The following is an 89422-nucleotide window of genomic DNA, read 5'->3' as shown; positions in this document are numbered from 1 at the left end:
AGCCGCCCACTGTCGCTGCCATGCAGCGACCGGAAATCGCCTCAACACGAATCACCAACACGGATGCTCGTGCCACCAATTTACTTTGCGTCATCGGCAAACGTCGGCCAGACGAGTGTCAGTGATAACACAGAAACCGAACTGATCGGCATCAGCACCGCCGCGACCAGCGGGCTGATGTATCCGAAAATGGCCAACACGACGGCGACCACATTGTATGCCAATGAAACCGCGAACGTCGTCCGAATCAAACGGTTGGCCCGACGCGACGCATCGATCAAGTCCGCCACACTTTCCAACGTTCCCGACGCGACGAACACCGGTGCGGCCTGCAGACTCACTTCGGCCCCCCCACGCACCGCGATTCCGACGTCCGCCGCCGCCAACGCCGCCGCGTCGTTGGCGCCATCACCGATCATCACGACCGGCCCCGCGGTGCCCGTGGTCACACGCTTCAACTTGTCTTCGGGCGAAAGCCCCCCGAAAGCGTTTTGCGGATCGATCCCGACGCGGCGCGACACCTTGTCGACCAGCTCACGATGGTCACCCGAAAGGATCCCGACCTCCCAGCCGGCCCGCCGAATTCGGTCGATCGTGGACCTGGCGTCTTGCTTCACCGGATCGGCAATCGCCAGCACCGCAACCACACAGCCATCGACCGCGACGATCACCGGCGTGGTTTGGTTCTGCAAACAACGCTCGGCGTGCTCGCTGACCTCGCTCGAGAGCACCACACCCTGTCGTCGCACGAACGACTCATTGCCGACGTCGACCCGTTGTCCCTGACAGCGACCGGACAAACCGCCGGCGCCCAATTGAACCTCCCCCACACCGGTCGCCGGAATCAGATCCAACCGTTCCGCCTCGCGCAAGATCGCATCGGCGATCGGGTGACAGCACTCGCGTTCAATCGCCGCGGCCATTCGCAAACCGTCGGTCGCCCCATAGACCAGTTCGGCTCGTGGACGTCCCTCGGTCAACGTCCCCGTCTTGTCGAACCAGACCCTCCCGCGACCGCTGAGCTGTTGCAACACATCGCCGTCGCGAATCAAGATCTTTCGTTTTGCCGCGCGACCGAGCGAAACCGCGATCGCCAGCGGTGTCGCTAGCGCCAGCGCACACGGGCAGGCCACAATCAACAGTGACGTGGCGTTGGCAGTCGCCACGTCGATCCCGTGAGAAAACCACGCGAAAAAAGCAACCGCCGCCAGGAGCGTCACGACGACCACAAACACGCCACCGATTCGATCGGCCAATTGGACGATCGGCGTCCGCTGGGCCATTGCCGCTTCCACCGACTCCATCACCCGCCCGATTCGGCTGTCCGCCCCGATCGCTTCAACGCGTACCGTGATCGGTCGCGAAAGATTGACGGTACCCGCGGTCACACCCTCACCGACCCTGGCTTCGACCGGAATGCTTTCGCCGGTTAATAACGATCGGTCCAGCATCGATTCGCCCGCGATGATGCGACCATCCACCGGAAGACTTTCCGAAACATTGACCCGAATCACCTGCCCCGCCTTGAGCGAATTGACCATCACCCAGCGGTCCGGACCGTCGGGTGACTCTTCATCGACCAGGCGGGCATGTTGCGGCGTGATGCGAAGCAACAGATCGACGGCGCTGGCCGCACGATGCTGCTGTCGAAACTGAATCCAGCGGCCGATCAACAACAAGAACACCAGCATCGCCAGCGAATCAAAATACACTTCACCGCTGCCGCTGATCGCATTGACCAGCCCGACGATCGTGCCGACGGCCAGCCCGAGCGCGACCGGCAGATCCATGTGTGGTGTCCAATTGCGGAGCGCCGCGAGCGCGCTGACGAAAAACGTCCGCCCGGGAAACACCACCGTGGCGATCCCCAACGCCGCCGCCGCCAACCGCAAGAACAAACGATGCTCACCCGCCACGCCCGACGCGTCCCCGGCATACAACGCGATCGCGATCCACATCGCGTTGGCGGCGCAGAATCCGGCCACGGCGATCTGCATCAACAGCCGACGGTTTTCTTGACGAAATCGGTCCACCGGCTCGGTCGTCAACGGCGAGAGGGTGTACCCCAATTTGCCGATCAGATGCGCGATCGCGCTGAGCTTGATTTGCTGTGGCTCAAACACAATTTGAACCGTATGACGATTCAGCTTAACCCGCGCCATCCTCCATCCACGCGTCCGACCGGCGACATTCTCGATCAGCCACGCGCACGCCGCACAATGCAACCCGCTGACCGACAACTCGGTCGAGAAACTGCCATCGGCCGCTCGTCGTGGCGCCGACGCGCCCAAGTACTGATCATCGTCAAACGCGTCGTAGCGCGACGAGTCGGCTCTGGAAAATACCCCGGTCGATCCGCCTGTTCGATCGCGAATCGCATAGTAGTCATCCAGTCCCCAGCCATGGATCAACTCGTATGCCTGTCGACAACCGCCGCAACAGAACACGCGAGTCGGATCGTCGACGGTGCTGCAAACGGTGGGCAATCCACAATGCACGCAGGGAATCTCACAGCGCTGCGGCTGATCGTGCGAAACGGCGTCCGGCGTGGGGGCGGTCGATGACATGGTCAGATGGTACGCATGCCCCTCAATCCTGCCCAGTCTGTGAGTCCTTCACCTGGCAGCACGGGAGCACTTTCTCACCCGCTTGATCGATCTGCTCGATCGTCGTTCCGGATGATTTGAGTTCCTGCAACGACTCCAACCCACTGAATCCGCGTCCCGATGCCGTGAAACAGCCCGCAAAGATCAGCAGCAGCGCGGCCAATGCGGGGATCAGGCGGGCAAAGCGAAGCGACAACACCCGCAACCCGGCGACCAACGCGACCAGCGCCGGGACACTGCCGAGCCAAAAGGCGGCCATCACGATCGCCCCTCGCATCGGGCTGCCCGTCCCCGCTGCGATCAACGCAAACAGATACAACCAGCCGCACGGCAGCAACGTCGTCAACAATCCCGTCGCAAATCCCCGCCCGGCAACCGGCAAGCGAAAGATATACGGGCGCAGCTTGACGAGCACCTTGCCCACCGCTGACGGAGCCACCGCGGTGTTTTTGGATCGGCCCGCCCACAGACTCCACAGCTTCCACAGCCCCATCGAAATCATGATCGCACCGACCACCCTGGCCGCCGCGACTTGAATGCCCAACGTGGCTCCGCCGAAGTCGATCACGCTGCCGATCAATCCGGCAACGCACCCGGCCAACGTGTAGGTCGCCAAACGTCCCAGATGGTACAGCGTTGTCGACGCCACCAACGTGCCGCGACTGACCTGTTCACCACCGCCGCTGGCCCAGATCGCCAACGGGCCGCACATGCCGACGCAGTGCATGCTGCCCAACACGCTGGCGGTCACCACCGCCGTCACAAGTACAAAAATCGTGTCCATCACTCGCCTTCGATGTGGAACGTCAAGGATTGTGCGGCCGGTTCCGAGCCGCCATCAATCTTGATTTCCAATTGCCAAATGCCCGCTTCCGCCGCCGGTGCCAACGCCAAGTACTTGCCCTCGCCGACGGACTTGAGCGTGACCGGACGGACGTCTCCGGCTCGCGCATGGTGGTACAACTGGCCGTTGACCGCCAAGCCGTCCAGCGGCTGCCCTCGACGATCGACCAGCTTTAATTCCAACGCCCGCAGGCCGCGGCCGTCGGCCACATCGGAGGCTTCAAAGCTGACCTGCCACCCTAATCGATCGGCGGCCTCCAACGTTCGCCGCGTCGCGTCCCAGTTGAGCGCCCGGTTGTGGTAATCGGGCACCACGGCAGCCGAAGGGTCGCCGATGGCCAGGTGCATCACCAACCCCATGATCGTGCTCTGGATCACAAACAGAAACACCACCAAGGCGATCCAAAACCGCTTGGCACGGCGTTCCGCCGATTCGATCGATTCGATTGCCGTCGCCGTTGCCATTATCGGGGTCCCAACAGTGAAAATTCTACTTCGCGAACGTTGTCGCTCTGATCCGAAATCGTGGCCGCCACCACCTTGCGGCCGCTGCCACGCGTCATCGAGCCCTTGAACGTGACGTGAACCGGAACCAACACCGACTCGCCGGGCTCCAGGCTCATCTTTTCTTCGTCCAACACTTCGATCGTCACGTTCTGTTCCGCATCGGCGACCAACGAGTAATCCTGGGGCTCGGAGGTGCGATTGACCAAGCGGATCCGAAACTCGTTGGACGCGGTGCCGTCGGCGTAAACGGTAAACGGGGCTCCGCCGGGACGAATGATCCGCGCGTCAAATCCCGACTTGGTGGAAATCGCAAACACCAGCCCGCTCATCAACAGCAACAGAATCACCGGATAGACGATCGTTCGGGCGCGAAACATCTTCTTCGCCTTTCCCGCGATCGAATCCTGAGAACTGTAGCGGATTAACCCTTTGGGTGACCCGACCTTTTCCATCACGTCGTCACAAGCATCGATACACTGGGTGCAATTGACGCACTCCATCTGCAAACCGTCGCGGATATCAATGCCCGTCGGACAGACCACGACGCACTGATTGCAATCCACACAATCGCCCGCGCCATCGCCGGGCGTGTGCTTGCCCCGTTTGCGAGGCTCACCACGGACGTGGTCGTAGGCGACGATCAACGATTGTTCGTCCAACATGACCGACTGAAATCGGCCATACGGACATGCGATTAGACACAGCTGTTCACGGAAAAACATGAAATCAAACAGCATCAGGCCCAGCGTCGCCGTCATGACCGCAAACGCGATCGGGTGCTGGATCGGTGAACTCGTCACCCACTCGGTGAGCTGATCGGTGCGGACGAAGTAAGCCAAGAACGTGTGGGCGAGAAAACCGCACAACAGCACGTAAACGCCGAATCGGGCGACCTGCAGCGCAGCGCCGACGGATCGTTTCGGTTTGCCGCCCTTGCCGACGGTCCCTTCGAACAAACGATCGATCGGGCGGAACAGAAACTCCATGTAAACCGTCTGGGGGCACGCCCAACCGCACCAGGCACGGCCGGCCACCGCAGTGACCAAGACGATGGAGACGAACACCGTCAGCATCAGCAACGCCAACAGCAGCGTATCGGTCGGCAAAAACGTGCGTCCGAGGATCGTAAACTCGCGAGCGGCGATGTCCAGCAAGATGACGGGGTTGCCGCCGATTCGCAGGTGCGGGACCACCACAAACACCACCATCAACAAATACGCCACCACGCGGCGACGCTGCCACCACGACCCGGTCGACAATCGCGGACGTAGCCAGCGCCGACTGCCATCTCGCTCCATCGTGCTGAGCACGTGTTGGGGAGACTCCAGTAGTGCGTCGTTGTCCGGTACGGTCTTGGTCATTTCTGTTCTGTTCGAATCCTCTTAAGACTTCGCCTCTTCGTCAGCGGCCGGCTCTTCCTCGGCGGCGGGTTCCGGCCATGGCGGGATCTCGCGTCCTTCGGCCGGCCGACCGCCTTCCACGTTTTGCCCCCGCAGCGTGGCCACATAGGCCGACACCAGCACGATCTCATTGATGTGCAGACGGTTGGACCACTTGGGCATTGCACCGTTTCCGGCACCGTTGTTGATGACTTTGCCGATGTCAGCCAACACCGCGACGTTCTTGTATGCCTCGTCCGTCAAATTCGGGCCGACTTTGCCTTCACCTTCGCGGCCGTGACAGGACACGCAATTGGCACGAAACACCGACTCGCCGACTTTGACCCAGCTGTCTTTGGCCATGAATTTGGCGATCGTCGGACCATCCAGCTTCAAGTCCCCGATCTCGGCGAATTGCAGTCGCGTGTTCTCCGCCAACGCGACTCCGTATTGATCTTCGATCGATCGGCCCTTGGCGCCGTTGTGGTAGTACACCCAATAGAACGGGCTGAAAACGATCGACGCGATAAACAACCACTTCCACCAACCCGGCAACGGATTGTCATACTCTTCGATGCCGTCATAGGCGTGGTCGGTCTTTGGTGCTTCACTCACTGCGCGGGTCCTCGATTCGATCGCTTAATGGAATGGCGGCAAACTTTTCCGTGGCGTTCTTGCTGAGCCGAAACGCACCGAAAAAGATCAGGAAAAAAGTGCCTACAAAAAGTGCCAACGCAACCTCGGCACAGGCGGAATAGTCGATGAAGGAAACTAAGTCTTTGATCATGGTTCAATCACGCGAAAGGTCGTTCACTCGGTTTCGGGGGCAGGCTCGGACTCGGCTTCCGCCGACGCCGCTTCGGCGGCCTCCGTTGGATCAACCGCTGCCGCGGCAGCCGCATCACCGGCGTTTTCCTCCGCAGCGGGTTCAGGGGTCGCGAACAAATCGATCCCGATCCGCTGCAGATAAGCGATCAACGCAACCGCCTGTTTGTCCATCGTGCTGGCCGGTCCGCCCTGCGCGACAATGTCTGCGGCGACCTTTTCGGCCTGCTTGTAAGCGATCTCGGCCGTGTTGTTCAATTCTTCGTCCGAATACGGGGCGCCCAATTGCCACGCCGCTTTGACGTGCGGTGCGATGGCGTCGTAGTTCATTTCGTCGGTCAACAGATGCTCGTAGCTGGGCATCACTGACCCGGGCGAGACGTATTCCGGATTCTCGAAGTGCCGCCAGTGCCAGAAACTGCTCTGCCGACCGCCCTCACGCGCCAAATCGGGACCGATTCGACGGCTGCCCCACTGGAACGGACGGTCATAGATGAATTCGCCGGGTTTGCTGTATTCGCCATAACGTTTGGTTTCGGCAACGATCGGGCGAATCATCTGCGAGTGACAGTTGTAACAGCCTTCGGAGACAAAAATGTGACGCCCGGCCAGTTCCAGCGGCGTGTACGGCTTGACCGTCGCGATCGTCGGAACGTTCGATCGAATCAAGAACGTCGGGACCAACTCGAACAAGGTCGCGATCACCACGGCCAACGTCGTCAGAATCGTGAACTTGACCGGCAACCGTTCCCAACGGCGGTGCCATCCCATCTTGGCCCAAACACTCAACGCCTTTGCCGAATCCAACATCGGCACGTCACCCATCTCGCTCGTCGGCTTCGGGTCATCTTGATACTCGTCCGTCAGCCGAGGTGCCGAGTAGACCGGCACGTCATAGCTGTCCGGTCGACCAAACCAGGTGAACAATGCGTTGATGCACAGCATCACCACGCCACCAACATACAACGCTCCGCCGAGCACCCGCACCCACCACAGTGGAACGATCGACTGAACCGTCTCGATGAAGTCGGGGTATTGCAGGTTTCCGGTTTCATCCATTGCACGCCACATCAGCCCTTGCATCAGCCCGGCGGCATAAATCGGAACGATGTACAGCAGAATCCCCAGCGTGCCGGTCCAGAAGTGCAGACTGACCAGCTTGTCACTCCAGATCTTGGTCTGAAAAATCCGCGGTAACAGCCAGTACAGCATGCCGAAGGCCATGAAGCCGTTCCATCCGAGTGCTCCGGAGTGAACGTGTGCGATCGTCCAATCGGTGTAGTGGCTGAGCGAGTTGACCGACTTGATCGACAACATCGGGCCTTCGAAGGTCGACATGCCGTAAAACGTCACGCCGACGACAAAGAATTTCAACACCGGATCGGCGGCGACCTTGTGCCAGGCCCCGCGCAGCGTCAACAAACCGTTGATCATCCCGCCCCAACTGGGCATCCACAGCATCAAACTGAACAGCATCCCCAACGTGCTGGCCCACTCCGGCAACGCCGTGTAGTGCAGGTGGTGGGGGCCGGCCCAGATGTAGATGAACACCAGCGACCAGAAGTGAATGATGCTCAAGCGGTAACTGAAAACCGGTCGATCGGCCGCCTTGGGCAGGAAGTAGTACATCAGTCCCAAAAATGGCGTCGTCAGAAAAAACGCCACCGCATTGTGGCCATACCACCACTGCATGAATGCGTCCTGAACGCCGGCGTAAACGCTGTAACCCTTGAACAGCCCGGCCGGCACCACCAAGTTGTTGAACACGTGCAAGACCGCCACGGTGACGATCGTTGCGATGTAAAACCACAACGCGACGTACATGTGACGCTCGCGGCGGTGGATCAGCGTCATCATGAAGTTGCCGCCAAAAATCAACAGCCAAACCACGGCGATCAGAATGTCGATCGGCCATTCCAACTCGGCGTATTCCTTGGATTGCGTGATCCCCAACGGCAGCGTCACCGCCGCCGCCACGATGATCAATTGCCAACCCCAAAAGTGCAGTCGACTCAGCGTGTCGCTCCACATCCGAGCCTTACACAAACGCTGCGTGCTGTAGTAGACCGCCGCGAAAATCGCGTTTCCGGCAAAGGCAAAGATCGCCGCGTTGGTGTGTAACGGCCGTAATCGCCCGAAGGAAAACCAGGGAAGCCCGCCGGTCAACGTCGGCATCACCAACAATAAGGCGACGACCAAACCGACCAACGTGGCGACCAGCGCCCAAACGATGGTGGCCGTTGCAAACAGCCGCACGATTCCGTCGTCATAGCTAAATGACTCCAGTACAGTCGTGCGTTGTGTCGTGGTCCCATCTGTTGCATCGGGTTGCTCCGATTGATTCGCGACATGCGTGTCCATCAGCGGCGTTCATTCTTGGTCTGGAAGTTCCGGGCGATCAAAACGGCTCTGACCGCGACAAGCCCGCTGTTTAACAAATTTGGTGCCGAAGGCGGAGTGTTAAATCCAAAACTGAACCCGACAGCGGCGAAACGCCGCGAAACGCACACCAGGCGTGACGGTTTGCCGCATCCAAAAACCCGGTTTTTGTGCCCAGACGCACAGCTGCATGATCCGGCGCGCCCAACCGCACAGACGAACCCCGCCGTCACCCGCGGCCCCCGACGGTCAATTGCCCCGGTCGCCTCGCCGACCAAGCAATTCGTCTCTTTCCCACCACGTCCTACCCAAAACGACGCCCGTTCACACGGCGATCGGCACCGCGTTTGCATTGCAGCCCTTTCGAAACCGAGGCCGAACTTGTAAGCCCCGCAACCGAAGGAAAAGGAAAATGATCGAACCGGACAATCTTCACCGACGTGGCCAGGCTCTGGAAGACCAATACTTTCAGCGCGTCGACCAAGAACTTCTGAAGAAACTTCGTGAAAAGAGCGAGCGCGCCGAACGTTTGGCGGAACTGACCAAGGCGACCGGGGTACGTGACGAGCAAGTGGCCAATCACCTGATCGAAGCCGGCTTCGACGCCTCCAACATCGCCGCGATGACCCTGACACCGATCGTCTTCGTCGCCTGGGCCAGCGGTTCGGTCACGCCGGAAGAACGCAAAGGGGTGATGAGCGCCGCCTTGCGACGCGGTGTCAGCTCCAATCCGCTCGCCTTCCGACTGCTCGAACAGTGGCTGCAACGACGGCCCCCGCGCGAAATGTGGCATCTGTGGAAGGAATACGCCGCGGCGGTGCACCAGGACTTACCCGCTGAGACCGCCAACAAACTTCGCGTCCGGTTGCTCGAGCAAGCCAGGGAAGTCGCCATGGCTTCCGGTGGCGTGCTGGGCGTCGAGAAGATCTGCCCCGCCGAACAGCGGGTGTTGGACGAAATCGAATCGACCCTGCCCGTTCGCGCTGAAGACTGAAATTGACCGACCTCGATTCACTCACGACTGATGGAAACACCGATGCGCCGTGCCACCCTCCTCATGTTCGCTCTCATCGCCGCCGTCGCGATGCCATCGTTTCATCCCCCTGCCGTCGTCGCGCAAGATCCCGCCGACGGCGAGCGTCTGGCCCCGGACAACGTTGCACCGCTGATGCGGCGCAAACTCGATCGGGCCAAAAACATCCTGGAAGGGCTCACGCTCGAACAATTCGACAAAATCGCCAGCAACGCTCGCTCCCTGCGTCTATTGAGCATGGAGGCCGGTTGGAACGTGGTCCAAACCGAAGAATACCGCAAGCAGAGTGACGACTTTCGCCGAGCCTGCACGGCGATCGAAAAAGCAGCCGATGCCAAAGACATTCATCGCGCCGCACTGGCCTATGTCTCCCTGACGGTCCGTTGCGTCGATTGCCATAGCTACATGCGCGAAAACAAAATCAAGCTCGCCGGATTCGATCTGCGAAATCACTGATCACACCACGCAAGTGCCAAGTGGCGTAAGCTTCCAGCTTGCGCCACTTGGCGGAAGCGCGATGTCACCGAACGTGTTAGCGGAACGGCGCGAGCGGGCTGTCGGTTTAAGCCCAATACCGCTAANNAACTTAGCGGTATTGGGTTTAAGCCCGCACGCGTGAGCAAAAGGGGCCACGCGGCGCCCCTCGCTCACGCGTCGCGCCTGGCATGATCACGTTGAATTCGGAACATCGACTAAATCGACAGGCCGCGAGCCGTCCGGTGGCAGCTCAATTACACCGTGCGAAAATTTCCCGAAATGATCTGCAAGCAGAATGCTTACCCCACCTTGGCTAACAGAACGCCGCGGCGACGTCCCAGGACGAAAGAAATCCGACCAGTTTCCCGTCTTCTTCAACGACCAGATGATGACGCGAACAGCTCGATAATCGCTTGGCCGCCTCGCACAGCGGCGTGTCCGGCGAAACCTTCTCGACCGAGACGCTCATGATCTCGCGAATCGGCTGTTGATCCAACTTCCGATGCGCCAAGTCCACCGCCCACAAACAATCTTCATAGTGCGGATAACCGCTCCGCAGCGCCGCGTTGGTCTCGCGAATCAGCCGCACCAGATCGGTTGCCGTGACGATTCCCACACACTGGTCCTGATCAACGACCGGCAAAGCGTGCACATGATTGTCCTCCATGATCTCCAGCACCTTTCCGGTCGGCGTCTCTGATGTCACCGTCTTGACGCTGCCCGACATCACGTCGGCCACGCGCAACTCCTGTGTGGATCCTGAAATCATCGTCTGGCTCTCCCAACACTCGATTTAACTTTTGAAAATGACGCGTGGCGGGCATCGGACGGAGGCCCCATCCGCCCTCATCTTGCCATGACTCGAATCAGTCCTGGAAAACGAGACGGTTGCGGTCAGCCGATCAATCCATCCTCTGCGTCACACTCCCCCGGCATCAACATGCTGACACGATCGGCTTCGCTGCGTTCGTGCTGGTCCATCGTTTCGAAAAAGACATCGACTTCATCCATCGCGTCGGTCCATGTCCTAAATGGAGGATCCAACTGCTTCAGCCGGACGTGCAATCCGTCCAACCGGTCCAGTAGCTGACGGTGATCCGCAGCCGTCTGGCGTTTGAATGCACTGACTTCGGGCGACGCGGCCGGATACAGCTCCTCCAGCTTCGCCAACATTTCGTCTTCGCGGTCAAAATGCTGCAACAGGCACTCACGCAACGGTTGCAATCGCGAGGCGGTCTCGCCGAAATGGGGAACCCCCAATTGATTGACTTCCGACATCCAATCGCGGATTTCATCCACACACTCGGCCAATTTGCGGTCTTCCGCCTTCCAGTCCTCGAAGAGCTGGCAGAGTTCTGACGTCCTCTTGGTGCCCATTGGAATCTCCCACGTTGTTGCGTGCTCCCACGCTCGGAATGAAACCCGAGAAGCCGCGTGGGAAAGGCTGCAAAATCGGTGCCGAACTCCGCGACGCGGCGTCCACGTGGAGCTGAATTCACTTCGCGAGACCGAGTGTGCGAATGCGACACACTCCGCGGCACCCCATTCGATCGATCCGCGTCCAAACCGCCGTTTTTCAAATGCTACTCGTCTAAATCACCGATGTTGGGCGTTGCAGTGCCCTCCGTCTCGTCGTTTCGCAGCGACTGGTGGCATTCGACACAGCTGACGGTCAATTGGTTGAACGCCAGCGTCGCCCCTTCGATGTTCTTTCTTTCAGCCTGACGCTCAATTTCCGCACTGACCCGGCTGAACGTATTGACATGCACGCGGTAACTGGGATGCCGACGACGGACAAATCCCTCGACACGATTGAGCAATTTCAACCGGCCGGCGTTGTATTTTACATCCTCGAAATCTCCCATCGCCAACCCTCTCAGGATCGCCTGGGAATGCTTCAGCTTCTTCTCCATCCAGACGCTCATCGTCGTCGACTCGGTCTCTGCCTCCGCATCACTCTGCTGATCCGCCCGCCCGGCACCCTGCGTCTCCGCTGGATCCTGAGGCCCGATCCCCCAGCTGACCGACGGTAACAATGCGAACAGGAGTACAATGGTCAATCTTGTCATCGTCAAATCCCTTTGGCTCAAGTTTTACACAGAGTTCGAATGCCAGCGCCGACGAACCGTTTTCCATGAGGTCACCCGAGCAATCTCCGTGCCGTCAGCGTCAGGCCGAGTCGATTCGATGGGGCTCGCCCCATCGAATCGCCGGGCTTTCCTGTTGGGCTTTCGCAATTTCGAAACGCCCCGAGGTTGCGATGTCCAACGGTGGTCGCCATGGGATCGCCGCGGTGGCACTGCGACAATGCGTCTCAGGCGTGCACTCACGCACAGATATCCCGATTGGATTGGCCTAGCCAACAGGATGGCGATTGAGTATCCCGAAATGATGATCCGCAACGCAACCCTTATGCCCCCACTTGTGATCGCTGCGCTTCTGATCGGTGCGTTGCTGATCGGTGCGACCACGGCATCGCCCCTTCAGGCCCAGCAGACCGGCCCGGGGCCGGTGGACCGTGCACCAGAACTGCAACAACCCGCCAAACCCGCTCCCGCCAAACCGGTGGAAAGCCCCTATCGTTATTGGACCACCCATTGGTCGCTCAAGGACATCGCCGTCGGCGACTTGGCCAACAAACTGCGCACGATCGGCCTGGGGCTGCCGATCAAGGTCGATGGTCTGGCGACGGTGGAATTCGAAGTCGGCGTTCCGCTTAATGCGCTCCGCACCGGCAAGGCCTATCGGCTGGAGGGATCGCTCTCGATCCGCGATCTGGTTGCCGACCAGATCCGTTTCGACGTGTTTCGCGCCGAGGTGACGTATGCCGACGGCCGATTGGATCTGGACACGCTGCGGGCGGTCGAGCAACTCGATGCCAGCGGAAATGCGGTGCCCACCGCCGGTTCGATTGTCGGCTCCGCTTCGGCCGAACTGTTGCCGCGGGGCGATTTTAGCGCCGATGTCAACACCACCAACCTCCGCATCGGCCCCATCGCCACCTTGATCTCGCGGTTGGGGTTTGCCGGGACCGACGGTGCCCCCCAAGGCTCGGTCACCGCAAACGTTTCGGTGCGTGGACAAGTCGACCAGCTCAATCAACCGGAAAAGTTGAGTGTCAGTGGCGACTTGTCTGCCCAAAACCTGCGACGTGATTCCTCCATCCGATTTAGCCTGGCAGCCAAGAAATTCAGTTGGCAGAACGGACAGCTGGATCTGCCCAGCCTGCGGATCGAATCGAGCGATCGTCCCGAACTGTTCCTCGTTGCCGATGCCAAGCTGCGATTGGATCGCTCCACGCAATTCGAATCAAATCTGACGGCCAACGACCTTCCGATGGAGGACTTGTTCGGCCTGTTTGTCTCGAATGCGGAATCGATCGTACAGGGCAAACTCGATGCACGAGGCCGTCTGATCGGCACGATCGGCCCGGCCGCAACGATCGATGAACTGGACGTCGAATTGGCCCTCGCGTCGCCGTCGGTGTCACTCGGCGGCGTGCAACTCGGCATGTTGGAACATGATGTTCGTCTCACCCGCAATCACATCAACCTCTCTCCCCGGTCCCTTCCCGACTCTGCAACCGATGACACAGATCTTCGCCCCGAGATGATCATCCGGTCACTTGATGCGGACTTCGAAACCACCACCGAGTTTGCCCGCTTCAGTCGGCTCAGCGGCAGTCTGTTCGGAGGCACGATCTCGGGGAAAGGACAAATCGCCCGAAACGATCAACTCGATCATGCGTTGGACCTGCGCTGGGAAAACATCAATCCCGAAATCGCGATTCCGATCAAGGCACTGGCACGGCGTCCCAAGCTCTCGCTGGAGACCTCCGGACAAGTGCAGTGGAGTGTCCCGGCCGCAAGGATTCTGCAACCGAGTGAACACAAGGGAACATTGTCGATCAACATCGCCGCGTGGAAGCTCGGCGAAGAAACACTCGGCACCGCGGACGTACGTCTTTCGGTCCAACCCGATAGGCTCGATCTAAACGTCGCAGGGACTCTGTTGGGCGGAACGATCAATGTTCGTAGCGATGCTCCCTTGGACGCTTCGACCCGCTGGAACCAGATCCCGTCGAAATTGCGGTTCACCGATTTCAAAGTCGAAAAACTCTCGCTGCGGAATCTTCTGTTACTGACCACATTGCAGCGTCCTCGATTTGATGGACGTATCGATGCTTCGGTGACCCCGACGTCGCTCGTCGGTGACCCCGCGGCGGATCTCCTGATCCAATTGGATGGTGTGACCGCGGACGGCGTCCTGATCGCCCGCTCGTTGAGATTTGATCTCACCGTAACCAATGATTCCATCACCATTCGGTCGGCCCGTGGCAGCTACGGAGGCGGCCAGTTGGATGCGAAAGGCCAATGGGCGATCGGACCGGGCGATAAGTTGATCACTGCAAGACTGACTCGGGCAAAAGGCAGCAGAATTCTGTTGCCCATTCACCAGCAAGGCGACCAATGGGTCGGTGGAATCGTGTCCGGACGCGCGACAGTGACGGGCAGCGGCGACCACTTCATTGACTCGGTGCGACTGTCCGGTTCGGTGCAGGTCGAAAAAGGATTGACATTCGGTATTCCGGTCGGTGACGCGCACAGCCCGATGGTGGTGACCGTTGACACGGCCCTGGGAAATTGGCAGGCCAAATTTCCGCTTGTTCAATCCACCTTGGCCAGGGGACGGCTCACCGGAGGTTTATCGCTCCGATCGGCCGGAGCGGGGCAGAAGGGCACCCACCTGGACAGCGAATGGCGGATCAACCACGTCGACTTTGAATCGTTGCTCCGTACCTACGTCGGCACACGAACGATCGGCCGGGGTGACGTCACCGGCACCTTGCATTTGGACGGTAAGTACATTCGAGACGCACGGGATTTGAACGGCCAATTTCGTTTGCAACTCGGCGGGACCGATGCCACCGCCGTGCCCGGATTGGCGTCGGCGGGCAGCCTGCTGGGAGCCACGTCGCTGATCGGGACCCGGTTCGAACAAGGCGAGGCCGTGGGCCGCATCCGAAAAGGGATCATTGTGCTGGAATCCGTTCTGATGACGTCCGATCGCGTCCATGTGGCCGCTCAAGGGAGTGCCGGCTTGCTCGATCGTCGGTTACAGGTCAATGCCATCATTTCGACCGGCAATTTTCAAGCACAAAACCTGCTGTTGACGCGAATCAACACGCCGACCTTTACCGACTTCCTCCCACTCCGATCGGTGAACCGACTGTTGAGCGATCGAACGTTTGTCCTTGAGATCTCCGGCCCGACTCGAGATCCGATCATCCGGCTGATGTCGGGAGAAACACTCCGAGCAAACGTCCAGAGGGTGGCCCGCCAGCAAGCCTTCAACATCATCGCCGCCGACGCACTGTTGACGGACTAGCGGTGGCAAAAAAGCGGTGGTAACCGTAACGATTAGGTAAAGCGAACCGGTCGACACGCATCTTCAATCAAAGTAGCGCCAATCATGCCGATCATGACGGTATGACTACGCCACACCACAAAACGTTCGTCGGGATTCATCTGATTCTGCTCCCGCTGCTGGCCGGCTGCAGCGTCTTGGGGTTCGCGCCCTATCCGGTCGCGCACGTCATGACCGACGATACCAAGGCCGTTTTGGCCCAGACCCCCGGCAATCTTGATGTCCCACGTGAGCTGTCAAAAGAAGTCCAGGTCGCCCACTATTTGCAGCCCGGCGACGAACTATTGATCGAGACAACGGACGGGGATTCGACCGTCCGGCTGCCCGCCGACCAACGGATCCTGGCCGACGGCAGCGTCGACTTGGGGGCATACGGCCGCGTCGTGGTGGCAGGCAAGACGCTCGAGCAAGCCGAAGCATTGATGCAACGTGCCGTTTTTGAACTCACCAGGGAATCCACACCAGTCAACGTTCGATTGATCGCCCCCATCCACCGCTACTATGTGATCGGGGAGGTCAATTCGCCAGGGGCGTACGCATTGACCGGCCACGAAACCGTTTTGGATGCCATCATGGAAGCCGGTGGATTGACCGCGCGGGCGTCTGCCTGCGATCTGTTGCTGGCGCGTCCGACCGAACCCTCTTCCTGTCGGGTCACGCTTCCGGTCTGTTATCGTTCGATCACACAGTTGGGTGATACGACGACGAATTACCACTTGAAGCCCGGTGATCGAATCTTCGTGTCCCGGCAATCGCTGTGCGAGGAACTCACCGGTCCACTCTTGGGCAGCAAGACATGCGACCGTTGTTGCAAGCGGCAAGTTGCCTGCTGCGACCCCCGCATCGCCCCGACCAACCTGCCCAATTTCGTCGCGTCGATGTTCGAAACGATCGTGCCTGTGGATCCGCCTGACGTCGACGCACCGGGTTCGGATGCCCCCGGCTCCAACGCACCGGCGCTGACGCCGCAAGACTCTGGACAGCCCCCGCAAGACCCTGCCGACGGTCCGACCCCAACACCAGGCCGGCTCGATGGCGAACTCGATTTTGGAATGCAACTGCGTTGACGACCGGGCCGCGCCATGTTTCAATCGCGGCGGCAGGGCCCGCACGCCCTACCAATAAACCTGCGTCACAGCGCTGCGCCAACGCTCAGCCATCCCCAACGGTGATGGCTCCCGCGACGGTTCCGATTCTGACGAGCTTGCCGATTCTCGGTGCCGGCAAACGGCTATCGAGTTTCCCGCACGCTGCGGCCGCTCGAGGCTGCCGCGGAACTCGGCAATTCGTTCGAAACTCGCCCGTTATTTAGACTATTCAACAGCTCAACGGGGACCGTAAAAAGCAAACCGTGAACCGTCGAGATGACGATCTGGGGAGATGGCTGGCCGTTAGACGCCGCTTGTGGGATGATCGTGCTCATTTGTGATCTCGCTTCCGATGGAGAGTAGAATCCGATAATGGCTTATCGGCAATCGGTACGCAACATTCATTCCATTCTTGAGATCAACTGCGGAAATCCCCAAAACAGGCTCCGGCGCGGCCGGCAGGGTGAATCAATGCGGGCACCAACACAGCGGGAATCCCCCCAGCTTCTCTTGCGTTGAAGGGACGATCCCGATGAAATGTGCGAATGTGTCAATGTTCCGTTCCTCTGCGACTACCCGCACAGTGTCAAACGCTGCGCCAACCCCTGCACAGCGCCGATGCCCACACCCATTCCTCTCGATGCAACGTTGATGACCGACAAAACCAGCCTGCCGATCATTGGTTGGCGTGAATGGATTGCCCTGCCCGATTTGGGCATCAAGTTTATCAAAGCCAAAATCGATACCGGGGCACGTTCCTCGTCGCTGCATGCGTTCGACATCGAAGTGTTTGAAAAAGACGACGAGCAATGGGCACGATTCAAAGTGAACCCGGTGCAGCGAAACGAAACCTGGGAGATCGAATCGACCGCTCCGGTGATCGACATGCGTGCGATCCGCAGTTCAAGTGGCCAATCCGAAGTCCGCCCGGTGGTGAAAACCACGGTGCGTTTGATGGGCCAACAATTTGACATCGAGCTGACCTTGGCCGATCGCAACCAGATGGGGTTTCGTATGCTGCTCGGCCGCGAAGCGTTTCGTCGACGCTTTTTGATCGACCCGGGAAAGTCTTACCGCGGAGGCATCCCGAAAAAGCGTAAACGCCAACCCTGACTGACCGCATCTTTGTTTCACACCGCCTCTTTCAACGCAGCGTCCCATCACTCGGAAAGCTCTCCGATTTTCATGCCGGTTTTCATGCCGACCGGCTAGACCTGTCGTCGGCCTCTTCAAACACTCACACCACCAGCACTGGTTTCATGAAACTCGGAATCCTTTCTTGCAGTCCGCGAGCCTACAGCACGCGTCGGTTACGCGAGGCGGCGGATCAACGTGGCCACCAGGTCAAAGTGCTCGATACGTTGAAATTCGCGATCGATTTGGAACGCGGCGCACCGGATCTGTATTTTCGCCGCAAACACCTCAGCGATTACGATGCAATCCTTCCCCGAATCGGCGCGTCGATCACCTACTACGGGACCGCGGTCGTTCGACAGTTCGAACAGATGAATGTGTTTTCGGCGAACAGTTCTTCCGGCATCGCCAATTCACGCGACAAACTCCGCAGTCTGCAAATCCTCAGCCGGCACCAAATCGGAATTCCCCGCACCACCTTTGTGCGCGATAAACGCGACGTGTTCCCTGCCATCGAGCGTGTCGGGGGCGCTCCGGTGATCATCAAGTTGCTTGAGGGAACGCAAGGGATCGGCGTGTTGTTGGCCGAGACGATTCAATCAGCCGAAACCATCGTCGAGCTGTTGCAAAGCCAAAACCAAAACGTGCTGATTCAAAAGTTTGTCGCCGAAAGCAAAGGCCGCGACATTCGGGCGTTTGTCGTCGGTGATCAAGTGATCGCGGCGATGCGGAGGGTCGCACAGGGACACGAATTTCGCAGCAACGTTCATCGCGGCGGCATGACCGAAGCGATCGAATTGGACGAGGAGTATCGCAACACGGCATTGCGGGCCACCCAAATCATGGGGCTGCGAGTGGCCGGAGTCGACATGTTGGAAGGCCGCGACGGTCCCCAGATCATGGAAATCAATTCCTCACCGGGACTCGAGGGCATCGAACGCTGCACCCAATTGGACATCGCCGGTGCGATCGTCGACCACATCGCTTCGCACGTCGATTTCCCCGAAATCGATCTGCGGCAACGGTTGACGGTCAGTCGCGGATACGGCGTGACCGAAATCAGTATCCCCGAGGGCGCCGACATGATCGGTTCGACAATCGCCGGCAGCGGGTTGATGGACAATCACGTCAACGTGCTGACGCTGTATCGCGATGCCGCGGTGATTCCCAACCCCCGCGGCGACCGTGAACTGCAAGCCGGCGATCGTCTGCTCTGTTTCGGTAAACTTGAAACCCTGCGTCATCTGGTGCCCAAGAAGACCCGCCGACGCCGACGCCCGACGGTGAAAGAATTGCCCGAATTGCCGGTGGCCAACCAGGTTCACGACCACCACGAAGATGCCGTAGTCGAAACGATGCGGGAAGCGATTTGAATGATCCAACCGAGCCATTGATCCGGCCCCCCACACACGCCCCCACTGACTGCTGATGGACTGATGGCTGATGGATTTTCTGTTCTACCTCGCATTGATTCCCGCCCTGGCAGTCGCCGCCCAATGGATCGCCTGGCGGACCAACCTGCCCGGCATCCTGCTACTGCTGTTGATCGGGGTCGCCGTCGGCGGGTTGTCCCGTCCGGATGATTTGTTGGCCGAACTGGTCAGCGGTGACCCGACCATCACCGGACCACGAATCCTCTTCCCACTGGTCTCGCTGGCCGTCGCCGTGATCATGCTCGAAGGCGGTTTGTCACTGAAACTAAGCGAGCTCCGCGAGGCGGGTTCGCCCGCCTTTCGCCTTTGCACGCTCGGCGCCGCGGTGACCGCGACGGCCGCCACCATCGCGGCCCACTTCTGTTTCGACTTCACTTGGCGGCTGAGCGCCCTGCTCGGCGCGATCCTGGTCGTCACCGGTCCGACAGTGATCGGGCCCTTGCTGCAACAAGTCAAACCGAGTCGACGTGTCGCCAACACGCTGAAATGGGAAGGCATCGTGATCGACCCGATCGGCGCCGTGTTGGCCGTCCTGGTGTTCGAAATTTTGTTGCTTCATCCGGGCAAAGCCGACTTGGGGCACGGCGTGATGCTGTTGGGATGGACCGTCCTCGTCGGCGCCGTCTTGGGCGCGGCTGGCGGCTGGGCCCTCACGCAGGGGATTCGCCGCTACTTGATTCCCGATCACCTGCACGGCGTCGTGTCGCTGACGACCGCCCTGTTGCTGTTCGCCGTCAGCGACCATTTCGCTCACGAGTCCGGACTGATCACCGTCACCGTGCTGGGAATCTGGCTGACCAATCAGCATGAATTTGATATCGAACACATCATCGAATTCAAAGAACACCTGAGGACGTTGCTGATCGGTTGTTTGTTTATCGTGCTCGGTTCCCGCGTCGACATCACCACCGTCGGACAAGTCGGCTGGGCGGGCTTGCTGTTTGTCGCCCTGTTGATCGTCGTGATTCGCCCGCTGAGCGTGTTTGTGTCCCTGCTCGGCAGCGGCCTCAGTTTTCGCGAACAGACGTTCATCGCAACGCTCGCCCCACGCGGCATCGTGGCCGCCGCGGTCAGCAGCATTTTTGCACTGCGGATCGAGCAAACGGCCGAAATTGATTTAGCCGGCGCCGATCAATTGGCCATCATCACCTTCCTGGTCATCATCAGTACCGTAGCCTTCTACGGCTTGTTGGCGTCGCCGATCGCCCAGGCGCTCGGCCTGTCCGATCCCAACCGGAACGGCGTGCTGATCGCGGGCGCCGATGACTGGGTGATTCGGTTTGCGTTGGAACTGAAGAAGGCGGGTTGCCCCGTCATCATGATCGATACCAACTATCGCAAAGTCACCAAAGCCAAGCTGGAGGGGCTGGAGGCGATTTGCGCCAACATCATGAACGAACACGCCCGTGACGAACTTTCGCTCCCGGGGATCGGACACATGTTGGCCATGACCCCCAACGACGAAGTCAACAGTCTGGCCGTCCGCGAGTGCCGATCAGTTTTCGGGCGGGCCAAGACGTACCAGCTGACTTTCAAATCAGAAAACCCTCGCGGCATGACGCGGCACCTGATGGGACGCGAACTCTTTGACTCCACCCTGACCCACTCCAAAATCAGCCAACTGGTCGCACAAGGATTCGAATTCAAGACCACGGCGATTAGCGACGAATTCACCTTCCAGGATTTTAAGAACCTGTATGCGGAGCAACATGTCCTGGCAATCATCAGCGACAAGACGCCTCCGAACAACGAGAGAATGACGCTGACGCTTGTCACCGCCGATGAAGCCGCCGAGCCCGAGGCGGGAGACGCGGTGCTCGCATTGGTCAAACCGCTGCAATCGGACCCGGCGTCGTGATCGTCGCCACGTCCCCAAATGCGAAAGGCGATACCGTCGACAGCGTTTCGCAATCGCTCGGAACGATTTGCCAGTCAGTTGGCAAGTGTTTCGTCCGTCCCTCGATGACAACCATTGAATCGGGGGCGATGACGTCAAAAAACGCGGGACACAAAGTTCTCCGATATTGCCCATTGATGGGTCAAACCCGGAGATTTTTTTGTGGACGGTTTCGAAGACATCATCAAGGAATTCCTCGTCGAGAGTTACGAGAATCTCGACAAGCTTGACGATGATCTGCTCGCCCTGGAAGACACGCCTGACGATCAGCAACGGCTGGCCAGTATTTTCCGCACCGTTCATACCATCAAGGGCACCTGCGGATTTCTCGCACTGCCCAAATTGGAACGCATCACCCATGTCGGTGAAAATCTGCTGGTCCCGCTTCGCGACGGAGAACTGACGCTCACCCGCCCGATCGCCGATACCCTGCTGGAAATGGTCGACGCGATTCGCGCGATGCTGCGACAAGTCGAATCCGGCCAAGGCGAAGGCGATGACGACTACGAGACGCTCGTCGCCCGACTGGAAGCCGCACGGACGCAACCGACAGCGACGCAGGTGGACCCGTCGGCCGCACCGATGGTCAGCGAACCGAGCGTGTCGATCGCGGATCAACCCCAATCCGAGAACACGGCGACGACCTCAGAGGCCAGCGGCCAGGTTGGGGCGGACGGTGCCTCTGGGATGGACCGCGACAACGCCGCCGAATCACCCCTCCATCAACAGGCAGCACCCGAACCGGCAGCACCCGAACAGGCAACACCCCGAGACGCGGCGTCCGAACAAGCGACCTCCGAGCGCGCCCGTTGCGACTGGAAAGAAGCTCCCGGCTTGACCAAAAACGAAGCGTCACTGGTCGATGCCTCGGTGCGTTTGGATGTCGAACTGTTGGACAAATTGGTCAATCTGGTTGGCGAACTGGTCCTCGCTCGAAATCAGATCGTCCAATTCAGTCGCTCCAACGATGACGCTCCCTTGCACGCTGCGGCACAGCGGCTCAACCAGATCACGAGCGAACTGCAAGAAGGCGTCCTGAAGACGCGGATGCAGCCGATCCGTAACGCATGGGGAAAACTGCCTCGCTTGGTCCGTGACCTCGCCGCTTCCCACGGCAAACAAGTCGATATCCGGATGGAAGGCGAAGAGACGGAGGTCGACAAGACGGTCTTGGAAGCGATCAAGGATCCGTTGACCCATATCGTTCGCAACGTCGTCGATCACGGCATCGAATTGCCCGAGCGTCGCATCGCCTGCGGAAAACCACCACGTGGCGTCTTGCATCTGAATGCCTTTCACGAGGGCGGCCAGATGATTATCGAGATCAGCGACGATGGGGGCGGCATCGACACCAACCTCGTTCGCGCCAAAGCCATCGAACGGGGAATCATCTCAAACCAGCGGGCGTCCACGCTCAGCGAAAGTGACATCACCCCTTTGATCCTGTTGCCGGGGTTCTCCACCGCCGCTTCGGTCACGAACGTTTCCGGCCGCGGAGTCGGGATGGATGTCGTCAAGACAAATATTGAATGCATCGGCGGAAGCTTGGAGATTCAAAGCACGCTCGGGCTGGGAACAACGTTGCGAATCAAGATCCCGCTGACGTTGGCCATCATGCCCGTGCTGTTGGTCGCGACCGAGGGGGATCGCTACGCGATTCCGCAGGCCAGTTTGCTCGAATTGGTTCACATCGACAGCCTGCGGGCGCGGCAGGAGATCGAATTCATTCACGATGCCCCCTTGTTCCGGCTTCGCGAACAACTGTTGCCGCTGATCTATCTGGATGAACAACTGGGGCTTCACCCGCCGCGGCGGCGTGGCGATCCAACGTCCGACCTGAATATTGTCGTGCTCGACGCCGATGGCCACCAATTTGGCCTGGTCGTCGATGAGATCATCGACACGCAGGAGATTGTCATCAAGCCTCTCGGCTCGCATTTCAGAGAGATTCCCGTCTATGCCGGGGCGACCATCATGGGAGATGGAACAATCTGTTTGATCTTGGATCTGATCGGCTTGGCCCAGAGCGGTGGCATCACCGGGGGGCAGGCCGAACGCAAAGTGCCGATCACACAGCCTCCATGGCACTCAAACGAATCGCCTAGCGAATCGCTGTTGATCGTCGATTTGGGAGACGAATCACGCGTCGCGATCCCGCTGTCGTCGGTCGCGCGCCTCGAGAAATTCGAGTCATCGGACATTGAACGATTGGGCGACTTCCATGTCGTTCAATACCGAGGTCAGACCATCCCGCTGTTCTCCATCGACGGGTCGCTGGAGTGTCAACTGGTTGATGTCTCATCTCGACAACTGGCGTCAGAGTCTCCGCTGCACACGGTTGTGTTCCATGACGGAGACCGTGTCGCGGGGGTCGTGGTGACAAAAATCTTGGACATTCTGCACAACCAACCGGTCCACGCCGACCCCGAAGGCGGTCAGGCGGGCGCCGCAAGGCATCTGGTGATCCAACAACGCGTCACCCGCATCATTGACTTGAATACATTTCTGCGATCGGCCCTGCGACATTGGGCCGACGCCTGGTTCGCCGCTTAGCACAACGGACACCTCCGATCACGCCCTTTGAAATTCATCATGAACACCACCACGCTTGCCCGGCCAGAGTCCTACTGCACCTTTCTGGTGGATGGGTTGTTGTATGGCATCGAAGTCCAAAACGTCCAGGAAGTCGTACGAGTTCAACCGACCACACGCGTCCCGTTGGCACCGCAAGTCGTACGTGGCCTGATGAATTTGCGCGGCCACATTGTCAGCATGTTGAGCCTTCGCAACGTGTTGGGGTTGCCGGCCCGCGCCAGCGACCGGCACGAGATGAGTGTCATTATTCGTTCGAGCGATGGTCCGGTCGGCTTACTGGTTGATGAAATCGGCGACGTGATGCGGGTCGACCAGGCGGACCACGAATCGGTCCCCGGCACACTGCATCGCCGACAGCGTCCGTTCTTGCGATGTGCCTACAAACTCGAACAACGATTGTTGCTGATCCTCGATGTCGATCGCGTCGCCACTGCCACTGCCACTGCCACTGCCATCGATTGACGTGGACGTCATCGCCACCTGCCCAAGCTATCGTTCAATTTTCACGCCGGAAAGGAATAGTTTCGTGTCCTTCAATCGCCTCACCGTTCGCTCCAAAATCTTCATCCTTGTCGGTGCCTGCGCACTGTCCTTTGTCGGTTACGGATTGTGGTCTTGGAATACGCTGTCGGTCGCCAAGGTCCATGGCCCCTATTACAACAGAATCATTCAGGGCAAGGACTTGATCTCGGACACCGTTCCGCCTTCCAACAACCTCATCGAATCCTATCTGCTGTCGCTCGAAATGGCCCACGAGGTGGAAGAGGGCGTCGGTACGGAACAGATTCAGCAGTTGGTTCGACGCGGCATCGAATTGAAGCAGAAATTCGAAACCGGCCATCGCTTCTGGGAACACGAGCTCGCCGAAGGGCCGATGAAGAAGCTGAAAACGGTCGAGTGTTACGAAACGGCAAAGGAGTTCTTTCGGGTGCGGGATCAGGAGTTCGTGCCGGCCTGTTTACGGGGTGATGTCAAAACGGCGAAGTTGCTTTCTCGAGGGCCGATGCGGCAACAGTACGAACAACATCGCGACGCGGTCAATGCGGTCGCTTCGATGGCAACCCGTCGCAATGCGACCGACGAAGCGGCTGTCCAAGCCCTGGTCGATGCGCGGATGCTGTGGTCGCTGGCCGGCGCCGCAGGCATTCTGTTGGGGATCGCCGGCTTCGGCATCTATGTCGCCCGCGAAACCATCCTGCCGCTGCGTCGCTCGGCAACCAATCTCCGTTACCTTTCCACCCACGATCTGACCGATGTCAGCCGGCGGCTGCGACGGGACGCCGAGAACACCAGCGATCAAGCCACCATGGCCAGCGGGGCGGCCGAAGAGGTCAGCGCCAATGCGCATGCCTTGGCGACCGCCGTCGAGCAGTTCGAAGAAAGCATCAAGGAAATCGCGGCCAACGCGGCCAACGCCGCCTCGGTCGCCCGCAATGCCGTTTGCGCGACAGAACAAACCAACCAGACCATCACCCGTCTGGGCGAAAGCAGTGCGGAGATTGGCAACGTCATCAAGGTCATTAACTCGATCGCCCAACAAACCAACCTGCTGGCCCTCAATGCGACCATCGAAGCCGCCCGGGCCGGCGAGGCCGGAAAAGGCTTTGCCGTCGTGGCCAACGAAGTCAAGGAGCTTGCCAAAGAAACCAGTCGGGCGACCAAACACATCATCGGACGCATCGAAGCGATTCAAGCCGACACGCAAGAAGCAGTCAACGCGATCGGATTGGTCAGCGAAATCATTCGCGAGATCGATGAAAGCCAGAATGTGATCGCGGGCGCCGTCGAAGAGCAAACGGCGATGACTTCGGAAATCTCGCGCAACATTTCCGATGTCGCAACCGGCAGCTATGAAATCGTCAAGAGCATCACGATGGTCGCCGAGACGGCGCAAAGCACGACCTCCGGCAGTGATGAAACCCTGGTGACCGCCGCCAGCATCGAACGGCTAGCCGCCGACCTGATGTTGCTGGTCGGGCAATCTGGTGAAGCGTCCGGACGCGAAGCCTCGGAGCAAGACACCGCTTCAAACCGAGACGCCTCCGCTGGCAAGTATCGCTTGCCGGCCGCCAAAGAAGACGCGTTTCTGGAATCGCTCTGACCCAAAACAAACGCCGCGGCAGATCGATACCGACCGCAACCCTCCGGCGCACACCGAATTCAGATGGTGCCACCCACTATGCATTCACAGGGAACTTCCGCTCGCACACCGAATTCAGATGGTGCCACCCACTATGCATTCACAGCACCGAACACACCAGAGATCGAAGCGGTCCTTCAGGAGTACCGGTCAGCGGGTCGCAGCAAGCGAGCACTCCAGTCGCTCTGGATGACGACGGGAGTCTCGCCATAAAACTAAGAGACGACCGTGTCACATAGCGTGACCGATCACCCGCCGTAGTGACGCGGACCCGGCTTTTGCTATGCAGCAAAACACTCGGCGACTCGCCGGTACCCCCTGGCCCATTTGCGGCCGCTCGACTCGGCGAACTGCGACATCCCGCTCGGTGAACCCGCGCAGCAGCTATTACCGAAGTAGCGCTGGAAGTTCCAGACCAAGTCCCGCCACATCGATAAGTCGATTCCGAGACGTGAAACTAGACCCTGCAGACTCGGTGGTACGTTGCGTCCCGCCCCTTCTTCGCTCTGCTTGGCCGTCCAACGAAGCAGTTTGACGTAGTCTTTCAAACTGATCCCCAGAAACCCCTTGTCGCTCGCCCGCACGCCATCGTGATTCAGCGCAGCGTCGCTGGCGAGCGTCGAACCATCCAGAGTCAACGGCGACAGCCATCCGTCGCGACGGATGCGTCTGCCCCTCGGGTTCTTTCGTTTTGCCCGCTTCGTTTCACGCAGTTCATCTACTGGCGTGTTGCGGCGTTCTGCGCCCGCCTGTTCCGTAGTAATCGGAACCAGATCAAACGCGGCTGAATCGATTTCCTGACCTTGGTCTCCTTTGATTCGATCGTAGCCTGAGGTGTGCACCGACTCGTCCGGCGATTCCGCCATCGCGGCACGGACCGGATTGAGGTCCACATACATCGCGCAGGCCAGCAATCCCGCTTCGTCTGTGATCCGCTGCAGCTTGAATCGGCCTTCCCAAAATCGACCGGTACACTCGTCTTGCCGGTTGGCCATGCGTGCGATCGGTTCGCTCAAAGAACGCATGAACCAGGAAATGTCCGACAGCCGGCGCCGCACTTCAGCGAGTCGTTCTCGATCGGCCACCAACATCTGCACATCACTCTCAGTTGGTTCACCCAAATGTTCTTCAATTCGGCGACCTGGAAAGACTTTCAGCCAGCGAAGGGCGACCTCTTGATCGGTCCATGCCAGGACGACATCGGGTCGATTGCGGAGGATCAGATGCATGTGATTGGACATCACGGCATAGGTGAGAACATCGACGCCGAAGACAGACGCCAGAGCTTCCATCCGCCGCCGGATCCACTCACGTCTGTATCCATAATCCGTTCCGGTCGCTTGGTCGATTCCAGCCAAAAAAGCACGCCGAACACACCGCTGGACGGCATGAACAATCGACACTTCGTCATCAGCAACTTGTTCCGAACGCAGCGGACGTCCCATCGCAAACTCCCCCCTTACAATGAATTGTTGCCTGATTGTACCTCGATGGAAAACTTGAGTCAACAACTAGGTGGGTGGCACCATTTAGAGTGAGAACAGTTAGGTGGATAAAGAACAGTTAGGTGGGTGGCACGATTTAAAGGGAGGTCGGGGGAAAGGTGGGGGGCGATGTCCGTGTTCCCCCACGTTTGAGAAAATTCGCAGTTCCTGCCGACCCCGTCGCGCAACGGCACCGACAATTGCCCGACTCCCCTACGTAATCATTACAGTGGTATCTCCGATGACCGTCCAAACCTGCTCACCACCCGAAAAGCTCAAACAAGCCCTTCTCAAGCGTTCGGATGAATTGGCCATGCTGCCGGCGGTCGCCACCGAGGCGCTGGAGTTGGCGCAAGACCCCGACTGCGTTGCCGCCGAATTTGCCGGAGTCATCGAGCGCGATGTCAAACTCGCCACCGAAATTCTGTCGCTGTCCAACAGTGTGTATTTCGCTGCCAGTTCCCCCGTCGTCAGTCTTCGCCAGGCGGTCGTTCGACTCGGATTGCGGCAATGCCGAAACCTGATCCTGACCTCCAGCGCGGCGAGCTTGATGAAGAGCATGCCGCTTGAACAAGAGTGGGTTCGCGAGGTCATTTGGCAACACAGTTTTCGCACCGCCAAGGTGGCCAGCTACATCAACAAACAGCTGCGACTCGGTTTCGAGGGCGAAGAATTCACCGCCGGGTTGCTGCACGATTTCGGCCGCCTGCTGTTGGCGGTCGCCGCGCCCGAGTCCTTCGCCAAGGCCGACCCGTTGGCGTTTGTCGAAGACGGGCAGTGTTTGACGGCCGAAAACGAAATCCTGGGGATCGACCACTGCGCATTCGGCGCCTGGTTCGCCACGCACAACGGACTTCCCCGCGCCCTAGTGGCCTCCATCGAATTGCATCACCTGCCAGAAACCCATCACCCCGACGGCAAGCTGATCTCGCTGGTCGCCGCGGCCGACCACATCGCCAATCACTTCCAACGGTACGAAGAAGCCACCGACTATGACGTCGGGCTCAACCGCGGGGCTCATGTGATCGCCAAGAACGGGCACCCGCAGCTTTTGAACAATGACAACGGGATCGTCGAAGCGATTTTCGGCGAAGTCCTGCAAGACGACCAGCGCGATCCCAGCGATCTTTCCTAACGTCGAAGGAAGCTTGACTATGAACAATGAGATTCGCGTCATGCTGTGTGACGATTCAGCGATCATGCGCCGGTTGATCAGAACCGCGCTGGAGCTGGAACCGTCGATGACGGTGGTTTGCGAAGCCAAGCACGGACGTGACGCCATCGATCAACTTGACCAAACCAATCCCGACATTGTGGTGATGGACATCGAGATGCCGGTCATGGACGGCGTCGAGGCGGTTCGAGAGATTCGTAGACTGGGACGCACGCTGCCGGTCATCATGTTCAGTTCGCTGACCAGCCGTGGCGCCGAAGCGTCGCTGGATGCCATCGCCGCCGGGGCAACCGACTTCGCCACCAAGCCAACCGGTGCCGGTCACATTCAAAAAGCCCTGGATTCGCTGCGGCGTGACCTGGTCCCCAAACTGATGCAATGGACCGCCGGAAAGCGAGCCGATTCGATGGCGGCGGCCTGCAATGCCGAGCCGACCACGACCTTCCCGACCAGGGACGCCGAGGGATCCAATCGCAGCGTCGCCGCGATCGCCATCGGCGTTTCCACCGGTGGCCCCCAGGCCTTGTCCAAACTGCTGTCGGGACTCCCTCAAGACTTCCCCACACCGATTCTGATCGTCCAGCACATGCCGCCGGTGTTCACCGGACTGCTCGCCGAACGGCTCTCCTCACAAACCGGTCACTGCGTTCGCGAAGCCGCCGACGGCGATCGGCTCACGCCGGGCACGGTCCTGATCGCCCCGGGCGACTATCACATGGTCGCTTCACGTGAGCGTGATGGCGTCCACGTGCGATTGAATCAAGAGCCCCCGGAAAACAGCTGTCGCCCTTCGGTCAATCCGCTGTTCTGTTCTCTGGCCAACTGTTTCGGTGACCAATCATTGGGGATCGTCTTGACCGGAATGGGACAAGACGGAACTCGAGGCGCCAAAGCGCTCAAAGCCTGCGGAGCCCGAGTTTACGTCCAAGACCAGGAAAGCAGCATCGTGTGGGGCATGCCCGGCCAAGTGGCCAATTCCGGATTTGCCGACCGCGTTTTGCCGCTCGATCAAATCGCCTCGCAAATTCTTCGAGTCGCCGGTTCTGGCGTGCGCCAACCACTGGCCGCCTCTACCAGTTGATCACCGCAACGCAGCCGGTCTCCCTTGCAATGACACTCGCCACCGCCGACTTCGCATTCCTTCGCACGCTGGTCGCCGATCATTCGGGGCAACGGTTGGCGCCACGACACGTCGGCATGCTCGAACAACGGCTCGCGCCGATTGCCGGCACCGCCGGCCTGAAAGACGTCCCCTCGTTGGTCCGACGCCTGCGTCGCGGTGACGATTTCGCGCTCTCCTCTCAGGTGGTCGAAGCGGTCGCCGTCAACGAAACCAGCTTCTTTCGCGATGCCTCCGTGTTTGAAACGCTCGCCAAACGAGTGCTACCGCAAATCGTCGCCGACAACAGCAATCGAAAGCAACTGCGAATCTGGTGCGCTGCGTGTTCCAGCGGACAAGAGCCGTATTCCATCGCAATGCTGTTGGAGGACCACTTTTCCCACTTGCACGACTGGGACATCCGCATCACCGCTTCCGACTTATCCGAGAAGATGATCAAACGGGCACGGCTGGGAACGTTCAGCGCGCTGGAAATTGCCCGCGGACTACCGGCCGCCCAACTGCTCCGCCACTTCGATCGCCGCGGTGCGGCCTGGCAGGCCAAACCCGAACTGCGTGAGAGGATCGAATTCCATCGCATCAATCTGGCGCGGCCTTGGCCCTACCTCGGGCAATTCGACGTCGTGCTGGCCCGCAACGTGTTGCTCTACTTCGATCAGCCGACCAAACAAGACATCCTGAAACGACTTCGCGGTGCCATGCGTCCCGATGGCTACCTGGTCATCGGAGCCGCCGAGACTCTGATCGGACTGTGCGTTCCCTATCAAAGGAAAGAAATTGATGACATCGTTTATTATCGCCCCTCGGCCATCTGAGCCGAGCGGTCGCGACAGGATCAGTCACCTGAGTCTCGCGCAGATGGTCCAGGATGTCTTGACAACCATGCTCGAACTGCCGCACGAATCCTTCCAAGGTTCACCCGAAACCATCGCCCCCAACCAACTCATGGCTGCGGTTCGAATTTCTGGCTCCTGGCAAGCAACTCTGCAGATTTACGCCCCCGAGAAACTGGCCCGACACATCGCCTGTGCTATGTTTGCTCAAGCCGCCGACGTCCTGGACGACGAAGACGTTTTGGATGCCTTCGGCGAAGTCGTCAATGTTATCGGTGGGAATGTGAAAGGAATGATCGACCAGGATTGCACCCTCTCGCTGCCTTGTGTCGGAGCCGCTCAACCGGATCCGACACCCACCAGTCTGACGATCAGGTACGACGTTTGTGGAACCCTTCTGACCGTCGAACTGATCCAAGCATGAGCTCCTCCCCCGCTACTGGCCAATCGTTTCAAGGAGAACGAAAATGAAAATCCTGATCGTTGACGACAGCAAAGCAATGCGAATGATTGTCTGCCGCACACTGAAACAAACTGACTTCAGTGGATTCACCGTGATCGAGGCAGAAAACGGAATCGACGCGTTGAACAAGATCGCCAGTGAATCGCCCGATCTGGTGCTGTCCGATTGGAACATGCCCGAGATGAAAGGCATCGATCTGCTCAAACGCGTTCGTGATTCGGGCAACAACGTCCGCTTCGGTTTTATCACGTCAGAAAGCAGTTTGGAAACCAAAGCACTGGCCCACGAGTCGGGTGCCGATTTCCTCGTCACCAAACCCTTCACGGCAGGCTCGATGCAAGCGGCGCTTGATCCGATCCTCACCTAGCGTGTCCATGCGGTCCGATCCTCACGATGCCCCCGACCTACCGTTAGTGCCCCATTCCATGTCTATCGCCAGCCCCGCCATCCTTGCCGACGAAATCGGCAAATTCATGAACCACCTGTTCGGGTTGAAGGTATCGGCTACCAAAATCAAATCGGAAGAACACGTTCATCCACCGGCCGCTGTCGCGATTTATACCGATGGAAATGACTTCGTTCGCGGTCAGATCGCCTGTGACCTCCGCTGCGTCGCCATCCTGGGCGCCGCCTTGACCCAAATCCCGATGGGAGCCGTTGCCGATAGCCTGGAAAGCGGCGAACTGTCTGCCAACCTGAGGGCCAACGCCTACGAAGTCTTCAACATTTCGGTGAACCTGTTTTCCTATCGGCCCAGTCGCCGAGTCGTGCTGAGTGAAGTTCGCTTCGAACAAAACGCCGCTCCGGCCGAGTTGCAATCCTCGTGGAAACGTGACGCCTTTCAAATCAACATCGAGCGTTACGGCAGCGGGCATCTGCAGATGATTCATCGCATCTGACACTCGATCCGCTCTTTCGCGCGCCCCAGCACAGTCCGCTCACCTCCTTGCCAGCCTCCTTGCGCAACGCGGACTCTTTGACGCTGATCTCTGAGAAACCGCATCGCTCCAAGGTTTCCCGAACGTAGTCGACGCGATGCGAATAGCGTCCCGATGGATTGAGATGGTACCCCGCCGCGCCGTCCGAAGCGTCCCATTTTTCGAGCGTAAAGACCAGCGGGGCGCCCTCACCACGCAGCGACTGATTGGCCGCCAGCAAAACGGCCGCCAGATCACCAAAGTAGATCAAGGTGTCCATCGACACGATCAATTCAAACTCGCCGGGATGCTCATTCAAATACGCCACCAGCTCCGAGCACACCAACGAGTCGTAGCCGCGATCGCCGGCCCGCTGGAGCATCCCCGAAGACAGGTCCACGCCCACCAGTCGTGAAGCAAACGGCCGCAACAGTTCACCCATCAAACCGGTGCCGCAACCGGCATCCAAAATGGACAGGCTGCCGTCGGCGGACAACCCGAGATCCGCCATCAGCGACCGAAGCAATCGTGGTGCGGCGTAATCGAGCGACTGCAACTGCTCGTCAAACGTTTCGGCAAACTGATCAAACACCTCCCGGACGTAATCGTCCGAGGCCCGCGACGGCAACGCTTCGACTTCAAGTCTCTCGGATTCCTGTGCGGATAGCAGGTGACGGGCGATCGCGTTGTCAGGGTCCCGCTGCAACCAATCGCGAAGTGCCGCGGCGACGCCCGCCTGGTCATCCAGCCTCCGGTACGCCGTCACCAACTTTCGCCGAGCCAACTGATGATCGGGATCCAGCTTCAAGACAATCGACAACGCGTCGACGGCTTGCTGCCACGATTCCGCCGCCATCCGCAAGTCGCCCAACCGAAACGCCAAGTGCACGTCGCCGGGCCAGCGTTTGACGGCCGCCAGGCAATCCCGCAACGCGGCATCAAGTTGCCCAGATTCCTCCAGCACCAGAATCCGATTTCGCGCAAAAGTCACTTGATCAGGGTTCTGATCTCGCAGCCGCGTCAGAACGTCGATGGCTTCCCCATATCGCTTCGCAGCATAGAAGGCCTTGGACAAGTCGTTTCGGATCGCCGACGACTGCACCACGTTTTTCTCAGCGTCGCTTCGTTTGGCCGCCGCCCGGAGCGTCTCGATCGCGGAATCGAATCGCTCCGTCTGGGTCAACGCCACCCCATAGAGATGCATCGCCAGCACCGACAGCGGACCGTGTCGCCGATGTTTTTCGCAGGCCGCCACGATGTCGTTGAACTGACCTTGCTGGGCAAGTGCGACCAATTCTTGTTCAAATTCGGCGGCATTGTGTCGTCGCTTTCGCCGACGCGCCGGTCGTCGAGTCGCCATCGAAAGAAAATCCTCTCAACCTCTTCGTGCGCCAGACCAACCTCTCACTCAACGTGAAGGATTGCCGCAGCGTAACATACCGGCGGTCGGCGGTGACCTCGGCAACCAAAGATTAACGCCACTGGGCCATTGATTCATCCAGCAACGCGAGCGGCGTTGATTCGAGCCCCCTGTGTTGCGATCCCGAATCGTCCGCTTCGGCGGTCCGGTCTGCCGTCGGTTGGCGGGGCGAATCGACCACCGAGTCCGTCTCCCCGACCGAACCGAGCCGCGTGACTTCGGCCTTGGCCGCAAGCCCCCAACCGGAGCTGTGCAACACCGAGTCGGTATGGTCCTCATCGAGCGCCGCGCGCAAGGGACCCGAAAAAATCGATCCGGCTGAGGCAAGCGGTGCCGGCGGCGGAGCAGGCATGGTCCGTCCATTCCAATCACCCGACAGCGGCACCCAGCCCGCATTGCCGCCGGGGCCAAATGCAAACGAGTGATCGGCAGCACCGGGCGCGAACGAATCCTTCAATTGAAAGAACGAGGTGTCGCCCCGGTACAGCCCGATCGTATCAAAGCCGTCGCCGTCCCAGTCGCCGACCAGCGGAATCCGACCGCCGCCGCCGGGGCCGAATTGCAGGTAGTGATCCGAAGCCCCCGGGGTAAACGAATCCTTCAAGTGGAACAGGGAGACATCGGGTTGGTACAAGCCGATCGTGTCGATCCCGTCACCGTTCCAATCTCCCGCCAGTGGTAACCAACCCGCGTTTCCTCCTGGCCCAAACGCGAAGTAGTGATCCGAAGCCCCCGGTGTAAACGAATCCTTCAAGTGGAACAACGAAATGTCCGGCTGGTACAGACCGATGGTGTCGACGCCATCCCCATCCCAGTCGCCCGTCAACGGAATCCAACCGGCGGTGCCGCCCGGGCCGAACCCGAAGTACTGATCCGAGGCCCCTGAGGTGAACGAATCTTTCAGATGGAACAGCGAGATATCGCCTTGGTAAAAACCGACCGTGTCGATGCCGTCACCATTCCAATCCCCGCTCAATGGAATCCAGCCCACGTTGCCGCTCGGGCCAAACCCGAAATACAGATCCGAAGGCCCCGACGTGAGCGATTCCTTCAAATGGAACAACGAAATGTCGCCTTGGTAGAGTCCGATGGTGTTTTGCGTGACCTGATCGCCGAGAATCCTGCCCCTGGCAACCGACGGCGTCCCGATCAGGTAGGGCCGGCCGGTCATTTCCAATTCCCTGGACGTGTCCCGGCTGAATTGACTGACCGATAGCATCGTGTGTCCGGAGAATGCAAAGCTGTCGTTCCCGTCAAAGGCGTAGCCGAACACATTGTCAAAGTCTTCGTCGGGGTCCTGAGCCGGTTTCGGCCAGTTTTCGATCACCCCACCTGTACCGGGAGTCTGTATTTCGATCAACGAATCATAGGTGTCGAACACTCCGAATTGATCGTACCCTGAAGCCGAGAGGGCCAAATGCCCGCCGGACAGGTAGTCCAAGTCACCGCTGGCCACAAAACGAAACGGCATCAACTGGGACTGAAGCGTGCCATCAATGTCGAACACGGTGGTGACATTCATCATCACCACTTCGTCGCTGACCAGCTCCAAATCGATCCGCTGCAAATCCAAGAAGGAGTCGCCGACGGCAAACAGGTCTCCCGATTCGCTTCCAAAATCACCGTCCCGAGCGTCGATGAGCGTATTGGCACCACTGATTCCATGCTGTCCGAGCGCCGTGACCGGAATCAGTCCCGCGCTCGCATCGGCCAAATGGACTTCGTAAAGACGCTCGAACGAGATTGCGAACAGCCGGCCGTCTTCGGTGAACGCGATGTCCGTGATCGTGTCGGCTGTGTTGATACTGCCGAGCACCTCAACGACACCCGTTTCGATCTCGACCGTGCCCAGCCGATTCTGATCATCTGCGATAAAGTACTCGGTGTCTTGATGGCTGACGAACAACGCCGCACCACTGTTGACCGGGCCGAATTCGTCTGCTTCGACCAGAGTCACCACCACGCTTTCGTGGGGTTCGCTGATGGAGTCGGTTCGCGCGTTGATGATCAATTCGACCGTCGACTCACCCGGAAAAAATGTGGCAGTGCCGACGACGTCACCGCTGACAGGGGCATCGTCGGGCAGCCAAATCGTATCTCGGTCCCGTTCCCGTGCCGTGTAATCCACGTCGTATGTTGCGTCCCCGGACAGTTCGAATTGGACTGCCAAGAACCCATCGGTTTCGTCCCGATTGAACGAGTAAACGATCCGCTGCAGCGGTGCCTCGGGGACGGCGACCGGCGACTGGACCGTCACCGAAACCGTCGCCACCAGTAACCGTCGCTGCTCCAACAATTCATGGCGCAACCGTCGCACCCGGCCGCTTGTCTTTGGTCGACCATCACTGCTTCCGGCCGATCTCCGCCCACCTCGTAACCACATGATCTTTCTTTCCACGATTCGATTGATGGCCGCGGGAATCCGCGTCGATTTTCAACGCGTCATCTTACTCACAATCCCGCCCTGCGGGTGGACCACGTTTGCATGGTTGTCATCGATCCCGAGGGTGTCCCAATTCAATCGGCGGGTTGCCTCAGCTTTCGGCCGGCGAAGCGCAGCGCCGAACGATTCGGCGGCGCTGGCGACGACGTCACCGCCTGGACTTAGACGCAGAAGGTCAGAGAAAGTTTCCCGCCGTCGGATGCTTTCGCCAGAATCAAGCTTCTGAACCCAAGCTGGCAACGGCGACCGGAGCGGCGTCGTGGGCGGACCGTCCCACAACATCGGCAACCTTGACGCCCGTATCGGCAAATTTGTAGCCGCGTCCGAAACCGACTTTGCGACGATCGATCGTGACCCAGTTCTTCAATCGAATGAACTCGGGATCGGCATGAAACCGTTGGATGTGAAACGGATCGCTGCCCGGGAAATTGTACGCGCCATAGGCCGAACAGACGCCCGACAAGCCCTGGTCTTTGGCCAGCTGGACGGCCGCCGCGCTCAAATTGGTTTTCTGACCATAGGGAAACGCGAAGTAGCGAATCGGCTGCTCCACCAGTTTGCCGAGCTCCTCCGTGGCGGTCACGATTTCATCGACCATCGTCCCGGGATCCTGGATCGCCCCGACGTCGCAATGAGTGCGGGTGTGCGCCCCGATTTCGATCCCCGACGCCGCCATCTGGCGGAGCTGCTCGGGCGTATTGACCGGCAACGGCTGACCTTCGGCAACATCGTGCGGGAACGGGCGATCGTGAAGTACAAAATCCAATGCGACGAAATACGTCATCGGGATCTCGTGCTCGATCAAAAACGGAATCGCCTGCTGGCCGTTTTCCGCGTAGCCGTCGTCAAAGGTCACCGCGACGGCCACCCGATCATTGCGACCGGATCGCATCCGCGTTTGGATTTCCTCCAGCGAGACCACGTCGACATGCTGCTTCAACCAAAGCATCTGACGTTCGAATTCACGATTGCCGATCGACCAACCGTTGGGATGCGTGTCGGCGACGCGATGATAAAATAACACGCACAACGGCGCTTGCCCTTCCGCTTCGAGTCGGTTGCGATAGCGCATCCGCATCGGCAAGCTGCTGTAATAATAGGCGTGCAGTGCGAGTTCACGAATTTTCATCGTCACGGACATCCTGGCACTTCGTCTCACGGTGCGTTTCAGGGGCGGATCAAGAAACCTCGGGCTGAGGACGCTAGGACTGCGGTTGACCGATCCCGAGTCCCGACTTGACCAGATTTTTGAAGGTCGCGCCGACCTTGACGACTTGATGACGCAATTGGGCCGATCGCCTGGGGCTGCAAACACGAATCTCCTGGGCCGGCATCAGCTCAGCCCGCCAACGCAATTTGTACGGTTCGTCTCCACGCATCATGTCAAACGTCTTTCGCCCCGTCTGAATGGATTCACGGATCGCGTGGCAAAACATGCTCAACCCCGGACGCAACGCTTCGGCGTCCGGATCCATGCCTGATTGGTAGAAGTACCAACAGTCGTTGTCGGCGATCGCGAAATGAGCCGCCACCGGGACGCCCTCACTCGATGCGATGATCAATTCCAACAACCCGGCATCGAGCAGTTCGGATGCCGCATCACGCAGGAACACGTCAAAGGGCGGATGGTCGAAACACCCCGTCGTGCCGGACGCGTGGCGACGTCGTTGATGAAGCGTGACGAACTGGTCCCAAACCGCATCGAGCTGTTGCTGGTTCTGCACCCGATCCACGCAGATCGTTCCCGTATCAATATTTTTCAGCGACTGACGAACCTCGCGACGGCCGCTCTTGGACCGCATGCGGACGTATTCGTCCCAGGTTGCGGGCAGATCGATCGCGTAGCCCCCCAACCCGTCGGCAACTTCGACATTCAGTTTTTCCCGTTGCATCGACTCGACCAACGTGTTCATCGTCCGATCCGATCGATCGACACCGATCAACTCGATCGAGTCCCAGAGCAGACGTTGTTCGTCGGTGTTTCCGGTCGGATCTGCCGAGTGGGCCAACCAGCGAGCGACCGCGGAACAGGCGTCGTCGATGTCACCATCGGCGACCAACAACGACAAGTGGTCGGTACACACCTTTCCAGACCCCAGAAACTGGATCGTCTTGCCCGTTCCAACGCGACTCTCCAGACACCACGGCGCAAAGGCGATGATTTCGCGTTGACGTGTGACCCTCAACACGCACAAGCGGTAGTCACCTTGGTACGCCCGACACCAGCTCCCCAACCACTCCCAACGTTGCAGCGGGTTGCGGGCGAGTTCGTTCCAGCGACCCAGGTCGCCCGGGGAGAGCTGTTCGACGTTTGTGATCAATTCAACCGATGGGATCATGCTTCGTTCCGGCCAGGGTTCGGGTGCTTCCGAAAGCGTGCGTGGATCGGTCCACGCATAGAACTGTGGGTTGAAGCATCGGCAAGGCAAACGTGTGGCGGCAACTTGCCGAGGGAAGTCGAATCACATCCGCCGGTCGCACCGCTTGTGTCGGCGGCCATTGGGGTCAACCCGCGTGTGAACTCAATCGGCCGATGGACACGCGAATCGATCAATCAGCGCAATCCGCTCCATCGAACGAAACCGAACGCGTCTTTCCGTCAATAACCGCTCGCGGACCGGATCACCGCAAGCCGCATTCTTCGCAACGTAGGGTTGGCCATCAGTGGTCGTTCGACGCGGGAATCGCGGTTCGGGACACAAGGACGGCTGTCACCAACCCACGATCGCAACGACATTCGACGTTTACGGTTTTCCCGACCATGAGCCAAGCCACCCTTTCCCAACCGCGTCCAAAGTCGGCCAAAAAGATCGTCGCCGATTCGTTCTCCCAAAGTGTTGTCCTGATCAGCCTCCTGATGATCGTGCAGCGCGGCATCGGGTTTGTCCGCAGCTTTTATGTTTGCGGCACGCTGTCGGCAGCGGAAGTCGGCCGTTGGGATTTGGCGTTCAGCTTTTTGATGCTGGTCGCACCGCTGGCGGTGTTCGGTATCCCGGGCTCTTTCGGACGTTACGTCGCCCGATTCGAAAAAAAGGGCCAGCAATCGCGTTTCCTCCGCCAAACCCTCTTGGCCTGTCTCGCGCTGACGCTGCTGGCGTCCGTCTCGATCTGGTGGTTCCGAGAAACCGTCGCACGATACTTTTTCGGCAGCGCCGACGATGCGTCGATGGTCTCGCTGTTGGCGATCGGGCTACCCGTCGTCGTGTTCTTTAATTTCGCCACCAGCTGGTTTTCGGGCAAACGTCTCAATCGATTCGTCTTTCGCATCCAGTTCGCACAAACCCTGTTCTTTGCCCTGTTGTGCGTTGTCCTGTTTCAACTGACGTCGGTCAGCGCGTTCTCGGTCATCGTTGCCTACCTGATCTCCTGTTTCGTCGGCACCACGCTTGCTGCCAGCTACACCCTGGTCGAGGGACGATCCGAACGGGAGCACCCAGAGGATCACGAACCATCCGACCAGACCGACCCGATTTGGCGAAAAATCCTTCCCTTTGCCGTCTGGGTCTGGATCAGCAATGCGTTGATCAATCTGTTTTCGGTCTGTGACCGATTGCTGTTGGTCAACTTTTATCCCGATCAACAGGTCGACATTCAATTTCTGGTCGGCCAGTACCACACCGCTTGTATCTTCCCCTTGCTGCTGATGACGATCGGCGCGATGGCGGGATCGACCGGCATGCCGTATTTGAGCAGGGACTGGGAATCGGGTGATCGCCGAGCAGTCGCTGATCGAATGAACTTGATGCTCAAAGCGATCGGTTTGTTCTGCGTCACCGCATCGGTTGCCATCCTGCTGTTGGCCCCGCTGTTGTTCGGGCAAATCTGGAAAGACAAATTTGCGATGGGCGAGTCGCTGTTGCCGATGACGCTTTGCTACTGTTCACTGGCCGCGATGACGATGGTTGCCCAAAAGTACTTCTGGTGCCTGGAAAAGACTTGGATCAGCAGTTGCTTTTTGCTGCTCGGGCTGGTCTGCAATTTCCTGGTCGGTCTGGCACTGATCGGCGACTTCGGTATCGACGGTGTCGTCGCCTCGACGTTGATTTCGCACGCGCTCGTTTTGGCCGGTGTGTTGCTGATCAGCAAGTACCACAAGCTCCGAATCGATTTCGGCGTGTTTGTGGTTTCCATCGCATTGTTTGCGCTCTGCTTCGGCAAATGGATCGCCCTGCTGTGCCTGATCCCCTTGCTGCTGAGCGTTTGGTTCACCCCACTTCTCTTCAGCGATCCGATTCGTCGCAACGCGATCGCGAAACTTCGCTCCACGCTTGCTGGGAACACTCCATGAGTTTGGCAGAATTAATCGACCAACCAGAGTTTGGCAATCACGAACCAACCCGACATCAGACACGCCGCGTGTTACTGCTGGGCAATGACGACCGCGTCCTGCTGGCCGTCGCGCGGGGCCTTGGACGCAACGGCATCTCGGTGGACGCCGCCTGGTGCGATCCGGATTCGCCGGCACTGAAGTCCCAGTACGTTCACGCATTTCACTCCGTCGCGTCCTACACGCCCCACGACGATCAATGGCTCGATGCATTGCATCGATTGGTCAAGCACTATGACTACGATCTGGTCATCCCTTGCAACGATTATGCAGTCGTGCCGCTCCAACTCGAACGCGAGAAACTGGATCCCGATACCCATTGGTATTTGATCAACGACGACGCCTTCCGAGTCGCGTTTGACAAAGCCAAAACAAGCCGCCTCGCATCGGAATTGGGAATCAACGTGCCGCGTGAATGTGAAATCACCGACGCTGACCTTCAAGCCGGTTTCTCAAATCGGGAATTTAGCCTGATCGACCGTCGCTCGCTGAGATTCCCGGTCTACGTCAAACCACGCTCCTCCATTACCGCCTCAGACGTGACAAACAAACGTGCCGCGCGGCGGGTCGATTCGCCCGACGCGTTGGCTGAGTATTTGATTCACGAGTTCCCCGACGACGGCGTGCTCATCCAGGAAAGTTTTTCGGGGGTCGGGATCGGCGTCGAAATCCTGGCCCACCAGGGGCAGATTCTGATGCAAATTCAACATCAACGACTACGCGAAACGATCGACGGAGGCAGCACGTACCGAGAGACGATCGCCGAGATCCCCGAATTATCCGAAGCGACGCGAAAACTGGTCCGGCGTTTAAACTACACCGGGGTCGGGATGTTCGAATTCCGCTACAACCGAGCAACCGGTGCCTGGGTGTTCCTGGAAATCAACGCGCGGTTCTGGGGCTCGTTGCCGCTGGCGATCGCGGCCAAAGCGAATTTCCCCTTTGCCTTGTACGAACTGTTGGTCAAAGGCCAAACAAACGTTCAAACCAACCACACGATTGGCATCCGTTGCCGAAATCTGCTCAACGATCTGCGTGCCTTCCGGCATCAGAAGGCAGACGAATTTGAGCTGGAAAACCTACTTTCTGGCAAGGACTATCTCGATTTCTATGCCCCCGATGACTGGCGTCCCCAGCTCGCCACACTCGTTAATTTCGCGCGATCGGTACTAGGAAAACTCACGCGACGAATCGGATTGAGCGTTTAGGGCATGCTGTGCATGCCTCGCGTCACGCACAGCGTGACGTCTTGGCTTCGATCGGTAGGAATCAACGCGGTGACGCGATAAACTAGGCCGGCCCGATCAATCGATTCCGACTTGTCCCTGCGTGCTGAGCCTGATGCCGACCCCCAAACCACTCTCCGACGAAGAACGCGCCACGTACCAGTGGCAGATGTGGGTTCCCGACTTCGGCGAACCGGGACAGGAAAAACTGAAGGCCGCGTCGGTGATGATTTCGCGGGTCGGCGGCGTCGGCAGTGTGGTGGCGTACGAGCTTGCCGCCGCGGGAGTCGGGAAATTGGTGCTCGCGCACGCCGGCAACGTGAAGCCGAGCGACTTGAATCGCCAGCTGTTGATGACGCACGACTGGATCGGCAAACCGCGGATCGAGTCCATTGCTCGCCGATTGTTGGAGCTAAATCCGCGGCTGGAAATCGTGGCCGTCGGAGAAAACGTCAACCCATCCAACGCCGCCGATTTGGTCGCCCAATGTGACATCGTCGTCGACTGCGCGCCGCTGTTCCCCGAGCGATTCGCGATGAATGAACAAGCGGTGTTGCAGAACAAACCGATGGTCGAATGTGCGATGTACGAATTGGAAGCACATCTGACCACTATGATCCCGGGGCGGACGCCCTGTCTACGCTGTCTGTTCCCCGAGCAGCCGCCGACGTGGACCCGCCAATTCCCCGTCTTCGGCGCCGTCTCCGGCACCGTCGCCTGCATGGCAGCGATGGAAACGATCAAGACAATCGCCGGAATCGGTGACCCGCTCGCGGGCCGTTTGCTTAAAATGGATTTACGGGACATGAGCTTCCACCGGCTCAACGTGACTCGACGTCCCGATTGCCCCACCTGTGGCCACCTGCCACCCGATCCCTTCACGGATGTCGCATGAAAGTCATCATACCCACCGCGCTGCGAAAACACACCGACGGGCAGAATCATCTCTCCGTCACCGCCACCACGGTCGACGACGCCTTGAAGCAAGTCGTCACCGCGCACCCGGAGCTGCGCAGCAGTCTGTTCGATGACCGCGACCAGCTGGTTTCGTTCATCAACGTCTTCGTCAACGATCGCAATATCCGTGACTTGGAAAACGAAGCGACGCCGCTGACCGAATCGGACGAGATTCTGTTGGTACCGGCGATCGCCGGAGGTTGATCGCATGGCAGAAGAATCACTCCTGGCCCGAGAAGAGACGGCTCGCTACGCGCGGCATCTGACGTTGCCGGAAGTCGGCACCGATGGTCAAGTCAAACTGAAGGCGGCCTCGGTCTTGATCGTCGGAACCGGCGGACTGGGGTCACCGGTCAGCTTGTATCTGGCCGCCGCCGGCGTCGGCCGGCTCGGGATCGTCGACTTTGACCGCGTCGAGTATTCGAATCTGCAGCGCCAAATCATCCATGGCTCCGACGACGTCGGCCGGCCCAAAGTCGAGTCGGCAGCTGATTCCATCCGACGCGTCAATCCCTTGGTTCAAGTCGACCAGCACGACGAAGCGTTCACCAGCGCCAATGCGATGCGGATCGGCGCCGAGTATGACATCATCATCGATGGCACCGATAACTTCGCCACACGCTATCTGGTCAACGACGTCTGCGTGCTGCTCGGCAAACCGAATTGCTACGGCAGTATCTTTCGATTCGAAGGCCAGGCGTCCGTGTTCGGACTTCCTGGCGGCCCCTGTTATCGATGCCTGTACCCCAAACCGCCCGAGCCCGGGATGATCCCCAATTGCGCCGAAGGCGGGGTGCTGGGGATCTTGCCAGGCATCGTCGGAACGATCCAAGCGACCGAGGCGATCAAGTTGATCCTGGGGATCGGTCAGTCCCTGTCCGGCAGACTGCTGTTGCTCGATGCCCTGGAAATGAAGTTTCGCGAATTAAGAGTCAGCCGAGATCCGAAGTGCCCGGTCTGTGGCGACCAGCCGACGATCACCGCACCGATCGACTACGACCAGTTCTGCGGAACGCCCAAACAGGACACCGCGCAGAGCCCCTGGGACATCGAGCCGACCGAATTGAAACGCCGGATGGACGCCGACGAGCCGATGACAATCTTGGACGTCCGGCAGCAACAGGAGTATGACATCTGCAATCTCGGCGGGACTCTGATTCCGCTCGATGAATTACCGACACGAACCGGCGAATTGGACCGTTCGTTGCCGATCGTCGTCCACTGCAAGATGGGCTTGCGAAGTGCAAAAGCCGTCCAACTGCTACGTGACGCCGGATTCACCGACGTCAGAAACTTAAACGGCGGAATCAATCGCTGGTCCAAACAGATTGACGCCACCGTGCCGACGTATTAGTGGTGTAAGCTTCCAGCTTGCGTTTGTAAGCGGGACGCTTGCGCTGTCCCGATCGCAAGCTGGAAGCTTACGCCACTCTCAACACCCCGTCGTTGAGTTCAAAACGCTGATCCGCCAAGACTTCGGCTTCTTCGTTGCTGTGTGTGACGTGCAGTGTCGTGACTCCGGTCGTCTCCTTGACCCGTTTGAGTAATTCGTGCATTTCCGTCCGGGTCGATTCGTCGAGCGCACTGAGGGGTTCGTCGAGCAACAAGACGGCGGGGCGAAACGACAGCGCCCGGCCGAGTGCGACGCGTTGTGATTCACCACCACTGAGCGCGTCGACCTTACGTCCCAACAACGGTGTAATCCCGAGCACATCGGCGAGCTGAGAAATTCTCTCGTCGATCTCGCTCTGCGGACGTTTCCGCAACCGCAGCGCGAACGCCAAATGTTGTGCGACCGTCAGCGTGGGGAACAGGGCCAAATCTTGGGGGACATATCCGATTTGACGATCACCCGGCAACCAACTCGTCACGTCGACGCCGTCGATCAGAATCCGCCCCGACGTGACCTTGCGCAACCCGCAAATCGATTCCAGGATCGTGGTCTTGCCGCGGCCGGTCCGCCCCATCAGCACCGCGTAGTGACCGCGTGGCACTTGCATGCAGATGCCCGAGAGCGAGAACTCGCCGGCATGAATAGAAACATGGTCCAGCTCGATCACGCGTTCAACCCCGTTCCCAGCACGCGGAGGATCAACAACACGACGACCGCCATCGCGACCATCAACAGCGAGACGGCGACGGCGGCGTTCAGCTGACCGATACTCAATTCCAAAAAGACCGTCGTCGAAAGCACCTCCGTCCGCATCCGCGTCGCCCCGGCAAACACCAGGATCGGTCCGAACTCGCCGAGCGCCCGCGCCCAGGCGATCGTCGTCGCGGCGATCATCCCACGCCAAGCTTGCGGCAGGGCGATCTGCATGAACGCCTGACCTCGCGTGCAACCGAGCGTCCGCGCCACGTCTTCGGCACGCGGATCGATTTGGTCAAACGTCACCCGCATCGTTCGCACCGCAAACGCACAAGCGACCGAGAACTGTGCGAGCACGACGGCGGGCCACTGATACGTGACCGGGAAACCGACGCTGTCACGCAACCAGGCTTCCAACTCCCAACCAAAAATCGGCAGGTGAAATAAAATCAGCAGACTCAATCCAAGCACCAACGGTGGCAACACGATCGGAATATCGACCAGGGTGTCGACCAACCAGCGGCCGGGAAATCGATAGCGTGACAACAGGTACCCCAGCGGCGTGGCGACCCACAACGACAACACCGCCGCCGCCGAACAACTCAAGATCGTCAATCGAAACGCGGCCTGAATCTCCGGCTTTCGAAGTGCATCGATGAAGTCGCTCGGCGAGGTGAACACGACATCGGCGGCCAACAGTAGCACAATCAAGATGATGAAGCAGGCCGAGATCCCCCCCATCACCAAAAAGAACGGCGTGTCGCTACGGCGCCGAAACGTCGGCGACGAAGAAGCTTTCACCGGCTCACTCATCAGTCGCATCGTTGCCGAGATTCTGCCAACGAAATCCTTCGGCGGCGAAGATGTCTTGCGACTCGGTGGAGCAGATCTGTTGGAACAAACGCGATGCCAGGTTCGGGTACGGCGACTCCTTGGCGACCGCCCAGGGCTGGGTCGCAACGCTGCAATCGATGCCTTGAATGCGGATCGCGTCCAAAAATTCCGACGCTCCGGCCGCGTTGCTCAAATACGCCACCGCGGCGTCCAGCGAACCGGTCTGCAATTGGTTGACCAGCATGTCCCCGGTCGGTGTTTGAACGGTCACGTTGGGCATGATCTCTTGCTGAACCCCGCCCTCGCGAAACGTGTTCTGAGTGATCCAGCCCATGGCGCATTGTTTTTCATGACCGATCCCCACACGCAAACCTGCTTTGGCCAAATCACGCAGCGATGCGATTCCCTTGGGGTTTCCCTTCTGCACCAAAATCACCAATTCGTTCTGCGAAACGGGAACGGGTTCGGGAAACAGGTCGTGGACTTGGTTCATGAATTCGCTGTCGCAGGCAAAGTAGGCGTCCGGATGCTGGCCGGCTTTCATCTGCGCCACCAAAATGCCGCACCCGTTGTAGACGCGATTGACCTTCACCCCTTCGCGTGTTTCAAACGCCGCGATCGTGTCTTCGATCGCCGGACGCAACATCGATCCGGCAAACACCGACAATTCGGGTTGGTCGGCCCAGTTGTCACCGCCGGAGACGCGAAACCCGTGATCGGCGTAATGCCGCAAGCCTCGATCAGCGGACGAAATGAAGCGGGCGAAATGTAACGCATCTGCGGAATGCTGGGTCGATGCGATCACCCCGACCGATATCTGTGACGCCGTCGCCGCCAGTTCGGGAATTTCGACGAAGGTCAAATCGGGATAGGTGTGCAACACCGCGTCATACACGATCCCGGCGTCGGCGGCACCGATCTTGATGTCGTTGGCCACTTCATTGACGGTCCCACGATACGCTTTGGTGGCTTTGTCCAGGCTGTCCCAGCGACCGGCCTCGCTCAACGATTCACGGACGACCTTGCCGATCGCCGCCGAATCGGGACTTGCCAGAACCACGCGGACATCATCACGCAACAAGTCGTTCAAGCTTTGGATCGATTTCGGATTCCCCTTGGGGACCGCGATCACGGCTTGCATCTTCGCGATCGGGATCTCTTCGGCGATCAGCCCCTTTTCCTTGCCCAATTTCAGGTAGCTGTCATCGGCCGGCAAATACAGGTCCCCCTGTTTGGCCACTTCGATCGACGACAACAGCGTTTGCGACGGGCCGTATTGAATCTCGACGCTGCGGTCGAACTCTTGCTCGTATTCCTCGCGGATCGATTCCATCACCGCCCGGTTGCTGGCGGCACAGTACAGCATCACTGCCCGTCCGCTCGTCGAGGGTTTTTCTCGGTCACCGAGTAACACGACGATGCCGATCAACGCGACCAGCGAGCCGGCCATCAAAATGTAGGTGCGATTCATGATTTTAGTTTACTTGCGGCCCTGCGGGATCGGAACCAGGACGGGATTGCGATTGCGTCCTTCTTCTGCACTGCGGTCCGGCGGGCGGTTGTCGATGTCGCCGAAAAGCTGGCCATCCCAATCGGCGTCGATCAGCAAATCAAAACCGGGATTTTGTTCTTTGACCTGACAGGAACACGCCCCGCTGAGAAACACCGTCAGCTCTTCCATCAATCGGGCCGACAGGTCATCCGCCGGAATGACTTCCAGTGCCCGCCCGCGTCCAAACACCGGAACCAATAACGGTTCGCCTTGTTCGAACGCCGACAAACGCAACCCCGACAGCAGCCCGACCAAAAAGGACTCTTTCGGGTCCTTCGGATCGATCTCCAGCAGACTGAATTTGACGACCAGCGGCAAGTCGGCGTACAACTCGGACCCCGGCAGCCCGATTCCCTCGGGCAACGTCACCTTCGATGACAACGTCTCGAACGTTTGTTGGACAAGCTGCTTGGCGTTCTCGTTCTTTTCGTGGTCGGCCGATCGAATCAGCAACCAAACGACGCTGTGCCCGGCCAACAGTCGATCGCGGAGTTCGGTTCGAATCGGCGAGTGAAAGATCCCCGACCGATCGGCTTCGGCAAGTGTTCCGTGCCAATGGTTGACGAAGCGTCCCCGCCCCAGTTTCGTTCGGACCAGGACATGGGGCAACGACGTCTTCTCCGCGTCTGCGGCGATTTCTTTCCACAAAGTCACACGCTCGCCATTCGTGTCGCCGCTGACATCAATCGCCATGACTTTGGCATTGGCATGCCCGCCTTGATCGTCGGTTGACGCATTCAATCGATTCATCAAGGTGGTGTCGGCGGGCGAGAGTGGTCCGTCGTGAAAAACAATCACTTCGCAATCATCCGGCGTCCAACGTTCCAGTGCGTAGCGAAAGACCGGAATGTTGCACGCACCAACGCAAGAACTCCAGGCCAAAAGGATGAAGGTCAGGAGAAGTCCCCGCGAAGGGACAAACAGTCCGTCGAGTTTTGAACGATATTCCAAGTGTCTGGCCAAGCTTAACAAATTGAATCTCTTGCACATCGAAACGGAGCCCCGACCGATCCCGGGCTGCAGCTTTCCGAAACCCATCACGCTATTTTCCGAAACACATCACGCTGCCGTCGAGTGTCGACAGGAACAGGCTTCCGTTGGCTCCGGCCAGCCCGTCCCAGGCGGGCAGCGTATCCAGCTTGATCTCGTTTTCAATCTCGCCGGTGTCAATGTTCACGGCCAGCAACGACGAGCCGTCTTTGCCCATCAATGCCGCGTCTTGGTCATCGAGCAACGCTTGCACTTCCGGATCACTCTCGCTGAGTTTCTGGAACGTTTCTTCTTCGTTGATCGTGTCCGGTGGACCGACGATGAACAGTTTGTTTCCGGCCAACACCATGCCGCGCACATAGACCGGCACGTCCTTGGCCCACTTCGGTTTGACCAGCGAGTCGCCGGGTTTGACGGTGCTGTTGTTTCCGCCTTTCTTGACGGGGCCTTGATTGCGGCTGGTGAACTGAACAGCTTTGCCGAATTTGCCTTCGACGAGTTTTCCGCCTTCCAGGGTTCCGTTGTTGCGATGCAGGCTGTGGTCACGGGCGGTGCCGTCGTCGAAGCTGACCGCCAACACGGCGTCAGAAGAGATCTCTGATCCGTCGGCGTAACGTTTGGCAATCTGCTCGGCGGTGGCGGCTCGGAAATACAACCGCACTTCGTCGATCGCACCGGCAAACGGCAGCGGAGACGTGTAATCGCCGACGGCGGTCTGTCCGTCCGCACCGACATCCATGCCTTGCGCGGGGTCGGTGTGAATCAAGCCGCCCGACTTGCCGCTGGCGGCCAGTTCGCCATCGACATACAGCGACATCGATTTGTCTTCACCCAAGACCCCGACGACATGATGCCAGCCGCCGACGATCCGTTTGGGGCCTTCGACGGTGGCGAGCCCCTGTTCGCTGCGGACCAGGAACTGTGGCTTGCCGGCTTTCAGCGTCAGGGCGAATCCGGCCGCCGGCCCGCCGCGGGCGATGATCACACCCTGGGGCTTGGTCGATGTGATCCAGGCCTCGACGGTGATCGGTTTACCCTGCGGATTTAAACTCGGAGATTTCGGGAACGAGGCCGATGGAGCCGATGGGCCGCCACCGCCAGGCTTCTTCCCAAACCCCTCCGGGATCTCCGGCGGGTTCTGCTCGGCGGAGAACAGCTGGTGCTCCAACACCGTCGTCCAACGCAGGTACTGTGGCTTGCGGCCGTAACCGTAAACGTACCCGTCGCCCTTGACCAAAATCCGACCCGAAGGCGCGAACTTGCCGGCTTGATAATAACCGCCGTGACCACCGGCAAAGCTTTGCCCCAACACCCAATACGATCGATGGAACCAGGTGTCATCCAGGAAGCCCATCGGTGCAAAGATGTGCGCGTCCTCGCCGCGTTGCTTGGACGCCTGCGTGGCGAAGTCACCGGAATTCGGTCCGATCTCCAACCGGTTGCCTTCGAAGTCAAATTTCTGGGACTTCATGTAAATGTGCCGCCCGTCGGTGGACAGGATGTCGGGCAGCCCGACCGGCATTTGCAGGATTTGAATTTTTTCCTGCAGGTTGTTGCCGCTCTCGGGATTGGTTTCATCCATGATCGTTTCGGAGAGTTTTTTGCCGCTGGCTAAATCCAGACGCAGCAGACGCAGCCCGCCGTCCAGGAAATTGGATCGTCCGGCGACGGTGTACACCGTGTCGTCGTGAATCAGAACGCTGCCGTGGACCGGCCACAAGGATTCCAGTTGCTCGTAGGCCATCGCACGACGATCCATCGGCGCGGCACGGTAGCGCCAGACCAATTCTCCGTCGGTGGTCAAGCAATACACCCATCCGTCGGCGCCGCCGAAGACGACTCGGCCGCGGTGAATGGTTGGCGGCGAATCGATCCGCGCACCGGCGGTGAAGGTCCACTTTGATTCGCCCGACGTCTCATCCAAGGCGTGCAGGGTGTGCTGGTCGATCTGAGCCACGTAGACGATTCCACCGGCGATGACCGGCGAGGTCAGACGGCCACCCAGGTTGACGGTCCACTTGGAATCGACGTCCTCGGAGATTGGGCCGCTGGTCGTGCCGCTGCGGCCCGCGTCATGACGATACGTCGGCCAGTCATCCGTCGGCGTCGCGTCGGCCGGTTCGGCCGCGGCCAATTCCGTTCCAAACGCCGGACCTTTTTCACGCCGTCCCGCTTCCAGCACCTTGGTCGGGATCGGTCGCGTGGGGGCGAGCGGCGCCAGGGCATTGAACCCGAACAGCTTGGCTTCCGGATAACAGGCACAATTGTGTGGCGGTGCGTAGGTCAATCCGTTGCACGGCATCACGCCATACAAACACCCACCGCGGACCCAATGATGGATGTCCCAGTGTTCCGTGTCCGGATCAACAAACTCGATCCCGGTTCGTGACGGCATTAAGAAGTTATCGGTCGCTTTGGCGATGTAGCAGCGGTGATGGAACCAATACGTGTCCACGTCGGGCGCGAACGATTTGACGATTTCACCGGTTCTCGGATTGCGTCCGGTGTAAACACCGCTGTCCTTGCCCGACGTCAACGGTGCCAACCAAACCAACCCGTTGACCACCATCAAGTCTTGCGGCGATTGATAGCCGCTATTGGGGAAACTTGCTTCCCACAGCTTTTCGCCGCTCTTGGCGTCGCTGCTGATCATCTTGCCGTCGCCGCCGGCGTACAACACCACGTCGTTGTAGACGACCAGACGCGGCCCGAAGTTAAACGTGAACGCATCGCGGCGGGTCACCGGTTCACTTTCCCAAACAACATCCCCCGAGCGTCCGTCCAGGCTGACGATCTTCTCGCCATCGTGAAAGTACAGTTGAGAATCTTTGGCGGCCAAGGTCAGTGGAGAGACCTTGGTCTTCTTGGCCCACAGCTGTTTTCCCGTGCTGGCCTGGAACGCCATCAACACACGCGGTTCTTCGTTCCAGAAAAAGCTGCGTGAACGCGCCTGGTCGCCGACCGTGCCGTGCAGCGGGGCGTAGTCTTCCAGTTCCGCCTTTCCCTTTCGCACAACCAGGAACAAAAGATCGCCGGTCGAAATGATTTCTTCGGTCGCGTCGCTGCCTTCGTAGGTCCGCAGCAACTCACCGGTGGCGGCATCGAGTGCCGAGAGCGGTGCGTTGAATCCCAGCGTGACGAAAACTTCCGAGTCCGTCGATACCAATCGCCGCGACAGTTGCGTCGGTCCGCTCTTGAGCGGCCAGAGGTGCGGCTGCCAATCGTCGATGTCTTTTTTCCACAACACGCTGCCGTTGAAGGCGTCACGTGCGATCAATTTCCATTTCGGCGGCAACTGGATCGAGATCCGGCTGCCCTCGTCCATGATGTAAAACATCCGTCCGCCGGTCGACACCAACGCGCTCATGCTGGCCATCCGGTCGTGGTGCCGCGACCAACGCGGGCTGCCCACCCATTGCAAGTGACGCGGCGGCGCGACGACGTCGTCATGGGCGACCGAATTTCCGGTGGCATCGTGCAGGTAATGCGACCACTCGTCGATGTTGTCCGGACGCGGCTTGCGATACTTCGTCCACTGACCCTCTTTCTTGATCAGGGCGACGCCGTTGGGAACCAGCACCCGCGTCACCTCGTCCATCGCCACGTCGCCGAGCGATTCGGCGACCAGCAGATTCACCATGTTGTCGACGTACGGAAGCTGATGACCGTCGATGCGGTCAAACGCGACATCACCGTAGCCGCCCCCGGCAAGCACCCGATCGCGAATCGTTTTCAAGCGGTCCGCATCGGTGACCAAGCCGTGCACCTGAGTCGAATCGTTTTGTCGCAGCGCCGCGGTGAGCTGACCGTCGCCCGCGCCCAGATGCACAAAAAATCCGGCTTTGATGCCCGCTTGCTCGATCAGCTTGGCTGCATCCTCCTGCACGCCGGCACGGCTGACATCGGGAAATCCAGTCACGCCAAGCAACAGCAGGGCACAAACGACGGCTCGAATCGGAAATCGCAACATGAATCAGCTCCGGACGAAGCGACGGCGGGGGAAAACAGCAAGGCGTTGATTGTAACCCTCACCGAGCCCCCGCGTTGGCTTCGTGGCGGAGAAAGATTAGCGGAATCACAATCCTCCACGGTCGGGTGAACCCGGCGGATCCGTGCGCGTGGCAACCCGCGCACCAGCGAGCGCCCATGCCACAGCGCCTCTGGCAACTCGGCGCCGGGAATCCATCGATCGTTTGGCACGTGCTATGCTACAAGAGTCGACTCTTCGCCGTGCCTCGCGCCCGCCTGTCCGCCCCTTGCACCTCCGAATCGGAAATGTCGCCAAAACCCGCCAAACCGTCGAAAAACGGCAGCAGTCGCACGAAGACGAAATCCCCAAAGAAATCCAAACGTCGCAATCGCCTGGTCGCTGAGGGCGACACCTCACCGTCGCTGTCCCCCGACGAGCTGGAGGCCTTCGAAGTCGACCAATCGGTCGCCGCGGCCCAGCAGAGCAAAATCACCGCGGTCCGCGACATCATCGAGACGACGCCACCGCATGACGTGCACACGCTGGCCAAGACATTGGAAGTGATCATCGACGGCGCCTCCCCCGAAGACGCCACCGTGCTGCGCAATGCCTTGCTCAAAAAAGCACGCCCCGGCGCCGCGGGTCGCCGCGGCAGCCCCGACGACCAGCTCGCCAGCGGTTGGCGCGACGGTGCCTTCCCCTATCGCAACTTGATGTCGCGGAAAAACTACGAAAAACAAAAGTACCAACTGCAGGTCGAACTGCTCAAACTTCAAGCCTGGGTCAAGGAATCAAAAGAGAAAGTCGTCCTCCTGTTTGAAGGCCGCGATGCCGCAGGAAAAGGTGGAACCATCAAACGCTTCATGGAACATCTCAACCCCCGTGGTGCACGCGTCGTCGCGTTGGAGAAACCGAGCGAAACCGAACGCGGACAATGGTACTTTCAACGCTACATCCAACATCTACCCACCGCCGGCGAAATCACAATGTTTGACCGATCGTGGTACAACCGCGCCGGTGTCGAACGCGTGATGGGATTCTGTAGCGATGATGAATATGCGGAATTCATGCGGCAGGTTCCCGACTTTGAACGAAACCTGGTCCGCAGCGGCACCTGGCTGATCAAGTTCTGGTTCTCGGTCAGCCAAGACGAACAGCGGAGACGTTTCAAGGAGCGTGAAGCCCATCCGCTGAAACAATGGAAACTCTCGCCGGTCGATCTCGCGTCCCTGGACAAATGGGACGATTACACCCGCGCCAAAGAAGCGATGTTCTTCTATTCAGACACCTATGACGCCCCTTGGACGGTCGTCAAGTCGGATTGCAAGAAACGCGCCCGACTCAATGCGATGCGATTCGTCTTGAACACCATCCCCTACGCCAATCGAGACCAGGATCGAATCGGCACGGTCGATCCGCTGCTGGTCGGTCGGGCGAATTTGGTCTCCCAAAATCGAGACTAACCGACACGTCAGTTTTTGTGAGCGGCAGCCCGCCAGCCCTCCGGTCGGCGTAACCGGAAAGTAAAACCTAGACGGTAAAAACCTAGACGGAACACTCGATTGACGCCTTGATTCCTGAGCGTGTTCCCACCCACATGGATCCGATACGTTACCTTAGTTGCGCGTGCTCGTTCTCTCTTCCAACCGACCGTTTTGGTCAAGGATCCCAACATGTCAACCGGTAATCCCTACGAAACGCCCAACGTCGCTCAATCGGTCACCCCAACGCGTCGGACCGTCACGTTGAAACGGCTGGACGTCATGTCCTGTGGAACCATGCTGGGCGTGCTGTACGCCTTCATCGGTTTGATCGCAGGCGCTTTGGTCACCCTGATGGCACTGGCCGGGATGGCGGCACAGGGAGGCGACGCGCTGGCAGGCCTGATCGGCGGCATCGGAGCAATCATCCTGATGCCGTTATTCTACGGGATCGCCGGATTCATCGGCGGAATCATCGGCGCGCTGCTCTACAACCTGTGCGCCACGTTTGTCGGCGGCATCAAGTTTGACCTAGAGTGACCCGCGCCGCTGCGGCGCCACCATCCTGGGCGCCCGCCCCCTGAGCCCCGCTCGACCGCGGACGTTCCACCGCCCTGGGACGGATCGCCGATCCGTCACGCGCGGCGTCGCGCCACGCCGAGTTCGCTGCGATTTCGTTGGGGCATGCGTTTCGCTGCGGAGCATCAGGGCGCGATGGACGGGCCGTTTCAGCCGGCCTCATCTCTGTTCCAACCCACTTGGTCCGCTGTTTGCATCACAGCGTCGTGTCGACCGGGAGCCTGGCTCCCCTGCGTGAAACGCGTCGAGGAGACACTGGAAAAGTGGAACGGCCCATCAGAATCAACGATCGCTCCGGTTTAGTCCGCGAATCCAACCGGATCGGACTGAATTTGATTCCAGCCAGCCATCACCTTGTGTTTCCTCGCGAGCCGACACCAGCTCGGGAATACGCCAGGCGGGACTCCCGAGTCGACTGCCGTCGAGACAAAAAACGCGCTTTGGCCGTGCGTTCTCGTCACGAGTGTGCAATTATGCACGCCCGGTGATCGATGGTATCCAGCCGATGGGACCGATCAAACGGAATGCCAAGGGTTTGGCATGATTGATCGTTCCACCTGATTACCCACCCGCAAAACCTTGCCAACGAGTCCAGCAAGCCACCATGTCCAATTCACCGATCAAGCTCCTGCTTGTTGAAGACGAAGATGATTTCCGCGAAACCTCCGCCCGTTGGATGGAGCGGAAGGGTCATGACGTCAGCGCCGCGGCGAGCGGTGCCGAAGCGTTAGAGCTGTGCGCGCAAGACAGCTTTGACGTTGCCGTGTTCGACATGAACATGCCGGGGATGTCTGGGATGGAGTTGTTGCAGCGAGTGCAGCAGGACAAGATCGAGATGGAAGTGATCATCTTGACCGGCCAGGGGACGATCGAGTCGGCGGTTTCGGCGATGAAGCTGGGCGCCTGCGATTTCTTGACCAAGCCATGTTCGCTGGGCGACTTGGAACACCACTGCATGTTGGCTCGGGATCGCGGCCGTTTGCGTCGCGAAAACAAACAACTCAAAGCGATCATTTCGCGCAGCCGGCCCGCCCTGGAGCTCGTCGGCGAATCAACGTCGATGCGACAGGTCGTCAAGATGGTGCAGAAGGTGGCCCCGACCGACAAGCCGGTGCTGATCCAGGGTGAAAGCGGGACCGGCAAAGAAGTGGTGGCCAGGGCGATCCAACAAAACAGCAAGCTTGCCGACAAACCCTTTGTCACGATCAACTGCGCCGCGCTGCCCGAGCAGTTGGTCGAAAGCGAATTGTTCGGCCACCAGAAAGGCTCGTTCACCGGCGCAACGTCAGATAAACCCGGTCTGTTCGAGATCGCCGACGGCGGCACACTCTTCATCGACGAAATCGGCGAGTTGCCGCTTTCGTTGCAACCCAAATTGCTGCGTGTCCTGGAAGACGGTTCGATGCGACGCATCGGATCGCACAAGGAACGTTTTGTCCGGGTCCGGATCATTGCGGCGACCAACCGAGATCTGACCAAAGAAGTCGAATCGGGGAATTTCCGTGAGGACTTGTTCTATCGGGTCAATGTCCTTTCCCTGGAACTGCCGCCGTTGCGCGAACGTGAAGGCGACGTGGACCGTTTGGTCGATCACTACTTGCCGGTCCCCTGGCACGTCGACCAGGCCGCCCGAGACGCGCTCAACCGCTACGCCTGGCCTGGAAACGTGCGTCAGCTGATCAACGTGATCCAGCGCGCCACCATCCTGGCCGATGGCCACGACGTGACCCTCGATGACCTCCCCTCAGAAATCGCCGATTGCGTCGATGGTGATGTCGAACGTCACACCACCGACCGGGCCAGTGCCCCCGAGGCGGCGGAGAGCCGCGATCCCGAATCCGCCTTCAAGCCCGATTCGCTAAAACTTGACGACATCGCCAAAGCGCACGTCATGTATGTGTTGGCCAAAGAAAATGGCAACAAGGCCAAGGCGGCTCGCGTGTTGGGCATTCACCGACGAAAACTCTATCGCCTGCTGGAACGATTCAGCTGCAACGAATCCGAGGCTCCCTTGAGCGTGGTCGAGTGACCCGTCGCCGGGGAGCGGCTAGCCATCGACGTTGGCGTCGCCGGTGACTTTGTCTTTGTAGAGCGCCAGTCGCCCCAAGGCGTCATCGACGTCGCGTTTGGATGCCCCGTGATCTTCCATGGCATCGGCAAAGTGCCCACAGAATTTTGCGAAGTGCACCGCCGTGATGCCGCGACCGGCGTGAATCCGGGTCAAGTCGGCCCCTGAATACTCGGCCGGCCCGTCAAAGGCGGATGCCAGAAAGTGAAACTGCATCGTCTGCAACCGGTCCATCGAGGCGTGCTCGAAAAACGGCGCCAATTCCGGGTCGTCGAGGACCCGAGCGTACATCTCCTGAACAATCGCTGCGACGGCGGCGGTGCCACCGAGTCGGTCAAACAGAGCTCGTGAATCGTCGGTCATGGAAATCTCACAGAAGGGGTTCAGCAACGCTCCTGTTGTAACCTCCGCCACGCATTCTGTCAGGAACCAGAGCCTTCGACTTTTAGAATGTGAACGGTCGTTTTCAGAATCGAATCCGGGGTCAACGACATGCTGTCGATCCCTTGGCGGACCAGAAATTCGGCAAACTCGGGGAAATCACTGGGCGCTTGGCCACAGATGCCGATCTTGCGACCGCAACGCTTCGCTTCAGCGATCACGCTGGAAATCATCCGCTTGACCGCTTCGTTTTGCTCGTCGAAGACATGCGCCACGATCGCCGAATCGCGGTCCACGCCCAGCGTCAATTGAGTCAGATCGTTCGAGCCGATGGAAAAACCGTCAAAGATCTCGGCGAATTGGTCGGCCAGGATCACGTTGCTGGGGATTTCGCACATCACGTAGACTTCTAAGCCGTCTTCGCCACGCACCAATCCGTTCTTTTTCATTTCCGCTTGCACCTTTTTGCCTTCTTCGATGGTGCGGCAGAACGGGATCATCAGCTTGACATTGCTCAGCCCCATGTCGCGGCGGACCCGCAGCGCGGCTTGGCACTCGAGTGCGAACGCGGCTTGAAAACTCTCGTGGTAATAACGTGAGGCGCCGCGAAATCCGATCATCGGATTCTCTTCCCTCGGCTCGTATCGGCGTCCCCCGATCAAGTTCGCGTACTCGTTCGTCTTAAAATCGCTCATCCGAACGATCACGTCTTTGGGATAGAACGCCGCGGCGATCATCGCAATGCCCTCGGACAGGCGATCGATAAAGAACTGCGGCTTGTCGTCATACCCCTGGGTGGCTTGATCGACCGCGGCCCGCGTCGCGGGATCCAGTTGCTCGTAATCCAACAACGCCTGGGGATGCACCTTGACGTAGTTGGAAATGATGAATTCCTCCCGCGCCAATCCCACACCGTCGTTGGGGATCGCCGAGAGTGCAAATGCTTCGTCGGGCGTCGCGACATTCATCATGATTTTGGTTTGCGGTCGCCCGATTGATCCCAGGTCGATCGTTTCCATTTCGAATGGCACCTCGCCTTCGTAGACCACGCCGGTGTCTCCGCCGGCGCAGCTGATCGTGACGATTTGGCCGTTGCGAAGTCGGTCGGTGGCGTCGCCGGTGCCGACGATCGCCGGCAATCCCAGCTCACGACTGACGATCGCCGCATGGCAGGTCCGTCCGCCGCGATTGGTGATGATCGCCGCGGCGCGTTTCATCACCGGTTCCCAGTCCGGATCGGTCTTGTCGGTGACCAAAATCTCGCCGTCAAGGAACTGCGACAACTCATGGACATCGCGGATCAGCCGAACGGGTCCCGAGGCGATCTTCTCTCCGACCGAACGTCCTTCCAACAGCTTCACACCTTCCGCTTTCAGGTGATAACGCTGCAGCGCGTTGGCTGATCGCCGCGACTGGACCGTTTCGGGACGGGCCTGCACGATAAACAATTCGCCGGTGATGCCGTCTTTCGCCCATTCCATGTCCATCGGGCAAAACGAACCGCGAACACTGCTGTAGTGGTCTTCGATTTCGCACGCCCATCGCGCCAATTGCAAGATGTCATCGTCCGACAACGCGAATCGTTTCGCCATGTCGTCCGACACCGGAACGTTCTTGACCATCTTGCTGCCACCGATGTCGTACACCATCTTGATGGCTTTCGATCCGAGCGTTCGCTTCAAGATCGGACGGTGTCCGGTCCGCAACGTCGGTTTGAACACATAATATTCGTCCGGATTGACGCTTCCCTGGACGACGTTTTCTCCCAACCCGTAGGCGGCATTGATCAGCACGGCATCACGAAAACCGGTCTCCGTGTCGATCGAAAACATTACCCCCGACGTGGCCAGATCCGATCGCACCATTTGCTGGATGCCGATCGACAACGCGACCTGCATGTGGTCGAAACCCTGGTCGGTGCGATACGAAATGGCACGATCGGTGAACAACGACGCCAGACAACGACGACAAGCGTCCAACAACGATGCCTGACCGCGAACATTCAAATAGGTCTCTTGCTGGCCGGCGAAACTGGCATCCGGCAAATCCTCCGCCGTCGCACTGCTGCGGACCGCCACGTCGGCCAATTCACCACGACCGCTGGACAACACGTGATAGGCCCTGACGATCGCGTGGGAGAGGTCGTCCGACAGCGGCGTGTCCAAGATCATGTGCCGGATAATCCTGCCGTGGTGTTGAAGCGACCCCACGTCCCGGTAGTTGATCCCGCTCAAGATCTGTCGGATCTTGTCGTCCAACCCGCTCTCGGACAAATGACGCCGGTAGGCCGCTGCCGTGGTCGCAAACCCGTTGGGAATCCGCACGCCGCGGGATGTCAATTCGCGATACATCTCGCCCAGCGAAGCGTTCTTGCCGCCCACCACGGCGACGTCGCCCATCCCGACTTGGTCGAACCAGCGAATCAGGTCCGTGGCGGATTCTGCTGCCGTACTCATCGTGCCTACCGGGGTTGAAGTTTGGGGGAGAACCACAAGAACGCCGTGCAATGTGCATACCATCGCGCCGGCGCTCGATTCCCCCCGTGGTCGACCGTCGCCGCGCAGGGGTCAAGCCGGCCGAAATTCTGTCCAACACCACCACGCCCAGCCTGCATCTTCGGCTTCACGGTCCCCCATCACGCCCGTGCTACGACAAGTAGGTCGCTGAATTCGGCCTCAAGCCTCCGCGCCAATTCCGCACAGGCGCGACAATAAGCGCGCCTCCCCCGGCAAACTCTTGGCAATCCGTCGTGGATTGATTTTGGCACAAATCATGCAAACCTAGAGGTAGAACCACTCTTAGGAATCTGCAATGCAACGATTTAAGAACATCTTGGTCTACGCGGGAACGAACGATCCCGAGACGGCAATTCAACGGGCTTTTGAAATCGCCAAGGAGAACAAGGCGGTGGTCACGCTGATGGATGTGGTCAAGCCGCTGCCTGGTGCGATCGGTCTGGTGGCGCATGGGGCCAGTCACGAAGAAATTGAACACCTGATGATCGAGGACCGTGGGCAAAAGCTGGTCCAACTGGCGAATCAATTTTGTCGAGAAAGTCTCACCGTGGAGATCCTTGTTTGTTGTGGCGATCCGGCACAGGAAATCACCAAACGCGTGCTCACCGGCGGACACGACTTGGTCATCAAGACGGCCGACGGAGTCTCGGCCACGGGGCGTTTATTCGGCAGCATCGCTCGATCGCTGCTGCGTGTCTGCCCCTGTCCCGTCTGGGTGCTCAAACCGCTGATCCACCCCGAGTTTAAACAGGTGCTCGCGTCGATCGACCTGGATGCCGATGACGAAACCCATTTGAACTTGAACAACAACATCCTCGAGTTGGCGTACGCGATCGCCTTGCGTGACCGCGCGAAACTGCACGTCGTCAGCGTCTGGGACATGTGGATGGAACACGCCCTGCGGCGACGCGCCGGCGACGAGGAAGTCAATGCCGCATTGGCCAAACGCGAAGCCAAGGTTCGCAAACGGCTGGATCGACTGTTGCATGAACCCTTCGCCGACGCCGACGACATCCAGGTCCATCTGCGTCGCGGTCCCGCTGCCCCCAACATCCTCGCCGTCGCCCAAGACATCGAAGCCGACTTGGTCGTCATGGGGACGGTCTGCCGGACCGGCGTGGCCGGATTCCTGATCGGTAACACGGCCGAAAACCTGCTCTGTCAGTTGAACAGTTCCATACTCGCCCTCAAACCCGAAGGCTTTGAATCCCCGGTTCACATCAGCGAAGATGATCAGTCGATCGAAACATGCATGTTGCCGATGACTTGACAAAACGGATCCGTCGATTGAACGAGGTTGCTTGACACAATCGCGGTCCGTGCTACGCAACCCAAACAGGTAGGACAATGAGTCACGCCGACGCCACCGCGACCGCAAACGGCCCATCCAGCGAAGAATTGATCAACGGTCTTCGCAACCCCGAGGCCTATCCGGAGGCCCAAGCGGATGACGTGGAGTTGCACGAGACCCACATTTCGTGGGTCTTTCTGGTCGGCGATTTTGCGTACAAGATCAAAAAGCCGATTCGCACCGCGTTCCTGGATTACTCATCACTCGAAAAACGCAAACAGTTTTGCGAACAGGAACTCCGCCTGGATCGACGCTTCGCTGCGGAACTTTACCTGGACGTCGTCCCGCTGACTTGGAGCGGCGGAAAACCTGTGGTGGAAGGCACGGGGTCGGCGGTGGAATACGCCGTCAAAATGCGGCGGTTTCCGGCCGGCTCGCTGCTCAGTGAACGACTGGATGCCGGCAAGCTGACGACCGACGAAGTGTTCGAATTAGCCCAGTGTGTTGCTGAGTTTCACCGTTCGGCCGAACGACTGCCCAATGATGCCGATGGAAAACGGCTCGGATCGATCGACTTGATCTACCAAAACGCGACCGACAACCTAGCCGCGCTTAAAGATGCCGTCACGGGTCCGTCGGCCAAAATCCTACGCGTGCTCGGCGATTGGACCGGCACCTTTTTTGAACAACACCGTCGCGTGTTTGTCCAACGAGTCGCCAACGGGTTCATCCGCGAATGCCATGGCGACATGCACTTGGCCAATATCGTTCACTGGAACGACCGCTTGATCCCCTTTGACGGGATCGAGTTCAACGATCAGTTTCGCTGGATCGATGTGCTCAGCGACGCGGCGTTTGCCGCGATGGACTTTGCCGCCCGTGACCGCATGGATCTGTCGCACAGTTTCATCAATGCCTACCTGGAACACACCGGCGACCATGCGTCACTCGTCGTGCTGAGATGGTACTTGGTCTATCGTGCGATGATCCGTGCCAAGGTGGCGGTGATGCGGGCGTCGCAACCCGGTCTATCCGATTCCGAACGGGCCACCGCGATGCAGGATTGCGAGCACCACATCGAACTGGCCTATCGGTTCTCCTTGCGTGATCGCCCCGCATTGTGGATCACCCACGGCGTCAGCGGCAGCGGAAAAACCACCGCCAGCGAGTGGGTCGTCCAGCGGCACGGTGCGATCCGACTCCGCAGCGACATCGAACGCAAGCGACATTTCGGAATGCAGCCGACCGACCGTCCCAACCAACGGCAACAACGCGAACTGTATTGTGAAGTCGCCAATCACGCGACCTACGAACGGTTGCGTCGGATGGCGCGTTGCATCCTCCGTTCCGGCCACTCGGTCGTCGTCGATGCGACATTTCTGCGACGCGACGACCGCCAGATGTTCGAGACCTTGGCGAACCGCGAATCGGCGACCTTCGGGATCCTCAACTGCCACGCCGAGGAGCAAACGCTGCGGCAACGCATCAGCGACCGGATCGCCCGCGATGATGACGCCTCGGATGCCGATCTGGACGTCCTGGACGGCCAACTGTCCAGCATCGAACCGCTGTCTCAAAGCGAACAAAACAGCGTCGTCGAGATGTCGATTTAGCGTACGTCCGTCGAGTTGCTCGCTGGCGAGCAACTCGACGACGCTCACGCGGCAACCCTACTTGGCTTTTACCGCCACCCGCTTGGCTTTGGTCGCTTCGCCCTTGGGCAAGTGAATCGTGATCACACCGTTGTCGGCTTCGGCCACCACATCATCGGCCTTGGTGCCCGGAGGCAGGGCGATGCTGCGATAGAACGATCCGTAACGGCGTTCGATGCGATGCACTTTCGTTTCCTTGTTGTCGTCTTCGGTTTCCTCTTTCCGCTCGCCCTTGATCGTCAACCGCTCATCGCTAACGCTGATCTCGACGTCTTCGGGTTTGATCCCCGGCAGATCGACTTTGACCTTCAGCGCCGAATCGTCTTCCGAGATATCAACGCTCGGCTGCCATTCGCTGGCCGGGAGCATGCTTTCAAAATCGCCGGTCCCGCCCCAGAAGTTTTGTAGCGCGCGATCGAATTCATCTCGCATCCGATCAATGCCCGTTGGAAAGCTAGAACGGTGTCGTGTTAGAAGTCCCATCTCTCTCTCCTCAATTTAAACAGACGTGGTACAGGTATTCTCTTTCGGTGCACCGTTTGGCAGACAGGCAGGTGCACTTCTTTGTTTGTGTCGAATTGCAAAAGTTGTGCCATTTCCCGATCGTGTAGCGTTTCGAATGTGGGGACCCTGCCGCCTTGGTATCGCATTCGCAGAGTGCCGTTTCCATCCAGCGTTGGTGGGCTTACGTTCTGGCATAAGGGAGGCCTTGGACGATGGCTGACGGCCTGGTGGCATGCACGGCATGCCCTACGTTGACACGGCAGCCTATTCAACTCTGCACAAGTTTCACACGACCGCGCGCGGCACATAAAATGCACATGTGGTGACGCCGCGTCCCACACCAACCTTCAAACTCGATCGCCATGACTGCACCTCCACTGAGTCTTGTTTGTTCCGACTGTCTCGCCGTCAATCGTGTTCCGAGCGATCGGATCGATGACCGACCGATCTGTGGCAAATGCCAAACCCCGTTGTTGCCCGCCACCCCGGTTGAGTTGACCGATCGATCGTTCGGCAAGTTCGTGTCGCGATCCGACGTCCCGATCCTCGTCGATTTCTGGGCGTCTTGGTGTGGCCCTTGCCGAATGATGGCCCCTTCGTTCGCCGAAGCCGCCGCGGAGTTGTCGCCGGGGTTCATCCTCGCCAAGCTGGACACCGACGCCGCCACGCAAACCGCGGCACAGTTTTCGCTCTCGGGAATCCCCACGATCATCCTGTTCCGCCGCGGATCCGAAATCGCCCGCCAAACCGGTGCACTGAACACCCCGCAAATCCTTCAGTTCGCCCGCTCAAGCGTCTAACGCTCCGGCAACTTTTAGGTCCGGACAGAGCACCAGCCGATCGGAAACGCAATGGGATTCCCCGAGTTTGTTATCCTACACGGTCCGTCCCCATCGCCTTGTCTTCCACTCTCCCCATCCCCCGTCTCCTATGTCCACACCGATCTCCCAACTCGATCGTGAACACTACCAACGCGACGGTTTTCTGCTTCGCAAATCATTATTCGATGCCGAAGAGATCGACCTGTTGCATCGCTCGGCCCGGGAAGACAAACAGCTTGATGATCACGCCTTCGGTCGCGCCGATGGTGAAGGCGGGACGGTTCGGCTGTCGCTATGGAATCACCCCGGTCAAGGGATCTACGGTGCCTTCGCCCGCTGCCATCGAATGGTCGACACCGCCGAACAACTGCTCAACGACGAGCCGTATCACTACCATTCCAAAATGATCATGAAGGATGCCCACGTCGGCGGCGCCTGGGCTTGGCACCAGGACTATGGGTACTGGTACGCCAACGGCGTGTTGACACCGAACCTCGTCAGCGCCTTCATCGCCGTGGACCCGGCCACGCGGGAGAACGGCTGTTTGCAAGTCATCCGGGGCTCCCATCACTGTGGCAGGATCCATCATCAATTGACCGGCGACCAGGCCGGTGCGGATGTCGAGCGTGTCGCAGAAATCCTGAAACGCATGGAATTGATCCATGTCGAAATGGATCCCGGCGACGTGCTCTTCTTTCATTCCAATCTGTTGCATCGCAGCGACCAAAATAAATCCGCCAATCCTCGCTGGTCGATGATTTGTTGCTACAACGCCAAATCCAACGACCCCTACAAGGACTCGCACCACCCCCGCTACACGCCGATCGATCGCCTGGACGACTCGGCGATCAAACAGATCGGCATCAAGCGATTCGACACGGACACCGCGGAAGCGGCATTTTTGGACCCCAACCACGACGCCAGCGCCAAGTCGCTTCAGGACGAGTAATCCATCGATGCCGCAACGCCCCGCCTCCGAAGCGTCCGCCTCCGAAACGCTCGACTACCTGCCCACGCTCCCCGACCGGCTGGACATCGGCATCGGCTGCATCGGCGCGGGCTTCATCATGGCCGATTGTCATCTGGTCGCCTATCGCGCCGCCGGCTTGCAACCGATCGCCATCTGCTCGCGAACGATCGAAACTGCCCGCCAGGTTGCCCAACAGCATTCGATCGAATCGGTGTATCCAAACTACCAACAATTGCTCCAGGACCCACGCGTCGAAGTCGTCGACATCGCCGTCCCTCCCGACTGCCTGCTGGACGTCGTCCGCGAAGTCGTCCGGCACACACAGATCCGCGGCATCCTGGCACAAAAGCCGCTCGGCGTTTGTCTCGATCAAGCCAAAGAGATCGTTCGATTGTGCCGCGAGGCCGGCATGACCCTGTGTGTCAACCAAAACATGCGCTACGACCAATCCGTTCGAGCCTGTCGACACCTGATCGCAGGGGGCGATTTAGGTGATCCGGTCCTGGCAACAATCGACACCCGTGCGATCCCCCACTGGATGCCCTGGCAAGAACGACAGGGCTGGGTCACGTGCCGAATCTTGTCGATCCATCATTTGGACACGATGCGTTTTTGGTTCGGCAATCCGCAGCGAGTTTATGCCAGCTTTCGTACCGATCCACGCACCAAGTTCAAACACACCGATGGGATCGGGCTGTACATCTTGGAATACGCATCGGGCTTGCGCTGCATGATCTGTGACGACGTCTGGGCCGGACCGGTCCGCGAGGGGGCCGCCGAGGCCATCGGCATCACCTATCGCGTCGAAGGCACCCAAGGCCTGGCGCTCGGCGACATCGGGTGGCCGAAGTATCCCCAGCGGACGCCCAGCACACTTCAGTACAGCACGACATCGACTGGCACCTGGCACCGTCCGCGCTGGGACGAGGTCTGGTTCCCCGATGCGTTCCTGGGACCGATGGCCGAATTGTTGGTGGCGTTGGAAAACGGAGTCGATCCGGCCCTCAGCGGCGAAGACAACCTGGCCACAATGGCACTGGTCGATGCTTGTTATCAATCCGCCGCCCAGCATCGCGCCGTTGAATTGAATCTTTAATGATCGTCGCCGGGGACGGGATGGCAGAAAAAGGGTGGGCAGAAAAACAGGGGTGTGAAACCGGACAATAAAGGGGGGGCAAGAAAATGTAGTCTGTCCGATTCAGGCCTGCTGAGACACATTTGGCCATCGAGCCTCATCCGCTCCTACACCATTTTCTTGTCACCCATATTCCTGTCTCTCTTCGTCCGCCCTATTTTTCTGCCCGCTATTTTCCTGCCCTCTCCCCCTCGACGGCCTTACACCGATGCAGCGTCATCAGCGCGAACCCGGTGCCGTAGGGACGGTGGTAATCGTACAGCGGGTAATCCCACCACGACCCGTTCTTTTCTTGACGGTCCAAGATCAATTTCGCCAACATCGCTTGATAGGGCGCCCGTTGTTCGGCGGGCAATTGGTCCAAGCACACGGCTCCGTAATAGTGTCCGAAGTAGTAGAAATACCCCGCGACTTGCATCCATGACTCGTGGGGAATCGGCCGTTTGCGTCCGATGTCCAGCCAGCCATTGCGGACGTACAAGCGATACAGCCACGTCTTGATCACGTCATCGGTCACCGTCTTGTCACCCCAGGCCCGGAGCGCGGCGTTGCAGCACTGTGTCCGACCCAGACTGCCGCCCGGACGATTGATTTCGCGTGCCGGCCGGTCCTTGAGATACTCGCCGTACAGGTAACTGAAATCCGACTTCTTTTGACGGTTGGTCGCCGCAATGGCTCGATCGACCATTCGCTTAGGGGGCTGCACTCCGATTTCTCGCGCCTCGGCCAAGGCGATGAGCACGGCGCCGTTGACGAAACTGATCGAACTCGATGTGGGCTGATTGGACTGGTACCTGAAATCGTAGTACCCCCAGCCGCCGTCCACCGATTCGTAGCGCTGCAGCATGTCAAATTGATCGCGGATCATTGCGACAATCTTTTCCTGAGCCTCGGTCTCGCCGGCATGTCGCCCGTGCAACCGGACGAGTGCCTGGATCGAATAGGCGTGCCCCCAGACGTTGTAGATCGCGTCGCCGCTGGCTCGGCGGAGCGATCCGAGGTGCTCGTACAACCACGCTTCGGCGCGGTCAATCGTCGTCTGGGTTTTGGGGTCATCGGGGGCGACTTCCAGCAATCCCGAAAGTGCCAACGACGTCGTTCCGGCGCGAAACGCGTGGTGCGCACCGGGAACGGGCGCGTAAATGTTCAACCCCTTGGTCTTCGTCGGCGACCCCCAGGACCCGTTGGGGTTCTGGTCGTCGATCAAGAATTGGACGCCACGTTCAATCGCGGCCTGCAACTCCTCCGGCTCGGTCGGCTCGACCACCGGCAACGGTCGGACTTCGTCCCCGATCCGAACCGTTTCTTGGGGATGACCTTCCGCCTGCAACAGCATCAAGACTGCTACGGCAACGAAACAACGTCGCGACAAGCATCTCATTTCGTTGCTTCGTCCTTGTTCTCGGCGCCGTCGGCAGCCTTTGGGTTCGCCTGAGGAAACTGCAACTCACACGTCATCGCCGGCAGCACGTCGGCCAAGGCTTTGCCACGCAGGGAAACGATGCAGTCGTACTTCCCGGCGGTCAGGGGCACGATTCCGATGGATTTGACGACACCGTCCAGCTCCGAATCGGCGATTCCCTTGGGAACGATCTTGCAACGGTCCCCGACGTGAACCGCTTTCAATTGCGCTTCGGGCAATTCGACACGCACCTGCAATTTGGCGGGGTCGAGCACCGTGCCGATCACTTGTTTACCGCTGACACTTGTGTCCTTCTTCAGTTCGACCGGTTTGGCCGGCAGCTTGGCCCGCGTGACGGTTCCGTAAACGAAGATTCCGTCCAGCCCTGACTTCAGGACGACCTTCTTCCGCTCGGCTCGCATCTCGTCAAACTTTTCTGCCTGCTGTTCCAGCTTGATGCGTTTGCGTTGCAATTCGAGCTCGCGTTTCTGTTTATCGATGCCCATCGCGTGGAGAGTTTTTTCATACTCGATGACGGCGCGTGCCAAGGCTTCTTCTTGATTGGCGTCGTCGCGGGGGATCGACTGTTTGATGGTTCGATCATGCTGAAGCTGGGCGCGATCGAGTGAGAATTGGGCCGACTCCATCGCCCGCTTGGCCCGACGCAACACGATCTCCTCCGACTCTTCGGTCAAGTCGTCTTCTTTGTACATCTGTTCGAGTTGCCGATACTCTTCGGTGGCACTCTCGAGCGCAAACTGGGAGGACTCGAGCGAGAACTTCGCCTGCTTGATGGCCCGCTCGCGGTCCACCCGTTGATAGTTGTCGTAATTCTGTTGCGCCTCATCCCGAGTCCGCCGTGCCTTGGCTTTGTCGAGCGATTGTTGTTTCAGAAACTGCTCGTTGGCAAACTCATCAGATTTCAACTCCAGTCGGGCGATCGCGAGATCTGATTCAGCGCTTCGAATCTTGTCATCGAGCGGTTCGGTTTCGAACCAGACGAGCGTCTGCCCGTCGGTCACGTTCGTCCCGGAGGGGACGATTCGCTCGATCACCAAATCCGTCAAATGCTCGTTGTCCGCGGTGACTTCGAATTGTCGGATGGCTTCGAATGTGCCATCCAATTTGACCGTCGCATCGGCGGTGTCATCGGACGATGCGGCAGTGTCCGCGGCAGTGTCCTCTGCATAGCCGGCAGGGATCGACACGGTCAGTAGCAAGACAAACAGGAACATCGGCCGGCACGCGGCAGGCCTCCAAGATCGCATCATCGTTGTGTGGCTCTTCATTGCAGAAATGGTATTTTGGCAATCCGCACCATGATTACTCATCATCCGGTCCAGGTCCAGCTTTTCTTGGGCAGCTCGATCGATCGGACCGTATTTGCCCGCCATCTAGGACTGAAGCGGCTATGATGGAGTTAAATCGAGTCGTCCCCCACTTTGCTGGTTAGACGCCATGGCAAATGCAGAAATCGGAAGTGCTTCAAACAACGCTGAACTCGATTCGGGCACATTTCCTGCCATCCCGGAGCGTTTGTTGCAACGGTCCAGCGAGTGCCGATGGACCGCGTCCTCGGACGAGCCACGGTTCCAATGGATCGATCCCGCCTCGGCGACGGTTTTTCGCAGATCCGCTGACGAACTACTCGCCAATCCCAACGCGCGGCTCGAGCTGATCCATCCTGACGACCGAGCCGTCGTTGCCGGGATCTGGAGGGATTTGGAAAAAACGGAACAGGCGGAATACGACTACCGACTGGCGGTCGCCGACGGCACCACGGTCTGGATCCATGAAACGGTCCTCTTGGCCCCTGACCTCGCTCAGGAACCGCTGCTCTTCGGTGCCAGTCACGACATCACTGAACAACGACATCTCAGCCGATCGCTGGGAGACTCAGAGGCGGTGTATCATTCGCTGGTCGAAAGTCTTCCGCTCTGCGTGCTACGCAAAGACCTGCGTGGTCGATTGCAATACGCCAACGAACTGGCCTGCGAAGTGATGGGTGTCTCGGCCCCCGCCATCGTTGGGAAGACCGACTTCGATCTATTCCCCGCAGACCTCGCCAAGAAATACTTGGCTGACGACCGGCAGGTGATCGAATCCGGCAAACTGCACCACAATGTCGAACGCCACCAAGATTCCGGCGGCAACCTGAAACACGTCGAAGTCTGGAAGGCGCCCGTTCACGACGTCAGCGGCGAAGTGGTCGGAATCCAGGTGATGTTTTGGGACATCACCGATCAGAAGAACGCCGAGCATCAGGTCGAGTACGAAAAATTCTTGCTCTCCATCCTGCTCGATACCGTTCCCGACGCCGTCTATTTCAAGGATCGTGACAGCCGCTTCATTCGACTCAGCCGCAGCTGCGCCAAGAAACTCGGCCTGGATGATCCTCGACAAGCGATCGGCAAATCCGATGCGGACTTCTTCGGCCGCGAACATGCCCGGGAAGCGCTCGCCGATGAACGTCGCATCATGGAAACCGGCGAAACCATTTTGGCCAAGATTGAACGTGAAACCTACACCGATCGCGAGGACACCTGGTGCAGCACCACCAAGGTTCCGCTGAGAGACCTGCACGGTGAGATCGTCGGCACCTTCGGGATCTCGCGCGACGTTTCCGAACAAAAGAAAGCCGAAGAGGAACTCTCTCGCGAACGAGACCTGCTGAAAACGATCATCAATAACGTCCCCGATTTGATCTACGTCAAAGACCGAGCGGGCCGATTCATCACCGCCAACGCCTCTCTCGTTCAGTTGCTGGGGCTCGAATCCGCCGATGATCTGATCGGCAAAACGGACTACGACTACTCACCTCCGGAAATGGCGTGTAACTACGTGACGGACGATCAAAACGTCATGCGGACCGGCGAACCGTTGCTGGACCGCGAAGAGTCACACCACGGAGACCATGGCGAAGAACTCTGGTTGTTGACGACCAAAGTACCGCTCCGCAGCCCCGACGGCGAAGTCATCGGCGTGGTCGGAATCGGACACGACATCACCGAACGAAAGAAGTTCGAAAAAGAACTGATGCAGGCCAAGGAGGTGGCGGACAAGGCCAATCGGGCCAAAAGCGATTTCCTGGCCAACATGAGCCATGAAATCCGCACGCCGATGAACGCCATCATCGGCATGACCGACCTGGTGCTGGACACACGCCTGGATGCAACCCAACGCAACTTCCTGTCCATGGTCCAAGAATCAGGCGAATCGCTGCTGGCGGTCATCAACGATATCCTGGATTTCTCCAAAATCGAAGCGGGCAAGCTTGAGATCGAATCGCAAACCTTCGATCTCCGCGAAAGTCTCGGCGATACGATGAAGACGCTGGGACTGAAGGCTCACGCGAAAGGCTTGGAACTCGCCTTCCGCGTCGATCCCGCAATCCCACGCTACCTCTGCGGCGACCCCGGACGCCTGCGCCAAATCATTGTCAACCTGGTCGGCAATGCCATCAAATTCACCGAACAGGGCGAAGTGTTTGTCGAAGTCGAGCTCGTCTCGCAAACCGACGAAGAACTGGAATTGCAACTGTGCGTCCGCGATACCGGAGTCGGGATCCCGGAAGACCGCTGCAATGCGATCTTCGAAGAATTCGAACAGGCCGACACCTCGGTCACACGCCGCTTCGGCGGCACCGGACTGGGGCTTGCCATCTCGTCCCGCCTGGTCGGTTTGATGGGCGGAGCGATCTCGGTCGACAGCGAAGTCGGCCAAGGCAGCCAATTCACCTTCAACATCCATCTGCGTCAGGCCCCCAACGGCACCGAAGCCCACGCGACGACCGGACTCGTCTACGTCGGCGGCTCGAAAGTCCTGGTCGTCGATGACAACACGACCAACCGAAAGATCCTCCAGGAAATGCTCGGCAACTGGGGGATGGTCCCCGTCCTCGCCGACTCCGGAGAATCCGCACTCGAATTGCTACGTGAAGCCGAGCAACGCAACGAACCTTGCAAATTGGTCGTCAGTGACGTGCACATGCCCGAAATGAGCGGGTATGACTTTATCGAACAGGTGCGGCGAGACCCAACTGTTTCTGACACGCCGATCATCATTTTGACCAGTGGCGGCCGCGAGGGCGAAGACGCACTGCGCGATCGACTGGACATCTCTGAACGATTGATGAAACCCGTCAAGCAATCCGAATTGTTTGATGCGATCGTGCGAACCTTGGGCGTGACGGCACCCGAAGACACGCCCGACTACGATTTCAGTGAGCCCATTCACGAATCAATCGGTCACCTTAAAGTGCTGTTGACCGAAGACAACGCGATCAATCAAAAACTGGCGATCGGTGTGCTCACCCGGTTCGGTCATCAAGTGACCGTGGCCAACAATGGCGCCGAGGCGGTCGAAGCATTCCAAAACGATCACTTCGACGTCGTGCTGATGGACGTCCAAATGCCCGTCATGGATGGATTCGCCGCCACCGAAGCGATCCGTGAAATCGAAACGAAATCCGGAGGCCACATTCCTATCATTGCCATGACCGCACACGCCATGAAGGGTGACCGGGAAAAATGCCTCGAAGTCGGGATGGACGAGTACGTTGCCAAACCGATTCGGATCAGCATCCTCAAAGAAAAACTCCTCAAAGTCCTCCAGTCTCCCGCCGCCGGCGACGCACCGACCGATGAATCCGCCACCGAGGATTCGCTGAGTCAGGGTTCGGTCAATGCGGATGTCGCTCTCACCGCTGACGCCGATTCGTCCGCCACCCAAACCGATTCAACTGAAACCGAACCAGACGCCGACTGCACCGCCGAAAAAGTGGACCATTATGACTTAGAGCCCGTCCGCACCATGGTCGCCGGCAATGACGAACTGTTGCGTGAATTGCTGGGCATGTATCTGGACGAAAGCGAAATGCTGTTGTCGCAGATCGAATCAGCAATCTTGGCGGGCGACGGCGAAGGCGTGCGGCGCGCCGGACACACACTCTGCGGAGCGTCACGCAGCGTCGGCGCGGCAGAAACGTCTGAAATCGCGGAGGAATTGAGGTCGGTCCAAGACGAGGGCCCCTTCGACGAAGCCGCCGAGTGCGTGACCAAACTACGGGCATCCGTCGCCGCAGTCGCCAAAGTGATGAAGGCCTACCTGGCCACCGATCCGTGTTAATCGGGCCATTCACCAAAACGCCAACAACACGGCATGGAGCAATCGTTGGTGTCTAGCCTTCAGAGACCGCTTTTCCGAGTACGATCGACCAACTCACCTATGCGGCGTTCGAGTTCTTCCGCGGAATCGAATCCCACCTTGTAATCGACCACCGTTCCGTTGCGATCGACAAAGAAGGTCGTCGGGTAAGCACCGACGAAGTAGGCTTTCGAAGCGACCTCCCCACCGCCGACCACGATCGGATGCTCCAGCTTGTTCTGCCTCGCAAACTTGGCTACCGCGTCAGACGCCTCGTCATATCCGTTGACCGCGACGACTGCGAAACTGTCGCTGTACTTTTGATGCAATCGGGTGAGATGTGGGGCCTCTTGGCGACACGGTCCGCAAGCAACGCCCCAGAAGGTCACCAAACCTGGCCGTCCATCAAGAAACCGTCTCAGTTCCAAACGATCACCGCCCACCCGATCCAACTCGAAATTGGGAACCGGATGCCCCATCAATTTCTCCGGCGCTCCACCTCCCGGCGAATGGGCGTAGCTGATCTGTTCGAATCCCAATTCACGCGCCAGCTTCATCGCCGGCGAGGGACGATATTGTTTTCGCTGAGACTGAAGGAAATCAAACAGCGGACCATCTTTCACGTTCTCCGGAATCACCGGCGGACGCCGGGCATCAAAGATCTGTTCCACCAGCTCTCTGCCGGCGTCCGTACTTTGCACTCGGAAAAGGACCTTCTCCTTCTTCAACCCTGGTCCAACGGATTCAATCGCACCGCGAATCGCCGACTGAAGTTCTGGTGACAAATCCTTCTGCCGACCATCAATGGGTTGCTTGATCTCAACCACACAGTCGGCATTACCGATTGCGATCCGAGACAGCTTCGTGCCAAGCGGGTAGACGTTGACCAGCCGATCTTTCTTCACCGTCTCGATCACCGACTTGGTCTCGTTCCAATCTTTCAGCGGCTCGTAGAATTCGTCCCAGCTGACCGATGTATCCATCTCGACTGCGTTGACCGATCCGAAACCGGCTAGTTCGCAAAGCTGCTTGAGATGGTTTTTGATCTCCAATCGCGTCGGCCTTGCGATGTCACCGCCACGGTGGAATCGCACCATCAGTTTCAACGGACCAGCATCCGCATCGGCAAGCGTGCGCAATTCCGACACCAGCGACGTGGTGTCAAAGGCATCTGGGTCAAATTGAGAGCCAACCAGAAACGCGTTGCAGTTGACAACCGCATACGCTCTCGCCCCACCCGAAATCTCTCGACGTTGCACTTCGGTTTCGATCGGAGCCACGAAGAACTGTGGCGGCTTGGCTTGCTCCGCGTCAGCCTCCGCGTTCACAACACAAGCCAAAGCAAAACAAAAAACCGCAGTCCCAATCGCAAGCTGTTTCATCATCAATCCTCACCTACGAAGACGAAAGCCAAACGCCACCCACCCCAATCGACCTATCGGGTGTTGCGTCTCTTACCCTTGGCTCGTTTCCCATCCCCTTGCTTTGCCTTCTTTTCCCGTTGGCGATAGGCTTCATAAGCTTCCTCGCGGGACATGCCTTTGTACCTGCCTTGATGCAGGATCGCGTCGAGCTCGGTTTGGATTCCCTGGTCACCTTGCGATTTCATCCAATCGGTCAACTCGCCCTTCAATCGCGACACGATTTTGGCGTATTTAGGATCGTCGACAATGTTATTCATTTCCAAGGGATCGGTTTCACAATCGAACAGCTCAAACTCGGGTCGGTAGTGATACTTTTGGACCAGTTCGGCTGCTCGGGCATCACCGGCCTGAGCGGCTTGGATCATGGATTGAAAGTAGTCTGCCTTGGTGCAGGCGTTGGTAAACTTCGTTTCGTGGTTCAGGTTCCAAACCAACCGATAACGCCAACCTCGCACGGTGCGGATGGCGAACGCATCGCTGCCATTGATGATGCCTCGCGTCGTCATGATGCCGTAAGCAAACTTTTTGTGCGTGTCGGCTTGGCCGGTCAGTACGGGCACAAAGCTCTTGCCGTCCAAGACGTCCGCAGGCGTCCCTCCGGCGGCTTCGACAAACGTCGGCGCCACGTCGACGTATTCCACCATCGCATCAGTCACCGAACCGGCTTTCACGTGACCCGGCCAACGAACGATCATTGCCGACTGAAGCCCATTGCCGTAGCACGTCCACTTGGCAAAGGGGAACGAATTGCCCTGCTCGGATACCACCACAACGAGCGTGTTGTCACGCATCTTGTGCTTGTCGATCAATTCCAAGATCTGTCCGACTTGGCTGTCATAATACGTGATCTCGGCCAGATAGCGGCTGAAGGTTTCCCGCATCACGGGAGTGTCCGCCAGATACGGCGGCAACTCCACTTGTTCCGGCGGATAGCGTGAGGCGTCGCCCTTGTTCCAGGGCGAATGCGGTTCATTGGAGCAGGCAAATAAACAAAACGGAGTGGAAGACTCACCGCACTGGGAAAGCAATTGATCGACCGCTTCCATGTCGGGGTTGTTGCTCTTGCCGCTGTACTCGAAGGGAAAAACGTCTTTCGGGCCGATGTGCGTCTTGCCCGACAATGCGACGCGATACCCCAAGGGTTTCAGAGTGTGGACGATGCTTTTCGTCCCTTGCTCGGCAAACGTGTGGTTCGGGTACGCTCCCGATTTGACCGGGTACAGACCGGTGTAAATGTTGTGTCGGGTCGGCGAGCACATCGGCGCGGCCTGAAAACAGCGCGTGAACTTCATGCCCTGTTCGGCCAAGCCATCGAGGTGGGGCGTGTGCGCCTGGCCGCCATAACATCCGATGTCACGAAAGGTGCAGTCGTCGGCGATGATGAAGACCAGGTTCGGGCGTGCCGTGGCCGCATCAATCGGCGTCGTTTGCATCAATGCGATGGCCACAAACGCAGCGATCGCGATCAGTTTGGTGGAAAAATGCATGATTCGGTCGCGAGGGGGGAACTGCGAAATCGAAGGGCATCGAATGCCTGACAGGCCCGATTGTAATCGATCGTTCCGATCGTCGAGTGTGCCATGACGGCGGCATGCTGCCAGATTGCGGACGCACCGCGGTCAGGCAACAACCTCTTCGTTCGATCAGCAATTCACCGCGTTTCGTGCTGCAGCGGGTTCGCAATCCGTGGTGTGGGTCAAGCATCCACCGGTGTTTCTGAGGGCAGCGCCGTGCGGATGGTCTTCAAGACGTCCGACAAACGCGCCACGCGGGCGTAGCGGTCGCACAATGTCGCCAAGGACGCTTCATGCAACTCCGGCGTCACCGTCGCGCAGCAGTCTTCGACGACGGTCACCAAGTATCCCAGGTCACAGGCGTCGCGGACGGTCGTTTCCACGCACTCGTTCGTGTACACACCGACGACCATCAGCGACTCAATCCCCATGTTATTCAAGACATAATGCAGATTGGTCGACGAGAACACTCCGCTGGCCGTTTTGTTGATCACAATCTCGTCCCGCTCTTCGTCCGGCGCCACCATCTCCAAAAAGTCCGCGTCACGTGACCCCGGTGCGGCCAGCAATCCCAACCGGCGATGCCCTTTGCTGCGGTCACGACCGTCACGTGTCAGTGCCTGAATACGCGTGTGAATCACTTCCAATTGGCGAGTGCGGAACGCATCCTGCAACCGTCTCACGTTTGGCAGCACCAGCCGGTCGAGTCGGTCGAAATAGTATTCCTGGGCCTCCAACGGAACGCCGCTGTTTTCGGCATCACGAAAGACTCCGTGCCCTCGTGCCGCGTCCAGGTACTGGATATCGATGCACAGCAGCGCCGTGTGCCCCTCGACCAGCAATTCCTGCCGCTCGGGATTGTCGACGATGGCCTCGTGATAGACATCCCGAAGCGGATCGACGTGGGAGGGATCGAGCAACGGGGAAGCGTACGGTTCGTTTTCGTCTCGGTTCATGGGTCGTGTTTCGTCAGTTCGTTGAAATCGATTTGGCCAGATCCATCAGGGAGTACAGCATCAGGTTTGCCCCGGCTTCAATGTCCGTCCAGGCGGTCCATTCGGCCGGCGAATGGCTCTGTCCATTCTTGCTGGGAACAAAAATCATGCCAACCGGAACCATACTACCCATGATTTGCGCGTCGTGGGCCGCCCCGCTATGCATTTGCAGATGCGTCAGTTCCAACTGTTCGGCTTGGCGGAGCAACCGTTTGACGATCCCGGGGTCGGCGGCGACCGGCGGCAAGTAACTCTTTTGCTGAAATTCGAACATCAGGTTCCGGCGACGAGCGATGGCCGAAAGCGCTTTGCGAAACGCGTTGCCCAGATCGGCCAGGATTTCCGGACTGGTGTCCCGCACGTCCAGCGAAAACTCGACGATCCCCGGAACCGTGTTCGCCGCACCCGGTAAAATCTGCGCCTTGCCGATCGTGGCGCGGCTTCGCGCGCTGCCGTTTTCGTCCAAGATCCGGGGGATGGCGGAGGCAAAGTCGGCCAAGCCCATGAAGGCGTCGTGTCGCATCTCCATCGGCGTCGTTCCGGCGTGATTCGCTTCGCCCTTCAGACAGACCGACCAGGTAAACAATCCGGTGATCTCGTCGACAATTCCCACCGATTTTTGACCGCGATCGAGCACCGGGCCTTGCTCGATGTGCAACTCCAAATAGCTCGCAATCGTCTCGGGATCGCGCGCCGCATCGAGCGCACCGCGGGGATCAAATCCATGCCGCCGCAGTTCGTCGCCCAGCAGAACGCCGTCCAAATCCGAGAGCGTTGCCAACACGTCGGGGTTCAATTGTCCGCAGACTGCCTGGGACCCGAACATCCCGCCGAATCGTCCTTCTTCGTCGCTGAACGCGATCAATTCAATCGTGCGTTCCGGCACGACGCCCTGCTCGTGAAGACAACGCAGACATTCCAAGGCGACGATGACGCCCAGCGTCCCATCCAACGCTCCGGCGCACGGCACCGTGTCGATGTGCGACCCGACCAAGATCCTCGGCTCGTCGGTCGACCCCGATAACTCGGCCGAAACATTCACGGCGCCGTCGGTTCGAGGCTCAAACCCGGCTTGTTCGATCCGATCCTTGAGCCAGCGTTTCCCCTCCATGTCCGCATCGGTGAACGCCATTCGGTAAATGCCACGATCGTCGCGACAGCGACCGATTTCGGCAAGTTCGTGGATGTCGTTTTTGATTCGTTCTAGGTTAACGCTCAAGTCCATGGAGTTCTCATCGTTAGTCGACCGTCGGCAGCGGCATGCCTTCGACGTACTGCCCCTGCAACATGTGCAGTTGCAACGCGTGGTTCATCAGAATGTCATTTCGACGCGCAATCGTGCCATCGGTTTCGCGCCATGCCTGGGAAATGAATTGATCAACACGTTCGTGGTTCAAGATCCCCAGCTCGTTCACGCGAGTCGGCGTCAACCAGTGATCGATCATCTCCTGCACGGCGTTTCGTTTGACGGGATCCGTGTGCGCCGGCGGTGCCATGAACGCGAACTTCTTTCGTTCGTAAAGTTCCTTGGGCAAGACGTTGACCATCGCTTCGCGCAACACCCATTTCTCGATGCCGTCACGGATGCGGATGTCCGGCGGAATTGTCACCGCGTACTCGGCCAGATGGTGGTCCAAGAACGCCGGTCGGGCTTCCATGCTATTGGCCATGTCCATTCGGTCGCCGCCCCAGGTCAGGATCTGGCCTTCCAGCATCGTCTTGCTCCAAGTGTATTGCGAGATGTCCAAACGGTGTCTGCCGCGAACCTGTTCGGGGTCAATCGCCGCGGCGACTTCGGCGACCGGGTCGTAGGTCTCCAACAAATCGATCAACTCGTCCGACAGCAGCGCACGCGCCGCACGCAGCGTCAGCATCCAGGGCTGAATCCACGACGGCGTAAAACCACACAGATCTTGCCAAGCCGGGTGCAACTGGTCCTCTTCGGCCAAGATGGCTCCGGCAAAAAGCCCCCCTTCCCCTTTTTCGCGTCCCAGCCAATCACGTTTGAAGAACGGATAGCCGCCGAACAATTCATCGGAGCCTTCACCGGTGATGACCGCCTTGTAGTTGCAGGCCCGGACGCGTCGGCTCATGTGCCACTTCGCCACCGCCAGGGTGTTGTAAAACGTCCGCTCGGCGTGCCACGTCGCCCGCTCGAACGCCGGCCCGTAGAGTTCCTTTTCCGTCAACCGCAACAACTCTTGCTCCGCACCGGTACGCTCGGCCATTAACTTGGCGATGTTCGATTCGTCGTATTCATCACTGTCAAATGCGATCGTGAACGCCTTGACCGGCGATTGCTGCAGCGTCGTCGCCAGCCCCAAAATCGAACAACTGTCGATGCCGCCGGACAGGTAACAGCCCACCGGCACGTCGGCCTCCAAGCGAGTGGCGACCGCGTCGATCAAGCGGTCCTGAACGCCCTGGACATACTCCTGTGGATCGGCACCCGATTCGTGAGACGTCGGAAATTCCAGATCCCACCAACGCTTCGATTCGGTCACCAATCGATCGCCCACGCGTTGGACGATTAGCATGTGGCCGGGCTGTAGCGCTTGAACGCCTTCGAACGCCGTCGTTCCGGGAACCATGACCTGCATCATCTGGTGAATCGCAGCCTTGGGACACAGTCGCGGAACGACACTGGGGTGTTTGAGGATCGACTTGACCTCCGATCCCCACACCACTCCATCGTCCTTGACGGCGTAGTACAGCGGTTTGATGCCGAATCGATCTCGGATCAGAATCAAACGTTTCTCGCGATGGTCGTACAAGACGATCGCAAATTCTCCACGCAACCGTTCGACGAAGGACAAGCCGTGCCGGAGATACAACGGCAGCGTGATCGCACTGTCGCTCTTTCCGTCACTGACGAGCGACTGGCACGCCAGTCGAGTTCGTTCGCGTTTGTAACCATACAGTTCACCGTTGACCGTGACCGCGTAGTCACCGTCGCTGGTCTCGATCGGTTGGTGCCCGTGATCCAAGCCGATGATCGACAGACGGGTGTGCCCGAGGGCGAGACCTTGGTCGAGGAAAAACTTGCTGCCCCGTTCGTCGGGGCCGCGGTGGTCCAAGACGTCCAACATTTGGTCCAGCGTGAAACGCAGCTCGCGCTCGTTCGTCCGCGCGGGATTCCAAAATCCAGTGATTCCGCACATGGGTGCCTTCCGTATTAATCTCTATCGTGGTGTCGTTAGCAAAGTTCCGAAATCCGGTCCAGCCGATTCAGGACGGAGGCCAACACGGCTTGCCGGACGAACACGGCGCCCGCGGCTTGGGCGAAATAAAGGTTGTGTTCGGTTTCGTCCAAATCCTCGGATAGCTCCTCGTTGCGGGCAAGCGGATGCATGATCACCGCACCCGGTTGCAACTTGCACGACGCGTCCAACGCGTACCGGCTGTCCAAATTCCGGTAACTGTCACCGAGAAACGCGATCGAGTTGACATAGACGACGTCCAGCGTGGGCAAGACGTCTTGAACGTCATTGGTGATCTCGATCGGAATCGGCGACTCTTCGATCGGCTCAGTCAAATCCAACCCGACCGGGTCGGCCATCTCGGAAACCAACGTGATTTTGGAGACCGCATCGACGAACATCAGCGACAGACGCAGAAAACTCTTGACCGCTCGCATCGATCCCGGCGTGCCGACGATCCCCAAATGAATCTTCTTGTCGTTCGGGCACGACGGGTCGCTCAACTCCGGCCGCCATTTCAGCAACGTGTACCAGTCCAGCAATGCCTGCGTCGGATGGTGACCGCTGCCGTTGCCGGCATTGATCAGCGGACGCTCGAGATTCTTTTGAATCTCCTCGACACTTTCGGTTTCAGGATGCCGCATGATGACGACATCGCCGTAGGTATTGAACATCTCGCCGATGTCGGCCAACGACTCCCCCTTGGCGATGCCGGTGACTTGCCCGTCGGGAACCGATAGGACCTTTCCGTCCAATCGAAGCACCGCGCTTTCGAACGACAATCGCGTCCGTGTGCTCGCTTCGAAAAACGCCGTGATCGCGATTTTCCCGTCCAGCGGCTTCTTCATCTCCACGTTCCGCGTTTCCAACAACGCGGCCAACTGGGCGATCGCCACCACGGTCTCGCGGTCGAATTGCCGCGGATTGACGATCGACGTGCCGGCAAGCTTGGCAAGCGTCTCCCAGTCGACTTGCATGTCGGTGTGGGTGAGCAGATCCTTGGGATCCAACTTGCGGCCTTTCGAATTGGTCGCGAACTCCGTCAACGCACGGCGCCTTTGTGTCGTGTTCATCATCTGTACGGGTCTACCAGATTCTTTTTTCTTTAAAGTCGAGGATCCAAAACACAATGAGTGCCGCCGCACCCACGCCACATAGCGTAAGTCCACCCACCACAATCAACTCCAGAAACCAGAGGGGGAACATCATCGCGTTTCACCTCCGCTGGAAATATCTCCAACCATACCAATTCGTTCACTGGGGTCGATGGGGCCGTCTTCCGGTCGGGCCGCAAGCGGCGGACCGGGCAAATGAGACAACGATCGGAAATCAAAGTCATCGGGGTACAAATACATCCCGATGAAAAATACCAGCCCCGATGTCGCCGCTCCGACCAGCGAGGCGACAAACCAACCGATCATAAAGTACGCCACCAACCCGATTGACGTGCCGACCACCATCGCCATACAGGCCGCGATCGGACTGGATCGACGAAAATACAGGCCACCGACAATCGGCCAAATGCAACTGCCCACCATCGGTCCGGCAAAAAACAAAACCGTCGCAAGGGTGCCGATATTGGGATAAGCGACGCACCACGTGACTACCCCCAACCCAATGATCGCGAACAACGACCAACGCCGTTTGACCGGGTCGGTGGCAGGCGTGCCACTGATCCGCTTCGCCAGCGGTTCGGCGATGTCGTTGACGACCAGGTCGCTCGTCGCAGCCAACAAGCTATCGATGCTCGATGCCAGTGAGCAAAACACCACCACGAACACCAGCAACGCGCCTCCGGTGCCCAGCAGCGTGGCAGCCACCAACGGGCCGACCGTGTCGGGTTGACTGACCCCGATCCCCAGCGCCGGGGCGGCCAGACCCAAAAAACCGGCGACGATCGGAACCGGCAACCACAGCAATCCGCCCAATAAATAGGCCTTGGGTCCAACCCCTTCACGCATCGCAAACGCGCGGCTCCACCACACGTTGCTGTGAAAAATTTCTCCAAATCCAAACAGCATATTATTGAACAACGCCATCAATGCCGCCGGAAACAGGATCGACAACAGCATCGGTCGATCGTCTTGCAACTGTTGATGAACGTCCGCAATGTCAACATGCAGCAGCACCGCAATCGCGACGACGACCAGCCCGATCAGGATGATGATGCTTTGCACAAAGTCGGTGCCGATGACCGCATACATGCCGCCGAAAAGCGTGTATAGCACACAAACCGCTAACACGACCGTCATCCCGACTTCATACGGAATGCCCGAGAGCGCGTTGAGCAATTTGCCGCCCGCCATCGCCATCGAGATCAACCACGTCATTGCGTAGAACAGCGAGATGATCAGAAACGGGATCGATCCCAGACGCCCGTACCGACGCCGGACAAACTCCACCGCCGTGTAGCCGTGTGGCATCAAGCGGCGAATCCTGCCGCTCAGCGGAGCAAACGCGAACAATCCGAAACTGGCCGTCGAGTACGCCAACGCACCCCAAATGCCCAGTTGCAGCGCGAACTGCGGCGCCAGCATCGTCGTGTTGGAGGTCACCCAAGTGGCCACCGCCGTCGCCGTGCCAAGGGCCAATCCGACGTTCCGGCCCGCCACGGCAAATCCGTCATACGACGTCGCCCGGCGGCCCCACCAGATGCCCAGCCCGATCCATGCCACTCCGAACAGCAGCAGCATCACATACCCGGCTTCCGGGCTGAGGATGCGGCCGGCATCAACCGATTGAGAAAACAACAAGATGGCAAAGATTCCTTCGGCCCAACCGTCTGCGGTCATCATGATTCCCCACCCGACTCGACCTCGGTTTGCAACATCGACGTGCGATCGTCGCCGCCGGTTGCGATCTGTTTTTCGATCCAACGGCCTCGCAGGATCACAAAGCCGATTCCGCCAACAACGATTGCTCCGATTGCAAAGAGGGCCAGGGAGGGAGCCAGCCGCCAATGTTCGACCGTTGCCACGGCCTCCGCGGACGTCGCAAGGATTTCTCCGTCATCGCCGATCGCCTCGACGTAAAAACGGTAGACCCCGTCGCTCAACCCGGACTGAAACGATTTGGTCGCCACGCCCTGATACGCGATCTGATCGGCACGGTCGCGGACGCGGTACAACGCCGCCCCTTCCACCGCCGACCACTCCAGCGTGAAGTAGCCTTCGCGCGAGACGCCCAACTGGGTTTCGACAAACGCCAACGCGGGCGGCGACTCCGACTCGGGCTCGGCCGCCATCGCAACCGAGCCCCAAACCATCATCGAAGATCCGATCAGCAACACCGCCGCCGCGACCGCGCGACGCAGCAGCGGGCAGGTGAGTGCCCGATCACCGCGGCGCGTTCGGCGAGTTCGGCGAGTTCGGCGAGTGTTGAATTGACCTAACATCCACATCGAATCGGATTTCTCGTCTAGCGGCGTCGCATGCGTTTAAGCCAATAGTCGACACCCATCTCGTTGATGGGGTCGCCGTCCAAGCAGACGGCGATTTTCTCCGTCCCGTCGGCGACATTTTCCAGCTGCTTCGCGGCCGCTTCGCCGCTTTTGGCATCCACCGGAAACGACTCCAGCACGGTGCCGTCGCCGTCGATCTGCTTGACTTCGTAAGTTTTGTGTAGTGAATCTGACCATTCCATCGTCATGTCTCCCTAGGAGGAAAGTGGTGAGGAAGAGATTCGAGAATCTCTGTGAAGCGAAGTCACTAACCCATAACAGGCCAGCAACAAGACAAACGTCAAGGGAAGTGCGGCCGCAATCGATGCGGCCTGCAATGCGTCCAGGCCTCCGCCATAAAGCAGTGCAGCGGCGACCAGCCCTTCACTGATCGCCCAGAACAGTCGCGTTCCGACGGGTGGATTTCGAGACCCGCCCGACGCGATGATATCGATCACCATCGACGCAGAATCCGACGAGGTGACGAAGAAGAGAACGATGCAGAGCGTGGCGATGCCGATCGCGACCGTTTGAATCACAACGAAGGGAAACAATCCCTCCAGCATGACAAACAAAACTGTCGGCAACGTATCGACCTTCGACCGCCCGTCCGGAGTAACGATTGCTGCTTGGTAGTATTCAACCGCCGTCAAGGGTTGCTGCTCACGCTTGAACTCGCCCGACGCGAGCCGAGCCCATTTGCCCGTCGGGCCGACTTCACCGACCCAGTACTTCGGCAGCTCGCGGCCGGGATCATAGTCCGCATCGCTCGACAAGCGTTCCACATGGTCGGTGTATTGACGCAGCGTCGTCGTGCCGAACGCGGTCAGCCAGGCAATGCCCACCGCGGTGGGAACCAGCAACACGCCGATCACGAACTCCTTGATCGTCCGCCCGCGGGAAATGCGGGCGATGAACATCCCGACAAACGGCGACCATGAAATCCACCACGCCCAGTAGAACACGGTCCAGCCGTTGACCCACGTTTGTGACTGCTCGTTGAACGCCCCGGTTCTCAACGAATTAAAAGGCAGCGTTTGCAGGTAGGCGCCGGTGTTTTCGATCGCGGCACCCAGGTACGTGAACACGCCGACGCCCAACACCACCATCGTCATCAACGTCGCCGCGAGCACCAGGTTCAACTCGCTCAAACGCCGAATCCCGCCGTGCAATCCGACGACCACCGACGCGGTTGCCATCGCGGTGATCCCGGCGATCAATGTCATCTGCACACCGATGCCCGAACCGATCCCGAACAGGTGCGACAGCCCGGCGTTGACCTGCTGGGCTCCGATCCCCAATGACGTGGCCACACCGGTCAACGTCGAAACGATCGCCAGGATGTCGATCAGATCGCCCAGCCGCCCCCAAACTCGATCGCCGAAGACCGGGTACAACAACGACCGAAAACTCAGTGGCAACCCCCGACGAAAACCACTGTAGGCGAGCGCCAGGCCGACAACGCAGTAGAGCGCCCAGGGGTGAAGCCCCCAGTGAAAAATGGTGACCGCCATCGAGAGTCGTGACTGGTCCAGTCCATCGGCAAAACCCGGCGGCGTGGTTTCGTAATGGATGATCGGTTCCGCCACACTGAAAAACAATAACCCAATGCCCATGCCGGCACTGAATAACATGGCGAACCACGACCCCCGGCGGAACTCCGGCGACTCGTCATCACGCCCTAGTCGAATCTGTCCGTACTTGCCCAGCGCCAGCCAAATCGCAAAGCCAAAAAAGAACGCCATCGAGGCGACATAGAGCCATCCGAAATGGACCGCGATCGTCTTGCGCACAGCAACAAACGCATCCTGCAACTCGTTGGCAGGCCACACGAAACACAGCAAGGCGACCGCCAACACGATCGCAGCACTTGATAGAAAAACGACCGGATGCATCTCAAAGTGCGGACCGATCACCACGCGCGGCATCTGCTCGGCACGGGGTGTGGTGGGGCGTTGAGAAGTGGTCGTATGGCTCAAGAATCAATTGGTGAAGGAAATGGAACGTGCCTGAAATTGGGGGACTGCAGTGACCTGTCGCCGCAGTGGTCCGCTAAACTCAGCATAGCGCGGAAAAGAGGTCTCGGGTCGAGCCCACTTCCTTTCCGCTGATTGCTTACCGGCTTACGGCTTACCGAACAGAAACACGCCCCAGCTCAGGTGTCCTTTTCGGCCTCCATCGACCCAGTGCCGGAGCCCCGATTTCATGCGTTCCAAGTACTCGTCGGAAATCTTGCCGCTTAAGTCCGACTGACGATCCTCAGTCACGCTGAGCACACGCGAGTAGTGATTGACAAGCTGATCGGTCAGCTCCTCAAAGCCCAAGTCTTTCCAACCCAAATCTCGCGCGACGCCTTGATAGAACTTTGGCGAACCGAGGTCGGCCAAGTGGATCCGCGCCAGAATGTGATCTAGCACACCGTCGGGGCAATCGTTCGACTGCATCGGATCGGTAAAGACGAATCGTCCGCCGGGCTTCAAGACCCGATCCACCTCGCCCAAGACGCGCGGCCGATTGCCCGCGTGCAAGATGGCGTCCTGCGACCAGGCGGCGTCAAACCTGCCGCCCTCAAACGGCAGCTCTTCAAAACTGCCGTCGACGACATCGATCCGGTCGGCCACACCGGCCTGCTCATTGAGCCGACGATTGCGCGCGTTCTCTGTCTCCGACAGGTTGACACACACCACGCGACAACCAAAGCGCTCCACCATCCGCCGCGCCGCACCGCCATATCCCGACCCGACGTCGACCACCGTTGAGTGCTGGTCCAAATCGCCGATCCGCTCGAGCAAATGGTCGACCGTCCGCCGGCTGGCATCCTTGATCGGCTCATCGTCGGATTCATACAACCCGATATGAATGTCCTCGCCACCCCAGATCTCGGAGTAAAAATGATCCGCATCCGAACTGTTGTAATACTCCCGCGCGACCTGCGTGGCCGTCTCTGAACTCATGCTCATTGTGGCGTGCCCTCATATCTCTTCGACGCAACATGGACGAAGAAGTCCGGCTCGCGGTCGTGGTAAGTCTCCTGGAAATCACCGTACGTGTCCACCTTCTGGAAACCGACCTCTTGCATCAGCTCACGCGTGTAATTCTTGCGCAACGGAAACATGTTCAGGTGATAAACCGACCCGTCATCGAACGAGTACTGAAATCGCGCCAGCCCCTCGTCGACGTGCTCCGGCTCCGCCGAGACTTTTTCGCCACAGTAGTAATATTTATGCTTTGAGCTGAAACCGTGGTCGAGCATTTCGTCATAGTTTCGCTGGTCCAAAATCAAGACCCCGTCGTGAACCAACGCCGAATAGAACTCCGCCAACGCCTTCCGCCGGTCCCGCTCGTCAAACAGGTGCGTGAAGGAATTGCCCAGGCAGATCACGGCGTCAAAGCGGCCGTAAACGTCCCGATTCAGCCAACGCCAATCCGCCTGGACGGTCCGCAGCACGCGACCCCTCTGCCGGGCGTTTTCAAATGCCCTCGCGAGCATGTAGGGGCTGCCGTCAACGCTGACCACATCAAAACCGGCCTCAAGCAGCCGAACCGAGTGAAAACCGGTCCCGGTGGCCACGTCCAACACCCGCTTGACCCCGTGGGCCTTGAGCTGTTCGATGAAAAAATCCCCCTCCGATTCCCAGCGTTGCTGCCAGTCAATCAACTCATCCCACTTCTCCACGAACCCCCGGACATATTCATCGGTGTAGTTGTCCGTTGACCTAACCTCCGTGGGGTCGGATCCGTAGTCTTGGGATTTGTATTCGAGCAAGAATTCGTCGGGCGCCATGTGTCGTTGCCTTAGGAAAAAAATCGTCAACTTGCGGACGGACCGCTCTGGACGAGCGATCCAGGTTACCAGAAAGTGATTTGCGTTGAAAGCAGTTTTGCCTCCGGCGAGAGTCTATGAACGGCTGCCCGGTGACGTCAACCTCGCGTTTTTCCGCCGAATTGGACGCCTGAACCGGCCCTAAATTTCCCCGCAACGCCGATTGAGCTAAATTGAGTAGCGCCGGCGGAAGACGCGTTTTGTTTCATCAACTTGGGGACCGAAGCATTTGTTGACTCATGAGGACCAGATCGTGGCAGCGATCAGGCAGATCATTCGGGCGGTCGATCTGCATTCTCGGAAACTGGTCAACGGCCACGGGTTCACAGGCCCACAGCTGGCCGTATTGCAAGAAACCCAGCGTCTCGGCAATGCCTCCCCCAAAGCGATCGCCCGCGCGGTGCATCTCAGCCAAGCGACGGTGTCGGGCATCTTGCAGCGACTGGAACGGCGAGAGCTGATCCTGCGAAAGCCGAGCGCCAACGACAAACGCTCCGTCATGATCGAGATTTCACGGAAAGGCGAACAGGTCCTCCAGACTTCGCCCTCGCTGCTTCAAGACCGCTTTCGCGACGCGCTCTCGTCGCTGGAAGAGTGGGAGCGTTTGCAAATTCTTTCGACCCTACAACGCGTCGCCGGCCTGATGGACGCCGAACATCTCGAAGCGTCGCCCCACCTGACCCCTGGTGAAATCCCCGGCGACGAAGAGGAATTGCCCAATCCCCTGCCGCCCTCTGCGCCACCTTCCTCGATCAACCTGAACGGGTCTTGTTGACGCAAGACCCCGGCAGGTACCGACCGCCGCTCGCTCCGAATGTTTTTTGTTAGCGGAACGGCTTTGTTAGCGGAACGGCGCGAGCGGGCTGTCGATTTTGTGAGCCGCGACGCGTAAGCGGCCGGGCACAGCGACGTTGCCCGAGGCCTTACGGCCAACGGCTCACCATTGACTCAGCAGATCCAGACTAAAACGACAGCCCGCGAGCCGTCCGGTCGCAGCGGCAAAGCAGCTCGAAAGACCGGAGGGCTCGCGCCCTGCCGCTAACGAAAGACAGTTTGGCCCTATCGAACGTCGCCCAAAGCCTACGGTTCGATCAACCGAAGGGTCAGGTTTTGCAGGCTCCAGCTGCCGGCGGCTTCGACGCCGAAGTGCGGGCTGCTGTCCAATCGCAACGTCGCACCGGCCTGCAGCACCCCGATGTCGCTCAGCAAACCACTCTGGTCTTTGGCGTCCAGGTCGGCATCGACGCAGTAGATCGCCAACGGTGCCCCCTCGCCGACTCGGTAGAACCCGCCGCAGACACCGTCTTGCCCGGCCACGATCGCGGCGGATTCCACGATCACATCCCGATCAAATCGAATTTCGATGGCTTCGTGCTGATCGACTTTGCCCGGACGGCCGCCGCGGATCCCTAAGCCGACCGCACCCGCGCGGAACGCCGGCTCCGCGACCGCTTGTTTGCCCACAACGGCTTCCATCACCATCGTCAATGGCGCGTCTCCGACGTTGACCACCGTTTCAGCGACCGACTTGCCGTCGACCTGCCTGGCAACCGCCCCGTCGGCGTGCAAGTCGATCGTCGTTCGCTTCGTGGTCGCAATCGGCACCATGCGATGGCCGCCGGCGTTGCGATGCAATAACGCTTGCTCTGCCATGGAATGAATCAATGGCTGAAGCGTCTGGTCAGCGATCCGATCATTGGTTTCCCACTGGTCAACCGCCAAGTTGTACAGTTCATACGGGTGCGCTTGCCCGGCTCGCAACAGACGGGCATCAAAAAACAGTTTCCATTGCCCGTCATAGGTTGTGCCGTCGATCGTGGGCGAATCAAGACGCATGGCAACCGCGGCCGGGTCTGCCTTGGCTTCCTTGTGATCGTTGAAGAACAACGGCGGGCGGCCGGCGATCGATTCTCCACGCAGTGCAGCCAGGACGCTGAAACTGTCCTCGGCGCCTTTTTCACCGCGTCTCAGGTCTGGCAGGTCGGTACCGACGATTTCGGCGACGGTTGCATACAGATCCTGGAGCCCGATGGGCTGGTCAGAGGTTCGGCCGGGCGTCGTCGCATCACCGTCTCCGATGCCTCCCGCGGCCCACGCGGCGATGAAGGGGACGCGGTGGCCGCCTTCATAGACCGATCCCTTGTGCGATCGGAACGGTCCGGTCGCAATGTCACTGTTCTTTTCCGCGCCGTTGTCGCTGGTAAAGATCACCAGGGTGGTCTCAATCATCTTGCGGCCGGCGTCGCGTGGATCGTCGGTCCTTTCCAACCAGTCGAGCAATCGCCCCAGCGCCACGTCGTTCTCGTAAATAAAATCGTGCCGCGCGTCCATCGGATCGCCCGACTTCGTGCGCGCCGCCCCCGCGACCGGCTTGCCGTCAATCGATTGGTCCGGGGTGTAAGGTCCGTGATTGGAATTGGACGGGTAATACAAAAAGAATGGCTTGCTTGAGCCTCGGCCGGGTCGCGTCTGTCGCTGGAGAAACTCGATGGCGTGATCGGAGTGACGGCTGCCCAACTCGCTCAACACATACGCGGCCGGACCGTCGGTGGCGAGTTGTTTTCCGTTCGCCGTCGCAGCAATCGCGGTCCGACCATGAATGTGGCCCGGCCCGACGCTTTGCCGGGGGCCGTTGGGCTTCTTCGCTTTCTTTGCGCCCGCATCGGGTCCGGATGTTCCATGAGACCGTGACGTGAATCGGGCGAAATCAAAACCGTGGTCCAGTGGAGTGGTAAACAAGGGCTGACGCAAATCGGCATCGCTCCATTGGGCGGCTGGTGAACCGTCACTGCGTCGATACCGCAGCCCCACATGCCACTTGCCGACCAGCCCGGTCGAGTATCCCTGGTCGCGCAACATCGATGCGATCGTCGGTCGATCCGCTTCGATCATCGGGTCACCTTGGGCGCCGAACAACACCCAATACTTCAAACGATTGCGCCACGGATATCGCCCGGTCAGCAACCCGTACCGCGTCGGCGAACACCGCGAGGAAGGCGTGTGGGCATCGGTCATCCGCACCCCCATTCTTGCCAACCGTTCCATTTGTGGCGTGTGAACTTGGACGGCATCCCCGTTGCCGGTGAAATCCTGATACGCACTCGTGTCACCCATTCCCATGTCGTCGGCCATCATCAAGACGATGTTCGGCCGACGGGTTGCGTCATCGGCCAGCAACCCCACAGGTCGCAAGGGCTGATGAAGCGACAAACCGACGACCAAGACGAAAAGAAACGGGCTGACTTTCATGATCTATCCGCGACCGACACGTTACAAAACGTCGCATTGTAACCGCTGTCGCTGCGCCCTTTGGCCGTCCCGAATTTATTTTAGCGAACCCGCGAATCGATTCGTGATCACGCGCCGAGCCTGCCGACTGACGAAACTCGACGTTGCGATCCCGTGCCAGGAAATCCTTCAGATCCCCTGACTCTAACGTTTTTTCATGTATTGAATTGTCATTCACGGCACCCTCCCGCGTGGAGGTCGTGCAGTTTTAGAGTCACCCTCCTGGCAGGAG

69 protein-coding genes are annotated in these 89422 nt (G+C 59.0%); 31 read left to right on the top strand and 38 right to left on the bottom strand.

What is annotated here, in order from left to right; all coding sequences use genetic code 11:
- Positions 1–80 precede the first annotated feature (80 nt).
- The 7 genes from NZK35_RS05050 to ccoN are packed head-to-tail and all read right to left on the bottom strand — an operon-like array spanning position 81 to position 8521.
- Positions 81–2567 (bottom strand): heavy metal translocating P-type ATPase, encoded by a 2487-nt coding sequence (locus NZK35_RS05050; RefSeq protein WP_259631506.1) that lies wholly within the window; start codon positions 2565–2567, stop codon positions 81–83.
- 22 nt (positions 2568–2589) lie between these two features.
- Complete coding sequence (locus NZK35_RS05045) at positions 2590–3390, bottom strand: sulfite exporter TauE/SafE family protein (protein ID WP_259631505.1); 801 nt, start codon at positions 3388–3390, stop codon at positions 2590–2592.
- Complete coding sequence (locus NZK35_RS05040; RefSeq protein ID WP_259631504.1) at positions 3390–3914, bottom strand: FixH family protein; 525 nt, start codon at positions 3912–3914, stop codon at positions 3390–3392. The genes NZK35_RS05045 and NZK35_RS05040 overlap by 1 nt, the downstream gene beginning before the upstream one ends.
- Positions 3914–5317, bottom strand: a complete 1404-nt coding sequence (gene ccoG / locus NZK35_RS05035; protein ID WP_259631503.1) for a cytochrome c oxidase accessory protein CcoG — start codon at positions 5315–5317, stop codon at positions 3914–3916. Before ccoG ends, NZK35_RS05040 begins: the two co-directional genes overlap by 1 nt.
- A gap of 21 nt (positions 5318–5338) precedes the next feature.
- Positions 5339–5950: a cbb3-type cytochrome c oxidase N-terminal domain-containing protein gene (locus tag NZK35_RS34605; protein ID WP_259631502.1), complete on the bottom strand. Its 612-nt coding sequence runs from the start codon at positions 5948–5950 to the stop codon at positions 5339–5341.
- Positions 5943–6122, bottom strand: a complete 180-nt coding sequence (locus NZK35_RS05025; RefSeq protein ID WP_095739512.1) for a hypothetical protein — start codon at positions 6120–6122, stop codon at positions 5943–5945. Before NZK35_RS05025 ends, NZK35_RS34605 begins: the two co-directional genes overlap by 8 nt.
- A 23-nt stretch (positions 6123–6145) precedes the next feature.
- On the bottom strand, positions 6146–8521 hold the full coding sequence (gene ccoN / locus NZK35_RS05020) for a cytochrome-c oxidase, cbb3-type subunit I (RefSeq protein ID WP_259631501.1): 2376 nt from the start codon (positions 8519–8521) through the stop codon (positions 6146–6148).
- A 430-nt stretch (positions 8522–8951) separates the two neighbouring features.
- On the opposite strand from ccoN, the gene NZK35_RS05015 reads away from it, so the two are divergent.
- On the top strand, positions 8952–9533 hold the full coding sequence (locus NZK35_RS05015) for a hypothetical protein (RefSeq protein ID WP_259631500.1): 582 nt from the start codon (positions 8952–8954) through the stop codon (positions 9531–9533).
- Positions 9534–9596: 63 nt separating this feature from the next.
- Positions 9597–10028: a hypothetical protein gene (locus NZK35_RS05010; protein WP_259631499.1), complete on the top strand. Its 432-nt coding sequence runs from the start codon at positions 9597–9599 to the stop codon at positions 10026–10028.
- A 334-nt stretch (positions 10029–10362) separates the two neighbouring features.
- Here NZK35_RS05010 and NZK35_RS05005 read toward each other — a convergent pair whose 3' ends face one another.
- The 3 genes from NZK35_RS05005 to NZK35_RS04995 form a co-directional block, all read right to left on the bottom strand.
- Positions 10363–10818, bottom strand: coding sequence for a CBS domain-containing protein (locus NZK35_RS05005; protein ID WP_259631498.1), 456 nt, complete (start codon positions 10816–10818; stop codon positions 10363–10365).
- A 125-nt stretch (positions 10819–10943) separates the two neighbouring features.
- Entirely contained in the window at positions 10944–11426 is a 483-nt protein-coding gene (locus tag NZK35_RS05000) for a hemerythrin domain-containing protein (RefSeq protein ID WP_259631497.1), read from the bottom strand.
- Positions 11427–11632: 206 nt separating this feature from the next.
- Positions 11633–12118, bottom strand: coding sequence for a hypothetical protein (locus NZK35_RS04995; protein WP_259631496.1), 486 nt, complete (start codon positions 12116–12118; stop codon positions 11633–11635).
- 355 nt (positions 12119–12473) lie between these two features.
- Here NZK35_RS04995 and NZK35_RS34600 point away from each other — a divergent pair, with 355 nt between their 5' ends.
- From NZK35_RS34600 to NZK35_RS34595, 8 genes are all read left to right on the top strand, one after another.
- On the top strand, positions 12474–15437 hold the full coding sequence (locus NZK35_RS34600; RefSeq protein ID WP_259631495.1) for an AsmA-like C-terminal region-containing protein: 2964 nt from the start codon (positions 12474–12476) through the stop codon (positions 15435–15437).
- Between the two features lie 101 nt (positions 15438–15538).
- Positions 15539–16543 (top strand): polysaccharide biosynthesis/export family protein, encoded by a 1005-nt coding sequence (locus NZK35_RS04985; RefSeq protein WP_259631494.1) that lies wholly within the window; start codon positions 15539–15541, stop codon positions 16541–16543.
- Between the two features lie 639 nt (positions 16544–17182).
- Positions 17183–17677, top strand: coding sequence for an ATP-dependent zinc protease family protein (locus NZK35_RS04980; protein WP_236649452.1), 495 nt, complete (start codon positions 17183–17185; stop codon positions 17675–17677).
- Between the two features lie 146 nt (positions 17678–17823).
- A complete protein-coding gene (locus tag NZK35_RS04975; protein WP_259631493.1) occupies positions 17824–19071 on the top strand; it encodes a RimK family alpha-L-glutamate ligase in 1248 nt (415 codons plus the stop codon).
- 70 nt (positions 19072–19141) lie between these two features.
- The gene (locus NZK35_RS04970; protein ID WP_259631492.1) at positions 19142–20989 is read left to right on the top strand and encodes a cation:proton antiporter; all 1848 of its coding nucleotides are present in this window, start codon (positions 19142–19144) and stop codon (positions 20987–20989) included.
- 201 nt (positions 20990–21190) lie between these two features.
- A complete protein-coding gene (locus tag NZK35_RS04965; RefSeq protein WP_259631491.1) occupies positions 21191–23581 on the top strand; it encodes a chemotaxis protein CheA in 2391 nt (796 codons plus the stop codon).
- Positions 23582–23620: 39 nt separating this feature from the next.
- Positions 23621–24085 (top strand): chemotaxis protein CheW, encoded by a 465-nt coding sequence (locus NZK35_RS04960; protein WP_259631490.1) that lies wholly within the window; start codon positions 23621–23623, stop codon positions 24083–24085.
- Between the two features lie 64 nt (positions 24086–24149).
- Positions 24150–25724 carry a methyl-accepting chemotaxis protein gene (locus NZK35_RS34595; protein WP_259631489.1) on the top strand — a complete coding sequence of 525 codons (1575 nt, stop codon included), beginning with the start codon at positions 24150–24152 and terminating at the stop codon, positions 25722–25724.
- A 320-nt stretch (positions 25725–26044) separates the two neighbouring features.
- Here NZK35_RS34595 and NZK35_RS04950 read toward each other — a convergent pair whose 3' ends face one another.
- Positions 26045–27208 (bottom strand): transposase, encoded by a 1164-nt coding sequence (locus tag NZK35_RS04950; protein ID WP_259631488.1) that lies wholly within the window; start codon positions 27206–27208, stop codon positions 26045–26047.
- A gap of 280 nt (positions 27209–27488) precedes the next feature.
- Here NZK35_RS04950 and NZK35_RS04945 point away from each other — a divergent pair, with 280 nt between their 5' ends.
- From NZK35_RS04945 to NZK35_RS04920, 6 genes are read left to right on the top strand one after another with little or no spacing between them, the layout of a single operon-like run.
- On the top strand, positions 27489–28382 hold the full coding sequence (locus NZK35_RS04945) for an HDOD domain-containing protein (protein ID WP_259631487.1): 894 nt from the start codon (positions 27489–27491) through the stop codon (positions 28380–28382).
- Between the two features lie 19 nt (positions 28383–28401).
- Positions 28402–29502 (top strand): protein-glutamate methylesterase/protein-glutamine glutaminase, encoded by a 1101-nt coding sequence (locus NZK35_RS04940; RefSeq protein WP_259631486.1) that lies wholly within the window; start codon positions 28402–28404, stop codon positions 29500–29502.
- 29 nt (positions 29503–29531) lie between these two features.
- Complete coding sequence (locus NZK35_RS04935; protein ID WP_259631485.1) at positions 29532–30356, top strand: CheR family methyltransferase; 825 nt, start codon at positions 29532–29534, stop codon at positions 30354–30356.
- A complete protein-coding gene (locus tag NZK35_RS04930; RefSeq protein WP_259631484.1) occupies positions 30322–30798 on the top strand; it encodes a chemotaxis protein CheX in 477 nt (158 codons plus the stop codon). The genes NZK35_RS04935 and NZK35_RS04930 overlap by 35 nt, the downstream gene beginning before the upstream one ends.
- A 43-nt stretch (positions 30799–30841) precedes the next feature.
- Positions 30842–31204, top strand: a complete 363-nt coding sequence (locus tag NZK35_RS04925) for a response regulator (protein ID WP_259631483.1) — start codon at positions 30842–30844, stop codon at positions 31202–31204.
- 58 nt (positions 31205–31262) lie between these two features.
- Positions 31263–31736 carry a hypothetical protein gene (locus NZK35_RS04920; RefSeq protein ID WP_259631482.1) on the top strand — a complete coding sequence of 158 codons (474 nt, stop codon included), beginning with the start codon at positions 31263–31265 and terminating at the stop codon, positions 31734–31736.
- Here the strand turns inward: NZK35_RS04920 and NZK35_RS04915 are convergent.
- The 4 genes from NZK35_RS04915 to NZK35_RS04900 form a co-directional block, all read right to left on the bottom strand.
- Positions 31684–33114, bottom strand: coding sequence for a tetratricopeptide repeat protein (locus tag NZK35_RS04915; RefSeq protein WP_259631481.1), 1431 nt, complete (start codon positions 33112–33114; stop codon positions 31684–31686). The genes NZK35_RS04920 and NZK35_RS04915 overlap by 53 nt on opposite strands.
- A 112-nt stretch (positions 33115–33226) precedes the next feature.
- A complete protein-coding gene (locus NZK35_RS04910) occupies positions 33227–35491 on the bottom strand; it encodes a hypothetical protein (RefSeq protein ID WP_259631480.1) in 2265 nt (754 codons plus the stop codon).
- Positions 35492–35831: 340 nt separating this feature from the next.
- Entirely contained in the window at positions 35832–36746 is a 915-nt protein-coding gene (locus NZK35_RS04905) for a polysaccharide deacetylase family protein (RefSeq protein ID WP_259631479.1), read from the bottom strand.
- A 73-nt stretch (positions 36747–36819) separates the two neighbouring features.
- Entirely contained in the window at positions 36820–37956 is a 1137-nt protein-coding gene (locus NZK35_RS04900) for a GNAT family N-acetyltransferase (RefSeq protein WP_259631478.1), read from the bottom strand.
- 422 nt (positions 37957–38378) lie between these two features.
- Here NZK35_RS04900 and NZK35_RS04895 point away from each other — a divergent pair, with 422 nt between their 5' ends.
- The 5 genes from NZK35_RS04895 (at position 38379) to moeB (ending at position 43481) form a co-directional block, all read left to right on the top strand.
- On the top strand, positions 38379–39905 hold the full coding sequence (locus NZK35_RS04895) for a lipopolysaccharide biosynthesis protein (RefSeq protein ID WP_259631477.1): 1527 nt from the start codon (positions 38379–38381) through the stop codon (positions 39903–39905).
- A complete protein-coding gene (locus NZK35_RS04890; RefSeq protein ID WP_259631476.1) occupies positions 39902–41152 on the top strand; it encodes a carboxylate--amine ligase in 1251 nt (416 codons plus the stop codon). The genes NZK35_RS04895 and NZK35_RS04890 overlap by 4 nt, the downstream gene beginning before the upstream one ends.
- A 133-nt stretch (positions 41153–41285) precedes the next feature.
- Positions 41286–42065 carry a HesA/MoeB/ThiF family protein gene (locus NZK35_RS04885; protein ID WP_259631475.1) on the top strand — a complete coding sequence of 260 codons (780 nt, stop codon included), beginning with the start codon at positions 41286–41288 and terminating at the stop codon, positions 42063–42065.
- Positions 42062–42331, top strand: coding sequence for a MoaD/ThiS family protein (locus NZK35_RS04880; protein ID WP_259631474.1), 270 nt, complete (start codon positions 42062–42064; stop codon positions 42329–42331). The genes NZK35_RS04885 and NZK35_RS04880 overlap by 4 nt, the downstream gene beginning before the upstream one ends.
- A gap of 4 nt (positions 42332–42335) precedes the next feature.
- Positions 42336–43481 (top strand): molybdopterin-synthase adenylyltransferase MoeB, encoded by a 1146-nt coding sequence (gene moeB, locus NZK35_RS04875; RefSeq protein ID WP_259631473.1) that lies wholly within the window; start codon positions 42336–42338, stop codon positions 43479–43481.
- A 67-nt stretch (positions 43482–43548) separates the two neighbouring features.
- Here moeB and NZK35_RS04870 read toward each other — a convergent pair whose 3' ends face one another.
- The 5 genes from NZK35_RS04870 to NZK35_RS04850 form a co-directional block, all read right to left on the bottom strand.
- Positions 43549–44187, bottom strand: coding sequence for an ABC transporter ATP-binding protein (locus tag NZK35_RS04870; RefSeq protein ID WP_259631472.1), 639 nt, complete (start codon positions 44185–44187; stop codon positions 43549–43551).
- Positions 44184–45017 (bottom strand): ABC transporter permease, encoded by an 834-nt coding sequence (locus tag NZK35_RS04865; RefSeq protein ID WP_259631471.1) that lies wholly within the window; start codon positions 45015–45017, stop codon positions 44184–44186. The genes NZK35_RS04870 and NZK35_RS04865 overlap by 4 nt, the downstream gene beginning before the upstream one ends.
- Positions 45018–45021: 4 nt before the next feature.
- Positions 45022–46521, bottom strand: coding sequence for a molybdate ABC transporter substrate-binding protein (modA, locus tag NZK35_RS04860; RefSeq protein ID WP_259631470.1), 1500 nt, complete (start codon positions 46519–46521; stop codon positions 45022–45024).
- Between the two features lie 9 nt (positions 46522–46530).
- Positions 46531–47400, bottom strand: a complete 870-nt coding sequence (locus NZK35_RS04855; RefSeq protein WP_259631469.1) for a hypothetical protein — start codon at positions 47398–47400, stop codon at positions 46531–46533.
- Between the two features lie 244 nt (positions 47401–47644).
- Entirely contained in the window at positions 47645–51562 is a 3918-nt protein-coding gene (locus NZK35_RS04850; RefSeq protein WP_259631468.1) for an outer membrane protein assembly factor BamB family protein, read from the bottom strand.
- Between the two features lie 176 nt (positions 51563–51738).
- On the opposite strand from NZK35_RS04850, the gene ppk2 reads away from it, so the two are divergent.
- The 3 genes from ppk2 to NZK35_RS04835 all read left to right on the top strand — a co-directional run bounded on the left by ppk2 (position 51739) and on the right by NZK35_RS04835 (position 55651).
- On the top strand, positions 51739–53025 hold the full coding sequence (gene ppk2 / locus NZK35_RS04845) for a polyphosphate kinase 2 (RefSeq protein ID WP_259631467.1): 1287 nt from the start codon (positions 51739–51741) through the stop codon (positions 53023–53025).
- Positions 53026–53235: 210 nt separating this feature from the next.
- The gene (locus tag NZK35_RS04840) at positions 53236–53583 is read left to right on the top strand and encodes a hypothetical protein (RefSeq protein ID WP_259631466.1); all 348 of its coding nucleotides are present in this window, start codon (positions 53236–53238) and stop codon (positions 53581–53583) included.
- 643 nt (positions 53584–54226) lie between these two features.
- Positions 54227–55651 carry a sigma-54-dependent transcriptional regulator gene (locus NZK35_RS04835; protein WP_259631465.1) on the top strand — a complete coding sequence of 475 codons (1425 nt, stop codon included), beginning with the start codon at positions 54227–54229 and terminating at the stop codon, positions 55649–55651.
- A gap of 18 nt (positions 55652–55669) precedes the next feature.
- Here the strand turns inward: NZK35_RS04835 and NZK35_RS04830 are convergent, their stop codons facing one another.
- Together NZK35_RS04830 and ppsA are read right to left on the bottom strand one after the other, a co-directional pair.
- Complete coding sequence (locus tag NZK35_RS04830; protein ID WP_259631464.1) at positions 55670–56053, bottom strand: group I truncated hemoglobin; 384 nt, start codon at positions 56051–56053, stop codon at positions 55670–55672.
- 59 nt (positions 56054–56112) lie between these two features.
- Positions 56113–58527, bottom strand: a complete 2415-nt coding sequence (ppsA, locus tag NZK35_RS04825; RefSeq protein ID WP_259631463.1) for a phosphoenolpyruvate synthase — start codon at positions 58525–58527, stop codon at positions 56113–56115.
- 355 nt (positions 58528–58882) lie between these two features.
- Between ppsA and NZK35_RS04820 the strand changes: the two genes are divergently transcribed.
- Entirely contained in the window at positions 58883–59857 is a 975-nt protein-coding gene (locus NZK35_RS04820) for a universal stress protein (protein ID WP_259631462.1), read from the top strand.
- 77 nt (positions 59858–59934) lie between these two features.
- A complete protein-coding gene (locus NZK35_RS04815; protein ID WP_259631461.1) occupies positions 59935–61491 on the top strand; it encodes a bifunctional aminoglycoside phosphotransferase/ATP-binding protein in 1557 nt (518 codons plus the stop codon).
- 57 nt (positions 61492–61548) lie between these two features.
- On the opposite strand, the gene NZK35_RS04810 is transcribed toward NZK35_RS04815, so the two are convergent.
- A complete protein-coding gene (locus NZK35_RS04810; RefSeq protein WP_259631460.1) occupies positions 61549–61962 on the bottom strand; it encodes an Hsp20/alpha crystallin family protein in 414 nt (137 codons plus the stop codon).
- 434 nt (positions 61963–62396) lie between these two features.
- Between NZK35_RS04810 and trxA the strand changes: the two genes are divergently transcribed.
- The 3 genes from trxA (at position 62397) to NZK35_RS04795 (ending at position 64921) form a co-directional block, all read left to right on the top strand.
- Positions 62397–62834, top strand: coding sequence for a thioredoxin (gene trxA, locus NZK35_RS04805; protein WP_259631459.1), 438 nt, complete (start codon positions 62397–62399; stop codon positions 62832–62834).
- A gap of 130 nt (positions 62835–62964) precedes the next feature.
- The gene (locus tag NZK35_RS04800; RefSeq protein WP_259631458.1) at positions 62965–63804 is read left to right on the top strand and encodes a phytanoyl-CoA dioxygenase family protein; all 840 of its coding nucleotides are present in this window, start codon (positions 62965–62967) and stop codon (positions 63802–63804) included.
- Between the two features lie 7 nt (positions 63805–63811).
- Complete coding sequence (locus NZK35_RS04795) at positions 63812–64921, top strand: Gfo/Idh/MocA family protein (protein WP_259631457.1); 1110 nt, start codon at positions 63812–63814, stop codon at positions 64919–64921.
- Between the two features lie 208 nt (positions 64922–65129).
- Here the strand turns inward: NZK35_RS04795 and NZK35_RS04790 are convergent, their stop codons facing one another.
- Both NZK35_RS04790 and NZK35_RS04785 read right to left on the bottom strand, forming a co-directional pair.
- Positions 65130–66341 (bottom strand): prenyltransferase/squalene oxidase repeat-containing protein, encoded by a 1212-nt coding sequence (locus NZK35_RS04790; protein ID WP_259631456.1) that lies wholly within the window; start codon positions 66339–66341, stop codon positions 65130–65132.
- Positions 66338–67651, bottom strand: coding sequence for an HlyD family efflux transporter periplasmic adaptor subunit (locus NZK35_RS04785; RefSeq protein ID WP_259631455.1), 1314 nt, complete (start codon positions 67649–67651; stop codon positions 66338–66340). Before NZK35_RS04785 ends, NZK35_RS04790 begins: the two co-directional genes overlap by 4 nt.
- A 169-nt stretch (positions 67652–67820) precedes the next feature.
- Between NZK35_RS04785 and NZK35_RS04780 the strand changes: the two genes are divergently transcribed.
- On the top strand, positions 67821–71489 hold the full coding sequence (locus NZK35_RS04780; protein WP_259631454.1) for a PAS domain-containing protein: 3669 nt from the start codon (positions 67821–67823) through the stop codon (positions 71487–71489).
- A gap of 59 nt (positions 71490–71548) precedes the next feature.
- On the opposite strand, the gene NZK35_RS04775 is transcribed toward NZK35_RS04780, so the two are convergent.
- The 12 genes from NZK35_RS04775 to NZK35_RS04720 form a co-directional block, all read right to left on the bottom strand.
- Positions 71549–72892: a TlpA family protein disulfide reductase gene (locus tag NZK35_RS04775; RefSeq protein ID WP_259631453.1), complete on the bottom strand. Its 1344-nt coding sequence runs from the start codon at positions 72890–72892 to the stop codon at positions 71549–71551.
- A gap of 50 nt (positions 72893–72942) precedes the next feature.
- Positions 72943–74418 (bottom strand): sulfatase family protein, encoded by a 1476-nt coding sequence (locus tag NZK35_RS04770; protein WP_323379610.1) that lies wholly within the window; start codon positions 74416–74418, stop codon positions 72943–72945.
- Positions 74419–74627: 209 nt separating this feature from the next.
- Entirely contained in the window at positions 74628–75401 is a 774-nt protein-coding gene (locus NZK35_RS04765) for a cysteine hydrolase family protein (protein ID WP_259631452.1), read from the bottom strand.
- A 13-nt stretch (positions 75402–75414) separates the two neighbouring features.
- On the bottom strand, positions 75415–76659 hold the full coding sequence (locus tag NZK35_RS04760; RefSeq protein WP_407699766.1) for a Zn-dependent hydrolase: 1245 nt from the start codon (positions 76657–76659) through the stop codon (positions 75415–75417).
- A 19-nt stretch (positions 76660–76678) separates the two neighbouring features.
- On the bottom strand, positions 76679–78601 hold the full coding sequence (gene asnB, locus NZK35_RS04755) for an asparagine synthase (glutamine-hydrolyzing) (RefSeq protein ID WP_259631450.1): 1923 nt from the start codon (positions 78599–78601) through the stop codon (positions 76679–76681).
- A 35-nt stretch (positions 78602–78636) separates the two neighbouring features.
- On the bottom strand, positions 78637–79716 hold the full coding sequence (locus tag NZK35_RS04750) for an aspartate/ornithine carbamoyltransferase family protein (protein WP_259631449.1): 1080 nt from the start codon (positions 79714–79716) through the stop codon (positions 78637–78639).
- A 129-nt stretch (positions 79717–79845) separates the two neighbouring features.
- Positions 79846–81333 carry a sodium:solute symporter family protein gene (locus NZK35_RS04745; RefSeq protein WP_323379611.1) on the bottom strand — a complete coding sequence of 496 codons (1488 nt, stop codon included), beginning with the start codon at positions 81331–81333 and terminating at the stop codon, positions 79846–79848.
- Between the two features lie 98 nt (positions 81334–81431).
- Positions 81432–82034 (bottom strand): hypothetical protein, encoded by a 603-nt coding sequence (locus NZK35_RS04740; protein ID WP_259631447.1) that lies wholly within the window; start codon positions 82032–82034, stop codon positions 81432–81434.
- Between the two features lie 23 nt (positions 82035–82057).
- Positions 82058–82282, bottom strand: coding sequence for a hypothetical protein (locus tag NZK35_RS04735; protein WP_259631446.1), 225 nt, complete (start codon positions 82280–82282; stop codon positions 82058–82060).
- A gap of 12 nt (positions 82283–82294) precedes the next feature.
- Complete coding sequence (locus tag NZK35_RS04730; protein ID WP_259631445.1) at positions 82295–84058, bottom strand: BCCT family transporter; 1764 nt, start codon at positions 84056–84058, stop codon at positions 82295–82297.
- Positions 84059–84202: 144 nt separating this feature from the next.
- Positions 84203–85039 carry an SAM-dependent methyltransferase gene (locus NZK35_RS04725; RefSeq protein ID WP_259631444.1) on the bottom strand — a complete coding sequence of 279 codons (837 nt, stop codon included), beginning with the start codon at positions 85037–85039 and terminating at the stop codon, positions 84203–84205.
- Positions 85036–85863: a glycine/sarcosine N-methyltransferase gene (locus tag NZK35_RS04720; protein ID WP_259631443.1), complete on the bottom strand. Its 828-nt coding sequence runs from the start codon at positions 85861–85863 to the stop codon at positions 85036–85038. The genes NZK35_RS04725 and NZK35_RS04720 overlap by 4 nt, the downstream gene beginning before the upstream one ends.
- A 292-nt stretch (positions 85864–86155) precedes the next feature.
- Here NZK35_RS04720 and NZK35_RS04715 point away from each other — a divergent pair, with 292 nt between their 5' ends.
- Complete coding sequence (locus NZK35_RS04715; RefSeq protein WP_259631442.1) at positions 86156–86677, top strand: MarR family winged helix-turn-helix transcriptional regulator; 522 nt, start codon at positions 86156–86158, stop codon at positions 86675–86677.
- 305 nt (positions 86678–86982) lie between these two features.
- Here the strand turns inward: NZK35_RS04715 and NZK35_RS04710 are convergent, their stop codons facing one another.
- Positions 86983–89151 carry a sulfatase family protein gene (locus tag NZK35_RS04710; RefSeq protein ID WP_259631441.1) on the bottom strand — a complete coding sequence of 723 codons (2169 nt, stop codon included), beginning with the start codon at positions 89149–89151 and terminating at the stop codon, positions 86983–86985.
- Positions 89152–89422: the final 271 nt, after the last annotated feature.

The organism is Stieleria sedimenti (assembly GCF_025060895.1).
GTDB lineage: Bacteria > Planctomycetota > Planctomycetia > Pirellulales > Pirellulaceae > Stieleria > Stieleria sedimenti.
The sequence above is the reverse complement of the archived record's forward strand: the minus strand, read 5'-3'. Positions and strand labels throughout refer to the sequence as shown.

What these genes read in the sequence shown, in the direction of transcription:
- modA (WP_259631470.1), bottom strand. Translation starts at nt 46,521, where the DNA reads ATGAATCGCACCTACATTTTGATGGCCGGCTCGCTGGTCGCGTTGATC.
- NZK35_RS05005 (WP_259631498.1), bottom strand. Translation starts at nt 10,818, where the DNA reads ATGATTTCAGGATCCACACAGGAGTTGCGCGTGGCCGACGTGATGTCG.
- NZK35_RS04725 (WP_259631444.1), bottom strand. Translation starts at nt 85,039, where the DNA reads ATGAGCATGAGTTCAGAGACGGCCACGCAGGTCGCGCGGGAGTATTAC.
- NZK35_RS05015 (WP_259631500.1), top strand. Translation starts at nt 8,952, where the DNA reads ATGATCGAACCGGACAATCTTCACCGACGTGGCCAGGCTCTGGAAGAC.
- NZK35_RS05050 (WP_259631506.1), bottom strand. Translation starts at nt 2,567, where the DNA reads ATGTCATCGACCGCCCCCACGCCGGACGCCGTTTCGCACGATCAGCCG.
- NZK35_RS04775 (WP_259631453.1), bottom strand. Translation starts at nt 72,892, where the DNA reads ATGATGAAACAGCTTGCGATTGGGACTGCGGTTTTTTGTTTTGCTTTG.
- NZK35_RS04790 (WP_259631456.1), bottom strand. Translation starts at nt 66,341, where the DNA reads ATGAGATGCTTGTCGCGACGTTGTTTCGTTGCCGTAGCAGTCTTGATG.
- NZK35_RS04935 (WP_259631485.1), top strand. Translation starts at nt 29,532, where the DNA reads ATGACACTCGCCACCGCCGACTTCGCATTCCTTCGCACGCTGGTCGCC.
- NZK35_RS04890 (WP_259631476.1), top strand. Translation starts at nt 39,902, where the DNA reads ATGAGTTTGGCAGAATTAATCGACCAACCAGAGTTTGGCAATCACGAA.
- NZK35_RS04810 (WP_259631460.1), bottom strand. Translation starts at nt 61,962, where the DNA reads ATGCGAGATGAATTCGATCGCGCGCTACAAAACTTCTGGGGCGGGACC.
- NZK35_RS04995 (WP_259631496.1), bottom strand. Translation starts at nt 12,118, where the DNA reads ATGACAAGATTGACCATTGTACTCCTGTTCGCATTGTTACCGTCGGTC.
- NZK35_RS04770 (WP_323379610.1), bottom strand. Translation starts at nt 74,418, where the DNA reads ATGCATTTTTCCACCAAACTGATCGCGATCGCTGCGTTTGTGGCCATC.
- NZK35_RS04835 (WP_259631465.1), top strand. Translation starts at nt 54,227, where the DNA reads ATGTCCAATTCACCGATCAAGCTCCTGCTTGTTGAAGACGAAGATGAT.
- NZK35_RS04720 (WP_259631443.1), bottom strand. Translation starts at nt 85,863, where the DNA reads ATGGCGCCCGACGAATTCTTGCTCGAATACAAATCCCAAGACTACGGA.
- NZK35_RS04880 (WP_259631474.1), top strand. Translation starts at nt 42,062, where the DNA reads ATGAAAGTCATCATACCCACCGCGCTGCGAAAACACACCGACGGGCAG.
- NZK35_RS04710 (WP_259631441.1), bottom strand. Translation starts at nt 89,151, where the DNA reads ATGAAAGTCAGCCCGTTTCTTTTCGTCTTGGTCGTCGGTTTGTCGCTT.
- NZK35_RS04915 (WP_259631481.1), bottom strand. Translation starts at nt 33,114, where the DNA reads ATGGCGACTCGACGACCGGCGCGTCGGCGAAAGCGACGACACAATGCC.
- NZK35_RS05025 (WP_095739512.1), bottom strand. Translation starts at nt 6,122, where the DNA reads ATGATCAAAGACTTAGTTTCCTTCATCGACTATTCCGCCTGTGCCGAG.
- NZK35_RS04985 (WP_259631494.1), top strand. Translation starts at nt 15,539, where the DNA reads ATGACTACGCCACACCACAAAACGTTCGTCGGGATTCATCTGATTCTG.
- NZK35_RS04830 (WP_259631464.1), bottom strand. Translation starts at nt 56,053, where the DNA reads ATGACCGACGATTCACGAGCTCTGTTTGACCGACTCGGTGGCACCGCC.
- NZK35_RS04815 (WP_259631461.1), top strand. Translation starts at nt 59,935, where the DNA reads ATGAGTCACGCCGACGCCACCGCGACCGCAAACGGCCCATCCAGCGAA.
- NZK35_RS04920 (WP_259631482.1), top strand. Translation starts at nt 31,263, where the DNA reads ATGTCTATCGCCAGCCCCGCCATCCTTGCCGACGAAATCGGCAAATTC.
- ccoN (WP_259631501.1), bottom strand. Translation starts at nt 8,521, where the DNA reads ATGGACACGCATGTCGCGAATCAATCGGAGCAACCCGATGCAACAGAT.
- NZK35_RS04745 (WP_323379611.1), bottom strand. Translation starts at nt 81,333, where the DNA reads ATGCTGCTGCTGTTCGGAGTGGCATGGATCGGGCTGGGCATCTGGTGG.
- NZK35_RS04960 (WP_259631490.1), top strand. Translation starts at nt 23,621, where the DNA reads ATGAACACCACCACGCTTGCCCGGCCAGAGTCCTACTGCACCTTTCTG.
- NZK35_RS04795 (WP_259631457.1), top strand. Translation starts at nt 63,812, where the DNA reads ATGCCGCAACGCCCCGCCTCCGAAGCGTCCGCCTCCGAAACGCTCGAC.
- NZK35_RS04840 (WP_259631466.1), top strand. Translation starts at nt 53,236, where the DNA reads ATGTCAACCGGTAATCCCTACGAAACGCCCAACGTCGCTCAATCGGTC.
- NZK35_RS05010 (WP_259631499.1), top strand. Translation starts at nt 9,597, where the DNA reads ATGTTCGCTCTCATCGCCGCCGTCGCGATGCCATCGTTTCATCCCCCT.
- NZK35_RS04905 (WP_259631479.1), bottom strand. Translation starts at nt 36,746, where the DNA reads ATGAAAATTCGTGAACTCGCACTGCACGCCTATTATTACAGCAGCTTG.
- ppk2 (WP_259631467.1), top strand. Translation starts at nt 51,739, where the DNA reads ATGCCACAGCGCCTCTGGCAACTCGGCGCCGGGAATCCATCGATCGTT.
- NZK35_RS04800 (WP_259631458.1), top strand. Translation starts at nt 62,965, where the DNA reads ATGTCCACACCGATCTCCCAACTCGATCGTGAACACTACCAACGCGAC.
- NZK35_RS04740 (WP_259631447.1), bottom strand. Translation starts at nt 82,034, where the DNA reads ATGTTAGGTCAATTCAACACTCGCCGAACTCGCCGAACTCGCCGAACG.
- NZK35_RS05000 (WP_259631497.1), bottom strand. Translation starts at nt 11,426, where the DNA reads ATGGGCACCAAGAGGACGTCAGAACTCTGCCAGCTCTTCGAGGACTGG.
- asnB (WP_259631450.1), bottom strand. Translation starts at nt 78,601, where the DNA reads ATGTGCGGAATCACTGGATTTTGGAATCCCGCGCGGACGAACGAGCGC.
- NZK35_RS04975 (WP_259631493.1), top strand. Translation starts at nt 17,824, where the DNA reads ATGAAACTCGGAATCCTTTCTTGCAGTCCGCGAGCCTACAGCACGCGT.
- NZK35_RS04820 (WP_259631462.1), top strand. Translation starts at nt 58,883, where the DNA reads ATGCAACGATTTAAGAACATCTTGGTCTACGCGGGAACGAACGATCCC.
- moeB (WP_259631473.1), top strand. Translation starts at nt 42,336, where the DNA reads ATGGCAGAAGAATCACTCCTGGCCCGAGAAGAGACGGCTCGCTACGCG.
- NZK35_RS04885 (WP_259631475.1), top strand. Translation starts at nt 41,286, where the DNA reads ATGCCGACCCCCAAACCACTCTCCGACGAAGAACGCGCCACGTACCAG.
- NZK35_RS04940 (WP_259631486.1), top strand. Translation starts at nt 28,402, where the DNA reads ATGAACAATGAGATTCGCGTCATGCTGTGTGACGATTCAGCGATCATG.
- NZK35_RS04980 (WP_236649452.1), top strand. Translation starts at nt 17,183, where the DNA reads ATGCCCACACCCATTCCTCTCGATGCAACGTTGATGACCGACAAAACC.
- NZK35_RS04970 (WP_259631492.1), top strand. Translation starts at nt 19,142, where the DNA reads ATGGATTTTCTGTTCTACCTCGCATTGATTCCCGCCCTGGCAGTCGCC.
- NZK35_RS04780 (WP_259631454.1), top strand. Translation starts at nt 67,821, where the DNA reads ATGGCAAATGCAGAAATCGGAAGTGCTTCAAACAACGCTGAACTCGAT.
- NZK35_RS04945 (WP_259631487.1), top strand. Translation starts at nt 27,489, where the DNA reads ATGACCGTCCAAACCTGCTCACCACCCGAAAAGCTCAAACAAGCCCTT.
- NZK35_RS04750 (WP_259631449.1), bottom strand. Translation starts at nt 79,716, where the DNA reads ATGATGAACACGACACAAAGGCGCCGTGCGTTGACGGAGTTCGCGACC.
- NZK35_RS04850 (WP_259631468.1), bottom strand. Translation starts at nt 51,562, where the DNA reads ATGTTGCGATTTCCGATTCGAGCCGTCGTTTGTGCCCTGCTGTTGCTT.
- trxA (WP_259631459.1), top strand. Translation starts at nt 62,397, where the DNA reads ATGACTGCACCTCCACTGAGTCTTGTTTGTTCCGACTGTCTCGCCGTC.
- NZK35_RS04895 (WP_259631477.1), top strand. Translation starts at nt 38,379, where the DNA reads ATGAGCCAAGCCACCCTTTCCCAACCGCGTCCAAAGTCGGCCAAAAAG.
- NZK35_RS05045 (WP_259631505.1), bottom strand. Translation starts at nt 3,390, where the DNA reads ATGGACACGATTTTTGTACTTGTGACGGCGGTGGTGACCGCCAGCGTG.
- NZK35_RS04785 (WP_259631455.1), bottom strand. Translation starts at nt 67,651, where the DNA reads ATGAAGAGCCACACAACGATGATGCGATCTTGGAGGCCTGCCGCGTGC.
- ppsA (WP_259631463.1), bottom strand. Translation starts at nt 58,527, where the DNA reads ATGAGTACGGCAGCAGAATCCGCCACGGACCTGATTCGCTGGTTCGAC.
- NZK35_RS04735 (WP_259631446.1), bottom strand. Translation starts at nt 82,282, where the DNA reads ATGGAATGGTCAGATTCACTACACAAAACTTACGAAGTCAAGCAGATC.
- NZK35_RS05040 (WP_259631504.1), bottom strand. Translation starts at nt 3,914, where the DNA reads ATGGCAACGGCGACGGCAATCGAATCGATCGAATCGGCGGAACGCCGT.
- NZK35_RS04950 (WP_259631488.1), bottom strand. Translation starts at nt 27,208, where the DNA reads ATGGGACGTCCGCTGCGTTCGGAACAAGTTGCTGATGACGAAGTGTCG.
- NZK35_RS04925 (WP_259631483.1), top strand. Translation starts at nt 30,842, where the DNA reads ATGAAAATCCTGATCGTTGACGACAGCAAAGCAATGCGAATGATTGTC.
- ccoG (WP_259631503.1), bottom strand. Translation starts at nt 5,317, where the DNA reads ATGACCAAGACCGTACCGGACAACGACGCACTACTGGAGTCTCCCCAA.
- NZK35_RS04900 (WP_259631478.1), bottom strand. Translation starts at nt 37,956, where the DNA reads ATGATCCCATCGGTTGAATTGATCACAAACGTCGAACAGCTCTCCCCG.
- NZK35_RS04930 (WP_259631484.1), top strand. Translation starts at nt 30,322, where the DNA reads ATGACATCGTTTATTATCGCCCCTCGGCCATCTGAGCCGAGCGGTCGC.
- NZK35_RS04765 (WP_259631452.1), bottom strand. Translation starts at nt 75,401, where the DNA reads ATGAACCGAGACGAAAACGAACCGTACGCTTCCCCGTTGCTCGATCCC.